This is a genomic window from Solidesulfovibrio carbinolicus (assembly GCF_004135975.1).
Lineage (GTDB): Bacteria > Desulfobacterota > Desulfovibrionia > Desulfovibrionales > Desulfovibrionaceae > Solidesulfovibrio > Solidesulfovibrio carbinolicus.
In genome coordinates this window covers 4,242,501-4,357,843 of record NZ_CP026538.1, presented here as the reverse complement: position 1 = coordinate 4,357,843, position 115,343 = coordinate 4,242,501, and the positions used below count along the sequence as shown (strand labels likewise).

The window sequence follows — 115,343 nt, the reverse complement described above, 5'->3', positions numbered from 1 at the left end:
CGCCTCGACCATCTACCGCAATCGCCGCGAGGCCGGGCAGTCCCTGCTCCCCGACGGCAAGGGCGGCGTGAAGGCCTATGCCGTCAAAAGTCAGCACGAACTGGTCATCGCCGGCGAGAACATGGCCCGCTTCCGCGAGGTGGTGGGTTTCCGCGACGAGGACAAGGCCGCTCGCCTGGAAGCCCTCCTGGCCGGCTACAAGCGCCGGCTCAACCGCGAGACCTTCCTGGCCACGGTGGAGGCGCTCGTTCCCGACGGCGAGGAAACCGTCTACGATGTGCAAGTGCCCGGCGAAAACCGCTTCGACGCCTGCGGCCTGGTGGCCCACAACTGCGGCGAACAGCCGCTGCTCCCCTACGAGGCCTGCAACCTCGGCTCCATCAACCTGTCGGTCTTTTACGACCCCTCGGCCCCGGACGGCGTGGATTGGGCTGCCCTGGGCGAGACCGTGCATCTGGCCGTGCGCTTCCTCGACAACGTCATCGACGCCTCGCGCTATCCCCTGGACCAGATCACCGAAATGGTCCGGGCCAACCGCAAGATCGGCCTGGGCGTCATGGGATTTGCTGACCTGCTCTATCTGCTGCGCATCCCCTACGACAGCACCGAGGCCCTGACCCTGGCCGAAAAGCTCATGGAGACCGTCCAGGCCGAGGCCCGCAGCGCCTCCAAGACCCTGGCCGCCGAGCGCGGAGCCTTCCCGGCCTATCCCGAGTCCGTCTACGGCAAGCGCAACCTCGGCCCCTACCGCAACGCCACCACCACCACCATCGCCCCCACCGGCACGCTGTCCATCATCGCCGGCTGCTCCTCGGGCATCGAACCGCTTTTCGCTCTGTCCTTTGCCCGCCACGTCATGGACGGCGAAAAGCTCGTGGAAGCCAACCCCCACTTCGTCACGGCCCTGCGCGAGGCCGGGGCGCACTCCGACGCCCTCATGGAAGAGGTCACCCGCAAAGGCTCCATCGCCCATATCGGCATGTTGCCCGAGGCCCTGCGCGAAGTCTTTGTCACGGCCATGGACATTGAGCCGGTCTGGCACCTCAAAATGCAGGCCGCCTTCCAGAAATACACCGACAACGCCGTGTCCAAGACCGTCAACCTGCCAAACAGCGCCACCAAGGAAGAGATCCGCGAGATCTACTGGCTGGCCTACGAACTGGGCTGCAAGGGCGTGACCGTCTACCGCGACGGCTGCAAATCCAACCAGGTGCTGTGCACCGGCGACGGCGCGCCGGCCGATCCGGCCAAGCCCCAAAGCAAGGTGCGCATGCGCCCGGACATCGTTTTCGGCTTCACCCAGAAGGTCAAGACGGGCCTGGGCGAACTCTACCTCACCGTCAACGAGATCGACGGCAAGCCCTTCGAGGTCTTCGCCACCATCGGCAAATCCGGCCGCTCGGTCACGGCCAAGGCCGAAGCCATCGGACGGCTCGTTTCCCTGGCCCTGCGCTCGGGCGTGGAAGTGGCCGACATCGTGGGTCAGCTCAAGGGCATCGGCGGCGAAAACCCGGTGTTCCAGAAAAAGGGCCTGCTGCTGTCCATTCCCGACGCCGTGTCCTGGGTGCTGGAAAATCGCTACCTCCAAGGCCAGACCGTGCGCGACGAAACCGGCAACCTGTCCCATCCCCAATGCCCGGACTGCGGGGCTGACCTCGTCTTCGAGGAAGGCTGCCACGTCTGCAAGGGCTGCGGCTATACCAAGTGCGGCTAATCCTCCACATTGAAAACATAACAGCAGGCTAGATCGCAACGTAGCTGCGCTTTCGGCGTGAAATCGGCATAACCCGACCCGCGCGCCGCCAGGGGCATGCCCTGGCGGCGCGCGGGATCGTTTATCCTGTCGCCAACCCCCTCACGAGGTCCCCTTGAGCAAGATCGAGGACATCATCGCCCGCATGGAGGCCCTGGAAAAGGAACTCGCCGAAGAGTTCGAACAGGTTGGGGCTCAGACGCGCTACACCATCGAACGCAAGAAAGTCCATTTCACCCGCGAGATCATCCGCCAGCACAAGCTGCTGGCCAAGAAATGGTCGGCCTACGTCTACGAGTCCGGCTTCCTCATGATCCTTACCATCCCGGTCATCTGGGGCGCGGTCATCCCGGCCCTGCTCATGGACTTCACCGTCTCCCTCTACCAGCTCGTGTGCTTCCCCATCTACGGCATCCCCCGCGTGCGGCGCGGCGACTACATTGTCATCGACCGCTACGCCCTGTCCTATCTCAACTGGATCGAAAAGCTCAATTGCGTTTACTGCGGCTACTTCAACGGCCTGCTCGGCTTCGTGCGCGAAGTGGCCGCCCGCACCGAACAATACTGGTGCCCGGTGCGCCACGCCCGCACCCCCAAGGCCACCCACTCGCGCTACCACCGGTTCCTGGAATACGGCGACGCCGAAAGCTATCGCCGCCGCCTGGAAACCGTCCGCCGCCAGTTCGACGATCTACGGGATAAGCGGGGGTAGTCGTGAGGCGGGAGCGGAAGGCGGAAGATGCTCCGGCGGCTGGAGGCCTCAGGCCCCGGCGCTCTCTGGGGTGAAAAAAAGGGAGCGGCCGGCGCTCCCTTGCTGTGCAACGGGTCTGCCCTGGTCAGGGGCGTGATCGTTTCAGGGCTGTCCCACGGCCTGGGCCGGCGCGGCCGGCGGCGTCGCGGCCGCCACGGGCGTTGGGCCGGCGGCCTTTTTGGCCTGGACCATCTTGAAGCCCTTATCCAGCAATTTGGCGGTCTCGCGCTCGCGCACGCGCGGGTTGCGCGACCCGAGCACCACGGCGATAAGCCGCGTGTCGCCGCGCATGGCCGTGGCCACGATGTTGTAGCCCGAGGCGCACACGAAGCCGGTCTTGAGCCCGTCCACGCCTTCGTAGCGGCCCAGCAGCGAATTGGCGTTGTGGCGCTGGCGGTTGTTGTGGGTGAAATATTGCATGGAGTGGATGGTGAGCGATTTGGGGAACTGCTCCAGGTAGGCGGCGGCGAGTTTGAGCATATCCCGGGCCGTGGTCACCTGGCCGTCGGCCGGCAGGCCGTTGGGATTGAAAAACACGGAGTTGCTCATGCCCAGGCGCTTGGCCGTGTCGTTCATGAGCGCCACGAAGGCCTCGGCGTTGCCGTTCTCCAGGTTGTCGGCGATGGCCATGCAGGCGTCGTTGGCCGAGGCCACGGCAATGCCCTTGATGAGGTCCGTGACCTTGACCTGCTCGCCCGAGCGCAGGCGCATGTTGGAGCCGCCCTGGGTCGCGGCCCGCTGGGAAACCTCGATGACGTCCCAGGGGCGCAGCCGGCCCTGGCGGATGGCGTCGAAGAGGATGTAGAGCGTGAGCACCTTGGTCAGCGAAGCAGGCGGAATCTGCACGTCCGGGTTCTGCTCGTAGAGCACCTCGCCGGTGTTCATGTTCCACAGGATGGCGGACTTGACGGTCAGCGGCGACCCCACGGCGCAGGCTCCGATGTCGCCTTCCTCGTTTTCGATGTCGGTCTTGGCCGGGAGCTCGCCTTTTTTGGCCCGGCGGGGTTTTGGGGCCGGGCTGTCGGCCAGGGCGGCCTTGGCCGGGTGGGGCGCTTTGGACGGCGCGGCGGCCTTGGCGGCATTGGCCGGTTTTTTGGCCTTGGGGGCGGTTTCGGCCTTGGCCGATTTCTTGGCGGCCGGTTTGGCCTGGGATTTGGCGGGCTGTTCCTTGGCCAGGGCCTGGGCCGGATCGGCCAGGGGCGCGACGACCAGGACCAGGAGGGCTATGGCGGCCAGAATGCTGGCGCGAAGTACGTGATGCATGCGGTTTGGTTCCCCTTGCGTGGCGAACGCGTCTGGCCTGCCCCGGGCAGCCGGGGCGGAATCGACGTTGCGCTTGTACCCGCGAGGATGGCGAAAGTCAAAAGCCCGGCTCCCGGCGTTGCGCCCGACGGGCGCTTGCCGTAGGGTAGGGAAAGCAAACGCCGGACGGGGGGTCGGGCGGTTGCCGCAGGGAGCCTTCATGCCATTTCGTCCATGTGTCCCAGGGGGGCCGGCCCGACAGGGTCCGGCCGGCTACGGGCCGTTTGCGCGCATAGCCGCGCGGGCGGCCAGGTCTTGTCGTGTGCTTGCGCCAACCCGTGCCGGCCGGCGCTGATCCTTCCATGGCCGATACCCACGATTTTCCCGACATCCAGGAACGCCTCCTCGCCCTGGAGGAGGCTTTTGCCGACCGCAACGGCTACCGGTTTAAAAAATCCCTGTCCGAGCTGCGCCGCGCCATCAAGATGCGGGCCAACGCCGTGGCCCTGGCCCAGGCCGAGATTCTCGACAGCCGCAAGGAAAACGAACGCAACCGCAAGCAGTGCGTGGATTTGCAGGCCAAGCTCAAGACCGTGGTGGACCGCTTCGAGGGCAGTTTCACGGCCTTTGAGAAGTTCCGCAAGGCCATCCGGGTGGTGGAGCTCATGCGCGGCCACGAGGATCTGCCGGCCGTGCTGGAGCGCATCAAGGATCTCTTTGGCCTGCGGGCCGTGAGCCTGCTGCTCGACGCCGGGGAATACGCCCCCTTCGAACCGCCCGGGGCGCGTCTGGCCGAGGCCGGGGCGCTTAAAGCCAAGCTGGCCGAACTCATGCCCAAGGGCGTCGGGCCAGGGCCGTTTATGGGCACCATCCGGGCCGTGCCCGATCCGGAATTCTTTTTCGGCCAGGGCTTTTGCGCCGAACGCAAGGTGCTGCTTTTGGGCTCGTGCTTCATCTATCCCCTGCGCGACAAGTTCAGCCCCCAAAAGCTCGTCGGCGTCTTGAGCTTTTTCGACTCCAACCCCACCCGCTACACCAGCGAGAAGGGCTCGGAGTTCGCCACCCACTTCGCCGACATCCTGGGCTACACCATCGTCGACGTCACGGACCGCAAAAAGGCCGAGCGCCTGCGCGAGGACGTGGAGCGCATGACCCGCCACGACCTCAAGTCGCCGCTGACCGCCGTCCTGACCCTGCCCCAGCTCCTTCGCCGCGACGGCAACCTGACCGAGCGCCAAAACGACATGTTAAGCCTCATGCAGCACGCCGGCTACCGCATGCTCAACATGATCAACCAGTCCCTGGATCTCTACCGCATGGAGCGCGGCGTCTACGAACTCTCCCCCCAGATGGTCGATATCCTGCCCATCCTCGACAACATTTCCGGCGAACTGCGCGGGGTCATCGAGGCCAGCGACCTGGCCCTGGATGTCCTCGTGCGGGGCCGCCCCCGCCAGGACGGCGACGCCTTTGCCGTGCGCGGCGAGGAAATGCTCCTCTACACCATGCTCTCCAACCTGATCAAAAACGCCCTGGAAGCCTCGCCGCCCGGCCAGCGCGTGGTCGTGACCCTGGCCGAAGGCAAGACCCTGGACGTGGCCGTGTACAACGCCGGCGCCGTGCCGGCCGCCGTGCGCCAGCGGTTTTTCACCAAGTTCGCCACCGCCGGCAAAAAAGACGGCACCGGACTTGGGGCCTACGGAGCCAAGCTCATCGCCGAAACCCACGGGGCCAAGATCGCCATGGCCACCTCCGAACAGAAAGGCACCACCGTCACGGTGTCGTTTCCCAAGCCGCGTACGGCGGCACATGCGCAAACGAATACGAAGACGATGACGAAGATGCCTCCGGCGGCCGGGAGGGGGTAACCCCCTCCCGGCCCCTCCCTGTCAGGGGGGAGAAGGTTTTGGCTGGGGCTGCGGAGTATGATTGCCGCGTGGCGCGGCCGGGAGGGGTCCATGTTCGCACGGTGTGTCTTGGCGTTGGCGCTGGTGCTGGCCGTCCCGGCCACGGCGGCCCTGGCCCAGTCCCAGGCGGCCTACAACGCCGCCGCTTGCGCGGCCCTCAAAAAGGCCGACGCCGAACTCAACGCCGTCTACGCGGCCATCCTCAAGAAAAACGCCGACGACAAGAATTTCATCGACAAGCTCAAGGTCGCCCAGCGGGCCTGGGTGGCCTTCCGCGACGCCGAAATGGCCGCCCGCTACCCGGCCAGGGACAAGTGGGAGTATGGCTCGGCCTTTGACCTGTGTTGGTGCAACGGCCTGGCCGCCCTGACGCAGCAACGCACGGAGCAATTAAAGCCCTGGCGCGACGGCATCCCCGAAGGCGACGTCTGCACGGGCAGCTATCCGGTGCGGTAGTTGTTGTTCGCGGGAAAGTGATGTCGAGGTCTCAGGCCCGGGCCGTGAACATGGCCCCGGAGGCTACCGTGGCGCTGGTGGACGCGCCGGCCCGGTCATAGGCCCGAAGCGTTCGGGCGCTTGCGGCGGCGTTGCCGGTCGAAACCCCGTCGGCGGTTCCCGTCCCGTTCGCCGAGGCCGTCGATGCCGCGCCGGCCAGCGAAGCCAGGACCGCCGTCTGGCGGGATTGGGCAAAGCCGCTGTCGCCAAAATCACGGCCAGAAGTGGCCGAACCGTCCGCGCCGGACTGCGCCCCGGGCAACGGCCCGCTTCCCTGGCCCTGGATCGGCGGGGCCGCCTGGGAGGCGCGGACGGGTTCGGCATCTGGACTGGTCACTCGCGGCGGCGGCGTCGGATCAGGCACGGCGGGAGCCTGGGCCGCGTACAGCCCGAGCGTCCCGTATCCGCCGCTGTCCACCGCATCGATCATGGCTCTCTCCTGTCCGGGACTTGTCCCGTTCGCTGCTCTTATCGGCCACGCCCCGGGCCGTCTTTAGTCCCGGGGCGAAATAGCCTATGCTTTTTCCATGAACGCACCCACGCCCGGCGACGTCGCCGTCTATGCCGTCACGGCCAAGGGGCTGGCCCTGGGCCGCGCCCTGGCCCGGGAGCTGCCGGCAACGCTTTTCGCCCCGGCCCGGCTGGCCGGCGACGGGGCCGTGCCCTTTGAATCCCTGTCGGCGCTGGTGGCCGAAACCTTCCACCAGCGCCGCGCCCATGTTTTCCTGTGCGCCTGCGGCATCGCCGTGCGGGCCGTCGCGCCGCATCTTCGCGGCAAGGCCGCCGATCCGGCCGTGGTCTGCCTGGACGACACCGCGACCTTTGCCGTAAGCCTGCTGTCCGGCCATCTGGGCGGGGCCAACGACCTGGCCCGGCGTCTGGCCGGCCTGACCGGGGCCGTGGCCGTGGTCACTACCGCCACCGACGCGGCCGGCGCGCCGGCCATCGAACTGCTCGCCCGGGACGCCGGCCTGTCCCTGGACAACCCCGTCGCCACGCGCCGCATAAACGCCGCCCTGGCCGCCGGGGAGCTGGTGGCCGTGTTCGATCCCCTGGGCGCGTTCGCCCCGCCCGAAGCCGCCGCACGGCATTTCGTCTGGGTGGCCGATCCGGCCGAGGTCGGGCCGGACGAACCCCTGGCGTTGGTGGACTGGCGGGCCGGGCCGGAAACGCCCACGCGGCTCTATCTGCGCCCGCGCGTCCTGGTCGCCGGCATCGGCTGCCGCAAGGGGGCGAGCGCCGAGGCTATCCTGGAGCTCGTTGACGCCGCCTGCCGCCAGTATCGGCTGGCCCCGGCCAGCATTGGGCTCGTGGCCAGCATCGAGGCCAAGGGCCACGAGCCGGGGTTGCTCGAAGCGGCCCGGCGGCTTGGGGCGGCAACCGTATTTTTTCCCGCCGACGCACTGTCCGGCATAAGCGTGCCCCATCCCTCGGCGATGGCGGCCAAACATATGGGAGTGGAAAGCGTATGCGAAGCGGCGGCGATTGTGGCGGCAAACCGGGGCAGGCTCGTGGCCCCGAAGACCAAAAACGCCGTGGCGACGCTGGCCCTGGCCCTGGCGCGCTGACCGTGGTCGGGCTTGGCCCGGGCGACGCCGCGCTTTTGGCCCCCATGGCCGAGGCGGCCCTGGCCGAGGCGCATTGCATCGTCGGCTACGGCCCCTATGTCGATCTCGTGTCTCCGGCCTTGCTGGCCGGCAAGGACGTGGTGGCCACGGGCATGACCGGCGAGGTGGCCCGCTGCCGGGCCGCCTTGGAGGCGGCCGCCGCCGGCCGGCGGGTGGTGCTCGTGTCCAGCGGCGACGCCGGGGTCTACGGCATGGCCGGGCTGGCCCTGGAAATGCTCGACGCCATGGGGCTGCCCCAGGCCCTGGAATTTTCCGTGGTCCCGGGCATCCCGGCCGTGTGCGCGGCGGCGGCCTTGCTCGGCGCGCCGCTGACCCACGATTTCGCGGTCATTTCGCTCTCCGACCTGCTCACCCCCCTGCCGGTCATCGAAGCGCGCCTGGAGGCGGCCTTTGCCGCCGATTTCGTGGTCGCCATCTATAATCCCCGCTCCCGCAAGCGATCGGGCCATCTGGCCGAGGCCCTGGCCCGGGCCGCCCGGCATCGCGACCCGCAAACGCCGGTGGGCATGGTGAAAAACGCCTTCCGCCCGGCCCAGGAGATCCGGCTCACCAGCCTGGCCCAGGCCGATCCCGACTGGGCCGACATGCTCACCCTGGTGGTGGTCGGCAACAGCTCCAGCCGTCTGGCCGCCGGCCGTTTCCTCACCCCGCGCGGCTATGCCGGCAAGTACGCCCTGGAGGGCTGATTTCCGACCGTCGGGAGGGTAAATCTTCCGTCTTTTCCGGGGCGTATGCCTTGACAGGCTGTCCGGGCTGGCCGTACACCCTCTAAGTGATAAATTCTTCTTGGAAGGAGGTGTGAGGGATGAGAAAAGCATTGGTTTCGTGTCTGATGTGCGCCTCGCTGGTGGGCTTTGTCGGCCTGCCCATGGTCCACGCCGTGGACGCTCCGGCTGACGGAGAGATCAAAGCCCCCGAGGGCATGCCTGCCACCCAGTCGCCGGTGAAGTTCTCCCACAAGGGACACGCCAAGATCGACTGCAAGGCCTGCCATCACAAGGGCGAAGCCTCGCAGAAGTGCTCTGCGGCCGGCTGCCATGACAGCCTTGATCCCAAGGACAAGACCAGCGACAAGTCGTTCTATCGTGCCTTCCACGACATGAAGAGCGAAAAGAGCTGCATGGGCTGCCACAAGAAGGAAGCCAAGGGCCCCACCAAGTGCCCTGAGTGCCACCCCAAGAAGGGCGCCTAACCCCACTGCGCAAGTCGCGGGACCGGGAGCCTATCCCCCGGTCCCGCGACGGCGCGATGCAACCCGGCCGAGGTATTCCATGGCAAGCGACAAGCCCCTTCCCGATGCCGACGACGACATCATCGATCTCACCGACCTCGTGGAAGAGGGCGGCGCCGGGAATGGCGCGGCCGACGACGGCGTCGATATGAGCTTCGAACAAGAGCTCGACGATCTTTTCGGCGACGCCGAACCCCTGCCCGCCAAAGCGCCGCCGGCCGCAGCCGCCCCGGCGGATGCCGCCGGCGAGGACGATCTTTTCGACCTGGCCGGTTTCGAGGTCGATGACGCGCCCAAGGCCGCCGCCGCTTCGGACGGCGAGGACGACCTCATTGATCTGGCCGGCTTCGAGGCCGAGGACGCCGCCCCCAAGGCGACCGCCGCCGCAGCGGACGACGACGCCATTGATCTTTCCAATTTCGGCCTGGACGACGACGCCGACGATCCCCTGGCCGGCCTGGGCCTGGACGACGACAAACCCGCGCCGCGCGCCGCGTCCGCCGTTGCCGCCGACGAAGACGACGCCCTGGATCTCACCGGCCTGGGCCTGGACGACGACGCGGCCCCGGAGGCCGCCGCCCCCGATATTGCCGATGTCTCCTTCGAAGAGCTCGGCCTTGGCGACACCGCCAAAGACGCGGACGCCGAGGGCAGCCTGGACGACATCGATTTCGGCGACCTTGACGCCGCGCCCGCCGAGACCGCCGAGTCCGCCTCGGACAGCGACGAGCCCATGGACTTGGCCGACCTCGACTTTGAAACCGCCACGCCCGAAGCGGCCGCTGCCGGCGAACCAGAAGCCGTGGCCGCCGTCCTCCTGGCCGACATCGACGACGACGAAGCCCCCAAGGCCGTTTCCGACGCCGACATCGACGCGCTGTTGGCTGAACCCGGCGACGACGAGCCCCTGCCCGATCTGCTCGGCACGCTGCCCGACGTCCCCGAGGACGACGACGCCCTGGCCGCCTTCGAGGCCGCCCCGGACAAGCCCGCCCCGCGCGACTCCCTGCCCGAGGACGACGATCTGACCGATTTCGCCGATCTGCCCAAAGCCGGCGAGCTGCCGGCCGAGGCCATTCCCCTGGCCGCCGCCGCAGCAGCCGCCGTCGCCGTGGGCGCGGCCGCCATGCCGGCCATGGCCGCCCGCGCCCAGGCTGGGCCGTCCGTGGGCGGCATCGACCTCGGCGCTCTGGACAATCTCATCGATTCCTCCAAGGCCCCGGCCGTCGAGGCTGAAACCCCGGCCCCGGACAAGGCCCTGGCCGGCCGCATCGCCGCCCTGGAGGCCGCCGCCGCCGACTTGGCCGGCCGCCTCGACGCCCTGCCGCCGCCGCCCGATGAGAACGCCCTGGCCGTGGCCCTGGCCGGCCGCCTGGAAAGCGCGCTGACCCTTCGCGTCGAAAGCCTGCTCGCCAAGTACGAACCGGCCTCGGACGCCTCCAGCCTCAAGGACGACATCCTGGCCGAGGTGCGCGCCAGCCTGGAAGACCACCGCGCCGCCTTGCTGGCCGAACTGCCGCCGCCGGCCGCGGCCTCGTCCGGCGACCTCGACGCCACCCTGGAGCGCCTGCGCGAAAGCCTGGCCCGCCTCGAAGCCCTGGGCCAGGGACGCCACACCCAGTTCGAGGACTTCGCCCGCTCCATGGAAACCAGCCTGGCCGAACTGCGCCGGGAACTGCCCGACCCCGAAGATTTCGTCACCGGCAAGCGTCTGGCCGAAGCCCTGGACGGCCTGGGCGAAACCCTGGCCGCGAGCCTGGATGAACGCTTGGCCGAACTGCGCCGGGAATTGCCCGACCCCGAAGATTTTGTCACCGGCAAGCGTTTGGCCGAAGCCCTGGACGGCCTGGGCAAAACCCTGGCCGCCGACCTGTCCGCCAGCCTCGATGCCCGTTTCGAAGCCACGGCCGAGGCCGCTCGCCAGGAAATCCAAACCCTGGCCGCCAGTCTGGATGAACGCCTGGCTGACCTGGCCGAAACCGCCAGACAGGTCGCCGTCGCGGAGATCCGCAACCTCGACGCCCGGTTCGACGCCCTGGCCGAAACCGCCGCCGCCACGGCCCGCCAGGAGGCCGTCTCCCTGGCCCAGACCCTGGAGCTGCGCCTGGAAAACCTCGAAAGCGAGCGCATCGATCCCGAGGCCCTGGCCGCCACCCTGCGCCAAACCCTGCTCGCCGACGTCGCCTCGGCCAGCGCCCTGGACAATCTCACCGCCGCCGTGGACGCAGCCGCCCAAGACGCCCGCGACGCCTTAAACGGCCTCGGCGGCCGCGTCACCCCCGGCGACCTCGACGCCGCCCTCAACACCCTGCGCGCAAGCCTGCTGGCCGAACTCGAAACCGCCGTGCCCAAGGCGGCCGCCGCCGTCATCCGTGAGGAAATCGCCGTGCTGCTGCAGGAATTCGCCGGGTAGGGCAGGAGGAGCGCAGAGAAGAGTGCCTTGTATGTTTCCGTAGCAGTTTTAAACTTGTTACGGTTGAGGGGACGGCAGATCGATGATGCCTTGAGCTTCAAGCTCGTGCCGGAGCCAGGATCGTCGTCCCCTTCTTCCACGGAACCCGAACCGTTGCCTGGGCTGCGAGCCCGTATCTACAAGGCTGGGTGCTGGAGGATCATACATGGCTGCTATTGAGCGTTTTATTGGGATTGATGTTTCAAAGGAAACTCTGGACGTTCACACACTCCCTGATGGAAATGCCTTTGTTTTCACCAATGATCCAGACGGTATAAAGGCGATTTGCAAGAAGTTTTCCAAGATTAGGCCTGAGCTTATTGTCCTTGAGGCCACAGGTGGTCTTCAAATTCCTGTTGCCACGGCATTAAGCCTGAAGAAATTTCCTGTTGCTGTGGTCAATCCTCGCCAGGTCCGGGACTTCGCAAAGGCTACCGGGCGGCTGGCAAAGACTGACAAAATCGATGCAGAAATGCTGGCGCTCTTTGGGAAACAGCTCCGCCCTGAAGTGAGACCGTTGAAGGATGAACAGGCGCAGGAGCTTAGCGCATTTATGTCCAGACGGAACCAGCTATTGAGAATGCTCGTTATGGAGAAGAATCGTCTTTCGCGTTCCTATGGTTCAGTCAGAAATGACATAGAAAAAAATATCGATTGGCTTGAAGAGCGGTTGTCCGAAATCAATACTCATCTTGGTGCACTTGTCCGAGCAAGTCCCTTTTGGCGTGAACAGGACAATTTGCTTCGTAGTGTTCCTGGAGTTGGGGAAGTTCTATCAACAGCCATTCTTTCAAATCTTCCCGAGCTTGGAAAATTGAACCGCCGCGCGATATCTGCACTTGTTGGCGTTGCCCCAATGAATTGCGACAGTGGCAAGTTTCGTGGAAAACGTCGGGTTTTTGGTGGTCGCAGTAATCTTCGCTCCATTTTATATATGGCCATCATGACGGCAATTCGTTTCAACCCAGTAATTCGTGATTTCTATAAGCGACTGACGGAGGCTGGCAAGCCTCACAAAGTTGCAGCTGTCGCTTCCATGCGAAAGCTCGTGACGATTTTGAATGCAATGGTTCGATCCGGTCAACCCTGGGCGCACTGTGAAAGCTAGGCCTTAACCAGCCTTCTGGGGTTGACTTGAACCACCGTTGCTCCGGCGGCCAAAGGGGCTGAGCCCCTTTGGAAACCCCTCCTGGGTTCGGTAAGAGGCCGATATTACGTCGAAAAGTGTGAGTGCGCCAAGACCCCTTGGGCGCGGGAGCGCTTCGCCCGGGGTTACCCGGAACGGGGATGTGGTGGCCACCCCAGGTCGGGGGTCCGGGGGGCTGAGCCCCCCGGCGGGTCCAGGGCAGCGCCCTGGCAGGGTCTGGGACAGCGTCCCAGCGGGTGCAGGGCAGCGCCCTGCTGCCGGCTAATACGGCTCGTTTTGGGATTCGACGTCGTTCCAGACGCGCAGCGGCTCGTCGTCGTTGAGGGTACGTTCGACGAAACCGTTGCTGCTCTTGTCGATTTTCTTCCAGGCCGTATCGGCTTTTTGTTTCTGCTGGAATTTGGCGGTGAATTCTTCCTTGGTGATTTTGCCGTCGCCGTTGGCGTCGTAGGCGGCGAAGACCTGATCGATGTTGATGTAGGTCTGTTTGGCGGGCTTGGCGGATTTGGCGGAGCAGCCGCCGATGGCCAGGGCCAGGGCCAGAACGGCCAGGACGGCCGGAACGTGTCGCAGCATGGTCGTCTCCCGTAGCGGTCGAAGTCTTTACAAGGGTGCGGCCGGCGGCCCCGGCCCGGCCCGGCTGGCGTTGCCGGTTTTGTTTCCAATCGGTAACCCGTGCGCCGGGCGGCGCACAATCCCCGGGGCCGGTCTTTTTGCGCCAAGCGGCAAAAAACCCTGTCGCCCCAGGGCAAATATCCGCGATGCTACACGGCAAAGCCCAGGGCTTCGGCCAGTTCCCGGGCCGGGCCGGCGAAGGGCCGGCGTTGCCACAGGGCGTTCTGGGCGGCCCACCAGTCGGGGTGCAGCCCCAGTTCTGCGGCGTGGCGGGTCAGGCGGGCCAGAAGTCGCCAGTCCGGGTCGGGCTGTTCGATGAGCCGGGCGGCTTCGGCGGCGATGCGGGCTTCCAGGGCGGCCTTGACGGGCGAACCGTCGCCGGTGTGCTTGAGGAACAGGTGGAGCAGCTGGCGTTTTTTGGGCGGCAGCGGCGGTTCGAAGACTTCGAGCCACAACAGGCCCGGCCAGAGGTGCAGGACAAGGGGGGCCAGGGTCAGGGTGTTCTGGGCTTCCTGGCGCTCGGTGACGAGGCTTCGGGCCACGGCGGCGGCGGCGAGGTTTTCGGCGTGGAAGACTTCGGCGTGGTGGCGCGAGAAGGCGTCGGCCAGGGCCTGGCGTTTATTGACGGGCAAGCCCACGGCCTCGAAGGCAAAGCCTTCCTCGACTCCACCCGTGGCCGGCCGGATGGCGGCGCAGGCGGCGAAGGGATCGGACGTGGGCGAGGGGGTATAGGTCAGTTCGTAGCGCTCGGCAGCGGTTTCATGGCGGTAGACGATGGCGGCCGAGCCGGGGCGCGGCGCGCCGGCCTGGGCGTTTTCCAGGCGCACGGCCACGGCGACGCCGGGCCAAGTTGCCGCGGCTTCCTCGCCGCCCAGGGGGAGCCGGTTTTCCAGGGCCAGGGTCACAAGCGCCTGGGCGATGAGCGTTTTGGGCGTTTCGCGCCGGGGCCGGGCCATGGTTTCCCAGATGTCGGCCCCGTTGCCCATGGCTTGTTCGTTGGAGCGGGCCTGGGCCAGGATGGCCAGGATTTCCGGTTCCGGGTCGGCCATGCCGGTGGCCCGGGCGAGTTCCACGGCGCGCAGGGCAAAGGTCATGGCGTTGACCGGCTCCAGGCGCGAGATCTCGTCGAAAAACCAGGCGCAGCTGGCAAACGCAGCCAGGCCCCAGGCCTGCATGGACAGGAGTTTCCAGGCCGCGCCCCGGCGGACGGCGTCGGCCGTGGCAGCCATGTGCAGCCGTTCGAAGCCTTCCTTGGACTGCGTGCCGGCCAGCACCTGGCCGTAGGCGACAAGGGCGGCCTCGGGGTCCTTGAAGAGCGCGCCGGCCTTGGCGTCGAAGTGGGCGTCCAGGCGGGACTTGAGCAAATCCAGGGCGTTTCGCAGGGGGGCGCGCCAGCGCTGGTTGTAGCCCGGGTGGTCGCCGGCGGTGCAGCCGCAGTCCGAGCGCCAGCGTTCCACGCCGTGGGCGCAGCTCCAGGCCGAGGCCTCGCGGACCTTGGCGTAGGCCTTGGGCGGATTGGCGGCCAGATAGGCGGCGAAGTTGGTGAGGGTCAGGCCGTCGCGGCCGGATTTTGCCTGGTCCAGGGCGTAGGCCAGGGCCATTTCGCCGAATTTGAAGTGGTGGCCGTAGGTTTCGCCGTCGGTGGCCAGGGATAAAAGCCCCCCGCCGGCCGATTCGGACAGGCGGCGGAAGAAGTGTTCGCCGTCGGCCAGCAGGTTTTCGAAGGCCACGGCCTGGGACAGGGGGCCGTGGTAGAAAAAGACCGCGATTTCCCGGCCGGACGGCAGGCGCACGGCGTAGGGCCGGCGGATGTCCAGGGAGCCGGCGTCCACGCCGCGCCAGTCGCGGCCGTTGTCGCTTACGGCCGTGGCCTGGGACGGGGCCAGGATGGTGAAGCGGATGCCGGCCTGGGCCAGGGCTTCCAGGGTCGGGGTGTCCACGGCGGTCTCGGACAGCCACATGCCCTCGGGATCGCGCCCGAACCGGGCCTTGAAGTCGTCCACGGCCCAGGCGACTTCCAGGCGTTTGTCGCGCTCGGTGGCCAGGGGCATGATGACGTGGTGATAGATCTGGGCCAGGGCGTTGCCGTGGCCCAGGCGGGCCAGGCTCTCGCGGTCGGCTTCCAGGATGCGGGCGTAGGTGTCCGGGGCGGAGCGGGCCATCCAGGACATGAGCGTGGGGCCGGCGTTGAAGCTCATGTGGCTGTAGCAGTTGAACAATTCGGCGATGCGTCCGGCCCCGTCCTGGCGGCGGGCCCGGGCCATGGGAGCGTAGGATTCGCGGCAGATGCGTTCGTTCCAGTGCACGGCCGGGGCGGCGCTGCCTTCGGGCAGGATGCGGCCAAGCCAGGGGTCCTCGCGGGGGGGCTGGTAAAAATGGCCGTGGATGCACAGGGCGCGGTCCATGGTGCTACTCCTGTCCGGGGTTTTCGATGCGGTTTTCCCCGTGCGGCGGCGGGGCGAAGGTTTTGCGGTCCAGGGCGTCCAGGGCGCGTTCGGCCAGGGCGGCCTCACGACGGCGCAGCAGCGACGCGTCCACGTAATGGACCTCCAGGGGCCCCTTGGCCGGCCGCACCAGGGCCAACGACAGTCCGGGCCAGGACCACAGGTGCATGGTCGCGCCGTCAGGTTCCGGTCGGGTGACAGGCGGACCGTATTTGGCGCTGTAGGCGGCCAGCACACGCTCGTAGTCGGCCTTGGGGTCGCTGCCCGAGGGCGCGATGGTCAGGGCCACGCCGGCCAGTTTGCCGGCGTCGTAGGCGTAGACCACGCTTATAAGCGGGATGTCGCCGAGATTTAGGCGTTCGTCGGCCCGGCGCAGGTAGCGCCGGCCCCGGTGGGTGAAGAGGAATTCGCCCGTGGGCAGGGCGGTTTCGGGAGCGCCGAAGGCCGCGCCGCGAAAGGACCGGGGCGGGTCGCCCTTGGAAAAGATGCGAAGCCCCCCGGACAGCGACGGCGGCGCGCCGGCCGCGGTCTCGGCGGCCACGACCTGGGCCAGCCGGGCGGCGTCAGCGTAGCGGATGGCCAGGCCGCCGGCGGCGGTGTCGCGCGACAGCGCGATCTGGGCCCCCGGCCAGCTCCAGACGAGTTCTTCTTCCAGAGTGGCCGCGATGGCCCGGGGCGCGCCGTATTTGGCGGCATAGGCCTGGCGCAGGGCCTCGAAATCCACCCCGGCGTCGGCCCGCATGAGCACGGCGAAGAACTTGCCCTGGTAAAAGCCGTAGAGGATGTCGCCCAGGCGCGTTTCGCCCAGCTCCAGGCGTTCGCCGGCCCGGCGGTAGTAGACGGCCGCGCCTTCTCGGTAGGCCTCGGCCATTTCGGGCAGGCTTTCGATGTCGCGGCCGAAACGGATGCCGCGAAAGCCGATGGGGCCATGGGCGCGCACGTCGTCCAGGCTCTGCCAGGTGTCACGCTCGTCATGGCTGAGATCCGGGAGATAGACGTAGTCGATGTCGGTGGTCCCTTCCCGGGCGTCGTGGGACAAGCTGACGGTCAGGGCGGGTTGTCGCCAGACCAGCCGGGTCCAGCCCGGCGCGCCTTCCCGGGCCGGCCGGCCGTACTTGGCTTCGTAGGCGGCGATGACGTTGCCGAGGTCTTCGCAGCCGGCCAGATGCAGCCGCACGAAAAAGAATTTTCCCCGGGAAAAGCCGTAGCGCACCGTGGTTGGGCAGTCCTCGCCAAAGGCCGGCTTTTCGGTTTCGCGGCGATAAAGGGCCACCGGGCCGGCGTCCAGGATCGGGACCAGCCCGGGAACCTCGGCCAGGGGCGCGCCAAAGGGGATGCCGCGAAATTCCAGTGGCTTGGCGGCCTCGGCCGGGCCGGCCGCCAGGGACAGCCAGGCAGCCAGGGCCAGCAGGGCCAGACCAAGGAGTCGGGCGGCCAGGGTCGCCATGGTTCAGCGGGCCAGCCGCTTGCCGATGCGCCGGGCCATTTCGCGCAGGCTTTCGGCCAGCACGGCGGTTTCGTCGTGGCCGGACACGGGCAAATTGCCGGTCATGCGCCCCACGGCCAGATCCCGGGCGAAAAAGGCGCAGCGCCGCACCGGGCCGCCCAGGAGAAAGGCCACGGCCAGGCCGAAGACGATGCCGACCAGGCAAATACCCCAGGCCGCGCCGCCAAGAAGCAGGCGCGAGGCGCGCACGGCATCGGCCAGCCCCGAGGCGTCGGCGGCGGCCTCGGCCAGGGTGGCCCCGCCGAGATCGGCCCCGGCGGCCAGGGCGGCCCGCTCGGCCTCGATGATCTGGCGGCCCGTGGACTTGAGGCCCTCCCAGTCGGACAAAAGCGCCCCGGCGGCTTGGCGGCAGGCGGCCAGGGCGGCGAAGACCGGAGCCAGACGCTTGTTTTCCTCGTCGCTGCCGGCTTTCACTTCGCGCAGCAGGGCCTCGGCCTCGTCGTAGCGGGCAAGCGCCTGGGACAGCCGGCCCGGGTCGCGCTCGGCCTTGGCCGCCTCGGCGGCCAGCCGCACGTCGCGGCCGGCGTCCTGGACGGCCTGGGCGGTCTTGAGCCGTTTGGCGTGCAGGCGCAGGGGGTCGGGCTGGGGATATTTGGCGGCCAGCTCCTTGTCCCACTGGGCGGTCTTGAATTCGATGTAGCTAGCCACGGCGGCGGCATAGGCCTCCTGGGCGGCGGCCAGATCGGCCCGGTCCCTGGCCACCAGCTCGTTGGCGGCGGCGGCGGATTCGGCGGCTTTTTTGTAGGTGTCGAGCAAAAAACCGATCTTCTGGGCTTCGGCGGCCAGGCTTTCCATGCCGGGCCGGCTGGCCGCCTCGCGGGCGGCGTGCAGGGCGTCGGCGGCCTGGCCCAGGTCTTTTTTGGCCCGCTCCAGGGCGTCGCGGTCGCCCGACAGGGCATAGCCCCGGATGGCCTGGGCGGCCAGGAGCAGCCGGCGCTCCACGGCCACGGCCAGATCGGCCCGGGGCAGGCGGGCGGTTTCCAGGGTCTTGGAGCGCGCGGCCAGGCCGTCCAGCCGGGAGACGGCGAAAAGCCCAAGCACCAGCGCGGCCACGGCGGGCAGGCACACGGCCAGGGCGATCTTGGCGGGAAAAAGCGGAAACCTCATGCCGGTGCGTCCTTGCGGTTGGAGATGCGGCACGGGGAGGCGGCACAAAACAACCCGGCTCCCGGGCGAGAGGCTACAAGGTGTAGCCAATTACGCGCCAAAATCAAAGGGGGCGGCCGGACAATATGCCGGCCGCCCCCGATTTCGCGCTGCTTGTCGGCGACGCATCAGCCGAAGCGGCCGGTGATGTAGTCTTCGGTCTGTTTCTGGGCCGGGCGGGTGAAGATGGTTTCCGTGGCGTCATCCTCGATGAGCCGGCCCATGTAGAAAAAGGCGGTGCGGTCCGAGACGCGGGCGGCCTGCTGCATGGAGTGGGTGACGATGATGATGGTGAAGCGTTTTTTCAGCTCATGAATGAGCTCTTCGATCTTCTGGGTGGCGATGGGGTCCAGGGCCGAGGCCGGCTCGTCCATGAGGATGACTTCCGGCTCGATGGCCAGGGCCCGGGCGATGCACAAACGCTGCTGCTGGCCGCCGGACAGTCCCAGGGCCGAGTCGTGGAGGCGGTCCTTGACCTCGTCGAAAAGGGCCGCGCCGCGAAGGCTTTTTTCCACCTGCTCGGAAATGTAGGTGTTGTCGCGGATGCCGCCCACGCGCAGGCCGTAGGCCACGTTTTCGAAGATGGTCTTGGGGAAGGGGTTGGGCTTTTGGAAGACCATGCCCACCCGGCGGCGCAGCTCCACCACGTCAAGGTCCGGGGCGTAGATGTCCTGGCCGTCCAGGGTCAGCTCGCCCTCCACCCGGACGCCGGCGATGAGATCGTTCATGCGATTGAGGCAGCGCAGATAGGTGGATTTGCCGCAGCCCGAGGGACCGATAAGGGCCGTGACCTGGTTGGCGTTGACGACGAGGTTGATGTCCTGGAGGGCCTTGAACCGGCCGTAGTAGAAATTGAGAGCCCGGGAGGCCATTTTCACGGTGTCGGACATGGTGTTTCCTTGCTGCGGCGGTTAAGCGCGTCGGCGGCCCGCCTGGGCCGCCCGGTCGTATCCCTGGAGCGCGGCCTGTTCAGGAGGCCTGGGTTCGTGGCCCGGACCCGGCCGTTTCGGCCGACGCCTCGGCCTTGGGCGACTGGGCCATGGGCAGGGTGAAATGGAAGGCGGCCCCGGCCATCTCGCCCCGGCCGCGCTCCACCCAGACACGGCCGCCGTGGCGCTCCACGATGTGGCGCACGATGGCCAGGCCAAGGCCGGTGCTGCCCGGGGTCTTGGAGCGATGGCGCTCCACCCGGTAGAAGCGTTCAAAGACCCGCTCGCGTTCTTCGGGCGGAATGCCCGGTCCCTGGTCGAGAACGGAGCACATGGCCAGGCCCCGGTCGGGATCGGGGGCGGCGGTCAGCACGATGCGCCCGGCCTCCGGGCTGAAGCGGATGGCGTTTTCGAGTAGGTTGCGCCAGACCTGGGCCAGCTGGCCCTGGTCGCAGGCCACGGCCAGTCCGGCCTCGGGCAGGGCGCGGACCAGTTCCAGCCCCCGGGCCTGGGCCAGGGGTTCGCACTCGCGCACGGCGTCGGCCAGGGCGGCCCCGGCCTCGGCCCGGGCGTCGGGGGCCGGCCCCTGACCGTCCTCCAGCCGGGCGAGGTTTAAAATGTCGTCCACCATCTTGGACATGTGATTGGCGTTTTTGAGGATCACTTCCAGGAAGCGCCGCTTTTCGGCGGCCAGTTCCGGCGCGGCTCCGAGCAGGGTTTCGGCGTAACCCTTGATGGAGGTCAGCGGCGTGCGCAGCTCGTGGGTGACGTTGGCGGCGAAGTCCCGGCGCACCCGGGAGAGCTTTCGGGTCTCGGACACGTCGTGAAAGACCAGCACGGCCCCGGCCTCGGCCCCGTCCCGGCCGGGCAGGCGCACCAGGGACACCTCGTAGACCCGGCCCGGCCCGAACCGGGCTTCCAGGGTCACGGCCTCGGCCGCGCTTTCGGCTTCGGGGCCGGCCGGATTGGCGGCCAGGAGCCGGTCGCAGGCCAGTTGCAGCTCGGGGCTGGGGATGACCTCGATGGGCCGGCGTCCCAGGGGATCGGCGGCGATGGGGGCCAGCCGGGCCAGGGCCGGGTTGGCCACGCGCACCTTTCCGGCGGCGTCCAGGACCATGACCGCCTCGCGCATGCCGTCCAGGATGGCTTGCAGTTGGGTCTTCTGGGCCACGATGGTGGCGATGTTGGCCTCGATGCCCCGGGCCATCTGGTTGACGGCCCCGGCCAGGACGGAAAATTCGCCCCCAGGCAACAAATGCAGCCGGCGGCGGTAGTCGCCGTCGCCAATGGCCCGGGCTACGTCCACCACCTCGGCCAGGGAACGCGACAGGCGGCGGGTGAAAAACCAGAACACGGCCCCGGCCAGGGCCAGGGCGGCGGCATTGGCGGCCAGACGCTGGCCCGGCGTGGCCGAGGCCGGAACCAACGACGACAGGCCCAGGGCCAGGGCGGCCACGGCCACGCACACGGCGGCGGCCCGCAGTCCCAGGGCGGCGGAGCCGGCCACGGCCTACTCCTTGAACCGGTAGCCCACGCCCCGGACGGTTTCGATCATGTCGGCGAAATGCCCCAGCTTCTGGCGCAGGCGGCGGACATGGGTGTCCACGGTGCGGGCATAGCCCTCGAACTCGTAGCCCCAGACGGAATTAAGCAGCCGGTCGCGGGTGAGCACCCGGCCGGCGCTTTGGAACAGCTCGGCCAAAAGCTTGAATTCCGTGGCGGTGAGCGCCACCTCGGCCCCGTCCAGGCTCACCCGGTGGGCGGCCATGTCCACGGACAGGCCGTCGCGGGCCAGCACCTGCCGCTTTTCCGGCTCCGGGGCGTGGCGCTTGAGCACCGAGCGCAGGCGCAGGACCAGCTCGCGCGGCGAAAACGGCTTGACCACGTAGTCGTCGGCCCCCAGCTCCAGCCCGACGATGCGGTCCACTTCCTCGCCCCTGGCCGTGAGCATGATGATGGGGGCGCTGGCGGTCTTGGGGTCGCGCTTGAGTTCCTTGCAGACCTCGAAGCCGTCCAGGCCCGGCAACATGAGATCGAGGATGACGGCGGCCGGCGGATTGCGCCGGGCCTTGGCCAGACCCTCGTAACCGTCGCGGGCGGTCTCGGCGGCGAAGCCGGCGCTTTGCAGATTGAAGGCGAGCAGTTCGACGATATCTTCGTCATCTTCGACAATCAGGATGGAATCCTTGGACATGCGACCACCTCGAGGTTTGCGGGGCCATCAAGAACACGTCGCCTTGACGCGGCGATGTATGTCGCGTGACGATTGTGTGACACCAGTCGCGCCAAAGCGCAACGTCGGGCCTTGGGCGACATTTTCGTGCCGCTTCCCGAATTCCGGGCCGACAATTTGACGCGTTTTCCAAATCGGCCTAGGGTGCCATACCTCGAAAATCTCATGCGCCGGACGTATGGGCGCGAAGGGCATGGGAATGATGGCGGACTGGTTACGCAAGGCCGCGGGCGTGATGCTTGCCCTGGTTTTGGCGCTTTTCGGCGTGGCCGAGGCCCAGGACCAGACCCCGGTGGTCCTGGGCATGACGGCCGGGTTCTCCGGTCCGACCCGGGGCATGGCCGTGGAGCTCTACCGGGGGGCGCTGGCCTGCCTGGAAAGCCGCAACGTCCTGTCCGCGCCCGGGCGGCGCAAGGTCGCCCTCCACGCCGCCGACGACGGCTACGAACCCGGGCCGGCCATCGAAAACACCGTGCGTTTCCTCACCCGCGACAAGGCCCTGGCCCTTTTTTCCCAGCTCGGCACGCCCACGGTCAGCCGGGTGCTGCCGGTGCTTCGGGCCTACGCCGACCAGGGGGCGCGGCTGTTTTTTCCGGTCACGGGGCTGGAAGCCTCGCGCACCCCGCCCTATGTCCGCTACGTCTACAACCTGCGAGCCAGCTACCGCCAGGAGATCGACGCCCTGGTCGGAGCCTTCGTCGCCAGGGGGGCCACCCGGGTGGCCATCTGCCACCAAGCCGACGCCTTTGGCCGCAGCGGCTGGGACGGGGCGAGGCGGGCGCTTTCCCGGCGCAACCTCCCCCTTTGCGGCGAGGCCACCTTTGCCCGGGTGGCCACGGTGGCCGACGACATGGCCGCCCAGGCCAAGGTGCTCGCCGCCTGCAACCCCCAGGCAATCCTGCTGGTCGGGCCGGCTCCGGCCTGCGCCGCCGCCATTCGCGATTTTCGCCGGGCCGGTCTCGACGCCGCCGTCGGCGTGGTGTCCTTTGCCGGCGGCGAACTGCTCCTGCGCCAGTTGGCCGCCGAGGGCGCGCGTCTGGGCGTCAATCTGGAGCACGACGTCCTCTTCTCCCAGGTCGTGCCGGATTGGCGCGACGAGACCCTGCCGGCGGCAAACGATTACCGCCAGGCCCTGGCCGATCTGGGCGACCGCCTGCCGCCGCCCGGCGGCTGGGACACGCCGGCTTCTCAAGCCGGCAGTTCCGTGGGGTTCGAGGGCTATCTCAATGCCCGGCTTTTTCTGACGGTGCTGGACGCCATGGCCGACCCCGACGACCGCCTGGGCCTTGATGCGGCGGCTGTCGCCGTAGGGCAGACGGATATCGGCATCGGCCGGCCCGTTTCGCTGACCGGCCCCAATCATCAGGCCCTGAACATGGTCTACCTCAACACCGCTCAGGACGGCCGGCTTGTGCCCCTGGCCGCCAGCCTGGCCGTTGCCGAAACCGAGGACTGAGGGTGTCACGCCTGTTTCGCAAGACGCTGCTGGCCATCGTGCTGGTGTTCGGGGTCTCGGCCAACGCCACCGCCCTGCTGTCGGCCTGGCTGCTCCATCGCCACCTGACCGACGAATACGTCACCAAGGGCCGGGCCATCGCCATGGCCATCGCCGCCGCCAGCCCCGACGCCCTGGTCGGCGGCGACGCGGCCTCGGTCCAGGCCATGATCGACGAGTTTTTGCGCATCGACGGCGTGGGCTACGTCTTTGTGGCCGACCGGATGGGGCGCATCGCGGCCCACACCTTTTTGCCGGCCATGCCGGCCACCGTGCCCCAGGTCACGGTGAGCCACCAGGAAGCCATTTCCATCGACGACGCCGTGATCCCCGACCGGGGGGATTTCATCCAGGTCACGGCCCCGATCCTGGCCGGCGAGGCCGGACAGGTGAGCGTGGGCATGGACAAGGCCGGCATCTGGCGGGTCATGCGCGAGGCCGTCATCCGCCAGGAAGTGCTGATGCTGGCCATGTTCGCCGTGGCCGTGGTCATCTTCTACGCCCTGGTTTCAGGCATTGCCCGGCCCCTGGCCGCCCTGGCCGACTATGCCGTCAAAATCCGCGACCACGATTTCTCGGCCACCCCGCCGCCGGCCAGCGACGACGAGGTGGGCGTGCTGGCCCGGGCCATGGGCTCCATGGCCGGCCAGCTGTCGGTGCTGGTGTCCAACCTCAAGCAGGCCGTGGCCGACACCACCCGCGAACTCAACGACTCCCTGGCCCACATCCAGGCCATCATCGACAATCTGGCCGACGGCCTGCTGGTGGTTGACGACGCCGGCCGGGCCACCCTGCACAACCCGGCCCTGCTGGCCATGTTCGGCCTGACCGGAACCGATCCGGCCGGGCGCTGGGTGCGCGACGCCTTTCCGCCGGCCATGGCCGCCCTGGCCGCTTCGTGCCTCACCGACAAGGCCTGCCCGGAAACCGAGGTGGCCCTGTCCGGCGGCGGCACGGGCAAGGTCGTGGCCACGTCCTTCCGGCTGCCCGGCCAGGACCGCACGGCGGTTATTTTGCTCGTGCGCGACGTCACCGTGGAAAAGGAAGTGGACCGGATGAAGACCGAGTTCATTTCCACGGTCTCCCATGAGCTGCGCACGCCGCTGACGTCGGTGCTGGGGTTTGCCAAGATCATCCGCCGCAAATTCCTGGAGCTGGTGGTTCCGGCCCTGCCGCCAGGCGATGCCCGTATCGCGCGAGGCGCCGGGCAAATCCGCGAAAACCTCGACATCATCGTGGCCGAGGGCGAGCGGCTCACCGAACTTGTGGACGACGTGCTCGACATCGCCAAGATGGAGTCCGGGCGCTGCGAATGGGACATGGAGCCGGTGTCGTTTGCCGCTGCGGCCGACCATGCCGTCAAGGCGGCCATGCCCCTGGCGGCGCGCAAGGGCCTGGCGCTCACCGCCGACATCGCCTCGGATCTGCCGGCGGTCATGGCCGACCGCGACCGGCTGGTGCAGGTGCTGCTCAATCTCATCGGCAATGCCGTGAAGTTCACCAGCTCCGGTTGGGTGCGCCTGTCGGCCGTGGCCGTCGACGGCGAGGTGCGGGTGGCGGTGGCGGACAGCGGCGCGGGCATCGCGGCCAAGGACCTGGAAACCATTTTCGAGAAGTTCAAGCAGGCCGGGGACACGCTGACCGAAAAGCCCAAGGGCACGGGCCTGGGGCTGCCCATCTGCCGCCAGATCGTGGAACGCCACGGCGGGCGCATCTGGGCCGAATCCGTGCCCGGCCAGGGCAGCGTCTTCCGCTTCACCCTGCCGGCCCTGGCCGGCCAGGCGGCGAAAACGGCCGAGGCGGCCTGCCCGGCCAAAGCCGCGCCCACAGCCGATGGCGACGCCTCGCGGGTGCTGGTGGTGGACGACGACGACGCCGTGCGGCGCTACCTCGAAACCGTGCTGACCGAGGGCGGCTATGCCGTGGCCACGGCTCGCAGCGGGGCCGAGGCGCTCAAGCTGGCCGCCTCCTGGAAGCCCGGCTGCATCACCATGGACCTGCGCATGCCGGGCATGGACGGCCGCGAGGCCATCCGCCGGCTGCGGGCCGAGCCGGCCACCCGGGACATTCCGGTGATGGTGCTGACCGTGGCCTCCAGCCGCGAGCGGGCCGCAAGCGGGGCCGACGCGGTCCTGGCCAAACCCGTGGACGAGGAGGCGCTTTTGGCGGCCGTGCGCAACCTGCTCGAAGGTCCGGCCGAGGACGACGCCCGGCCGTGTCTGATCTATGCCGCCGACGGCGGCCGGCGGCTGTCGCGGCGGTTTCTGCTGTGTCCGGGCGAGGTGACGTCGGTGGGCGAGGAACCCGGGTTGTGGCTGGCGCTTGAGAAAGGCTTTTGCGGCACGGTCTTTGTGCCGGCCTCGCGGGGACACGACCTCGACCTGGGCAAACTCAGCGCCTATCCGGGCGTGTGCGTGATCATCATTCCCGACTGACGCGCCCGCCCGACAGGCAGGCCCGGCGGCGGTTTTGGCGGTTTGACGGACGTTTTTTGCCCGTCCGGCCCTTGACTGGCCGGCCGGGCCGCTTACCTATTTGGCGCTCGCCCAAAGCGAGTGCTGCCGGGACGCCCCCGGCCACTGGCATCGGCCCTTGACAAACCCGGGCCGAAGGTGGACTTGTTGCGGCCGGATTTCACGGCCCAAAGGCGTAAGCGGAGAGGATCATGCCCATCTACGAATACAAATGCACCAAATGCGGCAAGGAATTCGAAGTGCTTCAACGCAGCTTCGACGTGGACGAAGCGCCCTGCGAATACTGCGGCGCTCCCGGCAAGCGCTTCATGTCCAACACCTCGTTCGTGCTCAAAGGCACGGGCTGGTACGTGACCGACTACAAGGCCAACGGCGGTTGCAGCGCTTCGGGCAACGCGGCCAACGGGTCCAACGGTTCGTCCAAGCCCGCCGACGCCCCGGCCGCCGAGGCGGCGGCTCCGGCCTCGCCCTGCGCTTCCGGCGGCTGTTCGTCCTGCCCGAGCGCCTCCGCGTCCAGCTCCGACGCCTAGACCGCTCCCGCTCCGATTTTCGTTTCGTCGCGCCGGCCCGACAGGGCTGGCGCGACGGGCTTTTTGGCGTCCTTCAAACACCTTGAACGCCTATTCCCAACCCGCCATGCGGCGCAGCCGACAGCGCTCCCGCGCCCAAAGGGTCTTGGCGCGTTCGCGCTTTTCGACGTAATATCCGTCCCTTACCGAACCTAGGAGGGGTTTCCAAAGGGGCTCAGCCCCTTTGGCCGCCGGAGGCATGCCTTTCTCTCCCCATCCCCATCCCCTCCCGCTACAATCCCAGCAACCGGCGCACGACGGCCAACCCTAGGCGTTCTTCCAGCACGTCGGCCAGCCGGTCCAGGGCCGGGTCGATGTCGTAGGGCGTCAGCCGTGTGATGGGTTCCTGTCCCCGGCGCTGGCGCAGGGTGTTGAGGAAGTGGCGGCGGAAGGCGTCGGCGTCGAAGAGGCCGTGCAGATAGGCGCCCCAGATCGGCGCGTCGTTTCGGGCGTAGGCCAGGGGTTGGCCGTCGGCCCGGGCGGCGATGACGTCCAGGGCGGCGGCGTTGCCCGAGGTCTCGGTGACGCCGTGGTGGATCTCGTAGCCGCGAAGGGGCAGTCCGGTGGGCGCGTGGACGGCATCGGTTGCGGTCAGGGTTTTTTCGGCGGCCAGGCGGGTGGCGAGCGGCAGCAGGCCCAGGCCGGCGGCGTGGCCGCGATCCGATTCCAGGCCCAGGGGATCGGCCACGGTCTCGCCGAGCATTTGCAGGCCGGCGCAGATGCCGACGATTTCGGTTGTGCCGGCGGCGGCCAGTGCGGTCAGGGCGGCGGCCAGGCCGGAGTCCCTGAGCCAGGCCAGGTCGGCCAGGGTGTTTTTGCTGCCAGGCAGCAGCACGGCGTCGGGCCGGCCGAGCTTGCCGGCTTCGCGCACCCGGCGCAGGCGCGTGTCGGGTTCCACGGCCAGGGCGTCGCAGTCCGTGGCGTTGGAGAGATGCGGCAGGTCGATGACCGCGATGTCGAGCAGGGCCGGGTCGGCCGGCGGGGTATCGGGCAGGGACCGGCCGTCCTTGAAGGTGACCGAGTCCTCGTCGGGCAGGCCGAGATCGGGCAGAAAGGGGACAACGGCCAGCACGTCACGCCCGGTGCGCCGGGCGAGGAAGTCGTTGGCCGGGGCCAACAGCGTGGCGTCGCCCCGGAAGCGGTTGAGCACATAGCCGGCGACAAGCCCCCGTTCGGACTCAGGCAGGCATTCCATGGTGCCCAGCAGCCCGGCGTAGGCGCCGCCCCGGTCGATGTCGGCGGCCAGCAGCACGCTGGCCCCGGCATGGCGGGCCATGGTCATGTTGACGATGTCGTGGGCCTTGAGATTGACCTCGGCCGGGCTGCCGGCCCCTTCGAGCACCATGACGTCGGCCTGGCCGGCCAGGGCGTCGTAGGCCTCCCGGGCGGCGGCAAAGGCCGTGGGCTTGTAGGCGATGTACTGCCCGACGCGCATGGTTCCGACGGGTTTGCCAAGGACAATGACCTGGGAGCCGAGATCCGAGGTGGGCTTTAAAAGGATGGGGTTCATGCGCGCGTCCGGGGCCAGCCGGCAGGCCCGGGCCTGGACGATCTGCGCCCGGCCCATTTCCAGTCCGTCGGCCGTGACTCCGGAATTGAGCGACATGTTTTGCGATTTAAACGGCGCGACCTTGTAGCCGGCCCGGGCCAGCAGCCGGCACAGGCCGGCGGTGAGCACGGACTTGCCGGCGCTGGAGGTGGTCCCCTGGACCATGAGCGCCGGGGTTTTGGGCCGGGGGCGCGACGCGGGCATGGGGCAGGCGGCCAGCACGGCGGCCAGGGCGGCCAGGATGCGGTCGGTCTCGGCCTCGGGGCGCACGGCGACGCGCAGGTAGCGGTCGGACAGGCCCGAGAAATTGGAGCAGTCGCGAAGGGCCACGCCGTGCTCGGCCAGTAGCCGGCGGCAGACCTCCGGGGCGTTGGGGCCGGAAAGCGACAGCCGGGCCAGGAGGAAGTTGGCCTGGCTCGGGAAGACCGTCAGCCCAAGGCCGGCCAGTCCCTCGGCCAGCCGATGGCGCAGGCCGGGCAGGGCGGCCCGGGTCTCTTCCAGAAAGGCCGTGTCGGCCAGGGCGCCCAGGCCCACGGCCTGGGGGAGCGTTCCCACCGACCACGGGGCCAGGGTGCGGCGCACCCAGTCGGCCAGATCCGGGCTGGCGGCGAGCAGCCCCAGGCGCAGGCCGGGCACGGCGAAGCTTTTGGTGAGCGAAAGCAGCACGGCCACGTTGTGGGGCCGGTCCTCGCCGGCAAGGCTCGTAAATCCGGGCACGAAATCGGCAAAGGCTTCATCAATCAGAAACAGGCTCTGGGGATGGCGGCCGGCCAGCTCAACGATGGCCCCGGCCTCGGTGACGACGCCGGTGGGGTTGGCCGGGCTTGCGATGACCACCAGGGAGGGCGAGCGCAGCACGGCCTCGATGCGGTCGAGCTGGGGGGCAAACCCGTCGAATTCCGAGCCGGGCAGCCGGCGCACGTCCATGCCGGACTTGTGGCAGGCCACGGCGTAGTCGGTGTAGGCCGGGGAGGGGATGACCGCCCGGGCAAGGCCGGTGCAGCGCGGCAGGGCGAAAAGGAGCTGGCTTGTGCCGTTGCCGGCCACGAAATGGGAGGCTGGTGCGCCGTAGCGGGCCGAGGCGGCCTCAAGGAGCGCCGTGCAGTCCGGGTCCGGGTAGTGGACGAGGTCGGCGACGGCGGCGCTCAACACGTCGCGCAGCCAGGGCGGCGGCCCGAGGGGATTGATGCTGGCCGAGGCGTCGAGAATGTCCGAAGGGTCGCGCCCGGCTTCGGCGGCCAGGGCGCGCAAGTTGCCCCCGTGGGGAAATGCTTTTTCTTTCAATTAATTGACTGCTTTTTGCGGCATCACCAGCACGAGATGCCAGCCTGTGGCGCGAAGGCGCGCCGCCAGCACCATGTCCTTGCCCGAGACAAAGGCCATGGGCCACTTCTTTTCCGTTTCGGCCCGTTCGATGACGGCCTCGCCGATGGCGTTTAGGGCGTCGTCGGGGGAATCCTCGGCCTTGTCCAGGCCCATGGCGGCCAGCCCCCGGTCGGCCCGGAAGTAGACCACGGCCTCCTCGGCCTTGGCGTTTATGGCGTCGATGGCGGCGGCCAGCCTGGGGTCGCTGACGGCGATGGCCTTGCCACGCCGGTTCATCAGAAAGGCCCGCGCCCCGGGGATGGCGGCCAGATCGGCCATGACCCGGCCGGAAAGCTGGCTGATGGTGACGTCGCGCGACGACACGGCAAGCACGGTTTCGCCGTCGTAGACCGGGCAGGACACCGTGACCATCATGCCGTCCCCGGCCAGATCGAGGTAGGGCGACTGCCAGCCGCAGGCCTTGGCCGCGAAATCGGCGGCTGTGTAAAAGTCCTTGTCCGTGGGCTTATAATTGTTGACGGCCTCCACCAGGGGCAGGTTGGGGTAGATGGCGAATCCCTGGTCCGGGGTGGTCAGGTAGACCCAGGAGTAGGGCAGCGCGCCGTAGGCGGCGGCCATGGCCGGGGCGAGGCTGTCCAGGGCGGCCAGCTCCCGGAAGAGATTGTCGGAGAAGTTTTCGCCGTCGTAGAAATAGAGGGACTGGCAGGGGGCCTTGGCGGCCGGGTCCGGGCCGCAGGGGCCTTGGAGGTCGCGGAAGGCCACCGTGCCGTCCTTGACGGCGTAGCTTTGCAGCAGCCGGCTGCGGGCCTCGGGGACCATGGTGGGCGTTGCCCGGTAGAGTTCCTTGTAGGCCGCGCCAAGGCTTTTGGCACTTTGCTCCACGGCCAAAAGGGCGTCGTCGAGGCGGCCGGCGGCACTGGCGGCCAGGGCCAGGGCGTATTTCGGCGGCGTGGACGAAGCGGCCGGGGCGTTGGCCGGGCACAGCAGGCAGCAGGCGAGGATGATTCCGAAAGCGGCGGTCGCGAAACGCATGGCGGCTGCCTCCTTGGCGGTCACTGCATGATGAGATGCCAAAACACGGAAAAAAGCCCAAGGATCATGCCGACCACGGCCACGGTGAAGACGATGTCCGGGATCGGCGAAAAGGTCTTGGCGCCGGTGTTGATGCAGCGTCGGATGTACCAGAAGCGCCACACGGCCACAACCATGACCAGCACGCCCACGCCGAAGGTGGACAGCGTCACGGTCTCGGTGTGCAGGTGCTTGTGGGCCATGCCCTCGAACATGGGCACGTTTTGCAGCTGGCGGATAAAAAAGTCGAAGCGCTCGATGACGAAGCTGAAACCGAAAAGGGCCAGTCCGGTGCGGCACCAGGCCAGAAAGGTGCGTTCGTTGGCTAGGTGGTTGCGCTGCCAGGCGAGAAGGACCTGGGGGTTGGTGAGGTCGTAGGGCCGGGCGTCCGGGACCGGGGTCGCGGCAGGGAGAGCGTCTTTTGCGTCGGGCATGGGGCCTCCGGATCTGGGGACAGCCTAACGCATGGCGACGGGGCGGGGCAAGGCGGGTTCGGGGCTTTCGCCGGACCGGGCCCGGCTGGGGCAATAAGACATTTGCATTGTTGCGCAAGCGTGCATATGTATGGGCCATGAACAACGACACGCTCCCTTGCGGCGATTTCAGCGGGTTCTGCCGACATGTGCGGCCCGAGGTGTTCAAGGCCTTGAGCGACCCAACCCGGTTGGCCATCCTGGCCCGGGTGGCCGGAGCCGATGGGCCGCTCACCGTCAGCCAGGCTTCCCATTGCTGCGGCATCCATTTCTCCGGCGTCTCGCGGCATTTGAAGGCGCTCAAGGAGGCCGGGCTTCTGTCGGTCGAGAAACGCGGTCGGGACGTGGCCTATCGGCCGAACCTCGGCGCGTTGGCCGCCGGACTTCGCGCCCTGGCCGACGCCATCGACGCCTGTCCGGCCCGCTCGGGCGGCGGGACAGGCAGCCCCGGCGGGAGCGGCGGGAGGTGTTGTGCAACCGAAGCGGGAGGCAAGTATGGAAAATGATGCACTGCGCGCGGCTATTTCCACAGCCTATGCCAAGGCGTTGGAAGCGGCGAGCCAAGGCGGCGGGGGCGGTTGCTGCGGCGGGTCCGGCTGCTGTGGCGCGGGCGGCGGCACGCTTATCGAGCTGGCCGGCTACGGCCCGGAACGCGAGCAACACGTCCAGGCCGCGGCCACGTCTTTCGGTTGCGGCAATCCCTTGGCCTTTTCAGGCGTGGAACCGGGCCAGACCGTGCTGGATCTGGGGTCCGGGGCCGGCTTTGATCTGCTTATCGCCGCCGACCGGGTTGGTCCGACCGGGAAGGTCGTCGGGGTGGACATGACCGAAGCCATGCTGGCCGCCGCCCGGGAGAATATTGCCCGGGCCGGCCTTGATTCCGTGATCGAAGTGCGCCAGGGGCATATCGAGGCCCTGCCTGTGGCCGATGCCTCGGTGGACTGGGTCATTTCCAACTGCGTCATCAACCTGTCCACGGACAAGGCGGCGGTATTTGCCGAAATATTCCGGGTGCTGCGGCCGGGCGGGCGCATCGCCATTTCGGACATCGTGGCCGAGGATCTGCCGCCGGCCGTACTGGCCAGTGTGGCCGGCCATGCCGCCTGCGTGTCCGGGGCGATTTCCGAGGCGGCCTATCTGGCCGGGCTGGCCGGAGCGGGATTGGTTGATGTGGCCGCGCCGGAGCGGCTGGTCTATTCGGCGGAGCAGTTGCGGGCGCTGTTTGGCGAGGCCCTGTCCGAGACCCTGGAATCGCTGGGCGGGGTGGATTTCGCGGATGTCGTGGCCGGCAAGGTGGCCAGTCTGCGTTTTGTCGGGCGCAAGCCGGGATAAGGCAAACAAGGGCGCCGGGCGAGCCTGTGGGCCAGCGCCGCAGGCCGGATGACCGCCGCAAAAAAACGGGGGCCGCGCCAGCGCGCGGCCCCCGTGACGGTAACTTGGAGGAAACGGGTCGGCTAGTACATGCCGCCCATGCCGCCCATGCCGCCGCCGGGCATCGGGGGCATGTCCTTTTTCGGCTCGGGCTTCTCGGCGATGGCCGCCTCGGTGGTCAGGAGCAGGCCGGCCACGGAGGAGGAGTTCTGCAGGGCGATGCGGGTGACCTTCTTGGGGTCGATGACGCCGGCCTTGATCAGGTCTTCGTATTCGCCGGTGGCGGCGTTGAAGCCGAAGCCGTCCTTGCCGTCGCGCACCTTGGCCACGACGATGGAGCCTTCGAAGCCGGCGTTGCCGGAGATCTGGCGCAGGGGCTCTTCGATGGCGCGGCGCACGATCTCGATGCCGGCCTGCTCGTCGTCGTCCACGGCCTTGATGCCGGTCAGGCTCTTGACGCAGCGCACGAGAGCGACGCCGCCGCCAGGAACGATGCCTTCCTCAACGGCCGCGCGGGTGGCGTTAAGGGCGTCTTCGACGCGGGCTTTCTTTTCCTTCATCTCGGTCTCGGTGGCCGCGCCGACATTGATGACGGCCACGCCGCCGACGATCTTGGCCAGACGCTCCTGCAGCTTTTCCTTGTCGTAGCTGGAGGTGGTCTCTTCGATCTGGGCGCGGATCTGCTTGACCCGGGCCTTGATCTTGTCGCCGTCGCCGGCGCCGTCAACGATGGTGGAATTTTCCTTGTCCACGATGACGCGCTTGGCCTTGCCGAGGTCGGCCAGGGTCATGTTCTCGAGCTTGATGCCCAGGTCTTCGGACACGCACTGGCCGCCGGTCAGGGTGGCGATGTCTTCGAGCATGGCCTTGCGGCGATCGCCAAAGCCCGGGGCCTTGACGGCGCAAACCTGCAGGGTGCCGCGCAGCTTGTTGACGACCAGGGTGGCCAGGGCCTCGCCCTCGATGTCTTCAGCCACGATCAGCAGGGGGCGGCTCATCTTGGCGACCTGCTCCAGCACGGGCAGCAGATCCTTCATGGCGGTGATCTTCTTCTCGTTAATCAGGATCAGCGGCTCGTCGAGCTCGCACACCATGCGCTCGGGATCGGTGATGAAATAGGGGGAGAGGTAGCCGCGGTCGAACTGCATGCCTTCGACGACGTCAAGGGTGGTTTCCATGCCCTTGGCTTCCTCGACGGTGATGACGCCTTCCTTGCCGACCTTGTTCATGGCTTCGGCGATGATGTTGCCGATGGTGGCGTCGGAGTTGGCGGAAATGGTGCCGACCTGGGCGATCTCTTTCTGGTCGCGGGTGGGCTTGGCCAGGGTCTCCAGCTCGGCCACGACAGAGGCCACGGCCTTGTCGATGCCGCGCTTGATGGCCATGGGGTTGCGTCCGGCGGCCACGAGCTTGACGCCTTCGGTGAAGATGGCCTGGGCCAGGATGGTGGCGGTGGTGGTGCCGTCGCCGGCGATGTCGGAGGTCTTGGACGCGACTTCCTTGACCATCTGGGCGCCCATGTTCTCGAACTTGTCTTCCAGTTCGATCTCCTTGGCCACGGTCACGCCGTCCTTGGTGATGATCGGGGAACCGAAGGACTTCTCGATGACGACGTTGCGGCCCTTGGGTCCAAGGGTGACCTTCACGGCGTTGGCCAGCTTGTCGACGCCTCTTTTCAGCTTCTCGCGGGCCTTGGAATCAAAAAGAATTTCTTTGGCAGCCATGTATGTTCTCCTTGCGCTAGAATACGGAATGGTTGGAGCGAATAAGGCGCGAAGCCCTAGGCTTCGATGACGGCCAGGATGTCGTCCTCGCGCATGACGAGGAAGTCTTCGTCATCGACCTTGATCTCGGTGCCGGCGTACTTGTTGAACAGCACGAGGTCGCCCTTCTCGACATGCATCTTCAGGTGCTTGCCGTCTTCGGCCAGCTTGCCCGGACCCACGGCGATGACTTCGCCCTTCATGGGCTTTTCCTTGGCCGAGTCAGGGATGATGATGCCGCCCTTGGTGACTTCTTCCTGTTCGAGACGCTTAACCAGCACACGATCGCCTAAGGGTTTGAGCTTCATACAATAACCTCCATGGTTTTTGGCGGATGGGTTGGCTGCTGGCACTCGCTTGCATCGAGTGCCAGCGCCGGCGGGAAACTATCTAAACACATTGTCGTGAAAGGCAAGGGGGCGGCTCGAAAAAAGTTTGGCGGCCGCGCAAATTTCATCTCCAAAACAAGTAGCTTATATATTGAAGGATTTTGGATGAAAGCGGGCAGATGGCAGATGGTCTGCTGTTTCAGGAGGCCTTTTGGGCGGTTTTTGGGACGCAAGAGACCCTTGTGAAAGGAATCACGCTGTTGCGGCGGGTGGCATTTTCCAGTAAACCGCATAAACTTGACGCTCTCTCCACAGGGGCCTAGAACCATTTAATAGCAGGCGGCCGCGTTGCTAGCGGATGGTTTTGCCTCGCGGCGGAGGCGGAGCGTGTGTCCCAGGCGGTCCCCTAACCTTTTTATCGAGGTGCCTATGCTCGACACGCTGGTCTTTGTGACGGTGCTGCTGCCATTTTTGGTCGCAGCCGTGTTGCTCGTTTTGCGAGAGCAAAACGTGCGCAAGGTCATCCTGGTCGCCACGGCGGGAGTGCTCATACTCGCGTCGTTGGCCATGCTTCGGGGCGGCGCGTTTATCATGTCGCCGGCGCCACTATGGGGTTCACTGGTCACCCTTGGTGACTTCCTGATCCTCGGCGTGGTGTTGCTGGTCGGCTTGAAACGCAAAAACCAGATCATCGTATGGCTCACCGTGGCCCAGATCGTCGGACTTATCTGGTTCGACTTCTTCATGATCAAGGACCACGGCGCGACGCCGGCCTTTTTCGCGGACGACCTCAGCCTCGTCATGGTGCTGGTGGTGTCCATCGTCGGTTCCCTCATCGCCGTGTACGGCATCGGCTACATGAAGGAACACGAGGAACATCTGCATCTGACCACGTCGAAACAGCCTCAGTTCTTCTTCTTCATCGTCCTGTTCCTGGGCGCCATGAACGGCCTGGTTTTGGCCAACAACATGCTGTGGATGTACTTCTTCTGGGAATGCACCACGCTGTGTTCGTTCATGCTCATCGGCCATGACGACACCGAGATCGCCCGCAAGAACGCGGAACGCGCCCTGTGGATGAACGTGCTCGGCGGCACGGCCTTCCTGTTTGGCGTCATGCTCCTGTACAAGGTCACCGGCACCCTGTCGCTCCAGGAGATCCTGGCTCGCGGACCGGAATTCGCCGTGGCCGGCGGGGCCATCCTCGTGCCCATGTTCCTGCTGGTCTTCGCCGGCATGACCAAGGCCGCCCAGGCCCCGTTCCAGAGCTGGCTCACCGGGGCCATGGTGGCTCCCACCCCGGTTTCGGCCTTGCTCCACTCCTCGACCATGGTCAAGGCCGGCGTCTACATCATCGTGCGCCTGGCCCCGATCTACGCCGGCACCTACTTCAGCAACTTCGTGGCCCTGTTCGGGGGCTTCGTGTTTTTGGCCACGGCCTGCCTGGCCGCCGGCCAGTCCAACGGCAAGAAGATCCTGGCCTACTCCACCATCTCCAACCTGGCGCTCATTATCGCCTGCGCCGGCATCAACACCCCGGCCGCCATCACCGCGGCCATCCTGCTGATCCTGTTCCACGCCATCTCCAAGGCGCTCATGTTCCTGTGCGTCGGGGCCATCGAACAGAAGATCGGCTCCCGCGACATCGAGGACATGCGCGGCCTGTTCGCCCGCATGCCCCGCACGGCCCTGGTCGCCGTCATCGGCATCCTGACCATGATGCTGCCGCCCTTTGGCATGCTCATGGCCAAGTGGATGGCCATCGAGTCGGCCCACGGCCAGTTCCTGCTCATGATCATGCTGGCCCTGGGTTCGGGCGTCACCGTGCTCTTCTGGTGCCGCTGGGCCGGCCTCATGCTGGCCACGCCCTTTGCCAAGGCCGCTCCCGAAGCCCAGGACAGCACCATCCGGGGACCGCTCTACCTCCTGGCCGGCCTGGCCGTGGTGTTGAGCTTCTTCTCGCCCCTGGTCTACAACGGCCTGGTCGCTCCCGTGGTGACCATGTACTACAAGACCGCGCCCTACGTGCTGCGATTTGGCAACTTCGAATCGTCCACCGGCGTCTTTTTGGTCTATCCGCTGTTTATCCTGCTTGGCCTGGGCTTTTTCTTCGCCCTGCGCCAGACCCGCAAGATCACGGCCGCCCAGGCGGTTGGACCCTACATGTGCGGCGAGCAGACCTCCGTTGACGGCAAGCCCGGCTTCCTTGGCCCCCTTGGCCAGAACGTCACGGCCGTGTCCGGCAACTACTACCTGGAACAGTTCTTTGGAGAGGCCATGCTCTCCAAGTGGATCAACGTCATCGCCCTGGCCGTGCTGGTGATCATGCTCTTTGGAGGCGCCCTGTGATGACCAAAATCCTTCTCGCCGTCCTGGCCCTGGTCGCGGCCCCGATTCTCGGCGCGCTCATTACCGGCGTGGACCGCCGCATCACCGCCTGGCTGCAGTCCCGCTACGGCCCGCCGATCCTGCAGCCCATCTACGACGTGCTCAAGCTCCTGGGCAAACAGCCCATGCTGGTCAACACCTGGCAGGCCCTTTGCGCCTACGTCTACCTCGTGGGCGCGGCCCTGTCCGTGGTCTTGCTCTTCACCGGCTCCGACCTGCTGCTCATCTTCTTCGTGCTGACCATCGGCGCGGTCTTCCTGGTCATGGGCGCCCTGGCCTCGCCGTCGCCCTACAGCCAGATCGGCGGCCAGCGCGAGCTGCTCCAGATGCTGGCCTACGAGCCGCTTCTCATCCTCGTGTTTGCCTCCATCGCCATGGTGACCGGCAGCTTCAAGGTCAGCGCGGTCTTTGAACTCAGCCGGCCCATGCTGTATGACCTGCCGCTGATGTTCATTGTCCTTGGCTACGCGCTCACCATCAAGCTGCGCAAATCGCCCTTTGACATCTCGGCCAGCGCCCACGCCCACCAGGAACTGGTGCGCGGCGTCTACACCGAGTACTCCGGGCCCTACCTGGCCATGATCGAGATCGCCCACTGGTACGAGGTGATCCTGGTCCTTGGCATCTGCGCGTTGTTCTGGTCCACCAGCTTTGTCGGCATGATCGTGCTCGTGGCCCTGACCTACATGGCCGAAATCATCGTGGACAACGTCACGGCGCGCCTCACCTGGCGGGTCATGCTCAAGTCCGCCGTCGGCATGGGGCTGGTCCTCACCGTGGTCAACTTGCTGTGGCTCTATGCCCAATAACCACCGAGAAGCCAAAAGAGAGAGCACGCCATGTTAGGCAATCTGATCAATCAGGGACGCATCAAATCCCCGTGGGTGGTCCACTTCGACTGCGGCAGCTGCAACGGCTGCGACATCGAGGTGCTGGCCTGCCTCACGCCCCTTTACGACATTGAACGCTTCGGCATCTTAAACATCGGCAACCCCAAGCACGCCGACGTGCTGCTTGTGACCGGCACCGTCAACCAGCGCAACAAGCACGTGCTCAAAAACATCTACGACCAGATGCCCACCCCCAAGGCCGTCATCGCCATCGGCGCCTGCGGCTGCTCGGGCGGCGTGTTCCGCGAAGCCTACAATGTCGTCGGCGGCGTGGACAAGGTCATCCCCGTGGACGTGTACGTGCCCGGCTGCCCGGCCCGCCCCGAGGCCATCATCGACGGCGTGGTGGCGGCCCTGGAAAAAGTGAAGAAACTGCTCGGCATGACCGCCTAAGGGTTGCCGAGAACTCGGATGCAACCGGGGTTTTCCCCGATTTCCAGGAGATTACCGTGCTGGAAACGATACCTCTGAGCCTCGATCAAGTCGCCGCCGTGGCCAAGGAGTGCTTTGACGACGGCTGGCGGCAGGTCACCATGTCCGCCGTGGACTGCGGCGAGGCCGGCTTCGAAATCCTGTATCACTACGACAAAGATCTGGTCATGAAGCACTACCGGCTCTCCATCCCCAAGGAGACCGTGGTGCCGAGCATCTCGCCGGTGTACTTCTGCGCGCTGCTCATCGAAAACGAGATCCGCGACCAGTTCGGCATCTGCTTCTCCGACATCGTCCTCGATTTCGGCGGGGCCTTGTACCTTGAAGCTGAAGTCCGCGCCATGCCGTTCTGCAAGGTCAGCGTGGCCGAAAAACAGTCTTAAAGAGGGAAGCATATGGCCCGTACTATATTGCCGTTCGGCCCGCAGCACCCGGTCTTGCCGGAGCCGCTGCACTTAAAGCTCACCATCGAGGACGAAATCGTCGTCGAGGCCCTGCCCACCCTGGGCTACGTCCACCGCGGGCTGGAAAAACTCTGCGAAGTCCGCGACTTCAACCAGATGATCCAGATCGTCGAGCGCGTTTGCGGCATCTGCTCCTGCCTGCACGCCCTGTGCTACTGCGAAGGCGTCGAGCAGATCATGGGCGTGGAAGTGCCGCGTCGCGCCAAGTACCTGCGCACCATCTGGGGCGAGCTGCACCGTGTGCACTCCCACCTGCTGTGGCTGGGCCTTTTTGCCGACAGCTTCGGCTTCGAGAGCCTTTTCATGCAGTTCTGGCGCGTGCGCGAACGCATCATGGACATCATGGAAGCCACTTGCGGCAACCGCGTCGTGGTTTCCGTCAACGTCATCGGCGGCGTGCGCCGTGACCTGACCCCGGAACAGTGCAAGTGGATCGAAGAGCAGGTCGCCATCGCCGAGAAGGAGATCCGTCAGCTCAGCTCCACCATGCTTAACGACTACACCGTGAAAAAGCGCTGCTGCGGCAAGGGTGTGCTCTCCAAGGACCAGGCCTACCAGCTTGGGGCCGTGGGCCCCATGCTGCGCGGTTCCGGCTGGGCCCAGGACGCCCGCCAGACCGGTTACGCCGCCTTTGGCGAACTGGGCTTCGAGCCCATCGTCGAATACGACGGCGACTCCTACGCCCGCTCGGCCGTGCGTTTCCGCGAGACCCTCCAGTCCCTGGACATCGTCCGCCTGGCCATCGCCCGCCTGCCCGAAGGCGAAATCGCCGCCAAGGTCAAGGGCAAGCCCCAGGGCGAGACCGTCACCCGGGTCGAGCAGCCGCGCGGCGAACTCATGTACTACCTCAAGGCCGACGGCTCCAAGCACATGGACCGGGTGCGCATCCGCACCCCGACGTTCGCCAACATTCCGCCGCTTCTGGCCATGCTGCCGGGCTGCGAGTTGGCCGACGTGCCGGTCATCGTGCTCTCCATCGACCCCTGCATCAGCTGCACCGAACGGTAAACAAGGAGCGCGCTGCCATGTTCAACATGACCAAGAACGTCGTCGCGAACCTCTTCTCCAAAAGCTCCACGCGGCTCTATCCGTTTGCCGTGCGGGGCCATTTCGAGGGGTTTCGGGGGACGCTGCACATCAACATCGACGAGTGCATCTTCTGCCGCACCTGCATGATCAAATGCCCGTCCCAGTGCATTGCCGTGGACAACAAGGCCGGCACCTGGACCTGCGAAGCCATGAGCTGCGTGTACTGCGGCGTGTGCGTGGACGTCTGCCCCACCGGCTGCCTGTCCATGTCCAAGGAGCATCGCCCCGTGGCCACGGAAAAGCAGACCATGGCCTACCAGGGCGTGCCCAAGAAAAAGAAAAAGGAAGCCGCCGAATAGCGACTTCCCCTCACCACTTCATCCAAGCGCCCGGCTGCCGTATGCACGGCGGCCGGGCGCTTGCCGTTTTCGCCCATGGCGGGTATCAGGCCGTATGCGGGACATTCCTGCCGCCCACTGGTGCGACCGCGCCATCGCCTGGGCGTCGTGCGCCGTGTTTCTCGCCTTTTTATTGCTGCACCTGGGAATCCACGGCTATTGGGCGCTGACGGACACCACGCCGCCCGATGTCGTGGAGCCGCGGGCTTACGCCAATGTGCTCGGCGACCTTGAACCCAGGCTCTCGGTTGTTGCCCGCGAGATACCTGGCCTGCCCTATGCCGTGGGCATCGACGCCGAAGGCTGGCGGCGCACCGGGCCTGCGGCCGATACGCCGGATCCCTTGCGCGTCTTGTGCCTGGGCGACTCCTTTACCTACGGCGTGGGCGTGGCCGACCGCGAAGCCTATCCCGCTCTGCTCGAAACCTATCTGCGAAAACGTTTTCCGGCGCGCGGGGTCTCGGTCGTCAACGCCGGGGTTCCCTTCTACGATATCTTTGACGAACTCTCCTATTACCGTGAAAAAGGGCGCTTATTGCGCCCGGATCTGGTGATTGTCCAATTCTACGCCAATGACCTGGAAGCCATGGCCGGCTCTTTTTTTCGCGAGGATCTCAAGGTGCGCCAGGGCGGCCGGTACAATCCTTTTGACCAGGGGCTTGGGCGCGAAAAGGTCGAGCGCGTCCTGATCAGTTGGTTCGAGGCCCAGGTGCCCTGGCTTATGGACGGCTTGCGCAACCGGCCGTCGTCGGGCGGTCCTTCGCCGGCCGCTTCCGGTCCCTTCAAGGCCTATCATCTCCAGGCCACGCCGGAAGAAAAGCGCCATCTGAACGACAAGGCGGCGTTGCTCGATGCCGCCAGTCTGCCGGCCATGGAGCGGTTTTGGGACAACTACCGCAAGGCGTTGCTCGAACTGCGCGACGCGGTCCGGGCCGACGGAGCCCAGCTTCTGCTGTTCCTGGCGCCGGACGTGCTCCAAATGCGGGAAAACAAGAATGCTCCCGGGGCCGCCCTGGTGGAAGCGTGCCGGGCCGCCGGCATTCCCGTCCTCGACATGACCACGGTGCTGCGGTCCATGTCCGGCGACAATCCCGACTTGTTTTACCTTACCCCGAAAAACAACCACCCCAACGTTCACGGGCATACGGTCATGGCCAAGCTCCTGGCCGAATCCTTGGGGTACGACCAGGCCGGGCGGTTGCGGGTCGATCCGGCGGCAGAGGCTTTTGCCTATGCCGACCCTATTGTCCGCATTCTGCGTTTTTCGCCCCAGGGCATCGCCGCCGAACGGGAAGGACCCATGACCGTGGTTCCGGTCCGCAGCGACAACCTTGCCTTTTTCGACGTCACCATGGAAGGCGGCAACCATATTAACGGGTTGCGGCCCGATTTGCGCCGCAAGCCCACCGGGGAACTCGTCGTGCGCATCGACGCCGACATGCCCCTGGACATGGTCTCGGTCACGCTGTTTCGGCGGGTGTTTCCGCCGGTCAACGGCTTTGTGCAACTGGCCTGGTCACGGGATGGGACGCGCTACGAACAATTGCAGTTCGTCTCGGACTCCGCCGGAGATGGGGCTGCCGGCTTTGAAAACGGACGGCTTTCGGAAATCGATCTGCGCCAAGCTCCGTGCGCCCGGCTGTATCTGCGGCTGGTCGTGCACAACGAAGCCTGCGTTTTCGGGGAGACGGCCGACCTGCCTTGGCGGCGCTTTGAAATTGTCGGCTACCCTTCCCAGGCGCTCTACCCGCGAAGCCACAGATAGACCCGGGTGGCCAGCCTGTCCAGGACCACGGCCGGGTTGACCTGGGCCACCAGGGCCTCCTGGCATTCGGCCAACAGCAGATCCAGGCGGCGGGGCACGTCGGGTTCCCCGCAGGCGCTCAGGCGGCCGGCCAGGGGCGTGTCGGTCCGGCCGGCCAGACACGCGGCCAGCTCCCGAGCCAGTTCGGTCAGGACCCGTTCGGCCGTCAGCCGCGACGGCCGGCCCTTGACGCCGGTGAACCAGCCACGGCCCGAGCGCCAGAAGGCGTAGAGGGCGTCGATGATGGGCCAGGGATCGTCCTCGCTGCCGGCCGGCAGGGGCCGGGAGGCGTCGGGCCAGGCCAGGGTCAGGACGAAGGAGCGCGACACCAGGGTGGGAAACAGCCGCTCGCGCTGGGGAGTCAGCAGCACGAAGGCGTTGCCGGGCCGGGGTTCTTCCATGGCTTTTAAGAGCGCATTGGCGGCCTCGTCGGTCAGCGCCTGGGCCTGGGCCAGAATGACCACCCGCCAGCCGGCCCCGCGCGGCGGTTCGCCGACCAGTGCGCGCACCTCACGCATGTCGGCCACCTTGATGGTTTCCAGGCCGCCGTCGAAATAAAGCAAATCCTTGAACACGAAGTCGCGGATCTGGATGCAGATGGGGCAGACGCCGCAGGGCGGACGGCCCGCGCCGCAGTTGAGGCGCGCCGCCAGCCACATGGCCATGGCCGCGCGTTCGTCGGCCGTGCCGCCTTCGAGGATGAGCGCCTGGGGCATGGCCCGGGCCAGGCAGTCCAGGCCGGCCAGGACCTGGGCCTGGCGCGGCGCGACGCCAAACGGCAACGAATCAGTGGCGGCAAGCATCAAGCACCTCTCGGACGCCGTCCGGTAAACACATCCACAGCGGCGACGAACGACCGCCGCAACTTGCTCCGCCCCCCCCCAATCAGGGGGTCCGGGGGGCTTAGCCCCCGGCCGCCGGAGGCATCTTATCTCTTACAACTCACCAACATTAATATCTTTCTCCGCCTTGATCCGATCGCGCAGGCGTTCGAGACGGGCGGTGAGGTAGGCCAGTTCGTAGGGTTCGGGCAGCTCCTCGAAGTCGTGGCGGTCGCCTTCGTAGACGTCGAGGTCCAGGGCGGCGCGCTCGGCAACCAGCCGCACGTATTCGGCGTAGTCGGGAAATTCCAGGGGCTTGCCCGGGGCGCGCAGGCCGCGGGCGAAATCCAGAGCTTCGACGTAGGCGGCGGTGTCGAGCATGGTGCTGGAGCGTTCGGACATGGCGGGCCTCCTTTGCGGCTGTGGCGGCTGCCTGGGGTTAGCCCAGATAGCCTTCGCGTTCAAGGTAGAGAAGCACTTCCTGGGCGGCCTCGGAGGGGTCGATATCGGTAGTGTCGAGGCGGATTTCGGGGTTTTCCGGGATTTCGTAGGGATCGTCGAGACCGGTTACGCCGGTGACGAGGCCGGCCCGGGCCTTGGCGTACAGGCCCTTGCGGTCGCGCTGTTCGCACACGAAAAGGGGCGTGGCCACGTGGATCTCAATGAAGCCGCCGTGTGGGGCGACGAGGTCGCGGGCGGCCTGGCGTCCGGCGGCGTAGGGCGCGATGGGGGCGCAGATGGCGATGCCGCCGTTTTTGGCGATCTCGCTGGCCACAAACCCGATGCGGGAGATGTTCAAGTTCCGGTGCTGCTTGGAAAAGGTGAGCTCGCTTGACAGGTGACGGCGCACGATGTCGCCGTCCAGGAGCGAGACCGGTCGGCTGGCCAGTTCCATGAGGGCGACATAGAGCAGTTTGGCCAGGGTGGATTTGCCGGCTCCGGACAGGCCGGTCATAAAAAGCGCCAGCCCTTGGCGGGAGCGGGGCGGAAAGGCCCGGCGCAGCTCGGCGGCGACGTCGGGGAGCAGGAAGCTTGCCGGGATGTCCTGGTCAAAGGCCAGGCGACGGCGGATGTCTTCCTGGTCCAAGGCCGGGGCGGCCTCGCCCGAGGCCAGGGAGGCGGCGGGCAGGAAGCGGCCCTGGCTTGGCGCATAGGCCATGGCCGGGGCTTCGAGGACGGTGTAGCCGGCTTCGGCGGCGTGGGCGCGCAGGAGTTCGGGGACGGCTTGCTCGGGATAGAACCGGGAGCCGTTTTGGGGGAACGGGTCGGCGTAGCCGGGCCGGGCCAGGACATGGGTGGCCCCGAGGTTGACCTGGACCAGGGCTTCGTACAGGGCCTGGCGTGGGCCGGCGGCCAGGATGGGCATAGGCAGCAGGGCGAGCTGGGCGGCGTTTTTGGGAAAAGCGGCAGCGGCCAGGCGGGCGCAGCGCACGGCGGCAAAGTGCGCCATGCCCCCGGCCATGGCGTCGCCCACGGTGTGCAGCAGCAGCAGGCGCGTCCCGGCCGTGGCCGCGGCGGCTTCGAAGGCGGCCCGGTCGGGTTCGGTCAGGATGCCGGCGAACTGGCAGGCCAAAACGGCCCGCCAGCCGCGCCGGGCAAAGCCTTCGAGCAGCGCGGCCGGGGACAGGCGCAGGTCGGTGAAGTCCGGGTGTTGGGGCAGGGCCACGCCTTCCACCTCGCCGGCCACGCGCCAGGGATGGAGGGTGGCGGCGTATTGGGCGGCGGCCGGGTGTTCGGCCAGGGTGGCCGCGCCGAAAAGCGCCAGGGCATGGCGGGCCGGATCGTCGGGCCAGGCGTCGGCCACGGTGAGCACGGCCAGCATGAAGCCTTCGGGATCGCGCAGGGCGAGCTTGTCGCCGGGCGACAGGCTGCGTCCGAGTTCGGCCGGGATGTCGAGGCTGGCCGGCATGGGGACGAGTTCGCCGGTGGGCAGGCGCAGGGTTTCCAGGACGCTTTGGACGGCCTCGCGGCCCAGGTAGCCGGTGAGCGGATAAAGCGCCCCGGTCAGGAGCAATTCCAGGCTAAGGAGCTGATCCTGGCGCAGGGCGTGTGAGGAGAAGCCGGCCGATTCGTGACGGAGTTCCTCGGCCCGGCGGTGGTGGACCAGCAGATTCTGGGCGTGTCGTTGCATAGGGTGGACCTTTGCCGCCGGGCCGGCGGCGGACGTCAGTAGACGGGCCAGGCGGCATAGCCCGAGCCGTAGGCCGGCATGGGCGCGTAGCCGGGTTTGGCGGCGGGCATGGGGGCGGCAGGCTTGGCGGCCTGGGCCTGGGGTTTGGACGGCGAGGCCTTGGCGACGGTTTCCCGAGAGGCCTGGGCCTTGGCGGCCAGGGCCTCGACGCGGCCGGAAAGGGTCTTGACGTCGGCGGCCAGGACGGCGGCGGTCTTGGCGTCATGGCCGGCGGCCTGGGTCAGGGCGTCTATCTTGCGGTCCAGGGCGGCCAGGGTCTCGGCCAGGCGGGCAGGATCGTCCCTGGTCGCGGCTTCGTCGGCCAGGGACAGGGCGGCCAGCCGGTCGGACACGGCGGCCAGTTCGGCCCGGCCGCGTTCCACGGCCAGGCCCAGGGCGGCCAGGGCGGCCAGATTGAGGCAGACCAGGGCGACCACGGCGATGGAGGTTATGCGGCGTCGGGGGCTGGGGGAGGCGTTGTCGTACATGGAGTGCTCCTTGGCGTCGGGGTGGGTCTTCGACGCCGAAGCAGAGTCAATGCAAATTTCGCGCCAAATGGAAAATGGGGTCTGGCGGCTTATTTGGCGCATCCGTTTTTGAGCATACGGACGAAAATTTCCCCAGTGGACGTCGAAAAGACGATTTTGCGCCCGGCCACGCCGCCGACGTTGGAGGCGGCCACGCGCAGGCCCAGTTCGGACAACGTGGCGAAGGCCGTTTCCACGTTCTTGCGGCCAACCGAGATTTCCTCGTCAAACAGGGCGCTGGCTCCGCCGAAGACCTTGCACTCGATCTCGGAGAAGGTCACGCCGCGCCGGGAAAATCGGGCGGCCAGGGTCTGTATGGCCGAGTCCACGAACTTGTAGGGCGTGTCGCCCGGGCTGTGCAGGCGGTAGTCGGCGGCTCGGGGGAGCAGGGCGTGGAAGATGGCGGAAAGGCCCTGGCGCGGGGCGAAAAAGGTGACCGAGACGCAGGAGCCGAGCACGGTGTGGGCCAGGGTGGGCTTGTTGACCAGGATGCCCTGGGCGACGTTTAAAAAGGCCGTCTGGTGGTCCGGGAAACGCTCTAGAAGGCCTTGCATGGGGAGCGTCCTTCCGGGCCGGCCTCGTCGAGGTCGCCCAGGGGATTGTCGACGAGGCCGAGGCTGGCCAGGGTTTCCAGCAGGGTGGCCGGCTCGAAGGGTTTGGTGACGTAGGCTTGGGCCCCGGATTCGAACTGGGCCCGCAGCATGTTGGCCGGATCGTCGAGGCTGGAGAGCATGACGGCGGGCACGCGCCGCTCCTCGGGGACACCAGCGGACTCTTCCAGCCGGCGGATGCCGGCCAGGCCTTCGTGGCCGCTTAAAACCGGCATGAGGATGTCCATGACCACCAGATCAAAGGGCCTGCCGGCGGCCTGGGCGGCGGCGAAGCGGTCGATGGCTTCCTTGCCGTTGGCGGCTTCCTCGGCGGTGAAAAGGCTGCCCAGGGCCTGGAGGATGAGATGGCGCTGGTACCGGCTGTCGTCGACGATGAGGGCACGGGGCATGATCCGGTCTCCGTCAGGGTTACTGGTTGTTGGCGTCGTGTTGGCGCTTGGCGGCGGCCAGCAGTCCCGGCACGTCCAGGACCAGGGCCATGTCGCCGGCCTCGGTGACGGTGCCGCCAAGGACGCCCTCGACCCGGCCCAAGGCCCGGCCAAGGTGCTTGAGCACGGCCTGCTTGCGGCCGATGACGGCGTCCACCACCAGGCCGGCCCGGCTGCCGTCGCGGCGCACGGTGACCACGTGGGGTGTGCTGGCCTCGAGCCGGTCGAGGTCGAAAAAGCGGCGCAGGGACAACAGCGGCATGGGGGTTCCGCGCATTTCCATGACGCCCGTGGTTCCGGCCAGGGAAGCCGAGGCCGGCAGCTCCAGGCATTCCTCCACGTAGTCCAGGTGGAGGTAGTAGGCCTCGCCGGCGCAGCGCACTTCCAGACAGTCGATGATGGCCAGGGACACGGGCAGGCGGATGGTGAAGGTGCTGCCCGCGCCCGGGACGCTTTGGACGTCCAGGCGGCCGCGCAGGGCGGCGATGGCTTCGCGCACGGCGTCCATGCCCACGCCCCGGCCCGAGACGTCGCTTACGGCCTCGGCCGTGGACAGGCCGGGCAGGAAAATGAGGTCCAGGGCGGCGGCGGGGTCAAAGGGGCGGCCGGCATCGATGCGGCCGGCGGCCACGGCCTTGGCCCAGAGCTTGCGGCCGTCGATGCCGCCGCCGTCGTCGCGCACGGCGATGACCACGTCGGAGCCTTCCTGGCGGGCCGACAGGGTGACGGTTCCCTGGCGCGGCTTGCCCAGGGCGGCGCGCACCTCGGCCGGTTCGACGCCGTGGTCCACGGCGTTTCGCAGCAGATGGATGCAGGGGGCGTTTAACTGCTCGATGACGGCCTTGTCGAGTTTGGTGTTCTCGCCTTCCATGACCAGGACGGCGTCCTTGGAAAGGTTCGCGCAGGCGTCGCGCACCAGCCGGCGGTACTTGGGAAAGCTCACCTTGATGGGCAGCAGGCGCAACCCCAGCACCTGGTCGCGCAGCAGGGCCGAGAGCCGTTCGACCTCCTCGGCCACGCTCCGAAGTTCCAGGTCGGCCCGGCGGACGGCCAGGCCGGAGAGCCGGGCCTGGGCAATGCCCAGCTCGCCCACGCGGTCCACCAGCACGTCGAGTTCCAGGGCCGGGATGGCCAGTTTGCGGATGCGCTCATCGGCCCAGGCCGGTCCCGGGGCCTTGTCGGTTTCTGCTTCGGCTTCGGACTCGATGTCGGCCTCGGCGGGCTGGTCGGCGGCGGGAGGCGTTTCTTGGACCAGGGCGGCCAGGCGAGCCAGGCGTTCGGTGATGTCGCGGGAGGCGTCGTTTCGGGCGTTCTCGGCCATGGCCCGCATGTCGTCAAAGGCCCCGAGCAGTTCGCCCACGAACTGGCGGTCGGCCGGCCGACCGTCCCGGCGCATGAGTTCCAGCACGGATTCGGCCCCATGGGCCAGGGCGGCCAGGTTGGCCGCGCCGATGGCGCCGGCGTCGCCCTTTATGGTGTGGGCGGCCCGGAAGATCCCGTCCACCCGTCCGGGAAGCTCGCCGGCCGGGGCGGACTCCAGGTCGAGGATGGCCGTTTCGATGCCGCGCAGCTGCTCCAGGCAGCTTTCGGCAAAGAGTTCGTAGAGGGTGTCGTCGTCGGCCATGGGGAAGGGTGGCTCCTTATGGTGAAGCCATACGACGCCGCCGCCCGGGACGCAAGGCGACAGGCCGGGGGGGGGCGGTTGGCCGCGCCCCCTACATGTAGCCGAGGTCGGAGAGTTCCTCGGCCAGGGCGGCCGTGCCGGCGTCGTCGCCGATGGCCGCAGCCGTGGCCGTCGCCCCGGACACGGCTGCGGCCACGGGCCTGGCGGCCAGGGTTTCGGCCGTAAACGCCCCGGCCAGCACCCGGCCGTCCATGGAATCGGTGGGCGCTTCGCCCAGGGCGTGGAGCAGGGTCGGGGTCACGTCGGGCATGGCCGCGTCGGTAAGCTCCACCCCGGCGGCGATGCCCGGCCCGGCCAGGGCGAAAACGCCGTACTGCTCGTGGCGGCCGCTCCATTTGTGGCCGGCGAAAAGGCCGGTGGGCGCGTCCTGGGCGTAGAGCGCGATCTCGTGGGGGACCAGCACCTGATAGCCCGGGCCGCACAGCGTCACCACGTCCGGGGCGTTTGGCGTGCCCTCGCCCTGGTAGAGTTCCTCCCGGGCGTGGACGCTCGTGAAGGGCCGGGCCCCGGTTTCGGGATCGACGATGGCGGTCAGCCCCTGCTTGAGGCGGGCGATCAGGGCCGGCCGGTCGGCCGGGGAGACCACGGCCTCGTTAAAAAAGATGCCGCCGGCAATGCCTTCCGAGACGCAGGCCGAGCGCTGCCAGTCCACGATGGAGGAAAAGAGGTTGTTGATGCGGGCGTGCTCGGCCGAGCGGGCCTTGCGCCGGGCCTCGACCACCGAGGCCGGCAGAACGGCCTTGGCCGCCGCCGCCACGAACCGTCGCAGTCCCGAGGGCGGCCGCCGGCCGGCCAGGGTCCGGGCCAGGTCGCCGGACAGGACGAGCAGCCCCTGGTCCATGAGCCAGCGGTTGAGGAACACGGCGCGCGTAAGCGGCCCGGCTCCGTGGTCCGAGACGATGCCCACGGCGGCGTCCGGGCCGGCGGCGGCCACGATGCGGCCAAGGGCGGCGTCCAGGCGCTCGTAGACCTGTTCGATGGCCTGCCCCAGCTCGGCGTGGCGCGGGTGGGCCGGATCGCGGTAGCCCCAGAAGAAATGCTGCACCCGGTCGGACTCCATGAAGACCGAGCAAAAATAGTCGAGCGGCCGGCGTTCCATGAGCCACAGGGTCAGCTCGCAGCGGGCGTCCACCCCGGCCAGCAGGTTGGCCAGGTACTTGGCCGGATCGGGGTCCAGCATGGGCGATTCGCGGCAGGTGCCGAATTTCGCTTCGACCTCGCGGCGGATTTCCGGGGGATACGTGAAGTCCTCGACGTGGCTGGGGGTGAACATGCCCGGGATGACGAAGCCGTCCACGGGATCGGGCGGCCAGGTCACGGGTACGTTGACCGCGCCGGCCGGGCGTCCCCGGTCGGACAGGATGCGCCACACGGGCGGCAGGCGGCGCTGGGCCGCCGACACGAACCGAACTTCATGGGTCTTGGGGTCCAGGGTCAGGGCGTCGCATACGCCGTGGCGGCCGGGGCTGGCTCCGGTGGCGAAGCTCGTCCAGGCCACGGGGGTCACCGGTGGCACGGTGGAGCACAGCGGGCCGTGGACGCCACGGGCCAAAAGCGCGGCCAGATGGGGCATGCGGCCCTGGGCCATAAGGGGCTTGGCCACGTCGAAGGTGGCCCCGTCCCAGCCAATGACCACCACGCGTTTTGCCGTCAGGGACATGGCGACTCCTTGGCACGGGCGGCGTCGCGGCCGGCCTGCCGGATCTGGCGCAGTTCGGCGAGGTCGCGCCGGGTTGCGCCCTTAAGCCCCAGGATCACCGCGCCGTAGGCGAGGGTTGCGGCCGCCGCGCCGAGCAGCGGCGAACCGCGCAGCAGATACGAAGCGCCCAGACACGCGGCCACGGCGCAGGCCGTACGCAGGGCCGGCCCCAGGGCCAGGGGCGTGTAGCCGTGGCGGGCGGCGAAGCGCAGCGAAAAGACCAGCAGCCAGGCGTAGGAGCCCAGGGCCGCGCCGGCCGCGCCCATGGCCCCGTAGCGCGGGACCAGGAAGGCGTTGGCGGCAAAGGCCAGCACCAGGGCCGCCCCGGCGTAATACAGGGCATAGCGCTGGCGGCCGATGGCCACAAGCAGGTTGTTGACGAGCATGTCCAGGGCCAGAAGCGGCAGGGCCAGGGCGAGCAGGCGCATGACCGGCGCGGCCCCGGCGTATTTGCCGCCAAAAAGGAGCTGGCAGGCCGGTTCGGCGTAGACGGCCAGCAGGCAGGCCGGTAGGGCCATGCCCTGCAGGGTGTGGCGAAAGACCAGGCGGAACAGCCGGCGGGCCGTGTCGAAATCCGTGGGGGCCAGCCGGGCCAGGGCCGGAAACACGGCCAGCATCAAGGCCTGGGGCACGATTTCGAGCTTGAGGAGAAACTCGTGGGGGGCCTGGAAATCGGCCACGGCCGGGAGATCGGCCCACCACGACAGGGACAGCGTGCCGGCCCGGAAGAGGTTTTGCTGGAAAAACACCCCCAAACCCACCACCGATGAGGCCAGGAACATGGCCCGCAAGGCCGGAAAGTCCGAGGCAAACAACGGCGGCGTGAGCCGTACGGCCATGCGCCAGGCCAGGACGGCATGGAGGGCGGCGGCGGCGAGCAGGCCGGCCAGTACGCCCGGGACGCCATAGCCAAGCAGCAGGGCAAGTCCCACGGCGAGGATGGAGACCAGCCCCGACAGGGCGGCCAGGGGCGTTTCGAAGCCCATGCGCTCGTGGGCCTGGAACACGGCGCAGCCGAGCATGCCGAAGCAGCGGCACAGTTCCAGGGCGTAGGCCAGGGCCAGCAGTCCGAAAAGGGGCGCGTCGTAGCCGGACCAGGCGCCGGCCAGGGCCAGCCCCAGGCCGGCGGCCACGGCCAGGGCGGCCCGCAGCAGGATGGCCCGGCCCACCACCGCGCCCGAGGCGGCCGGGGAGCAGGCCATCTCCCGGATCATCACCTGCTGCACACCGAAATAGGTCAGGGCCGCCGCCGCGCCGGCCAGGGCGCTGACCGCGCCCAGCCGACCGAAATCGTCCACGGGCAAAAGCCGCGCCGCCGCCAGCAGCACGAAAAAGCCGCTTAAGGCCTGAAGCCCCCGGGACACGGCCAGGGCCAGGAAATTGCGGCCCAGGGAGCGGCGGCCGGCAGCCGGGGGGATGTGGGGGGCGGCCATGGGTGTGCGCTAATACGGCGTGGTGTTGCAGGTGAGGGTGGGGAGCAGGCCGGCCCACACTTCCCGGGGCATCCGGTACAGGACGTAGCTGGTGTTTTCGGCCAGGCGGTAGCCGGCCAGTTCCGGCGGCGGGCCGCCGGGGGCGCGGTCCAAGGCCACGAAGACCTCGGTCTCGCCGGGGCCGTCCGGGGCGGCCAGGCCCCCCGGCGCGACGACCTTGAAAGGGCCGTCCAGGGACAGCCCAAGGAAGCTCCATTTCCAGGGATCGGCCGAGCACACGGCCAGTTGCCGGGTGCCGGCCCGGGCCAGGGCGTCCTTCAGACCGGCGATGTTGCAATCGATGGCCCGGTAGCGGCCGTGGTTGCGCACATAGCGGGGGTAGTCGATGTTCAGGGCGGCATAGGCCGGGCGCAGGCCGGCGGCCACGAGCTGGCCGGCCAAGAAGACGCCGGCCAGGACCACGGCGGCCAAGGCGGCCGGCCGGGGCAGGGCCGGTTTGCCGGCCGGCCGGGCCAGGGCGGCATAGAGGGCCACGGCGGCGGTCATGGGATAGAAATAGGACAGCCCCTTGCCGGCCACCCAAGGCGCGCCCCGCAGCCAGAAAAGGGCAAAGGCGGCCAGGGAGGCCAGGGAAAAGGTCAGGGCGCACAGCGGCGCGCGGCGGTCGGGGTCGGCGGCGGCCCGCAGTCCGCCAAGGACGAACAGGGCGCACAGGCCAAGCCCCAGGATGGTGACCAGCCAGCCCGGCAGATCGCAAAAGCCCCAGCCCGGCAGACGGGAGAAGCCGTATTCCAAAAGCGGCAGGCCGAATAGGCCCGAGGGCAGGTTGTGGTACAGCCAGCTGAAATAGGCCTCGCTCCACAGCTGGGGCGCGCCCTGGGTGAACTGGATCTGGGCCAGCATGTGGCCCCAGAGAAACCGCACCGGCCAGGTGGCGGCCATGCCCAGGAGAAACCCGGCGACATGGACGGCGCACTCGGCCCAGGGCAGCCGGCCAAAAGCCCGACGCAGCACCAGATAGCTGGCCGAAGCGCCGATGATCATGGGGAATATTTCCGTGTAGTTGACAAACGCGGCCAGGTAGCAGCCGGCCAGAAGCGCCAGCCGGCCCAGGGTTTCCCGTCGTCCGGCCGGGGCGGGCAGGGACAGGGCCAGGGCCAAGAGCGCCACCAGGGGCAGGACGTTGATCTGGGAAAAGGCCCGGATATCCAGGACCATCTGGGCGTAGAACCCGGTGGACAAGGCCAGGGCCGACAGGCTCGCGGCCGGAGCGGACAGGCCCATGGCGGCCAGGAAGGGGAGCAGAGCGGCAAAAAGCAGCACAAAGCTCGTGAGTGTAAAGGCGTACTGGTATTCGACGATGCCAAGGCCGCCCAGGCGGGCCGCGGCCGTGAGCATGGCCCCGGAGGTCCAGCGGATGCTCAGCATGGACTGGGCCGGCACGAGCATGGGGCCGGCTGCTTCCACGGCCTCGGGGGTCTGCTCGAAGGCCCAGGCCCGGGGGTGTTCGTCGAAGTACCGGGCAATGAACATATAAATGAAGGAATCCGAGGCGTTGCCGCGAAAGACGTCATAGCCTTTCTTGCCGACGGCCAGGGGGGACAGCAAAAAGCCCAGGCACAGGACCAGACCGGCCAGGCCGGCCAGAAGCCGTTTGCCGGATACGGCGGCCAGGCGCGGGCCGAGGGTGGCGCGGCAGGCCGCCAGGCAGGCGGCCGAGACGGCCAGAAGCAGCCCGGCCAGGGGCCAGGCGGCCTCGCCGGCCGTGCCTTCCTGGAGCAGCCACCAGGTCAGGGCCGTGGAATAGAGGGCGTAGCCCGCCGCCGGAGCCAGGGCCAGGACGGCCAGGGCGCCCAGGCGCGGGGCCATCAGGGCCATGGGGCCAAGGCCCGCGCCGGCGAAGATCAGGCCGTTTACAGCCAGAGCCAGAACGATGTGCTGCATGGCGGGCCGGCTTAGCGCAGATCGACCACGACGTCGCAGCGCATGCCTTCCTTGATGCGCAGGTCGGGGTTGGGCAGGGTCAGCTCGATGAGATAAAAGGACGGTTGCTGCAGCATGGCCGGCTGGGCCACGTAGTCCACCTTGCTGATGGTGGTCTGGAATTTTTCGCCGGGCCAGGCGTTGAAGATCACGGTGGCGGGGTCGCCGGCCTTGAGCTTTTGCATGGCGATTTCGTGCACCGAGGCCCGTACGATGATGGGATCGAGTTTGCCGATGGTGACCAGGGGAGCCTGTTTGGAAAAGGCCATGCCGGGCACGAGGCTGGAGTTGAGCCACAGGATGTAGCCGTCGCCGGGGGCGCGCACGTAACCCCGGCGAGGCAGGTTTTTGAGGTCCACTTCCTTGCCGAATTTGGACTGGCTGAGCAGGACGCTGTTGTCGTAGCGCTGGCGGGCCAGTTCCAGTTTTTCTTCAAGAAAGTCGCGTTGCAAAAGCAGGTTTTCGATGTCGCGGGCGTTGTTGGCGACCTCGTTGACGGCCACGGCCTGGTTGCCGGCCATGTTTTCCAGCTCTCGCTGGCGGTTTTGGATCGTGGCAAGTTGGAACTGCACGACGCTCATGGCGTGTTCCAGGCCGTTGAGTTCGGCCCGCGACACGAGCTGCTTTTCGGCCATGAGGTTTTCCAGGGGCAACTCATAGGTGATGAGCACTTGGTCTTCCACCACGTGTTGGCCGATCTGGACCGGAGCCGAGATGATCCGCAGCCGGCGCATGTCCGAGCCCAGATCGGCGGCGGATTTTTCCTCGACGGCTTCCTTGGGCATCTCGTAGACGTTGGCCGTGATGCCGCTGCCTTGGGTCGGTGCCTTCTTGGATTTGGCGGAAAAGGGCCAGTTGATGTCGTAGCGGATGGGGCAGTAGGCCTTGCCCTGGAAGGAGATGGTCTCGGCCGAGGCCGGGAGGGCTGCGGCCAGAAGCAGCGCCGCGGCCAGTCCGAAGAGAATTTTCATATCTGTCATGCCATGCCTGCGGAGGTTTTCGTATTGCGGCGCGACCGCGCCAGCGCCCAGGCAAGACGACGTGCCCGAACGCGGCCTCCCCTTACACCAGATCATCCCGGACCACAACGCGGCGGGTCCGTCTTGCCGCCGGGTCTGAAATCCCGTAATTGGGCGAGACCCTGATCCAAAGCGAAAGGACTGCCATGCCCGCCTGCGCCCTCCCGCGATCCCTCGCCCCGCTTGTGTTGTTGGCTGCGGCGTGGTTGCTCGTCTCCTGTGCCCGGCCCACGGCCCCGCCGCCGGCCGCCGCCTCCTCGAAAAATCCGGCCGCCGCCTCGGCCGCCGCTCCGGCCCGACGGGCCGTTCTGGGCTACGGCGACGAGCTGCTCGTGGCCGTGTGGCGTCACGACGACCTCAAGACCGCCGTGCGGGTGGACGAAGCCGGGCGCATCCAGCTGCCCCTGGCCGGCGAGGTCACGGCCGGCGGGCGCACCGTGTCGGAACTGCGCGCCGACCTCACCCGGGCTTACGCCAAATATCTCATTGATCCCCAGGTGACGGTGACGGCCCAAAGCCTGCGCAGCCAGACGGCCCTGGTCCTGGGCGAGGTCAAGTCCCAGGGCGTGGTGTCCGTGGACCACGACATCGTGCTGTTCGAGGCCATTGCCCGGGCCGGCGGCTTCACCGACAACGCCGGCAAGAGCACGGTGGTGCTGTTCCGGGGCATGGATACCGACAAACCCCAGGCCTACATCCTGGATATGAAGCTCGGGACCGGCCTTGGCAAGGGCACGGCCGGCTTTGACCGCTATCTGGAAGGCGGCGACGTGCTCTACGTGCCCAAGAGCACCTGGGCCAACATCGACGAGTTTTTGGGCCACCTAAACGCCGTGGTCAACGCCTTCATCAATGCCGAGCGCCTGGTCATCTTCCTGCCGCAGCTGCGCGACGCCATAAACGACCTGTCCCAGGGGCCGGCCAACCAGGTCAACACCATCATCCAGCAAAGCCAGCCCGTGGCCGGGGAGTATTTAAGCAACCGCCAGGGCGGCGTGACCACGGTGCAGTGACATGGAACTGCGCCTGCTCCTCGCCTTGTTGTGGCGTCGCCGTCGCCTCATGCTGCTGGTGTTCGGCCTGGTGGCCGGCGGCCTGACGCTGTTGACCCTTGTGTGCGAGACCCAGTACGTAGCTTCGGCCAAGGTCTATCTCTACCATTCCTCCACCAAGGCCAGCCTGCTGTCGCGCGTCAACCTCGACTCGGCCATGATGGGTTCGGCCTCGCTCACCGACGCCGAGCGCGCCACCTACGAGGAACTGGCCACAACCGTGCCGGTCCTTGGGCCGCTGGTCGCCCAGCTCGACCTGACCCGCAAGCGCAAGTCGCTCCAGCTCGTGGAGATGATTCCCCTGGTGCGCTGGGCCGTGGACAACTGGCTGCCCCGTTTCGGCCGGCGGCCCATGACCTATGAGGAACTCACCAACAAATCCATCGTCCATATCTTTTTCCCCCGGCCCTACCTCAAGGCGGCCATGGTGGACGACGCCGACATCTTGGAGTTTTCCAGTTCGGCCGAATCCTTGGAACTGGCCATGACCCTGGCCAACGCCGCCGCCCGGTCCTTCATGGCCCGGGAGGCGGACATGCGCCAGGGCGAGTGCCGGGAACTGGCCGCCGCCGCCGCCGCCGAACTGCCCCGCGCCCGCGACGATTACGAAAAGGCCCTGGCCGAACTCGGCAAGCTGCGCCAGCGTGAAAAGATCGTGGATCTCACCGCCGAAGGCGAAAAACTGGTGGAGCGCTTTTACAGCCTCAGCAACGAACGCGACTCCAACCGGCTGCTTTTGCTCAAGGCCCAGGGGATGCTGGCCAACGTCAAGGGGCAGATGGCCAAGCGACCGGAATTCCGCAAATCCGGCGAATCCATCCAGCGTTCGAGTCTCATCGACTCCTTGAAGCTGACCCTTCGCGACCTTTACATGGACTTGGCCGTGGCCAAGTCGCGCATGACCGCCGAGCATCCCCAGGTCAAGGAAATCGAGGGCAAGATCGAGGAGGCCAAGCGCCTGATAAAAGGCGAGGCCCAGAAAGTTTTCGGTTCCGAGACCATTTCCACTGATCCGACCTTCACCTTCTTAAACGAACGGGCGGCCGAGTACACGGCCCAGGCCGCCGGCCTGGAAAGCCAGGACGCCGCTTACGGGTCACTGCTCGACGCTCTGGGAGGTCGCATCATGGCCTTCCCCGAACGGGCGGCGGCCGAGGCCCTGCTCAAGGTCCGGGCGGCGGCCGGCGAACTGTTTCTCAGCAACTTAAACCAGCTTCATCGGGCGGCCGTGGCCGGAGAGGCCCTTGACCTGTCCATCGCCCATCTGGTGGAGGCGGCCACGCCTCCGGGGCGCATCGACGACTACATGCGGCCCAAGCTGTCGCTCATGCTGGCCCTGGGCATCGTGCTCGGCGGGTTCCTGGCGCTGACTGCCGCCCTGCTGGCCGCGTACCTCGATCCCGCTCTCACCCCGGCCGGCGCGGCCGGCCTGGGCGCGCCCGTGGCCGGAACATTGCCCCGGCGGCCCGGACTCCCCCGAGCCCAGGCGGTGCGGCGGCTTCGCGACGCGCTTTTTCCCGTAAGCGGCCGGCCGCCCAAGGTGCTGGTCGTCGCCGACGCCCTGTCCGGCCCGGCCGACGCCCTGGACGTGGCCCTGGAGCTGGGCGTGTCCCTGGCCCGGTCGGGCCGCTCCGTGGCCCTGGTGGACGCCGTTCTTACCCGGCCAAGCCTCCATGCCCGTCTCGGACTGCCGCTTGGCCCCGGCCTGGCCGAGGCCGTCGCCGGCAAGGTCTTTCGCGACGCCGTGATCCTGCCGGGTCCCGAGCCCGGTCTCTTTGCCCTGCCGGCCGGCCAGGCGGCCCTCACTCCGGAAGCGGCCGAGGGGCTGCTGGATTCGCCGGCCGTGGCCGGGCTGCTGGACGGCTTGGGGCGGCGGTTCGACGTCGTGCTGGTGGCGGCCGCGCCGGCCGGGGCCAGCGGCGACGCCTGCTCCCTGTCCCGCCACGCCGACGCCGTGCTGGCCTGCCTGCGTCCTTGGATCGATGACGCCGCCGCCGCCGCCCGGGCCACGGCCGAACTGGCCGCTGCCGCCGGCCGCGCGCCCCGGCTTGTGCTGGTGGGGTCGCCGGACGACGACCCCGCCCCCCGCGACGTGTGGGCCGGCTTGCTGGGCCGGGTCCGGCGCAAACGGCCGGCCGCGCCGACGGCCTAAGCCCGTCGCCCGGGCCGGCGGCCGCGATCCGTAAGGGCGGTCATGCCGCCGCCGCCGGGCCGGCCCATCCCCCCTCTTGCACTCCTGGCCCGGCGTGATAGATGCCTTGGCCGTGAAACGTGTTACCGAAAACCTCCGCCGTCCCTGGCCGCTTGTGCTGTTTCTCCTGGCCCTGGCCCCGCGCCTGTACGAACTGGCCGGGCCATCGGTCGCCTTTTACGATGAGCTGACCACGCTTATGCGGGCCACGGAGCCCTCGGTGGCCGACGTCGTGGCCGGGGCGGTCTGGCAGTATCCGCCGTTTATCGATTTCCAGCCGCCGCTGCACTACGTCGTCGTCCACCTGATGCTCTGGTTTTTCGGCCACAGCGATTTTTTCGCCCGCCTGCCGTCGGCCCTGGCCGGCGCGGCCTGCGCGCCCTTGCTGTTCCTCATCGGCCGGCGGCTTGGCGGCACGGCCTGCGGCCTGTTCGCCGGGGCGGCCCTGGCGGGTAGCCTTTACCATGTGGACGTCAGCCAGCAGGTGCGGCTGTATGCCCTGTTCGGTTTCTTTTTCCTCGGGGCGACGCTGTTTTTGCTGCGGGCGCTGTCCGGCGGCCACCGCCGGGACTGGCTCATGGTCGGCTGGTTTGGCGCGGCGGCCTTTTACACCTCGTATCTTGCCGCCGGCTTTCTGGCCTTCGCCGTCCTGGCCACGGGGTTGACCCTGGCCTGGCCCGAGGGCGACCAGGCCCCGCCGCGGCGGCGCACCCTGGCCGGCCTGGCCGTGGCTTGCGTCCTGATTCTTGTGGCCTTTGCCCCGTGGTGGTTGGCGACGGCCGGCCTGCGCCAGTATCTGCTTGGCGCGGGCGCGCCCCATCTGGCGTCCCTTGGCGGGTCCCTGGAAGCGGCTTTTGCCGCCTTCGCCAGCCACTACGCCGCCTTTCTGGGCCGGCCGGCCTATCCTTGGCTACTGGCCGGCCCGGCCTTGGCCGGACTTATCCTTGGCCTTGCCGATCCCTCCCGGCGGCGCGGGGCGGTTCTCGTGGGCCTGCTCTTCGCGTGCGCCTTTGGCCTGGCCTGGGGCCGGGCCACCACGGCCCACCATTTCCAGGTGCGTTACGTGCTGCCCTGCCTGTTCGCCGCCCTGCTGGCCGCCGGCCTTGGGGTCTCGGTGTTGCTGGCCCGGCTGCCGGCCCGCCGGGCGGTCCATCTCCTGGCGTTGCTGCTCGGCCTGGGACTGGCCGCGCCCAATATCCCGGCCGCGCCGTTTTTTTATCGTCGCGACGACAGCCGTCTGAAAACCCTGGCCGCCGCCCTGGACGAGGCGGCCGCGCCCCGGGCGGCCCTGATCCTGTGGCGCGAGTCCGATCCCTGGACGCGGCCCTATTTCGAGGCCTTTACGCGCTGGTACCTGCCCGGCCGGTTTCTGCCGTCCTTGCCTCAGGGCGGACCGGACGGCCGGGCTGCCCGGGAGGCCCTGGTCCTGGTTCCGACCGGCGGCGACGCCTCGGCCCGGCCTCTGCCCGAGGCCGCGACGCCCGTGGCCAGCCTGGCCGGGGTGGCCGTCCACCGCCTGCCCCTGAAAAATGCCGCCCCGATCCTGCCGCCGGCCGCCTTTTCGGCCTATTTCCGGCCGGACGCGGCCTTTGGCGAAATGGCCGCCTCGCGCAACCTCCGGGCCACGGGCGAGGGGCTTGTCCTGGCCGACCGGGGCCGGGCCGGGGAGGCCACCTACGTGTTCAGGCCGCTGCCCGGCCAGACCGTGGCCCTGGCTTCCCTGGCCATGGACGCCCGGATCACGGACTATCCCGACGACGACACGCCCACCGGCCGGGCCTTTGTCCTGGTCGGCCCGGACGCCGATTCGCTCATCCCTTACGATCCGACCGCGCCGCCGCCGCCGGCCAAATCGCTGACCGTGCGCCTTATCCTGAGTCCGGGCTTCGAGCGCGAGCCCGTGGCCGTCACCCGGCTGGAGGCGCGCCTCACGGTGTCCGGCGACCCCGGCCTGCCCGGGGCCGGGGCGGCTGAGCGCTCGGCCCGGCTGGCCGCCAACACCCCGGTGGCCCCGTGTCCGGCCGGCACGGCCTCTCCGGGGCAATACGTGCTCGACCCGTTGGGAAACGTCTGTCCCTGGACTGTGCCCCTATCACCCGGCCGGCCGGCGCTTTTGAGCAACGCCGGCCAGAAGGCCTTTTCGCCTGAAGGCGTGACGCTGGTCGGCAATCCCGGCGGCGCGACGCTGACCCTTGGCGGCGCGTCCGTGCCGCTGCCCCTGTCCGGCCCGGCCTGCCTGCGCGCCTTTCTGGAGCCGGGCGGCGAGGGCGAAGCGGTCCTGGCCCCGCTTTTCACGGCCGAAGGTTTCGACCCGGGCGCGGCCGACGCCGGCGCCACTGCCGTGCGCCTGCAAAACGATCCGGCCCTGTCCTGCCCCGACGCCAAGCCGTGTTTCGTAGCCTATGCCGCCACCACCGGCTATCCGGCCAAATCCCTGGCATTGACATGGTTTCCAAGGCTTTTTGGTGATCCTGAAGGCAAAAACGGGGCGGTGGCCGAGGTGGCCCTGGGCGACGGCGAGTACCGGCTGCTGGACGCTTTCCTGAGCACCCGCTCGGGGCGCTGGGACGGGCTTGGGGTGGCGCGCCGGGCTTCCCTGGACCTTGGCGGTTTCACGGGCACGGTGCGGGTGCGGTTTCGCCTGACCGGCGACGGGGTCCAGCTGTGGAGCGCGCCAACCTACCCCATGGCCGCGCGGCTGGCCCTGGACACGCGCAGCCTGCCGGCCCTGGAGCTGTCGCCGGGCGTCACGCCCCTTGGCGTGTCCTGCCCCGGAGAGTGCCGGGCGACCCTGGGCTTTGACGGGTCCTAGGGTCACGTCCACCAATAAAGGCGAACCACCCTTTTTTCCCGTCGAGGGGGTCCGGGGGGGATCATCCCCCCCGGCCGCCGGAGGCCTCCCCCTCCCTCAAGGCCGCGTCACCGGACATCGCCCGCACACGATCCCCTTGCGCAGGTCGTGCCGGCTCGGATCGGCCAGAAGCGTCCGGGCGGCTTGATACTTTTCCCCGTTCCACAGTTGCGGCAGCGGCGTTTCAAAGACGTTGCCGAAATCCACGCTCGGGTCGCGCGGGTCGCGGCAGCAGGGGATGAGTCCGCCGTCCCAGTTGACGTAGGCCGAGCGGTACAGCCACGAGCAGCCCGGCGCGGCCTCGTGGTCGTGGGTCAGGGTCTGGCGCGGAAACATGGTCGAGAACCAGGCGTCGGGCGCGTCCTCGGGGAAAAACGGCCGGATGAACCGCACCTGATCCACCCCGAGCCTGGCCGCCGTTTCCCGGGCCAGCTCGATCTCGTGTTCGTTGAATCCCGTCACGCAGTACTGCCAGTCGATAAAGGGCGTCTTGCGTCCGGCCGCCTTGCGGGCCGCGATGATGGCCTTCAAATTTTCCAAGGCCAGATCGGCGTTGCCGCCGCGCATGAAACGGCCGGCCGTTTCCTGGGTCACGCCGTGGCAGGAGAAGATGAGCACTTCCAGACCCGAGGCCACGATGCGCCGGGGCAGGTCCGGGTCGCGGTGGTTGCAGTTGGACGACACGCCCACGCCGATATTGCGGTCGGCCGCGTAGCGGATCATCTCCAGGGTCTCGGGAAACAAAAACGGCTCGCCGAAGCCGTACATGTTGATCTTGAACAACCACTTGCCGCAAGAGTCGATGATGCTCCTGAATTGCTCGAAGGTCATGCGGCCGTAGGGACGTTCGCCGGGCAGCGGGGCGCGGCGGTCGTCGTAGCAGTAGGCGCAGCGCAGGTTGCAGATGTTGGTGGTCTCGATCTTGAGGATGTAGGGCATGGAGTCGAGGACGGTTCGTTTTTGCAGCCGGTTGCGCTCGGCCGCAAAGAAGTTCCACAACCTGGCCGGCGTGGCGTGGCGCACCATGGCCTGGGCGTGGCGCTTGAGGATCTTTATCCGCTCGGCCGGGCCGGCCCCCTTGGTGGCCAATCCGGCGTCCAGCAGGCTTTTCTTGGCCGGGGCCTTGGCCGGGGCGCGGCCCAGCAGATGGTCAGCCATCTTGAGGCCCTGGGAGGCTGCCGCCGGGGTCAGGCAGAAATAGAAGCCGCCCTGCCTGCCCACGGCGTGGAGATTGGCAATGTCGCGCACCGGAGCCATGGCCCGGGCCAGGCGGGCTTCGTAATCCAGGGGATAGACCGGCATGGCCGAGGGCAGGGTGACGACCTTGGAGGCGCGCAAGGCCTGGGCCGGATACAGCCCCAGCCGGGCCACGTCGGCCACGGCCCGGGCCAGGGTCTTTTCTTCCGGTTCGGTGGTGTCCTCGAGGTTGACCTCCAGGCACAGGCCCTCGCGGTCGGCCGGACCGCGCTGGGCGAAGATCGACTCCGGGTAATAGATGCGGTTGGCCTGCATGGCTGGGTCGGGGTGGTAGCTGTAGACGTAGGGACGCGGGACACGATCCGTTCTGGCGTAGGTGAGCATGACCATGCGCATGGCCACGGTGGGCAGGCGCGGGGCGTCGCTGTCCAGGGCGTCCAGAAGCGCGTTGGCCGGCGCGGTCCACACCACATGGGCCGGCGTGATTTCCCGGCCGTCGGCCACGACCTGGGCGATGCGCCCGCCGTCGCGGACAAGCCCGATGTGCGACACGTTCGTGACCACCTCGCCGCCGGCCGCCTCGATGCGCCGGCGAAGGCTCGCCGCCAGATCGGCCATGCCGCCGGCCGGGTACCAGTAGCGCTGGCGCAGCCTGGACAGGGCGGCCAATACGGCCTGCCCCTTGCCCCGGCGCACGAAGGGTTCCTTGTCGTTGTCGATGGTGCGGTCCACCCGGGCCAGCCAGTGGTGGTGCAGGGCTTCGGGCGGGGTCAGGGCCTTTTTGGCGAACAGGTCGCGGAAAAGCAGGTCGTAAAGGCCCGGGCCGCATTTTTCCGACAGCTCCAAAGCGGCCGAGATGGGTTCGGGCGGCGGCGCGCCCCGGCGCTTGAGGGCGGCGCCCAGGGCCTCGAATTGGTAGCGAAGGGGATAGCGGAAAAAGTCGAAATGGTTGGGGAACTTCCAGTGCCGGCCGGCGGCGAAGATGGAAAAGGCAAAGGGCCGGCGGATGACCGGCGCGCCGGCGAGCAGGCCGCGCAAAAACGTCTCGCCCGGTCCCGGAGCGTCGAGAAAAAGGACGTGGGGGCCAAGGTCGAAGACCACGCCGTCGAGGGTGACCGAGCGCAGCAGGCCGCCGACCTCGGGTTGGCGTTCCAGGACCAGGCAGGGCCGGCCGGCTTCGGCCAGGGTCAGGGCGCAGGCCAGGCCGGCCACGCCGCCGCCGACAATGACGATGGGCTGTGCGTGCATAAGGGCAGTCACCTTTGGGGCGGAATTGTCGCGTGGGCCTATTCTAGCCCACAAGGTGGGGCGGCGTCTTGGGGTTTTTGTTTGCCGCGCCATGTCCCCCTTTTGTGTCCGCCGGGGATTTCCAAGTCCCTCGTGCCGGGTTATGTTGATCGGGTCAGACAGGAGGAACCCGGTTGATGCCCCAGGAAATCAGTCTCGAAGCCCGCATGGACATTCTCGCCGAGTGCGTCAACATCGGCCTTGGCCGGGCGGCCGAGGCGCTCAACCGCATGTGCGAAAGCCATGTGCAGCTTTCGGCCCCGGAAATTCGCGTCATGAACCGGCCGACCCTGACCGCCGCCGCCGCCGGCCGTTGCCCGGCCGTGTGCGAGGGCGTGTTTTTGCCCTTTGTCGGCCCCATGATGGGCATGACCGCCCTGGCCTTTGCCTACGGCGACGCGGCCAAGCTCGTCACCGGACTCACCGCCGCCATGGGCATCGACGAACCCTCGGAAGACATGCGCGAGGACACCTTGCGCGAGGTGGGCAACGTCATCCTGGTCGGTGTGCTCGGGGCCATGGGCGTCATGCTGGGGCTGCACGTCACCTACCAGCCCCTGTCCACGGCCAAGAGCCTGGAGCCGCTACTGGCCGTGGCCGACGCCTGCCAGACCGTGACGCTTTATGTGCGGGCCCATTTCGTGCTGGAGCGTTTCCAGGTCACGGGCGACATCCTGGTGGTGCTGGCCCAGGAGGGCTTTGACGCCTTGACGGCCGCCATTGACGCCAAGCTCCTGGAAATGGGCGGTTGACCATGGCCCGGATCGTGCTTTTTTCCCCCACGCCGCCGGACCTGTCGGCCTTTGGCGTGCGCGGGCTGCAAGCCAGCCTCAAGGCCGCCGGCCACGACGTCCGGCTGGTGCTGTTTCCGGGCAGCATCGGCCTGTCCCAGGAGGACGGCTCCTACGTCTACCGCTACGCCGACACGGTGATCGACCAGGCCCTGGAACTGGCCGCCGGGGCCGACGTGGTCGGGGTGTCGTTTTTCACCAACTATTTCGACCGGGCCGTGCAGCTGACCGCGGCCGTGCGGGAGCGGCTGGGGATTCCGGTGGTCTGGGGCGGCGTCCACGCCACGGTGCGGCCCGAGGAAGCGCTCGACCACGCCGATTTCGTCTGCCGGGGCGAGGGCGAGGCGGCCCTGGACCGTCTGGCCCGGGAGCTGGCAACCGGCCGGCCAGCCGACGCCATCCCCGGAATATGGACCCGGCGGGACGGGGAAATTGTCGACAACGGCCTGGCCCCCCTGGCCCCGGACCTCGACGCCTTGCCCTTTTTCGATTTTTCCGGCCAGGACCAGTACGTCATGGCTCCCGAGCGCGGGCGCATCGTGCCGCTGACCGCCGAGGCCCTGGGCCTGGCTTTGCCGCGTCTGCCGCATTGGAACGGCCGGCTGGTCACGGCCTATCGCACCATGACCGACCGGGGCTGCCCGCATGGCTGCGCCTACTGCAACGTGCCCACGGTCAAGGCGCTTTTCCGGGGCGGCGGCGTGCCTTACTTCCGCCACCGCGGCGTGCCCCACGTCATGGCCGAGCTGCGGCAGATCATCGCCCGCTACCCCTTCATCGAGGCCATCCAGCTTTTCGACGATACCTTTTTTTCCCGCCGCCTGGACTGGCTGCGGGAGTTCGCGGCGGCCTACAAGGCCGACATCGGGTTGCCGCTGTACTGCCAGGCCTCGCCCACGACCCTGGAGGCCGAAAAGCTCGACGTGCTCATCGAGGCCGGGCTGTGCTACGTGGAAATGGGCATCCAGACCGGCAGCCCCCGGATGCGCGAGATCTTTCGCCGGCCCGAGGACGACGAGGCGGTTCTGGCCGGGGCCAGGTTGCTGCATTCCCGGCGGGACAAGCTGCTCCCCCCGGACTATCACGTCATCATCGACGCGCCCTGGGAGGAAGAAGAGGATCTGCTGGCCACGGTGCGGCTTTTGGCCCGGCTGCCCAAGCCCTTCGGCCTGGCCATCGCCAGCCTGGTCTATTTCCCGGAAACCGAACTCTACCGCCGGGCCAAGGCCGAGGGCCGCATCCAGCATGAGGAAACGGAGATCTACCGCCGGCCGTTTTATCTGCGGCCCCAGCGCAGCTACGCCGCCTTCATGCTCTACCTGCTCACCTTCCAGCGCATCCCGGCCGGGGTCTACGCCTTCCTGCTGCGCCCGGGCACGGTGGCTTGGTGTTCGCGCCATGTGCCGCCGGCCGTGTACAAGCTTGGCTACGCGGTCGGCGAGGCGGCGCGGCTTGGGGCCAAGGGGGCGACGGCGCTTTCGCGGGGCGATTTCGGCCGCATCGCCGCTTTCGTGCGGCGCACCCTGCGCCACGATCCCACCGTGGCCGGACGCAAGGGTTAGCGCCGCGTCCCTTAAAAAATACGATAGTATTTTTTAAGAAAAATGAATGGTTTTAGCTCGTTGACTACAAAACGCCATATGCGCTTTTCGCGGACGCGACACTATCGCCTCGCCAGATAGACCGACAGCAGGCTGGCCGCCGTGGACAGCAGGGAATGTTCCTGGCGGGTGAACCGGCGCGGCTCGCGCACGTCGGCGATGACCAGAAACCCCGTCCAGAGGCCGTCTCGGGTCACCGGCGCGGCCAGCACCGCCCTGGCTTCAAACAGCCGCAGGATTTCCTGGAGGTCTTCGGGAAAATCCGTATCCAGGCCGGTGACGATCTCTCCGGCGGTCATGCGGTCGGCCCAGTGGAAGCCGTCGATGCTGTAAGGCACCAGGGCCGCTTCCGGGGCGTCCCGGCGTGGGGCGAGTCCGGCCGCGCAGGCCTCGGCGGCCAGCCGACAGCACAGTCCCAGGCGCGAATCCTCGACATTGTCGAACCACATGGCCCGGCCCAGGGAAAAGGCGCTCAGAAGCCGCACCAGGGCCCGGTCCACGGCGTCGTCGCCGCCGGCCAGCAGTTCCCGGCCGAAAAGGGCCAGTTCCTCTTCGGCCAGGGCCCGGGCGGCCAGGGCCTCCTCGGCCAGACGCCTGGCCGTGATGTCCGCGCCCACGGCCAGCCAGCCCTCGGGGCGGCCGTCGGGCCCGAAAAGCGGCTGGTTGTCCCACTGGAGATAGACTCGCCGGCCGTCTCTGGCCGCCACTTCATTTTCGTTGCCAGCCCCGGCCAGGGAATGGGGCGCGGCCATGGCCCGGGCCAGAAGGCTGGAGAGATCGGGCGGGGCCGAGGGCCAGAACACGGCCTTGCCCGAGAGCATCTCGGCCCGGCTATAGCCCAAGAGCCGTTCGGCGTATTCGTTGACGAAAACCAGCCGGCCCCCGGCGTCGAAGCGCAGGATCAGGGAGTTGGCCGATTCCACCAGCTCCCGGTAACGGCGTTCGCTTTCAGCCAGCCGCGTTTCGGCCTGCCGCCGCCCGGCCAGGAGGATGAGCAGGACCAGGGCTCCGGGCAACGACACGGCCAGGGCCGCGCCGCCGGCCCAAAAAAGGCCCTTGTGGCGTTCATATAAGGACGCCGGGGCGTTTTCAAAGACGGTATTCTTGGGCACCCGGTCCAGGGGCAGGCCCAGGCGGGCCATCACGGCCTGGTCCAGGACCGTTTCGGCCGGCACGTCGGCCACGGGAATGTCGGACGGCGACTTGCCGGCCAGCACCTGTTCCACCAGGGCGGCGGCGGCCCGGCCCTGGTCCTGGCCGCGCAGCACCCGGCCGCCCACCGCGCCAAGGCTCAGGTCGAAGTCCCACAGGCAGAAGATGGGGATCTGGGAAACGGCGGCCAAGGCGGCCAGATCCTCGCCCATCAGCGGCGCAGCGCCTGTTTCGCTTTTCAGGGGGGCCAGGCGCACGGCCACGGCGTCGCGGGGCGCGGCGACCAGGGCTTTTTTCGCCGCCTCCAGGCTGACGTTTTGCAGTTCAACAGGCCGCATCCGGCCGGCCAGGGCCCGGGCCGCCCGGCGGAACCGGGCGATGTTGGCCCGGGACGAGGCTGTGTCGTCGGCGGTCAGGGCCAGCACAGTGCGGGCCGACGGGGCCAGGGCCAGGGCCAGCTCCAGGGTACCCACCACGTCTGGCGACTCGCCTACGCCCGTGATGTCGGTCTGGCCGGCGAGACGGTCCGGGGTGAAGTCGTTGACCCCGCAAAAAACGATGGGCCGGCCGGGAAAGAGCGTTTCGCGGCGGGCCAGCCAGAAATTGAGGGCGGCGTCGTCGCTGGCGACCAGGACGGCGACGGGCACGTGGGCGTACTTGGCGGCCAGATAGTCGGCGAGGTCGCTGCGGTCCTCGGTTTCGGAAAAGCGCCTGGCGTCGAGGTGCTCCACGAACACCTGGGCCTTGGAAGGGGGCAGACGTTCGAGAAAACCGGCCACGATCCGGTCCGACCACGGGTCGCCGTGGTGGTAGGAACTGAGCAGCAGCACCGCCGGCGCGGCTGTCTGTGCCTGGACCGGCCCGACCAGGGCGGCTGCAAAGGCCCAGGCCAGGAGCGTCATAGCGGCGATGGCGGCTCGCAGAGGGTTTCCCATTGGCTTTCCCTATCCCAAAAAACCGTCGCTGTCTTCTGGCGAGGGGGTTGGACGGCGCTTGCCAAACGGCTGTCCCCTCATGTTATGCTGTTCCCCGATACGGCTTGGCCGACCGGCCAATGACAGACCCGCGGACCCCAAGCTCCCCCGGATCGGTGACGCCGCCATGACCAGCCCGGAACAACCAGCCTCAGCCCCCGGTGGCTCCAAGGACGCGCCCCGCGCCGACAGGTCGGACGATGCGCGGTATTGGCGGCTTTTTTTCGAACAATCGGCCATGGGCATTCTGGTCGGCGACGCGACCGGCCGCATTCTTGAGGCCAACCCCATGGCCCTGCGCCTGCTCGGGTATGACCGGGCCGGTCTGGTCGGGGCCAACATGGCCGATATCGTGCATCCCGACGACCAGGCCGCGACCTCGCCCGACGACAACCACCGGGCGGCCCTGGGCGGCCGGCCGCGCCACATGGACCGGCGTTACCGCCGGGCCGACGGCACGTACCTGCCCGTGGCCGTGTCCTTCGGGCTGCTGGACAAGCAGGCCGGCACGGTCCAGGTCATGTTTCGCGACGTCTCGGCCCGCCAGGCCCTGGAAAAACAGCGAGTCGCAGCCCTGACCAAGGCCGAGGCGGCCGGAGCCATCAAATCCGCCTTTCTGGCCCAGATGAGCCATGAACTGCGCACCCCCTTAAACGGCATCATGGGCATGCTCCAGCTGGCCCAGGCGGCCTGCCCCGGAGAGGAGGTGGCCGATTATCTGGACACGGCCATGGAATCGGCCCGGGGCCTTTTGCGGATTTTGTCCGACCTCTTGGAGGTGACGAATATCCAGGGCGGTCAGGTGCGTCTGGCCAAGGAAGTATTCGACCTTGACGAGGCCATTGCCCCGGTGGCCGCCTCCTTGACGTACGAGGCCAACATCAAGGGCTTGCGGTTCGTGCAGCGGGTGGCCCCGGACGTGCCGCGGCATCTTCGCGGCGACGCGGCCCGGCTGCGCCAGATCCTTTTCGCCCTGGCCGGCAACGCGATCAAATTTACGACCGAGGGCCAGGTGGTCCTGTCCGTGGAAACTGTGCCCGGCAACGAGCCGCTGTTGCTGCGCTTTGGTCTGTCCGACAGCGGCATAGGCATCCCGCGGGAGCAGCTTCCGGGGTTGTTCGAACCCTTTGCCCAGGCCCGGCCCCACGGGGCTGGGCTGTTTGGCGGGGCGGGGCTGGGGCTTTGCATTGCCAAGGGCCTGGCCGAGGAAATGGGCGGGGAAATCATGCTGGCTAGCGAAGTGGGCCGGGGCACCGACGTGCGCGTCACCCTGCCCTTTGCCCTGCCCGAGTCGGAACCGGCGCGCCCGGTCCGCGAGCCGGCCCCCTTGGCCGGCAAGCGGGTGCTGGTGGCCGAGGACGAGGCCGTCAACCGCCTGACCATCCGGGTGATGCTCCAAAAGCTGGGCTGCCGGCCCCAACTGGTGGAAAACGGCCGTCAGGCCCTGGCCGCCCTGGCCGAGGGCACGTTTGATTGCGTGCTCATGGACATGCGTATGCCGGAGCTGGACGGGCTTTCGGCCGTGCGGGCCATGCGGCGGGGCGAGGCCGGGCCGGCCGCCCGGACCATGCCCGTGGTGGCCCTGACCGCCCATGCTCTGGCCGAGGACCGCTGCGCCGCCCTGGAGGCGGGCGTGGACGCCTATCTGGTCAAGCCCGTGGACATGGCCGAGCTGGGGCTCACTCTGGGGCAAGTCATGAGCCAAGCAGGCAGCCAAGGCCGCGACGGGTCAAGAGGTGCCTGTCGGTAAGCCTTTTCGCGCCAAGCGACGGCCGGCGCCTCTGGCGGGCCTGCCGGACGGTCGGCAAGGGGCAGGCCCCAGTAGCGGCGTCCCCTGCCGCAGGGAATGCTTCGGTCACGCTTCCTCTCGGCCGAGGGGCGCGATCCGCAGCCGCGTGAGGAAAAAGCCGAGAAGGCGTTCGTCGTCGGACTCGCCCCGGGAAGCCGGCGAGGCCGCGCCGTCGAAGGAAAAGACGATGTCCGTCTGGGAGGGGAACCCCTGGGAGCCGGGCAGACAGCACAGGGCGGCGTCCAGGTTTTCGGGAGCGCCGGGCCAGGCGAAGCGTCCTGCCGGTCGGCCGTCCGCCGTCAGCGTCATGACCAGGGGCGCGCCGCCTCCCGGGTAGGGATGTCCCGAAAGTTCCAGCACAAAGCCCGCCCTGGCGGCTTCGGGCAGCCCCAGGCGCAAGCGGGCTCGCGTCCCGTCGGTCCAGCGTCCGCTCACTTCGCCATGGCTCCAGCCGTCCTTGAGAAAGGGGAAAGCGGGCACATCCTCGCCCACGGGGATGTCCGCGCCCAGGCCGGCCTTGTTGGGCGGCTGATAGTCGGCCGGGTCGGGCCAGCGCGGACGGGACGCGGCCACGGCTGGAGCCAACGACGCCACAAGGCCGACCCAGTCGCGCAGCATGGCCGGAAGGGTGAAGTGGGCCAGGGCTCGTTGGCGTCCGGCTTGGCCCAGCCTGACCCGGGCCGGGGCGTCGGCGGCAAGCCAGGCCAGGGCGTTGGCCAGGGCTTGGGCCGTGGCCTCGGGCGAGACGTTGGGATCGGGCAACAACACGCCGGCATCCCCGAGCAATTCCGGGACGCCGCTGACGGCCGAAGCCGCCACGGGCAGGCTCTGGGCCATGGCCTCGATGACGCATAGGGGCATCCCTTCCGATTCCGAAGGCAACGCGAAAATGTCGGCAGCGGCGAGCCATTCCCGCACGTCGTCGCGTTGACCAAGCAGCCGCACCCGATCCCGGGCCGGGCTTGCCGCGACGAGCGCCTCCACTTGGCGTCGGCCGGAGCCCAGGCAGTGGCCTATGGCCGCGAAACGCAGCCGCTGGCCGCCCTTGCGGCCGTGGAGCAGCTCGGCGGCGGCCAGCAAATGGCGATACCCCTTGCGCGGCTCGTAGCGGGCGACGGTGAGGCACAAGACCTCGTCCGGGGCCAACCCGAGGGCGTCGCGACGGGCCAGACGCTCGGCTTCGGGCACGGGCTCGAAAAAGTTCAGAGGACGGCCGTTGCGGATGACGCCGGAACGCTGGGGCGACAAATTGAACACCAAGCGCAACAAGGTCAGGTTCTCCCCGGACACGGCGGCCACGGCCAGGGCGGCGTCGAAGGCCCGGCGCGCTTCTTCCAGACGCGGCCCCATGGCGGCAATCTGATCGACAGCCACGTAATTGACCTGAATGCCATAGGGGATGCCCCAATCCCGGCAAACGGCCTTGGCCGCCAGGCTCGAATCCGGCGCGCCGTCGCAAAAAAGCGTCAGGTCGGGGCGCGCGGCCAGCAAGACTTCTTCCGGCTCCGTGCGGCTGCTGACGGTTTTGAAAAAACCGCGCATGGTGTCGCAATCGATGGGCAAATGGGAGACGCCCGGGGCCTGGCCGGTGATGTCGGCCGCAGCGGCCAGGGCGACGGCATGTCCGGCTTCGACCAGCCCTTGGGCCAGCAGACCGGCGTTGACGGCCGTGCCGCCGTAGCTGGGGTCGTCGCAGTAGATGAGCAGGCGCATGACGCGCTCCTTAGGGGCTCGGGCGGCCGGCCAAGGCCCGTCGATAGGCGGCCACGGCCATTGCCGCCGTGTCGTTCCAATCGAGCCGTTTCGCCCGGGCCAACCCCCTGGCCCGCAGTTCGGCGGCCAGTTCCGGCTCGGCCAGCACCCGATAAAGCGCTCCGGCCAGGGCTTCGGGGTCGGACGGATCGACCAGCAGCGCCGCGCCGCCGGCCGCCTCGGGCACGGCCGGGGCCAAGCTTGCCGCCACCGGCGCGCCGCAGGCCATGGCCTCCGCCACCGGCAGCCCGAATCCCTCGCCAAAGCTCGGATAGGCAAAGACCGCCGCCCCGGACAGCAAGGCCGGCAGATCCGCCTGGGCCACGCCGCCGCAAAAGACAATGCCCTCGCCCGTTCCCGCTGCGCGCAGCCTTTGCCCAAAGGCGGCGAAAAGCCCGTCGTCGGGCCCGGCGATGACCAGGGTGGGCGTTTGCATTCCCAGCCGCCGACGCAGCAGGGCGTAGGCCGCCGCCAGCCCGGGCACGTTTTTTCGCGGCTCCATGCGTCCCAAAAAGAGGATGTAGGGACCCTCGGGCAGCCCCAGCCGGACGCGCACGGCGGCCAGGGCGGCCGGGTCGGACACCGGGGCAAAGGCCGGGTCCACCCCGGGAAAGGCGTAGGCCACGCGGTCGGCCGGCACGCGGTAGCGGGCGACGATTTCGTCGCGGCAATAGGCCGACAGCGTCAGCACCATGGCCGCCCGGCGGGCGCTCAGGGGATAGAGCAGCCGCATGAGGCGGGAAAGCCCCTTGGGGAAATGCTCGGGCATGGCTTCATGCAGGATGTCGTGGAGGCTGACCACGCAGGGGACCGTGGGCGAAAGCGGCGCGAGGTACTGGCAGTGGAAGACGTCCACCTCCCGGGCCAGCCTCCAGGGGAAGGGGGCGATCAGCCGGGCGAAACGGCCGGCGGGGATTTCGCGCACCGTGACGTTCGGTGCGCTCCCGGCCAGGGTGCGGGCCGCGTCCAGGCCATCGCGGGTGGCGTAGAAGACGAAGTCGAGGTCCGGGGCGGCCTCAGGCAACCGGGCGGCCAGGGCCTCGATGTAGGTGCGCGACCCCTGGCGGATGCCGGAAATGGTGTGGAGATCAAGGCCCACCCGGTTTCTGGTTTTTTCGTGAGGGGCGCGGCAGGCTGTCCGGGACAGCACGCGGTCGGCCAGTCCCCAGGCCAGACCGGCGGCAAAGGCCAGGGAGCGCAGCGTGACGAACATCGGGGCCAATCGGGCCACGGTCCTGTCGCGCCCGGCGGCGAAGCGGGCAAAGGGCAGGGCGCTGCCCAGCAGCCCGGCCAGGGCAACCAGGGCGAACAGGCCGGCCGGCCGGGAGAACGGGGCCAGGACCGTGGACAGGGTGAACAGCCCGGCCAGGATGGTCTGGAGGCGGATGACCGGCGGGGTGTAGCCGTCGCGCACGAGCTTTTCGGGGTGCTCCCGGCAGGCCCGAAGCCGCCAAAAGGCCCGGCTGGCCTTGATGGTCAAGTAGCGGCCCAGGGTGGCCGGATGGCGATGATAGACCATGGCGTCCGGGGCGAAGACCAGCCGGTGGCCGGCCGCGGCCAGCCGGTAGGACAGCTCGGTGTCCTCGTTGTCGGCCGTCCGGAAGGACGTGTCGAAGCCTCCGGCCCCATCGAACACCGCGCGGCGGTAGGCGGCGGCGTAGGTGGCCACCAGGTCGATGGCCGGACGCCTGGCGACATAGGCGTAGCGGTCCTCGAACTCGATCTGGGCAAACCGGGCGACAAGCGAGGTCTGCCGGGTGCGGTAGGCGCCCTGGACGCCAGCAACGGCCCCATCGTCCAGGGGGGCGGTGAGACGGGCCAGGAAATCCGGGGCCGGGGCGCAGTCGGCGTCGGTGAAAACAAGGATGTCGCAATCCGGCGGAGCGGCGGCGGCTCCGGCGTTGCGGGCGGCGGCCGGGCCGGCGTTTGGCTGGGAAATGACGGTCGCGCCCTTGGCCCGGGCCAGGGCGGCGGTGGCGTCGCTGGAACCGTCATCGACCACGATGACGGAAAACGCCGACTGGGGGATGGTCTGGGTCGCCAGGGCGTCCAAGGCGTCGCCCAGGGTGGCGGCGGCGTTGTAGGCCGGAATGACGACGGTCAGGCGGGGCATGGCACTCCCCTTACACCTTGGAGCCGCGCAGCAGATGCTTGAAAAACACCCGGCCGGCCCGCAGGGTCCGGGCCATTTCGCCGGGGCTTGCCAGGGCGGCCAGGGCGCGGCGGATAAGAAATTGCGGCCGCAGGTAGAACCGTTTGCGGGCCAGGTCGCACAGGCGCACGATCTCGGCCGGATACAGCGACTCGTTGCGCACCACGCAGCCGTGCAGGCCCTCGGGGGTGAGCCAGTCGCGCCAGCGGCCGGCGGCGATAAACCCTCGCGCTTCGTAGTCGGCGTAGGCCTCGGTGCCGGGATAGACCATGACCGGATAGAACTGGGCGGTCTCGGGATTGAGGTCCAGGGCGAAGTCGATGGTGGCCAGGATGGACTGTCTGGTGTCGCCGGGGAAGCCGAAGATGAAGCAGCCATGGATCTTGAGGCCGGCGGCGGCGGCGTCGGCCCGAAACTGCCGCATGCGCTCGGCCCCCAGCCCCTTTTTCATGGCCGAAAGGGCTGTCGGGTCGGCCGATTCGAAGCCCACGCACAACTGGCGGCAGCCAGCCCGGCGCATGAGATGCATGAGGTCCGGGTCCAGGTCGGCCCGGGCGTTGGCCGTCCACTCGAACACCAGCCCCCGGCGGATGATGGCCTGGCAAAAGGCCCGGCAGCGGACCTTGTCGGCGGTCAGGGTATCGTCCTCGAAAAAGATGGTGCGCAGGCCCGGGAAGTGGTCCAGGCACCAGGCGACTTCGTCCAGGACCTTGTCGATGGAGCGGCAGCGGGCGGTGCGGCCGGTCAGCGTTTGCGGATGCAGGCAAAACGAGCAACGAAACGGGCAGCCGCGCGAAGTGGCCAGGGTGACCATGGGCGGTTTGGCGTTGGGATTGAAATAGTGCCGGATGTCGAGGTGACGGGCGTAGACCGGGGCCACGGGCGGCAGGGCGTCGAGGTCCTTGATGAAGGGCCGGTCCGGGTTGTGGACGACGACGCCCCCTGCCCCCAGAAACGACAGGCCGTCCACGGTGGCCAGGCGCTGCGGCGTGGCCGGGCCGGCGGCCAGGAGCCGGGCCAGTTCCAGGACGGTGGCCTCGTACTCGCGCCGGGCCACGGCGTCCACGGCCCCGCGTCCGTCCTGGAGCACCTTGCCGGCCAGGGCCGTGGCATGGGGGCCGACCAGCACGGTGGTCAGTCCGGGCAGGGCTTTTTTCAGGGCGGCGGCGGCCTTGATGTCGGCGTCGATGCTCGGGGTGGAGGTGTCCAGCACGGCTAAAAACGGCGTTTCGGCCTTGGCCCGGGCCACGACGGCGTCGAGGTCCAGGCCGGCGGCCGGGGCGTCCACGAAGACGACCTCGAAGTCGTCGGCTTCGAGCACGGCCACGGCCTGGGCCAAAAACAGCGGGAAATAGAGCGTGCCGCTCTTGGTCACGGCCGGGGAGCGCTGGGGCCGGGAGAATTTGGGCAAAAATGGGGCATTTACAACCAAAATATCGGCCATGTCGCGTCCTTTATACCCCCTATGGGGGGTCCGGGGGCCTCAGGCCCCCGGCCGCCGGAGCAACGGTGTTCGGAGTCAACCGATAATCAGGGGTCTACGCCGTGTGCGCGCACTGTCCCCACGGTTGCCCGGATCGCACCATCGCATTTAAAATCGTTATCAACTTTCGCATCGAAGCAACTGCGGCGACCTTATGTGGTTTACCGGCTTCCTTGAGACGATTGTAAAAATCACGTATGACGGGATTGTATTTTTTAGCTAACAAGACAGCCATATATAATACAGATCGAACATCACTTCGACCGCCCCATACACGACGCTTTCCTCGACGCTTTCCGCTGTCGCAATTCAAAGGGGCAACCCCAACAAGAGCAGCGATCTCCCGACGATTCAATGTTCCAAGCTCAGGTAAATTGGAAAGAAGCGATCTTGACAGGACATCTCCGACACCTGGAACGCTCCGGAGCAAATTGTCTCGCTCACGCCAAATCGGACTCGCTCGTACTACTTTGCCAAGATGCGTGTCGATCTCAGACAATCGCTCCTCAAGCCAGTTAATATTCTTCTCGATATCTGTTCTTACAGAACCATAAGCACGAGTAAAACGGTTCTTTTCCATGACGAGCATTCGAATGAGTTGGTTGCGCCTGGACATTAGCGAACTCATTTCTTGTGCTTCCTCGTCCTTCAAAGGGCGTACTTCAGGCTCCATCTGTTTGCCAAAGAGAGCAAGAATCTCAGCGTCAATCTTGTCCGTTTTAGCCAGCCGCCCTTTAGCTCGCGCAAAATCCCGAGCCTGGCGGGGGTTGATGACTACAACGGGGAATTTCTTGAGACTCAACGCTGTGGCAACAGGAATCTGAAGGCCACCAGTCGCCTCGATGATAACAAGAGTCGGACGAAACTTGGAAAATTTTCTGCAGATGGCTTTTATACCATCGGGGTCGTTGACGAATTGAAAGTCATTTCCGTCGGGAAGTGTGTGGACATCAAGCGTTTCCTTAGAGACATCAATTCCGATGAAACAGTCAGCAGCCATGTAAAATCCTCCAGTACCCAGCCTTGTGATACGGGCTTTTAGCCCAAGCAACGGTTCGGGCTTCATGGAAGAAGGGGACGACGATCATGGCTCCGGCTCGAGCTTAAAACTCAAGGCAATTTCGACCTATCGTCCCCTTGACCCCGTCAAGTTAGCCTCGATGGGGAAACATACAAGGCATCTTCCTCTTCTCCCAGCTTAATTCTCCACTCTGGCCTCGACAGCGGCAAGCCGGCGTTCCAGGGAGTCGACGCGGCCTTCGAGGCCGGCGGCCTTTTCGGCCAGCCGGGTGCGGTGGGCCATGGATTCGGCCATGAGGTCGTCGAGGATGAGGTTTTTCTCGAACCAGGCCCGCAGCAGGGTGCTCAGGTAGCGCCGGCCCATTTCGGTCAGGTGCAGGTTGGAGCTGCCCCAGGTGCGGCCCTGCCAGGAGATGGGGACCATGGCGATGGTGTAGCCGCGAATAAGCGTATTGAGCGACAGTTCGATGGTGATGTTGAAGTGGCAAGCCTTGAGCGGCATGATGTCGCGGATGACGTAGGAGCGGTAGGCCTTGAAGGAATTGGTCAGGTCATTAAAGCGCGTCCAGAACATGATCTGCATCATCTTGTTGACGAGGCGGTTCACGAAGAGCTTGAGCCTGGGGTAATTGACGCAGCGCGAGCCGCGCATGAAGCGCGAACCGAAGACGCAGTCGTAGCCTTCCTCGATCTTGCGGTAGTACTTGATGATGTCTTCGGGATCATCGGACAGGTCGGCCATGCAAATGACGATGACGTCGCCGCTGGCCCGTTCCAGGCCGGCGCGCACGGCCCGGCCGAAGCCGCGCGGCGGTTCGCGGTGGACGACCACCACGCCCGGGTCGGCCTGGGCCAGGGCGTCGAGGACGGAGCCGGTGGCGTCGGCGCTGTTGTCGTTGACCAGCACCAGTTCGTAGGGGACGCCTTCGCGGCGCAGCACGGCGCGGATGCCGTCAATGGTGGCGGTGATGTTGCCTTCTTCGTTGTAGGCCGGGATGACGACGGACAGCAGCATGGCGTTTTTCATGGGCAGGCTCGCTTTGGCGGTGGCGTTGGGGCGCGATTGTGTCCGAGGGGGGCGCGGGCTTCAAGGAAAAAGATGGCTTTCCAGGCCATGCCACCAGCCGGGGCGGGAGGCGACCCGGTCGGCGTAGCGGGCCATGAACTCCCGGGTCATGACCAGGGCGGCCGCGTCGCGGTCCGTGTCCCGGGGCGTGGCGATGGGCGCGTCCAGAACAAAACGGAAGGGGGCGTCGCGTCCGGGTTCGAGAAAGCCCGGCACAAGGGCCGCCCCGGCTGACAGGGCCAGCCGGGCCGGGCCAAGGGGCACGGACAGTGCGCCGCCCGGGAAATCCACCGTGGCGTGATGGCCGAAGGGAGGCTGGCCCGGGCCGTCGTCGGCCGTGGTCATGACCACGCCGCCGGCGCGCAGCTGGGTGAGCGCCTGGCGCACGCCCGGCCCGGGCGGCACGATGCGGGCCGGGATGCGGGCTTCGTAGCGCGCCCGCAGGCGGAAGGCCACGCGGCGGCCGACAAACGACAAGCCCTCGTCCGAAAGGTGGCCGATCTGGACCATGGGGAAGCCCAGCGCCCCCAGGGCGGCCAGGGGCAGCTGGGTCGGGCCGAAATGGCCGATGGGGATGACCGCGCCCCGGCCGTGGGCCAGGGCCAGTCCCAGGCGGTCCAGGCCGTCGATTTCCAGCAGTTCGTGGAAATTGGCGGCGGTCAGGCGCGGCAATTGAAAGACAATGAGCTGGTTGACGTAGTGGGTGGCGAAGGCGTCGAGCACGGCTTGTTTCGCCCCGGCCTCGGCAAGGGCGGGATTAACGGCCCGGGCGGCGATAGCGATGCGCCCGGCCCGGCCCCGGGACAGGGCGGCGTGGAGCCGGCCCATGGCCCGGTAGAGGGCCATGGCCGTCCGGGGCGGCAGGCGCTCGGCGACAAGGCGCAGGGGATACCACACGAAAAGGCGCAGCAGGTCGCGAGAAAAGCTTTCGCGTACGCGCACGGCTATTTCCCGGCGGCCCGCAGCAGCAGATCGAAGCCTTTTTCGATCCAGGCGGTTTTTGGCTGGGTGTACATGACCGGCGCAAGCAAGTCGGCGTCCGGGGGGATGATTCCCTCGGCCACGGCCCGGCGGGCCAGGGCGGTATGGGGCTCGACCCGGATGCTGTTGAGTTCGAAGTGGGCCTTTCTGCCCATCTCGCGGCGGGCCTTGAGGATAAAGCGCAGCATGGCCAGGGCGGCCCTGGCGGTCTGGCCGGGCGGGTTTTTAAAGAAATTGTAGCTGACCTCGAAACAGCCCAGGTCGCGCACCAGGGCGTAGGCGGCCTCGATCTCGGCCACGGACGAGGCCTTGCCCAGGGCGTTTAACGCCTCATCGCCAAAGGCGTCGGGGGAAAAGATCACGGTGTCGCAGCCGGCCCGGCGGGCCAGGATCAGGAAATCGCGCGTCAGCCCCCGTTCGGCGAACCAGGCCGACCAGGGCAAGGGCGAGCCGGCTTCGATAAGGGCCTCCAGGACGGCGGCGGCATGGTCGGCAGGCAGGTTGAAGACCGAATCGAGAAAGGTAAACCGCCGCGCGCCGTGGACGTCGCGAAGGGCGACGACCTCGGCCGCCACCTGCCGGGGCGCTTTGCGGCGGTAGCGCCGGCCGTTGAGGAACCCGTAGGGACAGTAGACGCAGGCAAGGGCGCAGCCGCGCTTGGTCTCGACGCCCACGCCCCAGGGCACGGCGACGTAGGGGGCCAGGGGCAGGATGGAAAAATCCGGCGAGGGCAGGGCGGCAAGGTCGATCTTGTCCGAGGGGCCGGTGAAAAACGGGCTGCCGTCTGCCCGGCGGGTCCAGAGCGAGGGTACGGCGGCCGGATCGCCGCCGGCTTGCAAGGTCGCGGCCAGGGCGGCGAAGGCGGCTTCGCCTTCCAGGGCCACGCCGTGGTCGATGGCCGGCCAGCCGGCCATGACGGCCTCGGCGAACATGGAAAAACCGGCCCCGCCGACCACCACCGGCCCGGATGTCTCCTGCCGGGCCACAGCCACGGTCTCGCCAAAGGGCGGCAGATAGGAGACGTTGACCCGGGTGTTGGTGGAGTCGATGTTGCGCAGGGATATGCCGGTGAGGTCCGGGGCGAAGTCGCGCAGGAACCCTGCCAGGGCGGGCATGGGGTCGCCGCTGGCCACGTTGGGGTCAAAGGCAGCCACGGTGTGTCCCGTGAGGCTGGCGGCCAGGGAGGCCAGGCCGATGGGAAAGACCGGGCCCGTGGCCCCGGGGCCGAGCCAGGATTGGACCAGGGCGATTCTCACGCGCGGTCCCCCGGCCGGGCGCGCCAGCTTCGGGCCAGGCGCAGGAGCTTTTTGACCGGTTCGGCCAGGGCGAACACTGCCCGCCAGACCGGGGCCATGACCGGCTGGGACAGGGGCACGGCCACGGCGTCGCAGGCCAGCCATGCCAGGAGCTTCGACGGCATCCGGCCGCCCTTGGCGAGCAGGATCAGCAGGTTGACGTAGTCCGGCCGGCGCATGGTGTAGCTTTTGGTATAGACCTGCCGGCGCTCGTCAGTGAGAAACCCGTCGGCGGCGGCCATGGCGTGGAGCTTGGTGCCGGGGTAGAGCACCAGCGAAAAGGGCTGCAAGCGGAAGGGCTTGGGGATCTGGGCGATGAAGCGCACCGATTCCAGACGGTCGGCCAGCGTCTCGTAGGGCGTGTCCAGGATGAAGTCGTAGCTCGGCGGCAGGAGCTTGTCCTTGTAGGCGTTGATGACGGCCATGGCTTGTAACATCACCGCGTTGCCCATGGCCTTGCGGTTGAACAGTTCCTGGATGCGGGCCGAGCCGGTCTGGACGCCCATTTGCAGATAACACAGTCCGGCGTCGGTCAGGGCGTCGAGCTTTTCCCGGGTGATGGTGGCCGGCGAACCGAGGCAGGTAAACGGCAGGCCGACCCGGGCCTTCCACTGGCGGCAAAACTCCCGGATTTCTTCCAGGGGCCGGGCGAAAAAGGCGTCGTCGGAGATCCAGACGTAGCCGATGTGGGGGAGAACCCGGCGCACGGTCTCCAGTTCGGCCATGACATGTTCGGTGCCGCGCCAGCGCAGATAGCCCTTGGCCCCGTACAGGGCCTTGACCGCGTCGTTGACGCAGTAGGCGCAGCGGTGCGGGCAGCCCCGGCCGGTCATGGTCTGGTAGCCGATCCGGCCCAGCAGCCGCGACACCGTGCCCCGGGCGAGCAGCGCCTCGGTCATGGCCGGGGTCAGGGGCACGATGCCGTTTTCGGCGTGCTCGGGGTCCCAGATGTGGTGGTCGTCGTGGGACCAGTCCGGGGGCGGCAGGCTGTCGAGGTCCTGGGTCAGGGGACGCACCGGATTTTGGGCCAGGGAGCCGTCGGCGCGCCGGGTCCAGATGTTGGGGATGGCCGTGGCGTCGCTGCCGGCCGCCAGGGCTTCGGCCAGATCGGCCATGGCTTCCTCGCCGTCGCCCACGCACACGTAGTCGGCGACGGCCAGGCATTCCTCGGGCCGGATGGTCGGATGCACCCCGCCCCAGACCACGGGCGGGCCGCCGGCGGCCGCAAGCGCCCGGGTGATCTGCACGGCGTTGTCCACGTAGTTGGTCATCAGCGACATCCCGACCAGGGAACAACCGGCGCACAGCCGGGCCAGATCGGCCATGACCCGGTCCGGGTAGCGGGCCGGGGCGTCCAGCAGGGCGTCACCCAGGGGATCGGGCAGAAGGATCAGGCGCACGGCCAGGCCCCGGGCCTTGAGAAAGGCGGCGATGGAGCGCAGGCCGTAAGCGGTGATGTCGGGATAGGGGGAGATCAGGGCGACGCGCATGGCGTGGTGTCCTTTGGCGCAACGTCGCGCCCAGGGGGTGTGCGATGCTGGCGATGGTCTGTCAAGGCAGGGGGGCGGCGGCCTGGGCCGTCGCGGCCGGGAGACGTCACCGGGTCGCTGCCTTGTAGGCCTTGTAGAAGTCGAGAATGTGCGGCGGGCAGCCGGCCACGAAGCGGGCCACGTTTCCCGGCCGGCGCACGTCAAAGGCCAGGGGCGCGGCGCAGGCCCCGAAGCACCACAGCTGGCCGGGCACGTTTGGCAGATTGACAGCCTGGGGCATGGGCACGCCGAGATAGACGGTGTGGGGCGTGCCGGCGGCGAAGCCGTCCTCGGACGCGAGCTTGTCCAGGGCGTGGCGCAGGGCCGACTGGCAGCCCTGGCAGGCCCCGCCTTCGATGACCCGCACGGCGGGATAGGCCCCCATGGAGCTGAGCACCGGCCGGGTAAAGCGTCGGCGGCAGCGGTCCGGATCGTCGCCGACCACGTCGATGGCGGCCAGGTCGGTCTCGCCCAGGCCCTCCTGGCGGGCCAGGCGCAGCATGGCCACCTCGTCGGCGGCGATGCCCATGAGGTCGGCGCAGACCGTATCCACGGCGCAGACGTCCGTGCCGGCCACGACGACGTTCATGTCCGGCAGGCTGGAGCCGGACAGCGGGGCCTGGCCCTGCACGGCCCACAGCCCGTCCACCACGGTCAGCCGGGGCCGGATGGCCCGCAGGATGTCCACGATCTTGAGGTTGATGTCGTTGCGGTGAAACGGCATCCGGTTGTCGTCGAGAATAAGTCCGTACTGGTTTTTGATGCCCAGGGTCACCAGGGTGTGCACGTGGGTCTTCATCTTGGGCAGGTTGATGTAGACGTCGGCCTCAAGCACGGCCCGGGGCAGGGGCACGGGGTCGAAGAGAAAGGCCCCGGGATTGGGCACCGGGACCGGCGGCTCGGCGTCGAAGGCCACCAGGGTCGCGCCTTCGGTTTCCAGGCGGCGCACGAAACCGGACAGGCCGGCGGTGGCCTCCAGCAGGGACAGGCCCCAGCCCGGATTGTCGCCCACGGCAACGGACCGCGCTCCGGACCGGACAAGGAGTCGGACCATGGCCAGGATCACCCGTTCGTCGGTGACCACCGACCGGGGGCTGGCCGGGTTGGGCCGCACGAGATTGGGCTTGAGAAAGACCGACTTGCCGCCAACCAGTCCGGGCAGGTCGCAGCAGGCGGCCACGGCCCGCGCGACGAGCCCCGTCACGGCGGCCAGGCCGGCCTCGGTGTAATTATCCGGGGCCTCGCCGATTACGGCGTGGGCGAGTCCGACACAAGGGCGCGCCATGCGATTTTGCCTCCTGGGGTGCGGGGAAGGGTGTCGCGGATTTCGATGACCCGCGGCATTTTCAGGCGGTGCAGCCGGCCGGACAGGAAGCGGCGCAGCTCGCCGGGACTTAAGGACGCGCCGTTTTTCGGGGCGACCACGGCCTTGGCCGCCTCGCCGCGCAGGGCGTCGGCCACGGGAATGACCACGGCCTCGGCCACGTCCGGGTGCTGGCGCAAGGCCTCCTCGATTTCCACGGGGAAGACCTTCATGCCTCCGACTTTGAGCAGCATGGACTGGCGGCCGGCAAAGAAAAAGCGTCCGTCTCCGTCGTGAAAGACCTCGTCGCCGGTGCGAAAGCGGCCGCCGTAGAGGCGAAATTCCGGTCGCGGCTCCTCGCCGAAATAGCCCGGGCACACGCCCGGCCCGGAAATCACCAGTTCGCCGGGTTCGCCGGGAGCGCAGGGCGAACCGTCCTCGCCCACGACGGCCACGTCGTAGCCGGGCACGGGCCGGCCCAGGCAGCACGGTTCGTATTCGTCGCCCGGCCGGTTGGCCAGGGCCACCCCCGTGGTTTCGGTGCTGCCCCAGACGGGCAGGATGGACGCGCCGAAACGCTGCCGCAGGCCGGCGGCCAGGGCCGAGGGCACGTGCATGCCGCCGGATTCGGCCAGGCGCACGGCGGCAAGCGGATTGTCCGCCCCGGCCGGCAGACGCAGCAAGGTTTCGTAGATGGCGGCCACGGCCATCAGCGCCGTGACTTTGTGGCGGGAACAGGCCTCGGCCACGGCCCGGGACGAGACCCGGTCGCAAAGGACCATGGTTCCGCCCAGGGCCAGGGGGCGCAGCAGGGTCTCGTGGGGGTGGACGAAAACCGGCATCATGCACAGGTGCACGTCGTCGGGGGTCAGGGCGAAAGCGTCTATGGCGGCCGCGGTATTGGCCAGGAGGTTGCCCAGGGTCGTCACCGCGCCCTTGGGCGCGCCGGTGGTGCCGGAGGTGAAGTTCAAATAGACCGGGTCGTCGGGTTGGACCCGGGGCAGGGCGGCCGGCATGGGGCCGGCGGCCAGCTCGGCCAGGACCGGCGTTCCCGCCGGAGCCGGCCCGTCGCAGACCACCGTGGGCAGGGGCGCGCCCTCGGGGTAAAGGGCGGCCAGGGCCGGCAGGTATTCGGCGGCCACGACCAGGACCGCCGGGGCCAGGCGGTCGAGGATGGCCCGGGTCACCTCAGGCGGCTGGTTGGGGTCCAGGGGGAAAAAGACGCCGCCGGCCGCGGCGGCGGCCAGGAAGGCGGTAACAGCCTGGGGCGTTTTACGGGCATAGACGGCCAGGCGTTGGCCCGGGGCCAGACCCAGGTTCGCCAAACCGCCGGCCAGACGCAGGGCGGCCTCGGCCAGGGCTTCGTGGGACACGGACGCGTCGCCGGCCAGGATGGCCGTCGCGCCGCCTCGGATCCCGGCGTTTCGACGCAGCAGCCCGGCCAGGGTTTCGTCATTTTGGACCATGTCCCGACATACTGCATAGAAAAGAATTATGGCAAGGCATTCCAGGGGCCTTGGGACGATTGCCGGGCCGAACGTTCCGGTATACATGCAGTCCGCGAGGGCATGGCGCGTCGGCCCGAGCCGCTTGGCGCATGATACGGACGCGTGGAGATTTTATGAAACTGCACCGATATTACCCTGGACTCATGGCCGCTGTGCTTCTGGTTTGCCTGATGGCGCTGGCCGCCGGCCCGGCTGGCGCGGCCAAGGCTGATGACGACGGCAAGCCGCTGAAGACCGGCGTTACGATAACCGGCATCGTTGAGGACGACTATGCCGACGGCCTGCTCGTCACCACCGAGGACGGCACCAGCTACATGGTGCTGACGCCCGAGGAAGTGAGCCTGGAGCAGGAAGAGACATTTCACAAGAAGTTCAAGGGACAGTCCGTGACGCTGACGGGCAATGTCTTTCGGGATGAGGACGGGTCGCTGAGTCTGTTTGTGATGAGTTTGCCGGCCAAATAAGCTTGCTTGGAACCGATGCCTTTTCGGGAAAAACACCGAGTCATGTGTTGGCAGGCGCTGGTTCCCGGCAAGCAACGGTTGAAGATTGCCCTGGCGGCGCGTTAGCTATCCGTTGGAACGAACGATGAAAATTTTCAGTGCTTGGCTCCGTATCGCCCGACTCGGAGCGCAGGGCGTAAAGTCTTGCTCGCTTTTTTCTGCCTGAATGTTGTCCCGGATCTGTCTGTCTCCAGGAGCATCGTTACGAGGGCGCCGGCTTTCTGGAAACTATTGGCGTTTGGTCGGCGTAAAGATTCGCACTAGGCCAAGAAACGCAGCGGCAAGGTCTTTCCAGGCCCAGCCCCAAAGGTGCTTCTCGTGATTTGGTTTGTAAGCGCCCTGGGTATGGAGCGTCATGTTGTCGCCCCGGCGACCGATAAGGCTCGAGGGGCCAACTTCGGGTCTGGGTTGCTCGGAAGATGTGGCGGACACGGTTTCCGTCTGAGGCTCTGGTTTGTATTGCAGATTCAAGGGGCCTTTCAATTGCTCATCAAGCATGACCGCTCCTTCTCGGGGCAGCGTCAAGGCATACCCATCCGGGGATGATTTCTTCCTAGAAGCGAACCCCCTATTTTGCAAGTCTTTCGCCCGGACAAGTGTTGACCCGCACAGACCCGCCGGGTCGGCGAACACGCGAGGTAGCCCATTTCCATGGCCAGCGAGACGTTCAGACACAATACGGGCATGATGTGTTTTCTGCTGTTGGCGAGGCATTACGGCATAGACTTGACCATGGACAGCCTCTCGCATCGTTATGGTATTCATGACGATTCGATCTCTATGAAACAGTTGGGGCGCATGGGCAAGGATAACAACTTCAAGACGCGTCAAATTAAACTCGGTTGGAAGAGGCTCTTTTTCCTTGGCAACGTTTTCCCGCTCATTGCCCGACTGCGTTCCGGCAAGTATATCATAGTTTCCGGCGTCCGCAACGACTACAATGACGGTGACGTCGCGATCGTCGATCCGAGCCTTGGGACGTTGGAGTTTCAGTTCCTTGATCAAGCGACTATGGAATCACAATGGGATGGCGACGCCCTCCTGTTTAAAAAAATCTATACCACCAAGGATACCCACAAGCCGTTTGGGCTGGACTGGTTCATCCCTGAAATCGCTCGACACAAGTCCCTGTTCCGTGATGTGGCGTTGGCCACGATTTTTGTGAACTGCCTGGCGATCGCGTTTCCTGTCTATATCCAGCTGGCTTTCGACAAGGCCGTCGGCCATCGAGCCCTTTCCACGCTTCTTGTTTTGTCCGTCTCCATGATTGCGGTGACGATTTTCGATCGAGTGCTGCAATATCTCAAAGACTTCATTATCCTGTTTGCCACCAGCAAGATAGATCTTCGTCTCGACAAGACCATCTTCAGCCATATTCTGCGGCTGCCCATCGATTTTTTTGATTTTACGCCCATCGGTCTGATTACCCGGTATATGTTTCAAAAAGAACGTATCCGGGAATTCATGACTGGCTCCCTGTTGACGACGCTGTTCGACCTGAGCACCATTGTCGTTGTGCTTCCCGTGTTGTTCTTCTATTCTTGGAAGATGACGTTCATCGTTATAGCGATGACCTCTCTTGTTACCCTGATCATGTTCGTGACCATGAAGAGTTTTCGTTACGCGATGCACCAGTTGCAGCACGCCGAATCCGTGAAAAACCGCTACATGGTTGAAACCCTGCGCGGCATGGCCACCATCAAGGCCCTGGCCCTCGAACCGACCCGGTTCAGACGCATCGAGGCCGACGCGGCCCAGACCATTTCGCGGAATTTCCAAATCCGCAAGCTTTCCCTGAAAGTTCGTGGTTTTAGTGAATTTCTTCAGGCCCTGCTTCGCGTCCTGCTCATCTGGTACGGCTGCCATTTGGCCATTGACCAGGAGATGACCGCTGGCGGCCTCATCGCTTTCGTCATGCTCAGCAACCTGATCACCGCGCCGATGTGCAAGATCGTTTCCCTGCTCCACGAATACCAGGAAGTCGCCGTGTCCGTGGGCATGCTTGGCCTCATTCTCAACCGCCCCACCGAGCAGTCCCACAACGTCAGGGGGCTCACGTCGCCTATCGCGGGTTCCATCGGCATTGAACGCGTGACCTTCCGCTACGCGGCCAGCGCGCCTCCAGCCCTCACCGACATTTCCCTGTACTTTCCGGCCGGCTCCATCATCGGCGTCGTGGGTCGTTCCGGTTCCGGCAAATCGACCCTGACGCGGCTTATCCAGGGGCTGTATCCCCTGCAGCAGGGGCGCATCACCTTCGACGGCACGGACATGCGGGACTTCGATCTGGCCCACATGCGGCGCTCCATCGGCGTGGTGCTCCAGGAAAGTTTCCTGTTCGAAGGCTCCATCCGGGAGAACATCGCCATCACCAAACCTTCGGCCACCTTCGAGGAAATCGTGTTCGCCGCGCGCATGGCCGGGGCCGACGAGTTCATCCAGAACCTGCCCAACGGCTACGACACGCCGCTTTACGAGGGCGGTTCCAACCTCTCCGGCGGCCAGCGCCAGCGGGTGTCCATCGCCCGGACGCTGTTGACCCAGCCGTCCATCCTCATCCTGGACGAAGCCACCAGCGCCCTGGACGCCGAGTCCGAGGCCATCATCCAGGCCAACCTCACGGCCATCGCCCACGGCCGGACCATGCTCATCGTGAGCCACCGCCTGTCCATGCTCACCATGTGCCATTCGATCATCGTGATGGAAAAGGGGCAGATCATCGGCAACGCCCCCCATGATGAACTGCTGCGCACCTGTCCGCTTTACGCCGACCTCTGGTACAAGCAGAACCGGCACGTCATGGGCGAGCTGCAGGGCCGGGCCTGAGCCAAGCGTCTTCCCGGCTGCTTAAGCCATGCCGACCTGGGCCTTCTGGGCCTTGAGTTCCTTGCGCCATTGCAGGATCAGGAAACCGAAGGGAACCAGGGCCAATACTTCCGGGATCTCGCGCACGCCCAGCCGGCAGGTGGCGAAATAGAGCCCCGCGCCGGCCAGGCAGGCCGCCGCGATGCGCCACATGGACTTGAGGTCGATGATGCGCATGGTGATCTGGCAGTAGGTGGTGGTGGTCACGGCCACGGCCGCCTTGGTGATGAGCATGGACAGGCAGGCGCCGAGCAGCGGGTCCATGGGAATGAGCGTGGCGCACAGGACGAGGTTTAGGGCCAGCCCGCCGATGTAGACGAACAGCAGCAGCCGCTGCTTGCCCTGGCTCATCATGAGATAGGCGGCGAGGTTGTGGATGAAGCCGCAGATGATGGTGCCGACCAGCCATTTTTGCATCCACATGGCGTCGTAGTAGGCCCCGCCGTAGATCAGGCCGATCAAACGGTCGGACTCGATATACAGCACGAACATGATGGGAATGGACGCGCCGATGAGCCAACGCACGGAGTTGTTGGCCAGACGGGTGAATTCGCTCTTGTCGCTTTTCCACAACCGCACGAACAGCGGGTAGAGGATGCTGCGCAGGAGCAGGTTGGAGACCAGGATGGAGATGCCGTCCACCAGCTCCCAGGTGACGCTGTACTGGGCCACCTTGGTGGGGCCGGCCTGATTTTGCAGGAAGTAGAGGTTGGCCTTGTTGTAGAGGATGGCGGCCAGGGCCATGAGCACGAAGACCATGCCGTTTTTGGCCGTGGCCCAGGTGCGGGCCAGGGATTTGCGCTTAAGCGACAGGCCGTCGAAATTGGTGAATTTGAGCGCCATCCAGACGCCGCCGATGAGGTTGACGACGTTTTCAATGAGCTTGAACAGTGCGATCCAGTGCGGCGCGGCTCCAAGGGCCAGAAGCGAAATGGCGTAGCCGTAGCCCAGGATGCCCGACACCACCCGGATGCGGCCCTCGATGTCCTGCCGGCCTTCCACCCGGATGGCCACGAAAAACGAGCTGGCGATGGCTTCCAGGCCCACGCCGGCCGAGATGACCAGGACGAGGTTTTTGAGTCCCGGCGTATAGCCCTGCCAGTGGATGAAGACGGCCACGCCCAGCCAGCCGGCCACCAGGAGCGCGCCCTTGAGCAGGGTGTACTGGGCCAGGATGTCGCCCTTGTGGCTGTACTTCTTGCACAGCGACGAGACCAGGGGTTGGTTGAGGCCGAATTCGCCGAGAAAAAGGATGATGGAGGCCAGGCCGAAAGCGACCATGAATTCGCCGTAGTCGCTGGAGGACAGGCGAGCAAGGTAGATCAGGAAAAAGGTATGCAGGCCGTCGTGAATCCACTGCGCGCCGGCCAGTTGCAGAAATTTGGACAGGATGCCGTAGGACGGCTTGGACGTTTTGCTTGGCTCGGGGGATTTGGGGGGCATCAGGTGTTCCCCCTTCCGGCCGCGCGGGGCGGCCGGAAGGGAAGTTCAGACGGTACGACTAGCGGCCCTTGGTCTTTTTCTTGGCGGCCTTGCCGGCTTTCTTGGCCGGCTTTTCGGCGGCGGGCTTGGCCGTCTTGGCGGGCTTGGCCGGTTTGGCTTCGGCGGCCGGCGCCGCTTTGACGGCCTTGGCCGGTTCCGGAGCAGCCGGCGCGGGCGTCGGTTCCGGGGCCGGGGCCGGTTCGGGCGCGGCCACGGCCGGCGGCAGATCCACCTTCACCACGGGATCGCTGATGCCCTTGGTGGCCGGGGCGGTCTCGATGCGGGGGGCCGGCACGGGCTGCGGCTCAGGTTCCGGCTGCGGCTCTGGGGCCGGCTCCGGCTCCGGTTCCGGTGCAGGAGCAGGAGCCGGTTCGGGCTGGGGTTCGGGTTCCGGCTCAGGCGTCGGCTCCGGTTGGGGCGCGGGCTCGGGGGCTGGAGCGGGTTCCGGCCGCGGCTCGGGCTGGGCCACGGGTTCGGGTTCCGGGGTCGGTTCGGGAGCCGGGGTCGGTTCGGGCTGGGGCGCGGGGGTCGGCTCAGGTTCCTTCACCGGCTCAGGAGCGGGTTCGGGAGCCTTGACGGGTTCGGCGGCCGGCTCGGCAGCCGCCTGGGGCGCGGGAGCCGGGGCCGTCTTGGCCCCGCCGCCGCAGCAGCCGCGCGGGGCGCACTGAATAAACGCGCCGAACTTCTCCAGCTCGTCCACCCGGCAGCTCCAGACCAGCTTGTCCTGGTAGTAGATGGCGTCGGGGCAGCCGTCGCACATGTTCTGGCGGCCGTCGTCAAAGAGGTCGCAGGGCTGGATGACCATGATGGACTGGATGTGGATGGGCTTGGTCCACTGCTTGGGCTTGAGCAGCAGCCGGCCGAAAATCTTGCGCAGGCTCTTGTTGAAAGGGGTCAGGAAGATGAGCTTTTGCAGCCAGGCCGTCCAGCAGGGCCGGGTGTAGGCCAGGTAGGTGCCGAAAAGCACGTGGTGGAAGGCCTGCATCCATTCGGCGAACTTGGCGTCGAGGTAGCCGAAGATCTCGTCCTTGGTGCCGGCGCGCAGCGTCAGCAACCACTTCATGGTGCGCGGGTCCTCGGTGCCGTTGAGATAGGCGCAGGGCTCGTGGTCCGGATAGGCCAGCCGGATGGCGTCGGCGATCTCCTGGGAGACGAGGTCCTCGTGGTTTTCCTGATGGTCGAGCTGGTAGACGAGGTTGCCGACGTCCACGGGCTTGCCGTTGGCGAACACGTCGAAATCGCCGCGCTTTCGGGCCGAGCGGAAGAGAATGTAGACCATGGTCTGGACCAGGTCGATGTGCTCGTGGGCCCAGCGGGTGAGCATGGGGATGTCGGCCAGGGTGTCGCGGTAGATGGTGGCGTTAAACGAACACGACACCGTGCCGCCGCTGTGCTCGTGGATCATTTCGGCGAGTTTGAGGCGCAGGGCGCACAGGTCTTTCTCGCTGGCCCCTTTCCAGCCGGGGCGGACCTGGTGGGAGTCCACGTGCATGGTGAACCCGACCACGCCGGCGGCGGTCAGTTCGCGCACCAGCTCCGGGGTCAGCGCCTGGCCGTTGGAATTGATGATGGGCTTCCAGCCCTGGGCCGCGACGTAACGCACCAGGGGCACGATGTCGGGGTAAATAAGCGGCTCGCCGCCGGCAATGGAGATGCCGTCGGTGCGACGCATCTTTTTCACCTGCTCCAGATCGCGGATGACGTCGGCCAGGGGTTTGTGGCCGAAGGGATCGTTCTCGCGGTAGCAGCCTTCGCAGTACAGGTTGCACTTGGTCGTCGGCTCAAGCCAGGTGATGGCGTTGTCGGCCAGGTTCCAGGGCATCCGGTAGTACAGATGCGGCGTCAGCGGGCGTTTTCTCATGGCGGTTGCATCCATTGGGCAGGGTATTTGCCGCTTTGGCGGCGACTCGGCGTTTGCGTTACCGCAAATGGCCGGGGCTGGCAACCGCGACGCCCGGGAATCGGGTCTTTTCGCGGGCCGGCCGGGTTTGGGGCGCGAGGAGACGGTCTGCGCAGCTCTCGGACCCTGCGGGCGCAAGAGGGCTGGTTTAGAAGCCCTTGTCCAGGGCGCCGACGATGGCTCCGGGCGCGCCGCCGGCCGTGCGCGGCATGAAGCGGCCCAAAAGCGGCAGGCGGCGCGCCGCCTCGCGGAAGGCGGCCGAGCGGCGCAGGTTGACCACGAGCAGGGTGAGGATCATGACCGGAAAAGGCGCGATCTGGAACAGCGTGCCGGACAGGCCCGGCAGCACGTCCTGGAGCGCTATGCCCGAGACCTGGATGGCGGCGAAGAACAGCGCCCCAAGGGCCACCCGCACCGGTTTCCAGCCGCCGAAGATGACGATGGCCAGGGCAATCCAACCCGCGCCCTCGCAGCCCTGGGGATGGCCCCAGCCGGGCTTGACGGCCAGGGAATAAAAACCGCCGGCCAGCCCCCCCAGGGCTCCGCCGATGAGCGCGCAACCGAACTGCACTTTCTTTACGGCCAGCCCGCGCGCGGCGGCCGCCGCCGGGGCTTCGCCCACGGCCCGCACCACCAGCCCCGGCCGGGTGCGCATGAGGAAAAACCAGACCACGGCCACGGCCACGAGGCTGAGCATCACCACCGGACTTTGGCGAAAGACGGCCGGGCCGATCAGCGGCAGGTCGGAGAGCCCCGGGATGGCCAGCGCGCCGAGATCCGGGCCGGGTTGCCTCGCCTGGGCATGGCCCATGAAATAGGCCAGCTCCCGGCAAAAGAGCGTCAGCACAAAGCCCACGGCCAGCTCGGATGCACCGAGGAAAAGCCCGAAAACGGCCAAGACGGCGGCAATGGCCGCGCCGGAGCCGGCCCCGGCGACAAGCCCCAGCCACGGGTCGCCCGTGGCCCGGGCGGCGGCAAAGGCGGCCATGGCGGCGAAAAGCACCGTGCCGTCCATGGACAGGTTGATGACCCCGGCCCGTTCGGACACGGTTTCGCCCAGGGCGGCCAGAATCAGCGGCGCGGCGGCGAACAGCACGGCCCCGAGCAGGGCGGCGGCGTAATCCAGCGTCATGGCCGGCCTCCGCCGAGTCCGGCCGGCAGGATGCGCCGGGCGGCGAAAAGGGTCAGCACCAGCACCCCCTGGACCACGCCGGCCAGGGAGGAATCCAGCGACAGGGACAGGGGCAGCTGGATGGAGCCCACGGTGAGCACGGCGAAAAAGAGACAGGCCAGGGGCAGAAAACGCAGGCTGCCCGAGGCCAACAGCACAGCCATGATGGCGGTGTAGCCGTAGTTGCCGGAGATCGACGGGATGAGGCGGTGGTAGAGCCCGGCCACCAATATGCCGCCGGACAGGCCGGCCAAGGCCCCGCCGATGGCCATGGCGGCCAGCATCCGGCGTTTGGGCGAAAGGCCCAAACGTTCGGCGGCCATGGCGTTTTGGCGCACGGCGGACAGGGTCAGGCCGAAAAAGGTGCGATGCAGCAGCCAGGCCACGAAGACAAAGGCGCACACGGCCAGGACAAGGCCCCACAGGCTCATGGGCTTGCCGCCCAGGGCCGGCAGCCACAAGGCGGCGGGCAGCGGCTCGGTGCCGGACATGGAGGCCATGCCCGGGCGCTTCCAGGGGCCAAGGATCAGCCACAACGACACGCCCATGGCCACGAAATTAAGCCCCAGGCCGGAGAAAATCTCATGGACCCGGCCGTGGGTGCGCAGGACGCCCGAGAGCAGCGCCCAGGCCATGCCGCCGACCATGGCCGCAATCAGGGAGCCGGCCACGGCCAGCTCACCCGGCAGGCCGCCGGTGAGGCCGAAATCGCGCAAAAACCAGAGGCAAAAGACCGAACCCAGGGTGATCTGGCCTTCCACGCCGATGTTCCAGAGGTTGGCGGCAAAGGTGACGCACAGGGCCGTGCCGCACAACAGCAGCGGGACCAACGCCGAGAGCGTGCGCAGCCAGGCCTGGCCCGAGCCCAGGCCGCCGGAAAGCATCACGGCCAGGGTGTCGATGGGCGGCGCGCCGGCGGCGGCCACGATGGCGAGCGTCACGCCCAGGGCCAGGGCCAGGGACAGGCCGGCCCGGCGCAGGAAGGCGGCGCGGTCGGTCATTGGGGCATCTCCCCCGGGGCCAGACGGCCGGTCATGAGGTCGCCCACGCAGCCGGCGTCAAAGACCCCGGCGCGCAGGTCGGCGACCAGGGCGCGGTTGTAGAAGACGAGAACGCGCCCGGCCTGGGCCAGGAGTTCGTCGAGATCCTCGGAAAAAAAGACCACGGCCGCGCCGCCGGCGGCGCGCTGGCGGAAATGGTCCCAGATCTGGGCGATGGAGGCGGCGTCCAGGCCCCGGGTGGGGTTGTCGGCCAAAAGCAGCCGCGTGTCGTCGGGCACAAGGGAGAGCAGCAGGCGCTGCTGGTTGCCGCCGGAAAGCCGGGCGGCCGGGGCGTGGGGCTGGTTGGTCAGGCGGAAGCGGCCCACGCAGCGCTCCTCGAAAATGGCCCGGGCCTCGTCGCGCCGGTCCGGGAAGGCCAGGCGCACATGGTCCAGCAGGGTCAGGCCCGGAAAAAGGCCCTCTTCCATGCGCGAGGCGGGCAGATAATGGACGGCGGCGTCGAGAAAGCGCTTGTGGGGCTTGCCAGCCAGTTCCCGGCCATCGACCCGAAGCCTGCCGGCCACGGCCGGGGCGATGCCGGCCAGACCGCGCAGGAAGGCTTCCTGGCCGCCGCCGGAAATGCCGGCCACGCCGACGATCTCGCCCGGGCGCACGTCCAGGGAAAAGGGTTCGAGCACGAGTTTTTCATCGGCGATGACGGCGTCGCGCACGGTCAGCAGGCTCTCGCCGCTGCTGGCGGTGGGCCTGGGCGGGACGGCGGCCTGACAGGCGCCGTCGGCCCCGAACATGGCCCCGAGCAGGGCCTTGGGGTCCAGCGGCGCGGCGAAATGCCCCACCACCTTGCCCTGGCGCAGCACCGTGGCCTCGTCGCAAAGCTCCCTGGCCTCGGCCAGTTTGTGGGTGACCAGCACCACCGAGCGCTGGCCGTCGGCCACAAAGGCCCGCAGCACGTCGAACAGGGCCGCCTTCTGGGCCGGGGAGATGCCGGAGGTGGGTTCGTCGAGGATGAGCAGACGCACGTCGCGGTCAAACAACCGGGCCAGCTCCAGATGCTGGCGGGCGGCCACAGAGAGGCTGCCGACCGCCACGTCCGGGGGCAGGTCGAAGTCCATGCGCCGGCACACGGCGTCCAGGCGCTCCCGGGCTTGCCTGCGGGACAGGACCGGGCCGCCGCCCAGGGCGAAGTTTTCCCACACGGCCAGCGGCGGGAAATCCAGCGGGTCCTGGGCCAACATGCCGATGCCAAGCCGGCCGGCCCCGTCGGGGTCCAGGCGGGCATAGGCCGTGCCGTCCACGGAGATGGAGCCGGCGTCCGGGGCCAGGACGCCGCACATGACACGCATGAGCGTTGATTTCCCGGCCCCGTTTTCGCCCAGGATGCCGTGGACGCGGCCCGGCGCGAAGCGCGCCGTCACGTCGTCGTTGGCGGCAAGCGCGCCGAAGCGCTTGACGATATGGGACAGCACGACGTCCACGGGCAGTCCTTTGCTGGCAGCGCCCCCCTACTTGGAGGCGCTGGCTCCGTCCATGCCGCGCAGCAGCTGCGGGCAAAACCAGATGTCCTTGTCCGTGGCCACGGAACCGGCCTGCACAAAGACCGCGCCGTCCTGGTACTCCAGGGGGCCGGCATAGAGATTGATCTTGCCCGAGCCAAGGTCGGCAATGAACTGGTTGAGGGCCTTTCTGGCCTCTGGGGCCAGGGCGTCGCCTTCGGTGAAGCCGATGGGGCTCTTGTCCGGGTCGTTTAGGGCGGCGAAATCCGGGGCCAGCCATTCAAAGGACGGCTTGTAGGTTCCGGCGGCCACGGCCTTGGCCACGGTCAAAAGCGGCGGACCCCAGTTGAAGTAGGGCGCGCCCAGGCAGACCTCGGGCGCGGCCTGGCAGGCCAGCTTGTAGTCGTAGGGCAGGGCGTAGACGTCGGCCCCGGCCTTTTTGCGCGCCCCGGCCACGGTGAGGGCCTCGGGGGTGTCGATGCCGGAGATGACCACGTCGTAGCCCTGGTCAAAGAACGATCCGGCCACCTGGTTGGGGTCGGAGGTCACGCCCGGGATATTGAACCAGAAACCGATCCAGCTGACCTTGAAGGACAAGTCCTCGGCCTTTTTGCCGCGCACCTTTTCCCAGGCGTAGCGCGCGCCGAGGTAGGCGGCGTTGGCCAGACGACGGGTTTCGTCGTTGATCAGCGGCCCAAGGAAGCCGATCTTGCCGGTCTTGGTGGTCATGGCGGCGGAAAAACCGGCCATCATCTTGGCGTATTCCATCTTGGAGAAGATGTTGCCCAGGTTTTTCGGGGCCTTGCCGGTGAGCGCGTCGTCGCCGGAAATATGGACGAACATGAGGTCGGGATGGGCCTCGGCGGCCTCGCGGATGCCGTCCTTCATGTCGTCGGAGCCGGCCAGGATCAGGGTCGCGCCCTTGGCGGCCAGATCGTCCACCAGCTGGGGAATGGTGACGCCGGGACGGTCGGCCGGGTTGACCTTGTCGAGGTAGAGCATTTTCGCGCCGGGCAGCTTGGCCTCGACGTATTTGCCGCCCTCGTACTGGGCCTGGCTGTAGCCTTTGTCGTTGTAGGGGCCGACGAGCAACATGCCGAAGGTCAGCGGCTTGTCGGCGGCCAGGGCGGAGCCGGCCAGAACGGCCAACAGGGCGGCGACGGCCGCCAGGATGGTGAGGCGACGCATGGGGTTCTCCTTGGGCTGGGATTGGCGTGGGCGCACTGTAAAAAAACCGGAAACTTTATGCCAGGGGCCGTGGTCAGGAACGGCCCGGCAGACGGCCGTCGCGCAAAAAGGCGTCGATAAGGCCGAACACGTCCTGGTTGCCGCAAAACCGGCCGCCGGCAATACGCTGGCGCATGGCCGGCAGGGCGGCTTCGAAATCCGGGATGAGCCCGGGGGTAAGGCGCTCCATGGAGGCGGCCTTTCCGTAGCCCAGGCGTTCCAGGTAGATGGCGTTTAACTGCTGCTCGAAAGCCCCGGCCACCGGGAAGGACAGGACCGGTTTGCCGTAAAAAAGGGCCTCGCTCATGAGATTGTGGCTGCCGCCGCAGATGACGTAGGCGCAGGAAGCCAGATCGTCAAGAAAGCCGTCCTCGGCGTAGCTGCGAAAGGTCAGGTTGCCGTCAACGTTGTCCACCTTGTAGCCGTAGACCCGGAATTCCCGGTCAATGGTCTTGAGGTAGGGGGCAAAGGCGTCGCAGATGCCGCAGCTTTGGTAGACGAGGATGTGGCTGCCCTGGCTCGGGCTGCGGTCAATGACGCTCTGGCGCAGGATGGGCGGGGCGACCATGGCCCTGGCTCCGGGCTTGGCCGGGGGTTGGAAAAACGAGATGGCCAGATAGTCGGAACAGGCGGAAAACAGGAACCGGATGGAGGCCCGGATGCCCAGGTAGTCGGGATACAGCCGCCAGGGCACGGGGTGGTCGCAGCAGGAAATGACGTGCTGGTGGTCGATGGACAGGCAGGGGATGCCGGCGCGTTTGGCGGCGATGGGCACGAAATATTCGTAGTCGGCAATGGCGGCGTCGGGCTTGAAGTCGGCGATGAGCCGGGCCAGGCGGGCCAGTTCCGAGGGGCGTTTGATGAGGGTGCGGGCGGCGAGCTTTAAGGTCGCCGGGGTGTCCAGGCGCTGGTTCTTGTAGCGGGTGCCGGGATTCTCGAAGCGTTCGACCCGGAATTCGCGGGACAGCAGGCCCGCCCCTTCCTCGCTGGAGACAAAGAGGAATTCATGGCCCAGGGCGGCCAGCCGCCGGGCGAGAATGAGGGCGCGTATGGCGTGTCCGTGCTGGGTGCCGTGAACGCCGTAGAGGATGCGGGCCATGGGTGGTGTCGCGTCTCCGATGGAAATATGGGGCGCTGCCGGCGGCGCGCAGCCCCCGGAGGTGGGGCAGCACTAAACGCCAAGCGGGCCGGCGTCAACCAGGGGAGGGGCGCGGCCGCCTGCGGGCAGGCGGCCGCATCGTGCGTCAGTCCCGGATCACCCGCATGACCACGCCGCCCCAGCCGACCTTGTAGCGGATGCCGCGCCAGGACATGGTGTTGGTGGTAAAGGTGCGGCCAAAACACCAGCCCAGCATCAAAAACGTGGCGGCGTAGCCGCGCAGCCAGGCCAGCACGCCCACCCGGCGCGGGCACAGCGACCGGAAACACAGCCCCAGACCGGCAAAGGCGGCCAGATACACGGCCGAGAGCGCCGCGCCCGCGCCGCAGCCCGCGCCGAAAATCCAGGCCGCCAGCATGGTCGCGGCGGCCACGGGCGGCGCGGCCAGCAGCAGCACCGCCGCGATGGAGACGATCCAGCCGGGCGGGATGCAGAATTTCAAATAGAGCAACTGGCGCGTGAGCCAATCGTCCCAGCGGGCCAGGGACACCTTTGTAAGCGGCGTTTGCAGGCAGGCGGCGGCCACGGGCCAGGCGGCCACGCCAAAGGTGTGCAGGTGCGGCCCCATGGAGAAGTCGTCCACGATGTTTTGGCCCCAGAGCCTGGCCAGTCCGAACCGGTCGAAGGCCTGGCGCGACACGGCCATGGCCCCGCCCCAGGGCTGGGTGATGGCCCGGATGGGCTGGAGCAGGTGCAGGGCCAGGCAGGTGACGGCCATGCCCACCGTGGCCGTGGCTCCGTCGCCGGGCACGACCTTGTGGAAGCCGCTGGTCATGGGCGCGTCGCCCCGGGCGATGGGGGCCACGAGATTGGTGACGAAGTGCCGGTCGGCCACGTGGGTGGAATCGCAAAACACGAACACATCGGCGGTGTGGGCGGCGCGCAGGCCGGCTAGGATGTTGTGGTTTTTCTGGCCGCAGGCTTCGGCCCGGCCGGCCACCACCACCTGGACCCGGGGATCGGCCCGGGCCACGCCGGCGACGAGATCGGCGGCCGGATCGGCCGCCTCGGCCACCACGAACACGGCCAGGAAATCGGGGTAGTCCTGATCAATCAGCGAGGCCACGGCCTGGCGCATCCCTGGCGTGTCGCCGGTGACAGGCACGATGACCGCCGCCCGGGGGCAAGCCTCGGGCATGGCCTCCGGGCCGTCGCCGCCGCGCACATGCTTGCGCCCCAGCAGGAACAGGGCGGCCAGCACCACGAGCTGGGCGGCCATGACGCCGAAAACGAATCCCTCCACGTATCCTCCTGATGCGGCGTAACGCCGCAAGATCCATCGTATTCAGTCCCGTATAACAAAGAAGAGACCTTGTCGGCCTCTTCATCCGTCGCTTTGTTCGCCGTTGCCAAAAGAACCAATCCGCGCCGAAACCCCTTTACACTTTTCCCATGCGGGGTTTCCAAAGGGGCTCAGCCCCTTTGGCCGCCGGAGGCATCTTATTCTTCTACGGCGTTCTGACAGCGCGCAGTTCGACTTTGCTGCCGCCTTTGGTGGTGAGCACGCCGGTCAGTTCGTTGCCCTTGGCGTCGCCTTCGAAGATGTGGCCACTGCCGTGGAGCATGTAGAGGTGGCCGTTAAAGATGGCCCCCACCACGTGGTAGACGTTGGTTTCGCCGGTCAGGGCGCTGACGACGACCTGGGCCTTGACCGCGTTGCCGTCCTGTTCGACCACGGCCTGCAGATTGGAGCCATAGAGCGACCCGCGCCAGACGCCGGCCACATCGGTTTCCGCGGCGGCCAGCGCCGGGGCCAAAAGGACCAGGCAGGCGAAGAAAACAGCAAGTAGGCGGTGTCGCATGAGTCGGACTCCATGGCCGAAACGGCCGGAACAGGGTCGCGCGGCTGCGCGGGCGGGTTTTACGCCTCGGCGTCGGGGCGGCCGGCGGCCGGGGAACCTGTCCCGGCTAACGCCTGGGCAAAGACGGTTTCGTGGCGGCGCACCATGGCGTCCATGGAATACAGCGCCACGGCGCGTTCCCGGGCGGCCCGGCCCATGCCCAGCCGCTTGTCCTCGTCGGCGAGCAGGCCGGCGATGGTCTCGCCCAGGGCTTCGGGATTGCGCGGCGGACACAACAGCCCGGTGACGTCGGGCACGACCAGGTCCGGGATGCCGCCCACGGCCGTGGCCGCCACGGGCAGGCCCATGGCCATGGCTTCGAGCAGCACGTTGGGCAGCCCTTCGCGCACCGAGGACAGCACGGCCACCGAGGCCTGCTGAAAAAACGGCCGGGGATCGGGGGTGGACGGGTAGGTGCGAATAAGCCCCCGCACCGGGCTTCGAGCGGCCAGCGTCCGCACGGCGGTGCGCAGCGGCCCGTCGCCCACCAGCCACAGCTCGGCCCGGGGACGCCTGGCCACGACGTATTCAAAGGACCGGATGAGCGTCTCGTGGTCCTTGTCCTCGCAAAACCGGGCCAGGCACAAGACCACCTCGCGCACCGGACGCATGTCGTCGGGCGGCGGCAGGAAATGGTCGGTGTCCACGCCGTTGGGGATGCACTCCACGCGCTCGGCCGGCCGGCCAAGGGCCACAAGCGCCTTGGCCAGGGGCGCGGCGTTGACGATGTGGCGGTCGCACAATCCTTTTAAAAACCGCTCGTGCTGTCGCTTGATGGCCCCGCCGCCCCGGCAGGTGCCGATGACGGGCGTAACCCCTTGCAGCGCGGCGAACACCCGGCCCCAGATGTTGGGCACGGCGGTCAGCGGCACGAAGAGATCGGGCGGGCTGGCCTTGAGCTTGCGCCACAGCCCGGCCAGGGACTGCGCCCCGACCTTGGGATAGGGCGACAGCCAGGTCAGCGGAATGCCGCCGGCCTCGGCCCGGGGCGCAAAATCGCGGACGTCGGCCAGCATCCAGAACTCCGGCGCGAAACGCGACCGGTCCAGACGCAGGCCCAGTTCCAGGGCCTGGCGCTGGGTGCCGCCGAACTCCAGGTCCTGCAACAGGAAAACGACGCGGGCAGGAGTCTCTCGCGCCATCAATACCCCATCAACCCGCAACAACGGGTGCACGACGGCATCAGCCCCTCGGTGTGCAGGCTGGCCCGGAACCGGCGATAGGATTCGCTGTTCCACAGCTCGGTGATGGTGTGGTCGCGCACGTTGCCGACGATGTAGTCATGATAGTCGCGGCACGGCGACATGTCGCCGTTGGAATCCAGCTCCACCGCCTGGAAAATGGAGATGCACTGGTTGTAGCCAAAGGTCGATTCGTGGTTGGTGTAGTACTCGCGCAGGTTGTCCACGCCGGCCACGTTGGGGATGATGTTGACCGGCGGGTTGTTCCAGCCCTTGGAACGGCGCTGCACTTCGGCCAGCTGTTTGTTGAGCGTCTCATGGTCCTTGATGGTCCAATCGCCCACCCAGCCCCAATGCAGCTTGGGCGTGAACCCGAAGCGGCGCGTGAAGTCCTCGTCATGGGCCTTGGCGCTCTTTTCGTCGATCCACCAGGACAGGTAATAGACAAAAAGATCGACCCGGTCCTTGTAGGCCTCGTAAATGTCCACCAAGTGGTGGACGTTGGCGCTGGAAATCGTGGTCAAGGCCGCCACCAGCGGCAGCTGGGTCTTGTGGGCCTTCTTGGCTTCCTTGATGGCGGACAAGGCTTCCTGGACCACCTTGTGGTTGTCGCCGCCGCCGGCCGAGGGCCGGGCCGCGTTGTGGGTCTCGGCCGAATGCCCGTCGATGGACATTTGGAGCAAAAACATCGGCGCGGCCGCCAGCCGGTCCGCCGCCGCCGCCACCCGCGTGGCGTTGGTGGCGATGGACGTCGGCATTTTCAGTTCGGTTGCCCGCTCGATGATCTCCAGCCATCCTTTATACATGGTCGGCTCGCCGCCCCACAGGTAAACCGAAGGACGATGGCCGTGACGGGCCAGATCCTCCAAAAGCGCCAGATAACGCTCCGGCGAGATTTCCTTTTTCTTCAGGTCCTTGAGATCGCATCCGTGGAGAAACCCCTGGTCGCCCCACTGGCCGCAGGTATGGCAGCGCAGATTGCACATGTCCGTGATGCGGATGGAGAGCTGCCGGATGCTGCGGGCATGGCCGGTCTCGGCCTGGGGATTGAGGAAGGAAAACAGGAACTTTTCTTTCTCAAGGGCGGCCAGGCGGCCGGCGATCCAGGGATGACGGGCCACCTTGACCGACTGCTTGAGAATCGTGCCAAGGGCGACGCTGCTGCGCTTGCTCATGAAACCTCCAATGGAATGCCTTGCGGCGAAATGTCGCCTTACGCCGAAACCGGCCGCGCTTCAAGCCTCACGCCAGCACCATCTCGTGTCGCTTCGGCGCAAACAATGCGAGGGGTGCGGATTTGGGCGCGAGGCTTTGATCGCGCCCAAATCCGCACCCTCGCTGACAAGTTGAAGGCCGGGATTTCGGTGTTTTGTCCGGGCGGCTTCCGCCCGGACAAAACACCGAAATCCCGGCCTTCGATATCTCTTGGCTGCCTTCGCGCCCGCCGGCCGGACCCCCGTCCCTCCCAACCGAACACCGGGACGGGGGTCCGGGGGGATTATCCCCCCGGCGGGTGCGGGCAGAGCCCGCTCTTCTGTCTTTCTCTCCGCGCTCTTCCTCGCCCGCTATCCCCTAATAATCGTCTGCCGACGGTCGGGGCCGACGGAGAGGATGGAGCAGGTGGTTTTGAGCGACTGTTCGATGCGCGAGACGTATTCCCGGGCGGCCAGGGGCAGGTCTTCCCAGGTGGTGATGCCGGACAGGTCTTCTTCCCAGCCGGGCATGGTTTCGTAGATCGGCTCGACGAATTCCAGCGCGCCTTCGTCCTGGGGCGGGTATTCGTAGACTTTGCCTTTGTAGCGGTAGCCGATGCAGATTTTGATTTCGAACAGGCCGCTTAAGACGTCGAGCTTGGTCAGGGCGATGTCCGTGGGGCCGGAGAGGCGGGCGGATTCGCGCAGCAGCACGAGGTCGAGCCAGCCGCAGCGGCGTTTGCGGCCGGTGGTGGCCCCGAATTCACCGCCTTTTTCCTGGAGGTAGTCGCCGATGGTGCCGAAGAGTTCCGTGGGGAACGGGCCGGAGCCCACACGGGTGGTGTAGGCCTTGACCACGGCCACGACGCGGGAGAGGACGCTAGGCGCGCAGCCACTGCCGGCGGCGGCCTGTCCCGAGACGGTGTTGGACGAGGTGACGAAGGGGTAGGTGCCGTGGTCGATGTCGAGGTGGGTGCCCTGGGCGCCTTCGAACAGCACGTCGCCGCCGGCGGCCAGGGTCTTCTGGATGATGCTCGACACGTCGCCGAGGTAGGGCACCAGGCGTTTGGCCACGGGCAGGATCTGTTCGAGCACCTCGTCGGGGTCCAGGGCGGGCATGTCGTAGAGCTTGGTGAAAAGGGTGTTCTTTTCCACCAGCGCCTTGGCGATTTTTTTGGCCAGCAGTTCCGGGTAGGCGAAGTCGCCGGCGCGGATGCCGATGCGGGCCATCTTGTCTTCGTAGCAGGGGCCGATGCCTCGGCCGGTGGTGCCGATCTTCGCGCCGGCCAGCAGCGTTTCGCGCGCGCCGTCGAGGAGCCGGTGGTAGGGCATGATGACCTGGGTTTTTTTGGAGATGGTCAGGCGCTCGGGGGTGACGTCCACGCCCTGGGCGGCCAGCGTATCCATCTCGCGGCACAGCACTTCGGGGTCGAGCACCACGCCGTTGCCGATGAGGCACGTCTTGCCGTCGTGGAGGATGCCCGAGGGCATCAGGTGCACGATGGTTTTCTCGCCGCCCACGACCAGGGTATGGCCGGCGTTGTTGCCGCCCTGGAAGCGCACCACGGCCTTGGCCGATTCGGTGAGCAGATCGACGATCTTGCCCTTGCCCTCGTCGCCCCACTGGGCGCCGTGGATGACGATGCCGCGCCCGGAACCGGGGTTTTGCTGCGTCGGAAATTCACCCATTATGCTTCTCCTCCATCCTTGGGCTTGAAGGCCAGGACTTTGCCCTGGCGCTTGGGGCCGGGTTTGGCGGCGGCCGGCGCGGGCGCGGCGATGTCCGTCGCGGCCGGGGCCGGGGCGGGTTCGTCCGCCTCGCCGGGTTGGCGGCCCTTGGCCCAGTGATGATTGAACAACTGGTTTTTGAAACGCATGCCCTGGATCATGGCCAGGACCAGGACGGCCTCTTCCCAGCGCTGGGTCGGCTCGAACCGTTCGACGGTTTCGGCGTATTTGTCCCAAAGCGCCATGATGGAGGCTTCGTCAAAGGCCCGAAGCTGTTTGGCCATCTTGAGCAACACCTGTTCCACGACAACTCCCTTGCCCCGAAAACCTGCGGCGTGTTGCGCCGCGGACAGGCCTTGGTAGCAGAATTGGCCGGCCCTTCCAAATGCAATTTGCCCCCCCGGGCCGGCTGTGCTAGGCAGCCTGCACACACGCCACAAGGAGCGGTCATGCCATGAGCGACCTCAAGAAAATGTACACCACCGTGGTGGAAGACCCCTTCCCGTCCGAGCTCGTCATCCGCCTGGGCGAGACCGAACTGGTCTTTGCCAAGCGCACCTGGACCATCGACGGCGAGGAAAAGGGCCTGCGCTACGGCGAAAACCCGGACCAGCCGGCCGCGCTCTACGCCCCGGCCGCCGGCCGCCTGTCCCTGGGCGGCGTGGAATTTCGCGGCCCCGGCGACGGCCTGATTTGCGCCGCCACCGAGGAGCATCTGCTCCAGTCCGGCAAGCATCCCGGCAAGACCAATCTCACCGACGTGGACAACGGCGTCAATATTCTCCAGTACCTGACCGCCAAGCCGGCCGCCGTCATCCTCAAGCACAACAATCCCTGCGGCGCGGCCTGGTCCGAGGCCGGCCTGTGCGCCGCCTTCGAGGCCGCGTTTGCCTCCGACCGCATCGCCGCCTTTGGCGGGGCCATCGTGGTCAACCGCACCCTGGATGTGGCCACGGCCGAAAAGATCAACGCCGTCTATTTCGAGGTGGTGGCCGCGCCGGACTATGAACCGGCCGCCCTGGACATACTCAAGTCCAAGAAAAATCTCCGCATCTTCAAGCTTCCGGGCCTGGCCCAGTTGGACAAGCTCGTGGGCCAGCCCTACCTGGACCTCAAGTCCCTGGCCGACGGCGGCATCGTGGCCCAGTTCTCGTTCAGAAATCGCATCCTGGCTGCCGGCGACTTCCTGCCGGCCCAGGCCACGGACAAGGCCGGGATCACGGTGGTGGCCCGGACTCCGACGCGGCAAGAAGCCGAGGATCTGCTTTTTGCCTGGGCCGTGGAAGCCGGCGTCACCTCCAACTCGGTCATCTTCGTCAAAAACGGGGCCACCGTGGCCATCGGCACCGGCGAACAGGACCGGGTCGGCGTGGTCGAGCTGACCATCTTCAAGGCCAAGACCAAGTACGCCGACAGCCTGGCCTTCGCTGCCCACAAGCTGTCGCTCTACGAGCTGACCCAGAAGGCCGCCGCCGATCCCGAGGCCGCCGCCAGCCTGGCCGACATCAAGGCCCGCACCGAGGCGACCATGGGCGGGCTGGCCGGATCGGTGGTGGTGTCCGACGGCTTTTTCCCGTTCCGCGACGGCGTGGACCTGTGCATCGGCGCCGGGGTCACGGCCATCGCTCAGCCCGGCGGCTCCATCCGCGACACCGAAGTCATCGCCGCCTGCAACGAAGCCACGCCCCAGGTCGCCATGGTGTTTACGGGGCAGCGGTCGTTCAGGCATTAATGTAGATAGGGTAGAAGAGAAGAGTGCCTCCGGCGGCCGGGGGCCTGAGGCCCCCGGACCCCCCGAAAGGGTTTTAAGGGGGCGGAACGAGTATCTTGTGCCGAGGGCGCGGGTTTGGCGCGATCTTGGCTTGTCGTAAACGGAAAAGGGCGGCCGGCGGGGCCGGACGGGAAGCCGTCCGGCCGCCGCCGGCCGCCTTGCGCGCGAAACAGAAGGATTATCGATGGCGTTGGAACGCTACGTCGGCCCGGGGTGTCTGGTGGAGTTCATGCAGGGCAACCAGGCGCAGGTGGCCTGGGTGCTGGAAGAGTCTTCGGGTCGGCTGCGGGTGTATACGCTCACGCATCGCGAGGAAAAAATGGCCATGGCCCGGGTGCTGCCCTGGATGGGGCCGCGCTACGACGGCCCCCGCGACCGCAGCGCGATTTCCGAGATCCTGGCTAGCCATCAGGCCAAACGCGAGGCCGCGGCCAAGGCCATCGCTCCGCTGGAGCTGTGGGAACTGGCCCAGGGCGAGGTGCGCGAGGAATCGGCCGAATGGTTCGCCGGCCTTGTGGGCGAAAAACCCGACGTTGACGCCGTGGCCGGCATGGGCCGGGCGCTTCTTGGCTGCAAGACCCATTTCAAGTTCCACGCCCCCAAGTTCGAGGTCTATGCGGCCGAAACCGTGGAGCGCCGCCTCACCGAAGCCGCCGCCGCCGAGGAACGCGAAAAGGTGGTCGTGGCCGGCCAGGCCTTTTTCAAGGAACTCTGGCACGGCTGGGCCACGGGCGACCGCAAGAAGGGCGCGGCCCTGGCCGCCAAGCTCGATCCCGAGGCGGCAGCCAAGCTGGCCGCCATGCTGCGCCGGCTCATGGCCGACGCCGACGACCAGGAAAGCGCCGTGCTGTGGGCCATGCTGCGCAAGGGCCTGCCCGACCATCCCCTCCAGGCCTATATCCTGGCCACCCAGTGGGGCATCGTCCCGCCGCATTATAATTACCATCTCGACCAGGCCGACTACGCCGCCGGCGACGACTGGCACGCGCCCTACGCCGCCGAGATCGAGGCCCGCCGGGCCGGGCTGGCCGCGCTTTCCCGCGAGCCCGAACCCATCCCCTTTGTCAGCATCGATTCCCCCACCACCCGGGACATCGACGACGCCTTTTTCGCCGAGACCCGCCCCGATGGAACCATCCGGCTGGCCCTGGCCCTGGCCGATCCGGCCCTGGACTGGGACTTCGGCGGCCCCTTGGACACGGCCGTGGCTCACCGGGCTTCGAGCCTGTATCTGCCCGAGGGTGTGAGCCACATGCTGCCCGAGTGCCTGGGCACCGACCTCTACAGCCTGCGCGCCGGGGAAGTGCGGCCGTCGCTCGTCATGGAGTGGGACTTTTCCCCCGAAGGCGAGATCGTGGGCTTCGCCATGCGCAAGACCTTCGTCCGGGTGGCGGAAAACACCACCTACGCCGTGGTGGAAGCGGCCCTGGACCGGGGCGACGCCGCGCCCCATCTGCAACTCGGTTGGCGCGTGGCCTCCTGGCTGCGGGCCAAGCGCTTGGAGCGCGGAGCGGTCATCATCGAACGCCCCGAACCCGAGATCAGCCTGTCGGGCTACCCCGACGACGTCAAAATCGAGATGTCGGTCTGCCCGGCCTATCCCAAGGCCCAGCTCTTGGTCAGCGAACTCATGATCCTGGGCAACGCCGCCGCCGCCGACTATGCCGTGTCCCACGGCGCGGCCATGCTCTTTCGCACCCAGGACGCGCGCCTGCCGCCCGAGGTTCGCGGCATTCACAGCGATCCGCCGGCCATCCAGCGGGCCGTGCGCGAACTGCCCCCGACCCTGACCGAACCCGATCCCCGGCCCCACGCCACCCTGGCCGCGCCGGCCTATGCCCCGGTCACTTCGCCGCTTAGGCGCTATGCCGACCTCATCAACCTGGCCCAGCTCGAAGCTCTGCTGCGCACGGGCGCGCCGCGCTGGAGCCGGGGGGAACTCGAAGCCCGGTTGCCGCTGTTGTCTTCGCGCATCGAGGCCGTGGGCCGGGTGCAGCGTTTCCGGCCGCGCTACTGGAAGCTTGCTTTCCTGCAGCGCCATTGCAAGGAACGCACCTTCGAGGGCGTGGTGGTGGACGTGGCCGGCGGGTTCATCTCCCTGTCCCTGCCCGATTTCCAAATTTACGTCCGGGCCACCCGGGACACCTTGGGCGATACGATTTACACCGGCCAGCGGTATGCGCTACGCTTGGGGCGTATCGATCCGCTCACCAACGAACTGCGGGTGTTCGGCGCGGAAGAGATTCCGGCCAGCCTGCCCGACGAACAGCTTTTCGGAGAGGGCTAAATGGCGGCGACAGCGTTTCTTGTCCTGACCTATCTGCTGGGGGCGTTCCCTTTCGGGCTGGTGGTGGCCCTGGTCGGGCGCGGCATCGATCCGCGCTTGGCCGGCAGCCGCAACACCGGGGCCACCAACGTCTCGCGCCTGTGCGGCACGAAGCTTGGGGTGCTCACCCTGGTGCTTGATCTGGCCAAGGGTCTGGTCCCGGTGCTGTGCGCCCGGGCCATGACCGACTCGCCGGTGTTTCTGAGCATGGTGGCCGTGGCCGCCGTGGTCGGGCACATGTATTCGGTGTTCCTCTACGGCAAGGGCGGCAAGGGCGTGGCCACAACTATTGGCGTCTTTCTCGGCGCGGCCCCCATCCCGGCGCTGTTGTCCGTGGCTGCCTGCGTGGCCGTCATCCGGGTGTCGGGCTATGTCTCGGCCGGTTCCCTGACCCTGGCCGTGGCCTTGCCGATCCTGTGCGCTTGGTTCGGACCGGTTTTCCTGGTCCCTGCGGCGGCGATCATCGGGGGGCTGGTCATCCACAAGCACCGGGAAAACATCGCCCGGCTCAGAAGCGGCCAGGAGAAATCCTGGCGCAAGGACCGGGCCAAGGCCGCCTGATCCATGCTGCATCTTCTGTATGTCGTCCTGGGGCTGGCCGCCGTCAATCTGGCGGCCGGCTGGCTGCTCGCACGGCTGCCCAAGGGGCGCGGGCGCACGGCCGGCATGGGCCTGCTCGTGGCCGTGGACGCCCTGGCTTTAGGGCTTATTGTCCTGGAACTGTGCATGGCCCTGTTTTTTGCCCAGTCCGACGGCTTCAACCTCACCATGTCCAGCCGCAAGTGGTTTGAGCGCTACTGGCGGCCGGTCAATGCCCTGGGTTACCGCGACGTCGAGCCGGCCCCGCGCAAGGACGGCGAAAAGATCGTCATGGTCCTTGGTGATTCCTTTGCCGCCGGGCACGGCATCGACAACCCGGCCGACCGCTTCGGCGACGGGCTGGCCCGTCGCCTGGGCCAGGGCTGGCGGGTGGTCAACGTGGCCAAGATCGGCTGGGATTCGGTGGACGAATACGAGGCCATGGCCTCCTATCCGGTGACCCCGGACGTGGTGGTGCTGGCCTATTTCGTCAACGACATCTACCGCGCCGCCGAGAAATCGGGCCACTCCCTGACTTTTGCCGTGCGCTTTCCCCAGGGAACCCTCACTAAATCCCTGGTCGATCATTTCGCCCTGGCCAATTTCGTGTATTGGCGACTGGCCCGCATGGGCAATCTCGACGACGCCTCGGCCGGCTTCTGGGACCGGCTGCGCGGGGCCTACGCCGACAAGACGGTGTTCGCCGCCCACGCCGCCGAACTGGACGCCATTGTTTTCTGGTGTCGGGAGCGCCACATCCGTCTGGTGGCCTTGCTCATCCCCAGCCTGTCCGACGTGGCCGGCAGCGCCGCCATGACCGCCCGGGTAGCCGGCTATTTCGGCGAGCGGGGCGTGGACGTCCTGGATCTCACGCCGCTTATCATCGACAAAAAGCCCGGTGAGCTCGTGGTCAACGGCGTGGACAGCCACGCCAATGTCGGACTCAACGCCGTCATGGCCGATCTGCTCTACAGGGCTTTGGCCCCGGCGTCGGCCAACTGACGCGACGCCGTTCGCAGGACATGAAAAACGCCCGGTCGCGCAAGCGACCGGGCGTTTTCGCATGGCGACAGGGGCGGTTGCCTCAGTCCGAGGTCCTGGGCGCGAGCCAGTGCGCCGCCCGCCGGGGATCGGCTTCGTTGAGGGTGATGAGCATCCGGCCTTCGCCCAGGGCCGCGCAGCGAAACTCGATCCAGCGCGAGCGGCCGTCGCCGCAGCGCACCGGATAGATTCTGCGGCAGTCGATGCCCTGGCAGGCGCGCCAGTCGGCCTCGACCCGGGCGCGCAGGTTCGGATCCGGGTAGGCTTTGGGCAACCAGGCCGCCACATGGGGAATGTCGTGCCGGCTGTAGCCCATCAAGGCCGTGAAGTGGCGGTTGAGAAACAAGGTCTCCCCGTCGTTTGCGGCGAGCAGGGCGGCGTAAGGCACATGGTCAAGGATGGTGCGCAGGGTGTCGCGTTCGGCTTCCAGCACCCGGGCCAGTTCCACCCGTTCGGTGATGTCCAGGGACATGCCGCACAGGGCGTAGGGTTGGCCGTGCTCATCGTGAAGCGGTGTCTTGGTGGTGAGGAAGCGGCGCGGCCGGCCTCGGACCAGGACGTTTTCCTCAAAGGTTTCGGCCTGGCCCGAGGCCAGGATGCGGCGGTCGTCTTCGGCGATGCGCGCCGCCGTCTCCGGCTCGTGGATGGAGCCGCCGGGCAGATTGGCCAGGGGTTCGTCGGGCAGGCCGAAAGCCTCGGCCACGGCCCGGTTGACCATGATGCAGCGGCCGGCGGGATCCTTGAAATAGACGGCGCAGGGCACATGGTCGAGGATGGAGCGCAGCTGGTCCGAAGTGCGTTGCAGGCTTTCGCGCATTTTGGCCAGGGCCGTCACTTCCTCGGCGTGGAGCATCACCGTGTCCGGGGCCACGAAAACAAAGGTCATGTCGAAAAGCCCCGGCTCGGACGCCCCGGGCGGGCGCAGGGCAAGGGCGCGCCGGTCGCCGCGCCGGCCTTCCAAGGCGCTCCACAAGGCCAGGTAGACGTCCGGGGCGTCGGCGAAGACCGCCTCGGCCGAACTCCCGAGCATGGCCGAGGCGCGGCCGCGAAACAGCGCCTCGGCGGCCTTGTTGGCGTCGGCCAGCACAAGGTCGCGGCCGCGCTTGGCGAAGGTGAAGCTTGGCAGGGGAAAGTTGCGCAGATGGGTCTTGAGGCGCTCCTCGCTGGCGGCCAGTTCCGCCGCGACCCGTTTGCGTTCGGTGATGTCCTCGACAAAGCCTTCGATCAGGCGTTCCCCCGACGGGGTCCTGGTCATCCGGGCGTGGAGCGCGCCGATAAACGTTGTGCCGTCGCGGCGACGGTAGACGTTTTCGAAGTTGAGCAGCCCCTCCTTGCCGGCCAGTCGCCGCACCACCTCACGGCGTTTTTCCGGCTCGGCGAAGCCGGCCGAGACGTCGTCGCCCATCTCGGCCAGCATGGCTTGGGGAGAGGCGTAGCCGAAAAGCCGGGCCAGGGCCGGATTGACGGCCAACATGCGACCCTCGGCCGTGGTGTGAAAGACGCCGAGCACCGCGTCGTCAAAAAAACGCTGATGCCGGGCCTGGGATTCGGCCAGGGCCTCGGCGGCGTATTGCCATTGGGTGATGTCCCGGGTGATGGCGCAAAAGCCGGCCACCCGGCCGTCGGCGTCGCGCAGGGGGGCGCGGGAAATCTGGAGAGAGCGGGTGGACCCGTCGCTGACGATGACCTGCATGGGCGGCGGCAGGAGGCTTGGCGCGCCCGCCGCCATGACGGCCAGATCGTCGCGTTCCACCAGCGTGGCGGTGTCCGGGCCGAAGACGTCGTTTCGGTGCAGCCCCGGCAGGGCGTCCGGGCCGTCCGACCGGCCCAGGGACTGGGCCATGGCCGCGTTGCCACGAAGCACGCGTCCATCGGCCCGCACCAGGACCACGCCATCGTGGCTGGCTTCGAGCACGGCGTTGAGTTGGGCCTGGGTTTCAGCCCACTCCCGGCGCAGTTCGTGAACACGCTTGGCCAGGGCCAGCTCGACGGTCACGTCCCGGCCGTAGACATTGGCATGGGCCTGGGAGCTGTCGGGGACCACGGTCAGGCGCTGGATTGTCTCGCCGGCGGGCAGTTCCAGGCTGGTCTCCCGGCCGGTTTCCAGGGCTTGCCCCACGGCGGCGGCCAGGGGGGCGGGCGCGAGGTCGCCCACGGCCAAGCCGGCGGTCTCCAGCAGACCGGCGCTGGCCTGGTTGGCGTAGGTCAGGCGGCCGTCGCGGGCCACGCGCAAGACGACGTTGGGGTTGGCTTCGGGAAATTGGGCCACGCTGCGCAGGTCATTTAAGGCTTGGCGTTCGGTGGTGACGTCCTGCACCGTGCCGTGGATGCGCCGCACCCGGTCATCGGGGCCGCATTCGCAGCGGGCCACGGCCTTGGCGTGCCGCCACAGCCCGTCGCCGCGCCGGAACCGGTAGGCGTACTGCACCGGCCCGTCGTCGGTCATGAGCCGGGCGCGCACCGCGGCCACGGCCGGCTGGTCCTCGGGATGGACCAGGGCCATGAACTCCTCGAAGGTGGGCGTGGGGCCGTCCAGGGGCAGGCCGAAGATGCGGAAGAATTCCTCGCTCCAGGAGTCCTGGCCGGTGGTCAGGTCGCGCACGAAGCTGCCCACCCGGGCCAGATGCTGGGATTCGCGGTAGGATTGCCACAGCTGCGCCGATGAGCCGGGGGCCAGGGCGGGATTGCGCACAAGTCCCCGCACCAGAGGCAGGAGGTCGCCGGGCGCGGCCAGAAGGGCCTGGCGCACATCGGCCGGAAGCTTGCCGGCCAGGGCCAGCAGGATGTCGGGTTCATCGCCCAGTTCCCGGGCCAGGGCCTGGAGGTTGTCCTCGGACAAGCTGGGGGCGGCCCCGCGCTCCAAGCGGCTTAAATAGGAGGGCTGGATGCCCAGGCGTCCGGCCAGCCGGCGCAGGGTGAAGGCCGGGTCGGTGGCCAGGCGTTCCAGGCGGCGTTGGCGGATGCGTTGGCCAAAGGGGTGTTGCGGGGGCGTCATCTGTGCACCATAGCGTGCACGGTGTACGGCCACAAGAGTCAAAATGGCCACGACGCGTGGCCTTCAGGCGCTGTCGCGGCCTGGGCGGAGCACGTCCCAGGCGGCTTTCGGGAAGCGCCGGGAACCGGCTCAGGCCTCGGGCAAAAAGCCCATGGCCCGGGCCGAGCGCTCCAGGGTGAGGATAAGGGGAGCGGGATCGGCGTTGCCGATGTCGCGCAGCTTGGCGGCGACGCGCAGGCTTAGGGCCGCGAGTTCCTCGGCCTGGGGGGCGGCAAAGGCCTCCAGGTTGTCGGCCGCCTTATCGGTCTTGCCCAGGGCCGCCAGGGTCAGGCCCAGGCACAGCCGGGCAAAGGCGTCGCCGCCGTTGGTCAGGTGCAGCACGTGTTCGAATTCCACCTTGGCCTGGATGAGCTGGCGGGTGGCGTAGAGGGCGTAGCCGAGGCGGGCGCGCGCCATGGGGTTGGATAGGTCACCGCGCACCGAGACCCGGTAGGCGGCGGCGGCCCCGGCGTAGTCGCCGGCGGCGTAGGCGGCGTTTCCGGCGGCGTGGGGATCGGCGGCTGGGGCGGCGGGCACGGTCCGTTCCGGCTCCGGAACGGGGGCCGGGTCGCTGGGGATGTCGCGGCCAAGCAGGGCGCGGATCAGGTGGCGTCGGGGAATGGCGCGCGGTTTGTCGGCGGTCATGGCGATTCCTTGGGGATTAGTGCGGCCGGCCGGTCGGGCCGGAGAAAAACACGGATTCGATTTCAGCGATGGCGTCGTCGCCGTCCCTGGCCACATCGACCAGGACGGATTCGGACAGCCCGAGGCTGTGCCAGGCCGGTTCGTCAAGGGCCGGCATGGGCGGACCGGAAAAGGCCGGCCAGTCCCAGGCCTGGGCCAGGATGTCGGCCACATGAATGAGCGCCGTTTCTCGGGAGCCCGGCGCGCCGTCGGGGCGGTGGTGGTCGCCGGCCATGGCGATGAGGGCCGGCGGGAAATTCCAGCCGGCAAGGAGCGTGCGGCCCACGGCGGCATGGTCAAAGCCCAGCACGGCGGTCTCGGCCTCGCTGGCCGGCAACCCCTCCACCCGCGACAGAATCAGCGCCCGGCCGGCGGCGGCCGGCAGCTTGCGCAGAATGACCAGTTGCCCCAGGTCGTGGAGCAGCCCGCCCACGAACCCCCGGTCCGGGGCCAACCCCGGCACGGAGCGGGCCAAGAGCGAGGCGTAGACGCCGCAGGCGGCGGCGTGGCGCCAGAACATGCGCATGTCGCACAGTTCCGGGGCGATGTCGGAAAAGGCCGACACGGCCGCCAGCCCGGTCACCAGGGTGGAGAGTTCTTTTTGGCCGACCATGGTCACGGCCCGGCTGATGGAGTCCACCGGCCCGCGCAGCCCGTAGACCGGGCTGTTGACCAGGCGCAGCAGCCGGGCGGTCAGGCTTGGGTCGCGGCCGATGATGGCGGCCAGTTCGGCCGGCCCGGTCTCGTCCTTGCCCAGAGCGTTAAGGAGCCGGACGTGGACTTCGGGCAGGGTGGCCAGCTCTACCTCGCCGGAGACGAGCTCGGCCGGATCGGTGGCGGCGTCGTCGAAAAGCTGGCGTTCCGGGGCCAGGCAAGGCAGGGCCGGGGAAGCGGCGACCTCGTCCAGACTGAGGCCCTGATCCAGGACCCGGCCGGCGGCCCGGGACACGGCCAGCTCGAAGATGGTCTTGCCCACGGCGCTTTCCCGGTCCAAGGCCAGGAAACGGCGGCGCAGCAGCTCGCGGCAACGCTGCGCCGTGGCGGTGAAGGCCTTGGCCGCATCGGCGGCCGGATCGCCGTCCTGGCCGGCGATGTCGGCGTCGCGCACGCCGTAAGCCCGCATGAGGCGCAGATGGTCCTCGGACAGGGTCGTGCCGGCGGCGGCCAGGACCCGGCCGTCCGGGGCGCAGACCGCCTGTCCAAGGGTCATGCCCGGGGTGATGTCGTCGATGTTGCGTTTGCCCACTGGCTGTGCCTCCGGTGCGGTTGCGCCCGGGTTGTGGTCCCGGCGGCGCGGGAATCTCGCCCCTGCGGATTAAGATTGTAAAAAAGCTAACCGAAAAGAAAGACACCGCGCCGGGCTTTTCAGCCCTGTGACGGAGTTTTTGCAGGGCCCGTTTTCAATGTCTTGAAATTACATGTGAAAAAAATACTTTCAAGGCTCGTCAGTTTGGCCCGGCATTTGCTTTAAAGAAAATCGAAAGCGGACGGCCTTCCCACTCCGAGCCGCTCGAATCACTGGCCGTGGCGGTCACCCCCTAGCCTCCTCCCCCAACACGCCACCACGGCCTTTTCAGGAAGCCGCTTGGGCCACTCCCTGGGCCTGGGCGGCTTCCGCTTTTTGGCGACGCCCGCCCTCTCCGCCGTTTGGGCTTGCTGGCCGCCCCAATCGTGATTATAGCCCGAGGACGCCATAGCGGAAAAGGCCTTGCGGCCGCTTCTCGGCGCGGGCCTGTCCGCGTCAGCAGGCCATGGCGTGGGAGCACCTTTTGGAGAACAAGGATTCCGGCCCCCAGGCCTTTCTCGACTTCGTCAACCAACGCCTGGCCAAACGCCAGCGCGAACTCGACACGGCCGTCAAATTTTCAAGCCACTACGCCCAGGTCGAGTCCATCGTCCTGGAACTCAAGGCCGTGCGCACCAAGTTCATGACGCTGATGCGCCGCGAGGGGCTGCTATGAGCCGGCTTGGCCTGCTGGCCGGGCTGCTCCTGGCCGCCTTGGCGCTGGCCGGTCCCGGTCCGGCCTTGTCCCAGGTCCCGCCCAAGGCCCCGGCCCCGGCGGCCCGGGCGGCGGGAGTCCACGATATCGTCGGCGCCTGGACGGCCGAGGCCCTGGGCCAGACGGTAACGGCCAGCTTCACCCGCCAGGGCGACATGATCTACGGGGTGGTGGTCATCCCGGACCCGCTTTCCGGCGGTTCCAACACCTACCACGTGGCCGGCGTGATCCTCGGCGACGAGTTCGCCGCCCAGCACGCCAGCGGCCATCTGCTCAAGGGCACGCTCACCGGCCCGGACACGGCCGAGGCCGTCTTTGCCCCCAAATCCGGCCCCTCCCTCAAGCTGCGCCTGACCCGGCGGGCCGGTCCCTAGGGGCGCATCACTGCATAAATCCCAGCGTATTTTTTAAGAAAAATCCGTCGTTCTCGTCTTTTCCACGAAACGCCTTGGCGCTTTTCACGGCTGCGACTTCCGGGCGGGGACCTTTAGGGAGTCCCATCGTTCCCAGGGCAAAGCCCGATCAACACGCTTTTTCCAGGGCGCGCGCCCCTAGGCCGTCTTCCCTTGTCCCGGCGGCACCACTGGCACGGATTCATCCTTGGCCCGCGCTGTCCAGGTCCGCTTGACCGTGTCCACGTCCTCCTTGGACAGGGTGGCTTCGACGGCGTCGAAGATGCGGTTGCGGATGAAAACGAGATCCTGGTAGCTCGGGGCCTGCTCAATCATTTCCAGATAATACGCCAGGGTGTTGTCCTGCGCCATGACCGTACGTCTCCCATGGCGGCTGGGTGCCGTGACAACGGGTGTAGCCGAGGCGGCCGCCCGGGGCAATGTCGTTTGTGCCCGGAAGTCCCGGCCTCGCGTCGTCTTTTGGGGACGAAGCCTTGCCGCTCCCCAGGCGTCGCGCGACAGCCGGCACGGTCAACAAAACGCCCGGTCAGCCTTCCGGGGTATTGAAAAAGCCGCATTTTTCACAGACAAAGCCGGCGTATTCCGGCCGGCCGTCGTCGGCCAGCCAGACTTCCACTTCGTTTCGCTCCGAGCAGTTGGCGCAGTACACCAGCGCGATGCGGGTTTGCGGGTCATAGTCGCATTCCACGCCGCCAAGGATGATGGTTCGCTCCTGGTCCATGGCAATGTCCTCCCATTTCGGATGCTTCCTTGTAGCACGCCGGCTGGCCGGGGCAAGCCCGGGGATTGCCAGCCGGGGCCGCTCGGGCTATCCGAGGGCGGCAAAACCCCCAAGGAGTGACCATGTCCCCGCGCCCTCTCGTGCTCCATGACGCCTTTGCCTTTCCCGGCGGCGGGGAACTGGTGGCCGTGACCCTGGCCCGGGCCTTTGAGGCCGATATGCTGACGGGCCGGTTTGATCCGGCCGCCTTCCCGGACGGCTATTTCGCCGGCCGCGCCCCGGTCAGCCTTGAGGCCCGCGCCCGTCATCCCCTGGCCGCCAGGCTGTCCTTGACCCTGGCCATGTCCCTGGCTTTCGAGGGGATGCCGCCCGTGGACACGCCGCTCGCCCTGCACAGCGGTTCGCTCACGCTCCTCGGTCACGGCCGGATCCACGGACCGCAGCTGCTCTATTGTCACACGCCGCCGCGCATCCTCTACGACCACCGCGACTTCTACCTCGCCCGCCAACCAGCGTTTCGCCGGCCGTTGTGGCGGCTTTTGGCTGGCCGCTACCGCCGCCGCTACGAAGCGGCCGTGCGGGCCATGGACGCCGTGGTCGCCAACTCCGAGACCGTGCGCCGGCGCATCCGCGATTTCCTGGGCCTGGACGCCGTCGTCATCCATCCGCCCGTGGACACGGCCGCCTATCAATATATAAGGCAGGAGCCGTTCTACCTGTCCACGGCCCGGGTGGACGTGCTCAAGCGCGTGGACCGCGTGGTGGCCGCCTTTGCCGCCATGCCGGACAAGAAACTCGTGGTGGTTTCGGGCGGGTCGGAGCTCGACCGGGTGCGGGCCATGGCGCGCGGGTGCCCCAACATCGACATCCGCGGCTGGACCGAGGCGGCCGAACTGCGCCGGCTCATCGGCACGGCCATCGCCACCATCTACATCCCGCGCGACGAGGATTTCGGCATCTCGCCGGTGGAATCCATGGCCGCCGGCAAGCCGGTCATCGGCGTGCGCGAGGGCGGGCTGACCGAAACCGTGGTGGACGGCGAGACGGGCATTCTGCTGCCGCCGGACCCCACGCCCGAGGACGTGGCCCAGGCCGTGCGCGCCCTGGGGCCGGCCGAGGCCCTGGCCATGCGCGAAGCCTGCCAGCGTCGGGCGGCGGCCTTTGACACGACGGTCTTCGTGGACAACATGCGCAAGCTGGCCCGGGACGTGATGGCGGGACACTCTGACAATGGTTTGAAAAAATGAGAAAACTGCGCGTCCTCGTCAACGCCGTGCCCCTGGCCACGGTCAATACCGGCATCGGCCGCTACTTGCGCTGCCTCTACGCCGCCATCGAGCGCGACTACGGGCGCGACTTCGACATCGCCTACTTCG

The 115,343-nt window shown here is 67.6% G+C and carries 93 protein-coding genes (2 of these 93 cut by a window edge); 37 read left to right on the top strand and 56 right to left on the bottom strand.

From position 1 onward, the window contains the following. On the top strand, positions 1-1,714 hold the 3' portion of the coding sequence (locus C3Y92_RS19465) for a ribonucleotide reductase N-terminal alpha domain-containing protein (RefSeq protein WP_165352145.1). It extends 1,634 nt beyond the left edge of the window; only the last 1,714 of its 3,348 coding nucleotides appear in the window; its start codon lies off the left edge, out of view; it ends in the stop codon at positions 1,712-1,714. A gap of 154 nt (positions 1,715-1,868) precedes the next feature. Continuing rightward, complete coding sequence (locus tag C3Y92_RS19460) at positions 1,869-2,465, top strand: hypothetical protein (protein WP_129355457.1); 597 nt, start codon at positions 1,869-1,871, stop codon at positions 2,463-2,465. 141 nt (positions 2,466-2,606) lie between these two features. Here the strand turns inward: C3Y92_RS19460 and C3Y92_RS19455 are convergent, their stop codons facing one another. Next, a complete protein-coding gene (locus C3Y92_RS19455) occupies positions 2,607-3,767 on the bottom strand; it encodes a D-alanyl-D-alanine carboxypeptidase family protein (protein WP_129355455.1) in 1,161 nt (386 codons plus the stop codon). A gap of 341 nt (positions 3,768-4,108) precedes the next feature. Between C3Y92_RS19455 and C3Y92_RS19450 the strand changes: the two genes are divergently transcribed. Further along, positions 4,109-5,614, top strand: coding sequence for a sensor histidine kinase (locus C3Y92_RS19450; RefSeq protein ID WP_129355453.1), 1,506 nt, complete (start codon positions 4,109-4,111; stop codon positions 5,612-5,614). A 90-nt stretch (positions 5,615-5,704) separates the two neighbouring features. Continuing rightward, positions 5,705-6,109, top strand: a complete 405-nt coding sequence (locus C3Y92_RS19445) for a lysozyme inhibitor LprI family protein (protein ID WP_165352144.1) — start codon at positions 5,705-5,707, stop codon at positions 6,107-6,109. Between the two features lie 31 nt (positions 6,110-6,140). Here the strand turns inward: C3Y92_RS19445 and C3Y92_RS19440 are convergent, their stop codons facing one another. Next, positions 6,141-6,578: a hypothetical protein gene (locus C3Y92_RS19440; RefSeq protein ID WP_129355449.1), complete on the bottom strand. Its 438-nt coding sequence runs from the start codon at positions 6,576-6,578 to the stop codon at positions 6,141-6,143. A 97-nt stretch (positions 6,579-6,675) separates the two neighbouring features. Here C3Y92_RS19440 and C3Y92_RS19435 point away from each other — a divergent pair, with 97 nt between their 5' ends. The 5 genes from C3Y92_RS19435 to C3Y92_RS19415 all read left to right on the top strand — a co-directional run bounded on the left by C3Y92_RS19435 (position 6,676) and on the right by C3Y92_RS19415 (position 12,567). Beyond that, positions 6,676-7,716 (top strand): cobalt-precorrin 5A hydrolase, encoded by a 1,041-nt coding sequence (locus C3Y92_RS19435; RefSeq protein WP_129355447.1) that lies wholly within the window; start codon positions 6,676-6,678, stop codon positions 7,714-7,716. A 2-nt stretch (positions 7,717-7,718) separates the two neighbouring features. Further along, entirely contained in the window at positions 7,719-8,462 is a 744-nt protein-coding gene (gene cobJ, locus C3Y92_RS19430) for a precorrin-3B C(17)-methyltransferase (RefSeq protein WP_129355445.1), read from the top strand. A 119-nt stretch (positions 8,463-8,581) separates the two neighbouring features. Further along, the gene (locus tag C3Y92_RS19425) at positions 8,582-8,968 is read left to right on the top strand and encodes a cytochrome c3 family protein (protein WP_129355443.1); all 387 of its coding nucleotides are present in this window, start codon (positions 8,582-8,584) and stop codon (positions 8,966-8,968) included. Between the two features lie 79 nt (positions 8,969-9,047). Then, positions 9,048-11,420: a coiled-coil domain-containing protein gene (locus C3Y92_RS19420; protein WP_129355441.1), complete on the top strand. Its 2,373-nt coding sequence runs from the start codon at positions 9,048-9,050 to the stop codon at positions 11,418-11,420. 205 nt (positions 11,421-11,625) lie between these two features. Next, positions 11,626-12,567: an IS110 family RNA-guided transposase gene (locus C3Y92_RS19415; protein WP_129354653.1), complete on the top strand. Its 942-nt coding sequence runs from the start codon at positions 11,626-11,628 to the stop codon at positions 12,565-12,567. 300 nt (positions 12,568-12,867) lie between these two features. Here C3Y92_RS19415 and C3Y92_RS19410 read toward each other — a convergent pair whose 3' ends face one another. The 7 genes from C3Y92_RS19410 to C3Y92_RS19380 all read right to left on the bottom strand — a co-directional run bounded on the left by C3Y92_RS19410 (position 12,868) and on the right by C3Y92_RS19380 (position 21,441). After that, positions 12,868-13,182 (bottom strand): EF-hand domain-containing protein, encoded by a 315-nt coding sequence (locus C3Y92_RS19410; RefSeq protein ID WP_129355439.1) that lies wholly within the window; start codon positions 13,180-13,182, stop codon positions 12,868-12,870. 188 nt (positions 13,183-13,370) lie between these two features. Continuing rightward, a complete protein-coding gene (locus tag C3Y92_RS19405) occupies positions 13,371-15,626 on the bottom strand; it encodes a DUF3536 domain-containing protein (RefSeq protein WP_129355437.1) in 2,256 nt (751 codons plus the stop codon). Positions 15,627-15,630: 4 nt separating this feature from the next. Beyond that, a complete protein-coding gene (locus tag C3Y92_RS19400; RefSeq protein WP_129355435.1) occupies positions 15,631-17,112 on the bottom strand; it encodes a hypothetical protein in 1,482 nt (493 codons plus the stop codon). Positions 17,113-17,115: 3 nt separating this feature from the next. After that, on the bottom strand, positions 17,116-18,279 hold the full coding sequence (locus tag C3Y92_RS19395; RefSeq protein WP_129355433.1) for a methyl-accepting chemotaxis protein: 1,164 nt from the start codon (positions 18,277-18,279) through the stop codon (positions 17,116-17,118). A 167-nt stretch (positions 18,280-18,446) separates the two neighbouring features. Beyond that, complete coding sequence (pstB, locus tag C3Y92_RS19390) at positions 18,447-19,208, bottom strand: phosphate ABC transporter ATP-binding protein PstB (RefSeq protein ID WP_129355431.1); 762 nt, start codon at positions 19,206-19,208, stop codon at positions 18,447-18,449. Positions 19,209-19,287: 79 nt separating this feature from the next. Next, positions 19,288-20,754 (bottom strand): HAMP domain-containing sensor histidine kinase, encoded by a 1,467-nt coding sequence (locus C3Y92_RS19385; protein WP_129355429.1) that lies wholly within the window; start codon positions 20,752-20,754, stop codon positions 19,288-19,290. Positions 20,755-20,757: 3 nt separating this feature from the next. Further along, on the bottom strand, positions 20,758-21,441 hold the full coding sequence (locus C3Y92_RS19380) for a response regulator (RefSeq protein ID WP_012749844.1): 684 nt from the start codon (positions 21,439-21,441) through the stop codon (positions 20,758-20,760). Between the two features lie 274 nt (positions 21,442-21,715). Here C3Y92_RS19380 and C3Y92_RS19375 point away from each other — a divergent pair, with 274 nt between their 5' ends. The 3 genes from C3Y92_RS19375 to C3Y92_RS19365 all read left to right on the top strand — a co-directional run bounded on the left by C3Y92_RS19375 (position 21,716) and on the right by C3Y92_RS19365 (position 25,979). Continuing rightward, positions 21,716-22,936 (top strand): ABC transporter substrate-binding protein, encoded by a 1,221-nt coding sequence (locus C3Y92_RS19375; RefSeq protein ID WP_235669718.1) that lies wholly within the window; start codon positions 21,716-21,718, stop codon positions 22,934-22,936. A 2-nt stretch (positions 22,937-22,938) separates the two neighbouring features. After that, complete coding sequence (locus tag C3Y92_RS19370) at positions 22,939-25,410, top strand: ATP-binding protein (RefSeq protein WP_129355425.1); 2,472 nt, start codon at positions 22,939-22,941, stop codon at positions 25,408-25,410. A 230-nt stretch (positions 25,411-25,640) separates the two neighbouring features. Beyond that, positions 25,641-25,979 (top strand): FmdB family zinc ribbon protein, encoded by a 339-nt coding sequence (locus tag C3Y92_RS19365; protein ID WP_129355423.1) that lies wholly within the window; start codon positions 25,641-25,643, stop codon positions 25,977-25,979. 271 nt (positions 25,980-26,250) lie between these two features. On the opposite strand, the gene C3Y92_RS19360 is transcribed toward C3Y92_RS19365, so the two are convergent. Genes C3Y92_RS19360 through C3Y92_RS19350 form a run of 3 tightly spaced genes read right to left on the bottom strand, consistent with a single transcriptional unit; the run spans position 26,251 to position 30,398 of the window. After that, a complete protein-coding gene (locus C3Y92_RS19360) occupies positions 26,251-28,851 on the bottom strand; it encodes a cobyric acid synthase (RefSeq protein ID WP_129355421.1) in 2,601 nt (866 codons plus the stop codon). Beyond that, entirely contained in the window at positions 28,852-29,925 is a 1,074-nt protein-coding gene (locus tag C3Y92_RS19355; RefSeq protein WP_129355419.1) for a PDC sensor domain-containing protein, read from the bottom strand. It abuts the gene before it with no gap. Positions 29,926-29,945: 20 nt separating this feature from the next. Further along, positions 29,946-30,398, bottom strand: a complete 453-nt coding sequence (locus C3Y92_RS19350; protein WP_129355417.1) for a YidH family protein — start codon at positions 30,396-30,398, stop codon at positions 29,946-29,948. Between the two features lie 137 nt (positions 30,399-30,535). Here C3Y92_RS19350 and C3Y92_RS19345 point away from each other — a divergent pair, with 137 nt between their 5' ends. Together C3Y92_RS19345 and C3Y92_RS19340 are read left to right on the top strand one after the other, a co-directional pair. Continuing rightward, positions 30,536-30,943: an ArsR/SmtB family transcription factor gene (locus C3Y92_RS19345; protein WP_129355415.1), complete on the top strand. Its 408-nt coding sequence runs from the start codon at positions 30,536-30,538 to the stop codon at positions 30,941-30,943. Further along, positions 30,933-31,769, top strand: coding sequence for a methyltransferase domain-containing protein (locus C3Y92_RS19340; protein WP_129355413.1), 837 nt, complete (start codon positions 30,933-30,935; stop codon positions 31,767-31,769). The genes C3Y92_RS19345 and C3Y92_RS19340 overlap by 11 nt, the downstream gene beginning before the upstream one ends. Positions 31,770-31,891: 122 nt before the next feature. Here C3Y92_RS19340 and groL read toward each other — a convergent pair whose 3' ends face one another. After that, on the bottom strand, positions 31,892-33,532 hold the full coding sequence (gene groL / locus C3Y92_RS19335; RefSeq protein ID WP_129355411.1) for a chaperonin GroEL: 1,641 nt from the start codon (positions 33,530-33,532) through the stop codon (positions 31,892-31,894). 56 nt (positions 33,533-33,588) lie between these two features. Further along, complete coding sequence (groES, locus tag C3Y92_RS19330; protein WP_006919070.1) at positions 33,589-33,879, bottom strand: co-chaperone GroES; 291 nt, start codon at positions 33,877-33,879, stop codon at positions 33,589-33,591. A 450-nt stretch (positions 33,880-34,329) separates the two neighbouring features. Here groES and C3Y92_RS19325 point away from each other — a divergent pair, with 450 nt between their 5' ends. From C3Y92_RS19325 to C3Y92_RS19295, 7 genes are all read left to right on the top strand, one after another. Beyond that, entirely contained in the window at positions 34,330-36,249 is a 1,920-nt protein-coding gene (locus C3Y92_RS19325) for an NADH-quinone oxidoreductase subunit 5 family protein (RefSeq protein ID WP_129355409.1), read from the top strand. Then, entirely contained in the window at positions 36,249-37,097 is an 849-nt protein-coding gene (locus C3Y92_RS19320; RefSeq protein WP_129355407.1) for a respiratory chain complex I subunit 1 family protein, read from the top strand. The genes C3Y92_RS19325 and C3Y92_RS19320 overlap by 1 nt, the downstream gene beginning before the upstream one ends. A gap of 30 nt (positions 37,098-37,127) precedes the next feature. Further along, complete coding sequence (locus C3Y92_RS19315) at positions 37,128-37,571, top strand: NADH-quinone oxidoreductase subunit B family protein (RefSeq protein ID WP_006919067.1); 444 nt, start codon at positions 37,128-37,130, stop codon at positions 37,569-37,571. A gap of 56 nt (positions 37,572-37,627) precedes the next feature. After that, positions 37,628-37,993: an NADH-quinone oxidoreductase subunit C gene (locus tag C3Y92_RS19310; protein WP_006919066.1), complete on the top strand. Its 366-nt coding sequence runs from the start codon at positions 37,628-37,630 to the stop codon at positions 37,991-37,993. A gap of 12 nt (positions 37,994-38,005) precedes the next feature. Next, entirely contained in the window at positions 38,006-39,082 is a 1,077-nt protein-coding gene (locus C3Y92_RS19305) for a hydrogenase large subunit (RefSeq protein WP_129355405.1), read from the top strand. A 17-nt stretch (positions 39,083-39,099) separates the two neighbouring features. Further along, positions 39,100-39,462, top strand: coding sequence for a 4Fe-4S binding protein (locus tag C3Y92_RS19300; RefSeq protein WP_129355403.1), 363 nt, complete (start codon positions 39,100-39,102; stop codon positions 39,460-39,462). A gap of 94 nt (positions 39,463-39,556) precedes the next feature. After that, on the top strand, positions 39,557-41,266 hold the full coding sequence (locus C3Y92_RS19295) for an SGNH/GDSL hydrolase family protein (protein ID WP_129355401.1): 1,710 nt from the start codon (positions 39,557-39,559) through the stop codon (positions 41,264-41,266). Here the strand turns inward: C3Y92_RS19295 and C3Y92_RS19290 are convergent. From C3Y92_RS19290 to C3Y92_RS19240, 11 genes are all read right to left on the bottom strand, one after another. Next, on the bottom strand, positions 41,245-42,108 hold the full coding sequence (locus tag C3Y92_RS19290) for a DNA polymerase III subunit delta' (protein ID WP_129355399.1): 864 nt from the start codon (positions 42,106-42,108) through the stop codon (positions 41,245-41,247). The genes C3Y92_RS19295 and C3Y92_RS19290 overlap by 22 nt on opposite strands. A gap of 132 nt (positions 42,109-42,240) precedes the next feature. Next, complete coding sequence (locus C3Y92_RS19285; RefSeq protein WP_129355398.1) at positions 42,241-42,528, bottom strand: exonuclease V subunit alpha; 288 nt, start codon at positions 42,526-42,528, stop codon at positions 42,241-42,243. Positions 42,529-42,565: 37 nt separating this feature from the next. Continuing rightward, positions 42,566-44,257, bottom strand: a complete 1,692-nt coding sequence (gene cysC / locus C3Y92_RS19280; RefSeq protein WP_129355396.1) for an adenylyl-sulfate kinase — start codon at positions 44,255-44,257, stop codon at positions 42,566-42,568. Positions 44,258-44,292: 35 nt separating this feature from the next. After that, the gene (locus C3Y92_RS19275; RefSeq protein ID WP_129355394.1) at positions 44,293-44,784 is read right to left on the bottom strand and encodes a hypothetical protein; all 492 of its coding nucleotides are present in this window, start codon (positions 44,782-44,784) and stop codon (positions 44,293-44,295) included. Between the two features lie 89 nt (positions 44,785-44,873). Next, on the bottom strand, positions 44,874-45,377 hold the full coding sequence (locus C3Y92_RS19270; RefSeq protein ID WP_129355392.1) for a chemotaxis protein CheD: 504 nt from the start codon (positions 45,375-45,377) through the stop codon (positions 44,874-44,876). Beyond that, positions 45,362-45,823 (bottom strand): response regulator, encoded by a 462-nt coding sequence (locus tag C3Y92_RS19265; RefSeq protein ID WP_129355390.1) that lies wholly within the window; start codon positions 45,821-45,823, stop codon positions 45,362-45,364. The genes C3Y92_RS19270 and C3Y92_RS19265 overlap by 16 nt, the downstream gene beginning before the upstream one ends. A gap of 19 nt (positions 45,824-45,842) precedes the next feature. Beyond that, complete coding sequence (locus C3Y92_RS19260) at positions 45,843-47,486, bottom strand: chemotaxis protein CheA (RefSeq protein ID WP_129355388.1); 1,644 nt, start codon at positions 47,484-47,486, stop codon at positions 45,843-45,845. A 91-nt stretch (positions 47,487-47,577) separates the two neighbouring features. Next, positions 47,578-49,206, bottom strand: a complete 1,629-nt coding sequence (locus tag C3Y92_RS19255; protein ID WP_129355386.1) for an alkaline phosphatase family protein — start codon at positions 49,204-49,206, stop codon at positions 47,578-47,580. Then, positions 49,197-50,678, bottom strand: coding sequence for a lipopolysaccharide biosynthesis protein (locus tag C3Y92_RS19250; protein ID WP_129355384.1), 1,482 nt, complete (start codon positions 50,676-50,678; stop codon positions 49,197-49,199). Before C3Y92_RS19250 ends, C3Y92_RS19255 begins: the two co-directional genes overlap by 10 nt. A gap of 9 nt (positions 50,679-50,687) precedes the next feature. Then, positions 50,688-52,622: a hypothetical protein gene (locus C3Y92_RS19245; protein WP_129355382.1), complete on the bottom strand. Its 1,935-nt coding sequence runs from the start codon at positions 52,620-52,622 to the stop codon at positions 50,688-50,690. 11 nt (positions 52,623-52,633) lie between these two features. After that, positions 52,634-53,632 carry an efflux RND transporter periplasmic adaptor subunit gene (locus C3Y92_RS19240; protein WP_235669547.1) on the bottom strand — a complete coding sequence of 333 codons (999 nt, stop codon included), beginning with the start codon at positions 53,630-53,632 and terminating at the stop codon, positions 52,634-52,636. A gap of 194 nt (positions 53,633-53,826) precedes the next feature. Between C3Y92_RS19240 and C3Y92_RS19235 the strand changes: the two genes are divergently transcribed. From C3Y92_RS19235 to C3Y92_RS19225, 3 genes are all read left to right on the top strand, one after another. Then, complete coding sequence (locus C3Y92_RS19235; RefSeq protein ID WP_129355374.1) at positions 53,827-54,693, top strand: polysaccharide biosynthesis/export family protein; 867 nt, start codon at positions 53,827-53,829, stop codon at positions 54,691-54,693. Between the two features lies 1 nt (position 54,694). Continuing rightward, a complete protein-coding gene (locus C3Y92_RS19230; protein WP_129355372.1) occupies positions 54,695-56,884 on the top strand; it encodes a GumC domain-containing protein in 2,190 nt (729 codons plus the stop codon). 112 nt (positions 56,885-56,996) lie between these two features. Continuing rightward, entirely contained in the window at positions 56,997-59,735 is a 2,739-nt protein-coding gene (locus tag C3Y92_RS19225) for a glycosyltransferase family 39 protein (protein ID WP_235669546.1), read from the top strand. A 96-nt stretch (positions 59,736-59,831) separates the two neighbouring features. Here the strand turns inward: C3Y92_RS19225 and C3Y92_RS19220 are convergent, their stop codons facing one another. Further along, a complete protein-coding gene (locus C3Y92_RS19220) occupies positions 59,832-62,219 on the bottom strand; it encodes an FAD-dependent oxidoreductase (RefSeq protein ID WP_129355368.1) in 2,388 nt (795 codons plus the stop codon). A 176-nt stretch (positions 62,220-62,395) separates the two neighbouring features. Here C3Y92_RS19220 and C3Y92_RS19215 point away from each other — a divergent pair, with 176 nt between their 5' ends. Next, complete coding sequence (locus C3Y92_RS19215; RefSeq protein ID WP_129355366.1) at positions 62,396-63,010, top strand: chemotaxis protein CheC; 615 nt, start codon at positions 62,396-62,398, stop codon at positions 63,008-63,010. A gap of 2 nt (positions 63,011-63,012) precedes the next feature. Beyond that, positions 63,013-64,611, top strand: coding sequence for a B12-binding domain-containing radical SAM protein (locus tag C3Y92_RS19210; protein WP_129355364.1), 1,599 nt, complete (start codon positions 63,013-63,015; stop codon positions 64,609-64,611). Positions 64,612-64,712: 101 nt separating this feature from the next. On the opposite strand, the gene C3Y92_RS19205 is transcribed toward C3Y92_RS19210, so the two are convergent. Further along, on the bottom strand, positions 64,713-66,737 hold the full coding sequence (locus tag C3Y92_RS19205; RefSeq protein ID WP_129355362.1) for an ABC transporter substrate binding protein: 2,025 nt from the start codon (positions 66,735-66,737) through the stop codon (positions 64,713-64,715). 166 nt (positions 66,738-66,903) lie between these two features. Here C3Y92_RS19205 and C3Y92_RS19200 point away from each other — a divergent pair, with 166 nt between their 5' ends. Then, positions 66,904-68,526 (top strand): PAS domain-containing hybrid sensor histidine kinase/response regulator, encoded by a 1,623-nt coding sequence (locus C3Y92_RS19200; RefSeq protein ID WP_129355360.1) that lies wholly within the window; start codon positions 66,904-66,906, stop codon positions 68,524-68,526. Positions 68,527-68,631: 105 nt separating this feature from the next. Here the strand turns inward: C3Y92_RS19200 and C3Y92_RS19195 are convergent, their stop codons facing one another. The 10 genes from C3Y92_RS19195 to C3Y92_RS19150 all read right to left on the bottom strand — a co-directional run bounded on the left by C3Y92_RS19195 (position 68,632) and on the right by C3Y92_RS19150 (position 82,612). Next, positions 68,632-70,278: a glycosyltransferase gene (locus C3Y92_RS19195; RefSeq protein ID WP_129355358.1), complete on the bottom strand. Its 1,647-nt coding sequence runs from the start codon at positions 70,276-70,278 to the stop codon at positions 68,632-68,634. Positions 70,279-70,288: 10 nt separating this feature from the next. Then, entirely contained in the window at positions 70,289-72,430 is a 2,142-nt protein-coding gene (locus C3Y92_RS19190; protein WP_129355356.1) for a glycosyltransferase, read from the bottom strand. A 10-nt stretch (positions 72,431-72,440) separates the two neighbouring features. Next, entirely contained in the window at positions 72,441-73,913 is a 1,473-nt protein-coding gene (locus tag C3Y92_RS19185) for a B12-binding domain-containing radical SAM protein (RefSeq protein ID WP_129355354.1), read from the bottom strand. Positions 73,914-74,007: 94 nt separating this feature from the next. Next, positions 74,008-74,952 carry an IS110 family RNA-guided transposase gene (locus C3Y92_RS19180; protein ID WP_129355352.1) on the bottom strand — a complete coding sequence of 315 codons (945 nt, stop codon included), beginning with the start codon at positions 74,950-74,952 and terminating at the stop codon, positions 74,008-74,010. A 198-nt stretch (positions 74,953-75,150) separates the two neighbouring features. After that, positions 75,151-75,999: a glycosyltransferase family 2 protein gene (locus tag C3Y92_RS19175; protein ID WP_129355350.1), complete on the bottom strand. Its 849-nt coding sequence runs from the start codon at positions 75,997-75,999 to the stop codon at positions 75,151-75,153. Positions 76,000-76,059: 60 nt separating this feature from the next. After that, a complete protein-coding gene (locus tag C3Y92_RS19170) occupies positions 76,060-76,980 on the bottom strand; it encodes a lysophospholipid acyltransferase family protein (protein WP_129355348.1) in 921 nt (306 codons plus the stop codon). Positions 76,981-76,982: 2 nt separating this feature from the next. After that, positions 76,983-78,275: a B12-binding domain-containing radical SAM protein gene (locus C3Y92_RS19165; RefSeq protein WP_129355346.1), complete on the bottom strand. Its 1,293-nt coding sequence runs from the start codon at positions 78,273-78,275 to the stop codon at positions 76,983-76,985. Further along, positions 78,272-79,804, bottom strand: a complete 1,533-nt coding sequence (locus C3Y92_RS19160; protein ID WP_129355344.1) for a B12-binding domain-containing radical SAM protein — start codon at positions 79,802-79,804, stop codon at positions 78,272-78,274. Before C3Y92_RS19160 ends, C3Y92_RS19165 begins: the two co-directional genes overlap by 4 nt. A gap of 106 nt (positions 79,805-79,910) precedes the next feature. Further along, positions 79,911-81,128, bottom strand: a complete 1,218-nt coding sequence (locus C3Y92_RS19155; RefSeq protein ID WP_129355342.1) for a DUF362 domain-containing protein — start codon at positions 81,126-81,128, stop codon at positions 79,911-79,913. Then, complete coding sequence (locus tag C3Y92_RS19150) at positions 81,092-82,612, bottom strand: class I adenylate-forming enzyme family protein (protein WP_129355340.1); 1,521 nt, start codon at positions 82,610-82,612, stop codon at positions 81,092-81,094. The genes C3Y92_RS19155 and C3Y92_RS19150 overlap by 37 nt, the downstream gene beginning before the upstream one ends. A 155-nt stretch (positions 82,613-82,767) precedes the next feature. Here C3Y92_RS19150 and C3Y92_RS19145 point away from each other — a divergent pair, with 155 nt between their 5' ends. Further along, a complete protein-coding gene (locus C3Y92_RS19145) occupies positions 82,768-83,118 on the top strand; it encodes a hypothetical protein (RefSeq protein ID WP_129355338.1) in 351 nt (116 codons plus the stop codon). Positions 83,119-83,385: 267 nt separating this feature from the next. Here C3Y92_RS19145 and C3Y92_RS19140 read toward each other — a convergent pair whose 3' ends face one another. Further along, positions 83,386-83,655, bottom strand: a complete 270-nt coding sequence (locus C3Y92_RS19140) for a hypothetical protein (RefSeq protein WP_129355336.1) — start codon at positions 83,653-83,655, stop codon at positions 83,386-83,388. A gap of 153 nt (positions 83,656-83,808) precedes the next feature. On the opposite strand from C3Y92_RS19140, the gene C3Y92_RS19135 reads away from it, so the two are divergent. Next, complete coding sequence (locus C3Y92_RS19135; RefSeq protein WP_129355334.1) at positions 83,809-85,983, top strand: peptidase domain-containing ABC transporter; 2,175 nt, start codon at positions 83,809-83,811, stop codon at positions 85,981-85,983. Between the two features lie 21 nt (positions 85,984-86,004). Here C3Y92_RS19135 and C3Y92_RS19130 read toward each other — a convergent pair whose 3' ends face one another. The 13 genes from C3Y92_RS19130 to C3Y92_RS19070 all read right to left on the bottom strand — a co-directional run bounded on the left by C3Y92_RS19130 (position 86,005) and on the right by C3Y92_RS19070 (position 101,703). After that, complete coding sequence (locus C3Y92_RS19130; protein WP_129355332.1) at positions 86,005-87,465, bottom strand: lipopolysaccharide biosynthesis protein; 1,461 nt, start codon at positions 87,463-87,465, stop codon at positions 86,005-86,007. Positions 87,466-87,523: 58 nt separating this feature from the next. Beyond that, positions 87,524-89,365 carry a radical SAM protein gene (locus C3Y92_RS19125; RefSeq protein ID WP_129355330.1) on the bottom strand — a complete coding sequence of 614 codons (1,842 nt, stop codon included), beginning with the start codon at positions 89,363-89,365 and terminating at the stop codon, positions 87,524-87,526. 187 nt (positions 89,366-89,552) lie between these two features. Then, positions 89,553-90,536 (bottom strand): ABC transporter permease, encoded by a 984-nt coding sequence (locus C3Y92_RS19120; protein WP_129355328.1) that lies wholly within the window; start codon positions 90,534-90,536, stop codon positions 89,553-89,555. Next, complete coding sequence (locus tag C3Y92_RS19115; RefSeq protein WP_129355326.1) at positions 90,533-91,576, bottom strand: ABC transporter permease; 1,044 nt, start codon at positions 91,574-91,576, stop codon at positions 90,533-90,535. Before C3Y92_RS19115 ends, C3Y92_RS19120 begins: the two co-directional genes overlap by 4 nt. Further along, on the bottom strand, positions 91,573-93,051 hold the full coding sequence (locus tag C3Y92_RS19110) for an ABC transporter ATP-binding protein (RefSeq protein WP_129355324.1): 1,479 nt from the start codon (positions 93,049-93,051) through the stop codon (positions 91,573-91,575). Before C3Y92_RS19110 ends, C3Y92_RS19115 begins: the two co-directional genes overlap by 4 nt. 27 nt (positions 93,052-93,078) lie before the next feature. Then, entirely contained in the window at positions 93,079-94,257 is a 1,179-nt protein-coding gene (locus C3Y92_RS19105) for a BMP family lipoprotein (protein WP_129355322.1), read from the bottom strand. A gap of 73 nt (positions 94,258-94,330) precedes the next feature. Then, positions 94,331-95,395, bottom strand: a complete 1,065-nt coding sequence (locus C3Y92_RS19100) for a glycosyltransferase family protein (RefSeq protein ID WP_129355320.1) — start codon at positions 95,393-95,395, stop codon at positions 94,331-94,333. 145 nt (positions 95,396-95,540) lie between these two features. After that, on the bottom strand, positions 95,541-96,698 hold the full coding sequence (locus tag C3Y92_RS19095) for a glycosyltransferase (protein WP_129355318.1): 1,158 nt from the start codon (positions 96,696-96,698) through the stop codon (positions 95,541-95,543). Positions 96,699-96,903: 205 nt separating this feature from the next. Then, entirely contained in the window at positions 96,904-97,257 is a 354-nt protein-coding gene (locus tag C3Y92_RS19090) for a hypothetical protein (protein WP_129355316.1), read from the bottom strand. A 59-nt stretch (positions 97,258-97,316) separates the two neighbouring features. Then, positions 97,317-98,438, bottom strand: a complete 1,122-nt coding sequence (locus tag C3Y92_RS19085; protein ID WP_129355314.1) for a glycosyltransferase — start codon at positions 98,436-98,438, stop codon at positions 97,317-97,319. Further along, complete coding sequence (locus C3Y92_RS19080; protein ID WP_129355312.1) at positions 98,438-99,652, bottom strand: radical SAM protein; 1,215 nt, start codon at positions 99,650-99,652, stop codon at positions 98,438-98,440. The genes C3Y92_RS19085 and C3Y92_RS19080 overlap by 1 nt, the downstream gene beginning before the upstream one ends. Positions 99,653-100,042: 390 nt before the next feature. Then, positions 100,043-101,359, bottom strand: coding sequence for an adenylosuccinate synthase (locus tag C3Y92_RS19075; RefSeq protein ID WP_129355310.1), 1,317 nt, complete (start codon positions 101,357-101,359; stop codon positions 100,043-100,045). Further along, entirely contained in the window at positions 101,359-101,703 is a 345-nt protein-coding gene (locus C3Y92_RS19070) for a hypothetical protein (protein ID WP_129355308.1), read from the bottom strand. The genes C3Y92_RS19075 and C3Y92_RS19070 overlap by 1 nt, the downstream gene beginning before the upstream one ends. A 149-nt stretch (positions 101,704-101,852) precedes the next feature. Here C3Y92_RS19070 and C3Y92_RS19065 point away from each other — a divergent pair, with 149 nt between their 5' ends. The 4 genes from C3Y92_RS19065 (at position 101,853) to C3Y92_RS19050 (ending at position 107,076) form a co-directional block, all read left to right on the top strand. Beyond that, positions 101,853-103,130, top strand: a complete 1,278-nt coding sequence (locus C3Y92_RS19065) for an IMP cyclohydrolase (RefSeq protein WP_129355306.1) — start codon at positions 101,853-101,855, stop codon at positions 103,128-103,130. A 223-nt stretch (positions 103,131-103,353) separates the two neighbouring features. Then, positions 103,354-105,456, top strand: coding sequence for a ribonuclease catalytic domain-containing protein (locus C3Y92_RS19060; protein ID WP_129355304.1), 2,103 nt, complete (start codon positions 103,354-103,356; stop codon positions 105,454-105,456). Beyond that, complete coding sequence (plsY, locus tag C3Y92_RS19055) at positions 105,457-106,056, top strand: glycerol-3-phosphate 1-O-acyltransferase PlsY (protein WP_129355302.1); 600 nt, start codon at positions 105,457-105,459, stop codon at positions 106,054-106,056. A gap of 3 nt (positions 106,057-106,059) precedes the next feature. Next, a complete protein-coding gene (locus C3Y92_RS19050; protein WP_129355300.1) occupies positions 106,060-107,076 on the top strand; it encodes an SGNH/GDSL hydrolase family protein in 1,017 nt (338 codons plus the stop codon). Positions 107,077-107,158: 82 nt separating this feature from the next. On the opposite strand, the gene C3Y92_RS19045 is transcribed toward C3Y92_RS19050, so the two are convergent. The 3 genes from C3Y92_RS19045 to C3Y92_RS19035 all read right to left on the bottom strand — a co-directional run bounded on the left by C3Y92_RS19045 (position 107,159) and on the right by C3Y92_RS19035 (position 112,079). Next, complete coding sequence (locus C3Y92_RS19045; protein WP_129355298.1) at positions 107,159-110,110, bottom strand: PAS domain S-box protein; 2,952 nt, start codon at positions 110,108-110,110, stop codon at positions 107,159-107,161. 129 nt (positions 110,111-110,239) lie between these two features. Beyond that, on the bottom strand, positions 110,240-110,794 hold the full coding sequence (locus C3Y92_RS19040; RefSeq protein ID WP_129355296.1) for a hypothetical protein: 555 nt from the start codon (positions 110,792-110,794) through the stop codon (positions 110,240-110,242). Positions 110,795-110,810: 16 nt separating this feature from the next. Beyond that, entirely contained in the window at positions 110,811-112,079 is a 1,269-nt protein-coding gene (locus C3Y92_RS19035; protein ID WP_129355294.1) for an HDOD domain-containing protein, read from the bottom strand. Positions 112,080-112,602: 523 nt separating this feature from the next. Between C3Y92_RS19035 and C3Y92_RS19030 the strand changes: the two genes are divergently transcribed. Further along, complete coding sequence (locus tag C3Y92_RS19030; protein ID WP_235669544.1) at positions 112,603-112,794, top strand: hypothetical protein; 192 nt, start codon at positions 112,603-112,605, stop codon at positions 112,792-112,794. After that, the gene (locus tag C3Y92_RS19025; RefSeq protein WP_129355290.1) at positions 112,791-113,207 is read left to right on the top strand and encodes a hypothetical protein; all 417 of its coding nucleotides are present in this window, start codon (positions 112,791-112,793) and stop codon (positions 113,205-113,207) included. The genes C3Y92_RS19030 and C3Y92_RS19025 overlap by 4 nt, the downstream gene beginning before the upstream one ends. Before the next feature lie 177 nt (positions 113,208-113,384). On the opposite strand, the gene C3Y92_RS19020 is transcribed toward C3Y92_RS19025, so the two are convergent. Together C3Y92_RS19020 and C3Y92_RS19015 are read right to left on the bottom strand one after the other, a co-directional pair. Then, a complete protein-coding gene (locus C3Y92_RS19020; protein ID WP_129355288.1) occupies positions 113,385-113,597 on the bottom strand; it encodes a hypothetical protein in 213 nt (70 codons plus the stop codon). 175 nt (positions 113,598-113,772) lie between these two features. Next, complete coding sequence (locus tag C3Y92_RS19015) at positions 113,773-113,967, bottom strand: hypothetical protein (RefSeq protein WP_012749913.1); 195 nt, start codon at positions 113,965-113,967, stop codon at positions 113,773-113,775. Between the two features lie 122 nt (positions 113,968-114,089). On the opposite strand from C3Y92_RS19015, the gene C3Y92_RS19010 reads away from it, so the two are divergent. Both C3Y92_RS19010 and C3Y92_RS19005 read left to right on the top strand, forming a co-directional pair. Further along, the gene (locus tag C3Y92_RS19010) at positions 114,090-115,214 is read left to right on the top strand and encodes a glycosyltransferase (protein WP_129355286.1); all 1,125 of its coding nucleotides are present in this window, start codon (positions 114,090-114,092) and stop codon (positions 115,212-115,214) included. After that, positions 115,211-115,343 carry the beginning of a glycosyltransferase family 4 protein gene (locus C3Y92_RS19005; RefSeq protein WP_129355284.1) on the top strand. The gene runs 983 nt beyond the window's last position, so the window shows 133 of its 1,116 coding nt (coding positions 1-133); its start codon is at positions 115,211-115,213; the stop codon falls past the right edge of the window. The genes C3Y92_RS19010 and C3Y92_RS19005 overlap by 4 nt, the downstream gene beginning before the upstream one ends.

Excerpts from the sequence above, each read along its gene's own strand:
- C3Y92_RS19440 (WP_129355449.1), bottom strand. The coding sequence starts at position 6,578 with ATGATCGATGCGGTGGACAGCGGCGGATACGGGACGCTCGGGCTGTAC.
- C3Y92_RS19090 (WP_129355316.1), bottom strand. The coding sequence starts at position 97,257 with ATGCGACACCGCCTACTTGCTGTTTTCTTCGCCTGCCTGGTCCTTTTG.
- C3Y92_RS19060 (WP_129355304.1), top strand. The coding sequence starts at position 103,354 with ATGGCGTTGGAACGCTACGTCGGCCCGGGGTGTCTGGTGGAGTTCATG.
- C3Y92_RS19345 (WP_129355415.1), top strand. The coding sequence starts at position 30,536 with ATGAACAACGACACGCTCCCTTGCGGCGATTTCAGCGGGTTCTGCCGA.
- C3Y92_RS19275 (WP_129355394.1), bottom strand. The coding sequence starts at position 44,784 with ATGTACGACAACGCCTCCCCCAGCCCCCGACGCCGCATAACCTCCATC.
- C3Y92_RS19380 (WP_012749844.1), bottom strand. The coding sequence starts at position 21,441 with ATGTCCAAGGATTCCATCCTGATTGTCGAAGATGACGAAGATATCGTC.
- C3Y92_RS19400 (WP_129355435.1), bottom strand. The coding sequence starts at position 17,112 with ATGGCGACCCTGGCCGCCCGACTCCTTGGTCTGGCCCTGCTGGCCCTG.
- C3Y92_RS19130 (WP_129355332.1), bottom strand. The coding sequence starts at position 87,465 with ATGCCCCCCAAATCCCCCGAGCCAAGCAAAACGTCCAAGCCGTCCTAC.
- C3Y92_RS19445 (WP_165352144.1), top strand. The coding sequence starts at position 5,705 with ATGTTCGCACGGTGTGTCTTGGCGTTGGCGCTGGTGCTGGCCGTCCCG.
- C3Y92_RS19455 (WP_129355455.1), bottom strand. The coding sequence starts at position 3,767 with ATGCATCACGTACTTCGCGCCAGCATTCTGGCCGCCATAGCCCTCCTG.
- C3Y92_RS19415 (WP_129354653.1), top strand. The coding sequence starts at position 11,626 with ATGGCTGCTATTGAGCGTTTTATTGGGATTGATGTTTCAAAGGAAACT.
- C3Y92_RS19180 (WP_129355352.1), bottom strand. The coding sequence starts at position 74,952 with ATGGCTGCTGACTGTTTCATCGGAATTGATGTCTCTAAGGAAACGCTT.
- C3Y92_RS19085 (WP_129355314.1), bottom strand. The coding sequence starts at position 98,438 with ATGGCGCGAGAGACTCCTGCCCGCGTCGTTTTCCTGTTGCAGGACCTG.
- C3Y92_RS19375 (WP_235669718.1), top strand. The coding sequence starts at position 21,716 with ATGCTTGCCCTGGTTTTGGCGCTTTTCGGCGTGGCCGAGGCCCAGGAC.
- C3Y92_RS19215 (WP_129355366.1), top strand. The coding sequence starts at position 62,396 with ATGCCCCAGGAAATCAGTCTCGAAGCCCGCATGGACATTCTCGCCGAG.
- C3Y92_RS19405 (WP_129355437.1), bottom strand. The coding sequence starts at position 15,626 with ATGGACCGCGCCCTGTGCATCCACGGCCATTTTTACCAGCCCCCCCGC.
- C3Y92_RS19290 (WP_129355399.1), bottom strand. The coding sequence starts at position 42,108 with ATGCTTGCCGCCACTGATTCGTTGCCGTTTGGCGTCGCGCCGCGCCAG.
- C3Y92_RS19320 (WP_129355407.1), top strand. The coding sequence starts at position 36,249 with ATGACCAAAATCCTTCTCGCCGTCCTGGCCCTGGTCGCGGCCCCGATT.
- plsY (WP_129355302.1), top strand. The coding sequence starts at position 105,457 with ATGGCGGCGACAGCGTTTCTTGTCCTGACCTATCTGCTGGGGGCGTTC.
- C3Y92_RS19450 (WP_129355453.1), top strand. The coding sequence starts at position 4,109 with ATGGCCGATACCCACGATTTTCCCGACATCCAGGAACGCCTCCTCGCC.
- C3Y92_RS19270 (WP_129355392.1), bottom strand. The coding sequence starts at position 45,377 with ATGCAAGGCCTTCTAGAGCGTTTCCCGGACCACCAGACGGCCTTTTTA.
- C3Y92_RS19160 (WP_129355344.1), bottom strand. The coding sequence starts at position 79,804 with ATGCGCGTCGCCCTGATCTCCCCCTATCCCGACATCACCGCTTACGGC.
- C3Y92_RS19020 (WP_129355288.1), bottom strand. The coding sequence starts at position 113,597 with ATGGCGCAGGACAACACCCTGGCGTATTATCTGGAAATGATTGAGCAG.
- C3Y92_RS19350 (WP_129355417.1), bottom strand. The coding sequence starts at position 30,398 with ATGCCCGACGCAAAAGACGCTCTCCCTGCCGCGACCCCGGTCCCGGAC.
- C3Y92_RS19150 (WP_129355340.1), bottom strand. The coding sequence starts at position 82,612 with ATGGTCCAAAATGACGAAACCCTGGCCGGGCTGCTGCGTCGAAACGCC.
- C3Y92_RS19050 (WP_129355300.1), top strand. The coding sequence starts at position 106,060 with ATGCTGCATCTTCTGTATGTCGTCCTGGGGCTGGCCGCCGTCAATCTG.
- C3Y92_RS19080 (WP_129355312.1), bottom strand. The coding sequence starts at position 99,652 with ATGAGCAAGCGCAGCAGCGTCGCCCTTGGCACGATTCTCAAGCAGTCG.
- pstB (WP_129355431.1), bottom strand. The coding sequence starts at position 19,208 with ATGTCCGACACCGTGAAAATGGCCTCCCGGGCTCTCAATTTCTACTAC.
- C3Y92_RS19105 (WP_129355322.1), bottom strand. The coding sequence starts at position 94,257 with ATGCGTCGCCTCACCATCCTGGCGGCCGTCGCCGCCCTGTTGGCCGTT.
- C3Y92_RS19140 (WP_129355336.1), bottom strand. The coding sequence starts at position 83,655 with ATGCTTGATGAGCAATTGAAAGGCCCCTTGAATCTGCAATACAAACCA.
- C3Y92_RS19200 (WP_129355360.1), top strand. The coding sequence starts at position 66,904 with ATGACCAGCCCGGAACAACCAGCCTCAGCCCCCGGTGGCTCCAAGGAC.
- C3Y92_RS19295 (WP_129355401.1), top strand. The coding sequence starts at position 39,557 with ATGCGGGACATTCCTGCCGCCCACTGGTGCGACCGCGCCATCGCCTGG.
- C3Y92_RS19115 (WP_129355326.1), bottom strand. The coding sequence starts at position 91,576 with ATGACCGACCGCGCCGCCTTCCTGCGCCGGGCCGGCCTGTCCCTGGCC.
- C3Y92_RS19120 (WP_129355328.1), bottom strand. The coding sequence starts at position 90,536 with ATGACGCTGGATTACGCCGCCGCCCTGCTCGGGGCCGTGCTGTTCGCC.
- C3Y92_RS19205 (WP_129355362.1), bottom strand. The coding sequence starts at position 66,737 with ATGGGAAACCCTCTGCGAGCCGCCATCGCCGCTATGACGCTCCTGGCC.
- C3Y92_RS19365 (WP_129355423.1), top strand. The coding sequence starts at position 25,641 with ATGCCCATCTACGAATACAAATGCACCAAATGCGGCAAGGAATTCGAA.
- C3Y92_RS19325 (WP_129355409.1), top strand. The coding sequence starts at position 34,330 with ATGCTCGACACGCTGGTCTTTGTGACGGTGCTGCTGCCATTTTTGGTC.
- C3Y92_RS19135 (WP_129355334.1), top strand. The coding sequence starts at position 83,809 with ATGGCCAGCGAGACGTTCAGACACAATACGGGCATGATGTGTTTTCTG.
- C3Y92_RS19340 (WP_129355413.1), top strand. The coding sequence starts at position 30,933 with ATGGAAAATGATGCACTGCGCGCGGCTATTTCCACAGCCTATGCCAAG.
- C3Y92_RS19435 (WP_129355447.1), top strand. The coding sequence starts at position 6,676 with ATGAACGCACCCACGCCCGGCGACGTCGCCGTCTATGCCGTCACGGCC.
- C3Y92_RS19425 (WP_129355443.1), top strand. The coding sequence starts at position 8,582 with ATGAGAAAAGCATTGGTTTCGTGTCTGATGTGCGCCTCGCTGGTGGGC.
- C3Y92_RS19010 (WP_129355286.1), top strand. The coding sequence starts at position 114,090 with ATGTCCCCGCGCCCTCTCGTGCTCCATGACGCCTTTGCCTTTCCCGGC.
- cysC (WP_129355396.1), bottom strand. The coding sequence starts at position 44,257 with ATGCAACGACACGCCCAGAATCTGCTGGTCCACCACCGCCGGGCCGAG.
- C3Y92_RS19255 (WP_129355386.1), bottom strand. The coding sequence starts at position 49,206 with ATGTCCCTGACGGCAAAACGCGTGGTGGTCATTGGCTGGGACGGGGCC.
- C3Y92_RS19245 (WP_129355382.1), bottom strand. The coding sequence starts at position 52,622 with ATGCAGCACATCGTTCTGGCTCTGGCTGTAAACGGCCTGATCTTCGCC.
- C3Y92_RS19195 (WP_129355358.1), bottom strand. The coding sequence starts at position 70,278 with ATGCGCCTGCTCATCTACTGCGACGACCCCAGCTACGGCGGCACGGCC.
- C3Y92_RS19260 (WP_129355388.1), bottom strand. The coding sequence starts at position 47,486 with ATGGCCGACGACGACACCCTCTACGAACTCTTTGCCGAAAGCTGCCTG.
- C3Y92_RS19355 (WP_129355419.1), bottom strand. The coding sequence starts at position 29,925 with ATGCGTTTCGCGACCGCCGCTTTCGGAATCATCCTCGCCTGCTGCCTG.
- C3Y92_RS19285 (WP_129355398.1), bottom strand. The coding sequence starts at position 42,528 with ATGTCCGAACGCTCCAGCACCATGCTCGACACCGCCGCCTACGTCGAA.
- C3Y92_RS19185 (WP_129355354.1), bottom strand. The coding sequence starts at position 73,913 with ATGGCCGATATTTTGGTTGTAAATGCCCCATTTTTGCCCAAATTCTCC.
- C3Y92_RS19100 (WP_129355320.1), bottom strand. The coding sequence starts at position 95,395 with ATGGCCCGCATCCTCTACGGCGTTCACGGCACCCAGCACGGACACGCC.
- C3Y92_RS19315 (WP_006919067.1), top strand. The coding sequence starts at position 37,128 with ATGTTAGGCAATCTGATCAATCAGGGACGCATCAAATCCCCGTGGGTG.
- C3Y92_RS19300 (WP_129355403.1), top strand. The coding sequence starts at position 39,100 with ATGTTCAACATGACCAAGAACGTCGTCGCGAACCTCTTCTCCAAAAGC.
- C3Y92_RS19210 (WP_129355364.1), top strand. The coding sequence starts at position 63,013 with ATGGCCCGGATCGTGCTTTTTTCCCCCACGCCGCCGGACCTGTCGGCC.
- C3Y92_RS19220 (WP_129355368.1), bottom strand. The coding sequence starts at position 62,219 with ATGCACGCACAGCCCATCGTCATTGTCGGCGGCGGCGTGGCCGGCCTG.
- C3Y92_RS19155 (WP_129355342.1), bottom strand. The coding sequence starts at position 81,128 with ATGGCGCGCCCTTGTGTCGGACTCGCCCACGCCGTAATCGGCGAGGCC.
- groES (WP_006919070.1), bottom strand. The coding sequence starts at position 33,879 with ATGAAGCTCAAACCCTTAGGCGATCGTGTGCTGGTTAAGCGTCTCGAA.
- C3Y92_RS19025 (WP_129355290.1), top strand. The coding sequence starts at position 112,791 with ATGAGCCGGCTTGGCCTGCTGGCCGGGCTGCTCCTGGCCGCCTTGGCG.
- C3Y92_RS19240 (WP_235669547.1), bottom strand. The coding sequence starts at position 53,632 with ATGAAAATTCTCTTCGGACTGGCCGCGGCGCTGCTTCTGGCCGCAGCC.
- C3Y92_RS19250 (WP_129355384.1), bottom strand. The coding sequence starts at position 50,678 with ATGGCCGCCCCCCACATCCCCCCGGCTGCCGGCCGCCGCTCCCTGGGC.
- C3Y92_RS19040 (WP_129355296.1), bottom strand. The coding sequence starts at position 110,794 with ATGACCGCCGACAAACCGCGCGCCATTCCCCGACGCCACCTGATCCGC.
- C3Y92_RS19305 (WP_129355405.1), top strand. The coding sequence starts at position 38,006 with ATGGCCCGTACTATATTGCCGTTCGGCCCGCAGCACCCGGTCTTGCCG.
- C3Y92_RS19420 (WP_129355441.1), top strand. The coding sequence starts at position 9,048 with ATGGCAAGCGACAAGCCCCTTCCCGATGCCGACGACGACATCATCGAT.
- C3Y92_RS19015 (WP_012749913.1), bottom strand. The coding sequence starts at position 113,967 with ATGGACCAGGAGCGAACCATCATCCTTGGCGGCGTGGAATGCGACTAT.
- C3Y92_RS19235 (WP_129355374.1), top strand. The coding sequence starts at position 53,827 with ATGCCCGCCTGCGCCCTCCCGCGATCCCTCGCCCCGCTTGTGTTGTTG.
- groL (WP_129355411.1), bottom strand. The coding sequence starts at position 33,532 with ATGGCTGCCAAAGAAATTCTTTTTGATTCCAAGGCCCGCGAGAAGCTG.
- C3Y92_RS19410 (WP_129355439.1), bottom strand. The coding sequence starts at position 13,182 with ATGCTGCGACACGTTCCGGCCGTCCTGGCCGTTCTGGCCCTGGCCCTG.
- C3Y92_RS19265 (WP_129355390.1), bottom strand. The coding sequence starts at position 45,823 with ATGCCCCGTGCCCTCATCGTCGACGACAGCCGGTACCAGCGCCATCTC.
- C3Y92_RS19075 (WP_129355310.1), bottom strand. The coding sequence starts at position 101,359 with ATGGGTGAATTTCCGACGCAGCAAAACCCCGGTTCCGGGCGCGGCATC.
- C3Y92_RS19045 (WP_129355298.1), bottom strand. The coding sequence starts at position 110,110 with ATGACGCCCCCGCAACACCCCTTTGGCCAACGCATCCGCCAACGCCGC.
- C3Y92_RS19125 (WP_129355330.1), bottom strand. The coding sequence starts at position 89,365 with ATGAGAAAACGCCCGCTGACGCCGCATCTGTACTACCGGATGCCCTGG.
- C3Y92_RS19190 (WP_129355356.1), bottom strand. The coding sequence starts at position 72,430 with ATGCCCCGCCTGACCGTCGTCATTCCGGCCTACAACGCCGCCGCCACC.
- C3Y92_RS19395 (WP_129355433.1), bottom strand. The coding sequence starts at position 18,279 with ATGAGGTTTCCGCTTTTTCCCGCCAAGATCGCCCTGGCCGTGTGCCTG.
- C3Y92_RS19175 (WP_129355350.1), bottom strand. The coding sequence starts at position 75,999 with ATGAAAAACGCCATGCTGCTGTCCGTCGTCATCCCGGCCTACAACGAA.
- C3Y92_RS19065 (WP_129355306.1), top strand. The coding sequence starts at position 101,853 with ATGAGCGACCTCAAGAAAATGTACACCACCGTGGTGGAAGACCCCTTC.
- C3Y92_RS19230 (WP_129355372.1), top strand. The coding sequence starts at position 54,695 with ATGGAACTGCGCCTGCTCCTCGCCTTGTTGTGGCGTCGCCGTCGCCTC.
- C3Y92_RS19145 (WP_129355338.1), top strand. The coding sequence starts at position 82,768 with ATGAAACTGCACCGATATTACCCTGGACTCATGGCCGCTGTGCTTCTG.